The 112462-nt window shown below is 66.1% G+C and carries 103 protein-coding genes, 1 tRNA gene and 2 pseudogenes (2 of these 106 only partly in view); 62 read left to right on the plus strand and 44 right to left on the minus strand.

All coding sequences use genetic code 11. The features are described from left to right. The 10 genes from aroD to pcaC all read left to right on the plus strand — a co-directional run. Nucleotides 1-723: the 3' portion of a type I 3-dehydroquinate dehydratase gene (gene aroD, locus C1933_RS08175; protein ID WP_108752846.1), read on the plus strand. The gene continues 165 nt to the left of window position 1, outside the view; only the last 723 of its 888 coding nucleotides appear in the window; its start codon lies off the left edge, out of view; it ends in the stop codon at nucleotides 721-723. Nucleotides 724-775: 52 nt separating this feature from the next. Beyond that, the gene (locus tag C1933_RS08180) at nucleotides 776-2095 is read left to right on the plus strand and encodes an MFS transporter (RefSeq protein ID WP_199911424.1); all 1320 of its coding nucleotides are present in this window, start codon (nucleotides 776-778) and stop codon (nucleotides 2093-2095) included. 171 nt (nucleotides 2096-2266) lie between these two features. Continuing rightward, nucleotides 2267-2947: a 3-oxoacid CoA-transferase subunit A gene (locus tag C1933_RS08185; RefSeq protein ID WP_108752848.1), complete on the plus strand. Its 681-nt coding sequence runs from the start codon at nucleotides 2267-2269 to the stop codon at nucleotides 2945-2947. Next, nucleotides 2944-3591 (plus strand): 3-oxoacid CoA-transferase subunit B, encoded by a 648-nt coding sequence (locus C1933_RS08190; RefSeq protein WP_108752849.1) that lies wholly within the window; start codon nucleotides 2944-2946, stop codon nucleotides 3589-3591. The genes C1933_RS08185 and C1933_RS08190 overlap by 4 nt, the downstream gene beginning before the upstream one ends. Before the next feature lie 7 nt (nucleotides 3592-3598). Further along, nucleotides 3599-4807 (plus strand): 3-oxoadipyl-CoA thiolase, encoded by a 1209-nt coding sequence (gene pcaF / locus C1933_RS08195; RefSeq protein ID WP_108754777.1) that lies wholly within the window; start codon nucleotides 3599-3601, stop codon nucleotides 4805-4807. A 78-nt stretch (nucleotides 4808-4885) separates the two neighbouring features. Beyond that, the gene (gene pcaH, locus C1933_RS08200) at nucleotides 4886-5596 is read left to right on the plus strand and encodes a protocatechuate 3,4-dioxygenase subunit beta (RefSeq protein ID WP_108752850.1); all 711 of its coding nucleotides are present in this window, start codon (nucleotides 4886-4888) and stop codon (nucleotides 5594-5596) included. 4 nt (nucleotides 5597-5600) lie between these two features. After that, a complete protein-coding gene (gene pcaG / locus C1933_RS08205; RefSeq protein ID WP_108752851.1) occupies nucleotides 5601-6164 on the plus strand; it encodes a protocatechuate 3,4-dioxygenase subunit alpha in 564 nt (187 codons plus the stop codon). Nucleotides 6165-6242: 78 nt separating this feature from the next. Beyond that, complete coding sequence (locus C1933_RS08210) at nucleotides 6243-7586, plus strand: 3-carboxy-cis,cis-muconate cycloisomerase (protein ID WP_108752852.1); 1344 nt, start codon at nucleotides 6243-6245, stop codon at nucleotides 7584-7586. A gap of 26 nt (nucleotides 7587-7612) precedes the next feature. Further along, nucleotides 7613-8401 carry a 3-oxoadipate enol-lactonase gene (pcaD, locus tag C1933_RS08215; RefSeq protein WP_108752853.1) on the plus strand — a complete coding sequence of 263 codons (789 nt, stop codon included), beginning with the start codon at nucleotides 7613-7615 and terminating at the stop codon, nucleotides 8399-8401. 21 nt (nucleotides 8402-8422) lie between these two features. After that, the gene (pcaC, locus tag C1933_RS08220; RefSeq protein WP_108752854.1) at nucleotides 8423-8806 is read left to right on the plus strand and encodes a 4-carboxymuconolactone decarboxylase; all 384 of its coding nucleotides are present in this window, start codon (nucleotides 8423-8425) and stop codon (nucleotides 8804-8806) included. Nucleotides 8807-8908: 102 nt separating this feature from the next. On the opposite strand, the gene C1933_RS08225 is transcribed toward pcaC, so the two are convergent. Both C1933_RS08225 and C1933_RS08230 read right to left on the minus strand, forming a co-directional pair. Next, complete coding sequence (locus tag C1933_RS08225; protein ID WP_108751533.1) at nucleotides 8909-9763, minus strand: IclR family transcriptional regulator C-terminal domain-containing protein; 855 nt, start codon at nucleotides 9761-9763, stop codon at nucleotides 8909-8911. A gap of 101 nt (nucleotides 9764-9864) precedes the next feature. Further along, entirely contained in the window at nucleotides 9865-12288 is a 2424-nt protein-coding gene (locus tag C1933_RS08230) for a membrane-bound PQQ-dependent dehydrogenase, glucose/quinate/shikimate family (protein ID WP_108752855.1), read from the minus strand. Between the two features lie 299 nt (nucleotides 12289-12587). Between C1933_RS08230 and C1933_RS08235 the strand changes: the two genes are divergently transcribed. Next, complete coding sequence (locus C1933_RS08235; RefSeq protein ID WP_108752856.1) at nucleotides 12588-13127, plus strand: adenine phosphoribosyltransferase; 540 nt, start codon at nucleotides 12588-12590, stop codon at nucleotides 13125-13127. A gap of 402 nt (nucleotides 13128-13529) precedes the next feature. Here C1933_RS08235 and dbpA read toward each other — a convergent pair whose 3' ends face one another. Beyond that, nucleotides 13530-14906: an ATP-dependent RNA helicase DbpA gene (gene dbpA / locus C1933_RS08240; RefSeq protein WP_108752857.1), complete on the minus strand. Its 1377-nt coding sequence runs from the start codon at nucleotides 14904-14906 to the stop codon at nucleotides 13530-13532. Nucleotides 14907-15079: 173 nt separating this feature from the next. Between dbpA and C1933_RS08245 the strand changes: the two are divergent. Continuing rightward, nucleotides 15080-15187: pseudogene (locus C1933_RS08245) on the plus strand (IS110 family transposase); the annotation flags it as partial. Between the two features lie 49 nt (nucleotides 15188-15236). Here the strand turns inward: C1933_RS08245 and C1933_RS08250 are convergent. Then, a complete protein-coding gene (locus C1933_RS08250) occupies nucleotides 15237-16316 on the minus strand; it encodes a YeiH family protein (protein WP_108752858.1) in 1080 nt (359 codons plus the stop codon). 100 nt (nucleotides 16317-16416) lie between these two features. On the opposite strand from C1933_RS08250, the gene C1933_RS08255 reads away from it, so the two are divergent. The 3 genes from C1933_RS08255 to C1933_RS08265 all read left to right on the plus strand — a co-directional run bounded on the left by C1933_RS08255 (nucleotide 16417) and on the right by C1933_RS08265 (nucleotide 19757). Beyond that, nucleotides 16417-17334, plus strand: a complete 918-nt coding sequence (locus tag C1933_RS08255; RefSeq protein WP_108752859.1) for a LysR family transcriptional regulator — start codon at nucleotides 16417-16419, stop codon at nucleotides 17332-17334. Next, a complete protein-coding gene (locus C1933_RS08260) occupies nucleotides 17322-17699 on the plus strand; it encodes a hypothetical protein (protein WP_108752860.1) in 378 nt (125 codons plus the stop codon). Before C1933_RS08255 ends, C1933_RS08260 begins: the two co-directional genes overlap by 13 nt. Before the next feature lie 174 nt (nucleotides 17700-17873). Next, the gene (locus C1933_RS08265) at nucleotides 17874-19757 is read left to right on the plus strand and encodes an ATP-binding cassette domain-containing protein (RefSeq protein ID WP_108752861.1); all 1884 of its coding nucleotides are present in this window, start codon (nucleotides 17874-17876) and stop codon (nucleotides 19755-19757) included. A 154-nt stretch (nucleotides 19758-19911) separates the two neighbouring features. Here C1933_RS08265 and C1933_RS08270 read toward each other — a convergent pair whose 3' ends face one another. Beyond that, entirely contained in the window at nucleotides 19912-20373 is a 462-nt protein-coding gene (locus tag C1933_RS08270; RefSeq protein WP_108752862.1) for a cytochrome c, read from the minus strand. A gap of 9 nt (nucleotides 20374-20382) precedes the next feature. Continuing rightward, complete coding sequence (locus C1933_RS08275) at nucleotides 20383-20778, minus strand: c-type cytochrome (RefSeq protein ID WP_108752863.1); 396 nt, start codon at nucleotides 20776-20778, stop codon at nucleotides 20383-20385. 217 nt (nucleotides 20779-20995) lie between these two features. On the opposite strand from C1933_RS08275, the gene C1933_RS08280 reads away from it, so the two are divergent. The 3 genes and pseudogenes from C1933_RS08280 to C1933_RS08290 all read left to right on the plus strand — a co-directional run bounded on the left by C1933_RS08280 (nucleotide 20996) and on the right by C1933_RS08290 (nucleotide 28745). Then, complete coding sequence (locus C1933_RS08280) at nucleotides 20996-22153, plus strand: efflux RND transporter periplasmic adaptor subunit (RefSeq protein ID WP_108752864.1); 1158 nt, start codon at nucleotides 20996-20998, stop codon at nucleotides 22151-22153. 62 nt (nucleotides 22154-22215) lie between these two features. Continuing rightward, nucleotides 22216-25668: pseudogene (locus tag C1933_RS08285) on the plus strand (efflux RND transporter permease subunit); the annotation flags it as partial. Then, nucleotides 25665-28745, plus strand: coding sequence for an efflux RND transporter permease subunit (locus C1933_RS08290; protein WP_108752865.1), 3081 nt, complete (start codon nucleotides 25665-25667; stop codon nucleotides 28743-28745). The pseudogene C1933_RS08285 and the gene C1933_RS08290, both read left to right, overlap by 4 nt. 102 nt (nucleotides 28746-28847) lie before the next feature. Here C1933_RS08290 and C1933_RS08295 read toward each other — a convergent pair whose 3' ends face one another. The 7 genes from C1933_RS08295 to ykgO form a co-directional block, all read right to left on the minus strand. Continuing rightward, nucleotides 28848-29693 carry a phytanoyl-CoA dioxygenase family protein gene (locus C1933_RS08295; RefSeq protein ID WP_108752866.1) on the minus strand — a complete coding sequence of 282 codons (846 nt, stop codon included), beginning with the start codon at nucleotides 29691-29693 and terminating at the stop codon, nucleotides 28848-28850. Nucleotides 29694-29741: 48 nt separating this feature from the next. Continuing rightward, nucleotides 29742-30974 carry a TraB/GumN family protein gene (locus tag C1933_RS08300; protein ID WP_108752867.1) on the minus strand — a complete coding sequence of 411 codons (1233 nt, stop codon included), beginning with the start codon at nucleotides 30972-30974 and terminating at the stop codon, nucleotides 29742-29744. Beyond that, entirely contained in the window at nucleotides 30967-31497 is a 531-nt protein-coding gene (locus tag C1933_RS08305; RefSeq protein WP_108752868.1) for a GNAT family N-acetyltransferase, read from the minus strand. Before C1933_RS08305 ends, C1933_RS08300 begins: the two co-directional genes overlap by 8 nt. Nucleotides 31498-31511: 14 nt before the next feature. Further along, nucleotides 31512-32399: a carbon-nitrogen hydrolase gene (locus C1933_RS08310; RefSeq protein WP_046983810.1), complete on the minus strand. Its 888-nt coding sequence runs from the start codon at nucleotides 32397-32399 to the stop codon at nucleotides 31512-31514. A gap of 195 nt (nucleotides 32400-32594) precedes the next feature. Then, nucleotides 32595-33632: an agmatine deiminase family protein gene (locus C1933_RS08315; RefSeq protein WP_108752869.1), complete on the minus strand. Its 1038-nt coding sequence runs from the start codon at nucleotides 33630-33632 to the stop codon at nucleotides 32595-32597. Nucleotides 33633-33671: 39 nt separating this feature from the next. Beyond that, entirely contained in the window at nucleotides 33672-34001 is a 330-nt protein-coding gene (locus C1933_RS08320) for a hypothetical protein (protein WP_108749387.1), read from the minus strand. A 143-nt stretch (nucleotides 34002-34144) separates the two neighbouring features. Beyond that, nucleotides 34145-34270 carry a type B 50S ribosomal protein L36 gene (gene ykgO, locus C1933_RS08325; protein ID WP_005409283.1) on the minus strand — a complete coding sequence of 42 codons (126 nt, stop codon included), beginning with the start codon at nucleotides 34268-34270 and terminating at the stop codon, nucleotides 34145-34147. 197 nt (nucleotides 34271-34467) lie between these two features. Here ykgO and cmk point away from each other — a divergent pair, with 197 nt between their 5' ends. From cmk to galU, 8 genes are all read left to right on the plus strand, one after another. After that, entirely contained in the window at nucleotides 34468-35145 is a 678-nt protein-coding gene (cmk, locus tag C1933_RS08330) for a (d)CMP kinase (RefSeq protein WP_108749388.1), read from the plus strand. A gap of 198 nt (nucleotides 35146-35343) precedes the next feature. Next, nucleotides 35344-37029 carry a 30S ribosomal protein S1 gene (gene rpsA / locus C1933_RS08335; RefSeq protein WP_057498113.1) on the plus strand — a complete coding sequence of 562 codons (1686 nt, stop codon included), beginning with the start codon at nucleotides 35344-35346 and terminating at the stop codon, nucleotides 37027-37029. An 89-nt stretch (nucleotides 37030-37118) separates the two neighbouring features. After that, nucleotides 37119-37424, plus strand: a complete 306-nt coding sequence (locus tag C1933_RS08340; RefSeq protein ID WP_005409286.1) for an integration host factor subunit beta — start codon at nucleotides 37119-37121, stop codon at nucleotides 37422-37424. A 77-nt stretch (nucleotides 37425-37501) separates the two neighbouring features. Next, nucleotides 37502-37786, plus strand: coding sequence for a lipopolysaccharide assembly protein LapA domain-containing protein (locus C1933_RS08345; RefSeq protein WP_108752870.1), 285 nt, complete (start codon nucleotides 37502-37504; stop codon nucleotides 37784-37786). A gap of 6 nt (nucleotides 37787-37792) precedes the next feature. Continuing rightward, entirely contained in the window at nucleotides 37793-38971 is a 1179-nt protein-coding gene (gene lapB / locus C1933_RS08350) for a lipopolysaccharide assembly protein LapB (protein WP_108752871.1), read from the plus strand. 3 nt (nucleotides 38972-38974) lie between these two features. Then, nucleotides 38975-39952: a glycosyltransferase family 4 protein gene (locus C1933_RS08355; RefSeq protein WP_108752872.1), complete on the plus strand. Its 978-nt coding sequence runs from the start codon at nucleotides 38975-38977 to the stop codon at nucleotides 39950-39952. Between the two features lie 15 nt (nucleotides 39953-39967). Further along, complete coding sequence (locus C1933_RS08360) at nucleotides 39968-41878, plus strand: nucleoside-diphosphate sugar epimerase/dehydratase (protein ID WP_164271348.1); 1911 nt, start codon at nucleotides 39968-39970, stop codon at nucleotides 41876-41878. Then, nucleotides 41878-42756 carry a UTP--glucose-1-phosphate uridylyltransferase GalU gene (galU, locus tag C1933_RS08365; protein WP_108752873.1) on the plus strand — a complete coding sequence of 293 codons (879 nt, stop codon included), beginning with the start codon at nucleotides 41878-41880 and terminating at the stop codon, nucleotides 42754-42756. Before C1933_RS08360 ends, galU begins: the two co-directional genes overlap by 1 nt. Nucleotides 42757-43082: 326 nt before the next feature. On the opposite strand, the gene C1933_RS08370 is transcribed toward galU, so the two are convergent. The 3 genes from C1933_RS08370 to C1933_RS08380 all read right to left on the minus strand — a co-directional run bounded on the left by C1933_RS08370 (nucleotide 43083) and on the right by C1933_RS08380 (nucleotide 47528). Then, nucleotides 43083-44291, minus strand: coding sequence for an acetyl-CoA C-acyltransferase (locus C1933_RS08370; protein WP_108752874.1), 1209 nt, complete (start codon nucleotides 44289-44291; stop codon nucleotides 43083-43085). A gap of 172 nt (nucleotides 44292-44463) precedes the next feature. Beyond that, a complete protein-coding gene (locus C1933_RS08375) occupies nucleotides 44464-46836 on the minus strand; it encodes a 3-hydroxyacyl-CoA dehydrogenase/enoyl-CoA hydratase family protein (RefSeq protein ID WP_108752875.1) in 2373 nt (790 codons plus the stop codon). A 26-nt stretch (nucleotides 46837-46862) separates the two neighbouring features. Beyond that, nucleotides 46863-47528 (minus strand): TetR family transcriptional regulator, encoded by a 666-nt coding sequence (locus tag C1933_RS08380; protein WP_108752876.1) that lies wholly within the window; start codon nucleotides 47526-47528, stop codon nucleotides 46863-46865. 424 nt (nucleotides 47529-47952) lie between these two features. Here C1933_RS08380 and ndk point away from each other — a divergent pair, with 424 nt between their 5' ends. The 12 genes from ndk to guaA all read left to right on the plus strand — a co-directional run bounded on the left by ndk (nucleotide 47953) and on the right by guaA (nucleotide 62822). Continuing rightward, a complete protein-coding gene (gene ndk, locus C1933_RS08385) occupies nucleotides 47953-48378 on the plus strand; it encodes a nucleoside-diphosphate kinase (protein WP_108749396.1) in 426 nt (141 codons plus the stop codon). A 10-nt stretch (nucleotides 48379-48388) separates the two neighbouring features. After that, nucleotides 48389-49594 carry a 23S rRNA (adenine(2503)-C(2))-methyltransferase RlmN gene (gene rlmN, locus C1933_RS08390; RefSeq protein WP_107232307.1) on the plus strand — a complete coding sequence of 402 codons (1206 nt, stop codon included), beginning with the start codon at nucleotides 48389-48391 and terminating at the stop codon, nucleotides 49592-49594. Beyond that, nucleotides 49581-50369: a type IV pilus biogenesis/stability protein PilW gene (gene pilW, locus C1933_RS08395; RefSeq protein ID WP_108752877.1), complete on the plus strand. Its 789-nt coding sequence runs from the start codon at nucleotides 49581-49583 to the stop codon at nucleotides 50367-50369. The genes rlmN and pilW overlap by 14 nt, the downstream gene beginning before the upstream one ends. Before the next feature lie 19 nt (nucleotides 50370-50388). Beyond that, nucleotides 50389-51255, plus strand: a complete 867-nt coding sequence (locus C1933_RS08400; RefSeq protein WP_108752878.1) for a RodZ domain-containing protein — start codon at nucleotides 50389-50391, stop codon at nucleotides 51253-51255. 64 nt (nucleotides 51256-51319) lie between these two features. After that, the gene (locus C1933_RS08405) at nucleotides 51320-51958 is read left to right on the plus strand and encodes a tetratricopeptide repeat protein (protein ID WP_108752879.1); all 639 of its coding nucleotides are present in this window, start codon (nucleotides 51320-51322) and stop codon (nucleotides 51956-51958) included. Then, on the plus strand, nucleotides 51958-53166 hold the full coding sequence (gene bamB / locus C1933_RS08410; protein ID WP_108752880.1) for an outer membrane protein assembly factor BamB: 1209 nt from the start codon (nucleotides 51958-51960) through the stop codon (nucleotides 53164-53166). Before C1933_RS08405 ends, bamB begins: the two co-directional genes overlap by 1 nt. 15 nt (nucleotides 53167-53181) lie before the next feature. Then, entirely contained in the window at nucleotides 53182-54579 is a 1398-nt protein-coding gene (gene der, locus C1933_RS08415; protein WP_108752881.1) for a ribosome biogenesis GTPase Der, read from the plus strand. Between the two features lie 208 nt (nucleotides 54580-54787). Then, complete coding sequence (gene moeB / locus C1933_RS08420) at nucleotides 54788-55924, plus strand: molybdopterin-synthase adenylyltransferase MoeB (protein ID WP_108752882.1); 1137 nt, start codon at nucleotides 54788-54790, stop codon at nucleotides 55922-55924. A 204-nt stretch (nucleotides 55925-56128) separates the two neighbouring features. After that, nucleotides 56129-57964 (plus strand): monovalent cation:proton antiporter-2 (CPA2) family protein, encoded by a 1836-nt coding sequence (locus C1933_RS08425; protein ID WP_108752883.1) that lies wholly within the window; start codon nucleotides 56129-56131, stop codon nucleotides 57962-57964. Nucleotides 57965-58207: 243 nt separating this feature from the next. Continuing rightward, nucleotides 58208-59086: a bifunctional methylenetetrahydrofolate dehydrogenase/methenyltetrahydrofolate cyclohydrolase FolD gene (folD, locus tag C1933_RS08430; RefSeq protein ID WP_108752884.1), complete on the plus strand. Its 879-nt coding sequence runs from the start codon at nucleotides 58208-58210 to the stop codon at nucleotides 59084-59086. Nucleotides 59087-59687: 601 nt separating this feature from the next. Then, a complete protein-coding gene (guaB, locus tag C1933_RS08435) occupies nucleotides 59688-61145 on the plus strand; it encodes an IMP dehydrogenase (protein WP_108747812.1) in 1458 nt (485 codons plus the stop codon). A gap of 111 nt (nucleotides 61146-61256) precedes the next feature. Further along, nucleotides 61257-62822: a glutamine-hydrolyzing GMP synthase gene (gene guaA / locus C1933_RS08440; RefSeq protein ID WP_097047922.1), complete on the plus strand. Its 1566-nt coding sequence runs from the start codon at nucleotides 61257-61259 to the stop codon at nucleotides 62820-62822. Nucleotides 62823-62894: 72 nt separating this feature from the next. On the opposite strand, the gene C1933_RS20085 is transcribed toward guaA, so the two are convergent. Then, nucleotides 62895-64673 carry a hypothetical protein gene (locus C1933_RS20085; RefSeq protein WP_159093952.1) on the minus strand — a complete coding sequence of 593 codons (1779 nt, stop codon included), beginning with the start codon at nucleotides 64671-64673 and terminating at the stop codon, nucleotides 62895-62897. A gap of 467 nt (nucleotides 64674-65140) precedes the next feature. Next, entirely contained in the window at nucleotides 65141-66064 is a 924-nt protein-coding gene (locus tag C1933_RS08445) for a LysR family transcriptional regulator (protein ID WP_108752885.1), read from the minus strand. A 95-nt stretch (nucleotides 66065-66159) separates the two neighbouring features. On the opposite strand from C1933_RS08445, the gene C1933_RS08450 reads away from it, so the two are divergent. After that, nucleotides 66160-66999, plus strand: coding sequence for a type 1 glutamine amidotransferase domain-containing protein (locus C1933_RS08450; protein ID WP_108752886.1), 840 nt, complete (start codon nucleotides 66160-66162; stop codon nucleotides 66997-66999). A gap of 199 nt (nucleotides 67000-67198) precedes the next feature. On the opposite strand, the gene C1933_RS08455 is transcribed toward C1933_RS08450, so the two are convergent. The 3 genes from C1933_RS08455 to C1933_RS08470 form a co-directional block, all read right to left on the minus strand. Next, nucleotides 67199-67501 (minus strand): hypothetical protein, encoded by a 303-nt coding sequence (locus tag C1933_RS08455; protein ID WP_108752887.1) that lies wholly within the window; start codon nucleotides 67499-67501, stop codon nucleotides 67199-67201. A gap of 404 nt (nucleotides 67502-67905) precedes the next feature. Continuing rightward, nucleotides 67906-68247, minus strand: coding sequence for a hypothetical protein (locus tag C1933_RS08465; protein ID WP_234414678.1), 342 nt, complete (start codon nucleotides 68245-68247; stop codon nucleotides 67906-67908). A 193-nt stretch (nucleotides 68248-68440) separates the two neighbouring features. Beyond that, complete coding sequence (locus C1933_RS08470) at nucleotides 68441-68782, minus strand: hypothetical protein (protein WP_159093953.1); 342 nt, start codon at nucleotides 68780-68782, stop codon at nucleotides 68441-68443. A gap of 270 nt (nucleotides 68783-69052) precedes the next feature. Between C1933_RS08470 and C1933_RS08475 the strand changes: the two genes are divergently transcribed. Together C1933_RS08475 and C1933_RS08480 are read left to right on the plus strand one after the other, a co-directional pair. Then, nucleotides 69053-69835 (plus strand): 3-hydroxybutyrate dehydrogenase, encoded by a 783-nt coding sequence (locus C1933_RS08475; protein ID WP_108752889.1) that lies wholly within the window; start codon nucleotides 69053-69055, stop codon nucleotides 69833-69835. Between the two features lie 76 nt (nucleotides 69836-69911). Further along, nucleotides 69912-70331: a hypothetical protein gene (locus C1933_RS08480; RefSeq protein ID WP_108752890.1), complete on the plus strand. Its 420-nt coding sequence runs from the start codon at nucleotides 69912-69914 to the stop codon at nucleotides 70329-70331. A 43-nt stretch (nucleotides 70332-70374) separates the two neighbouring features. Here C1933_RS08480 and C1933_RS08485 read toward each other — a convergent pair whose 3' ends face one another. The 4 genes from C1933_RS08485 to C1933_RS08500 all read right to left on the minus strand — a co-directional run bounded on the left by C1933_RS08485 (nucleotide 70375) and on the right by C1933_RS08500 (nucleotide 73516). Then, complete coding sequence (locus C1933_RS08485) at nucleotides 70375-71064, minus strand: Imm52 family immunity protein (protein ID WP_108752891.1); 690 nt, start codon at nucleotides 71062-71064, stop codon at nucleotides 70375-70377. Beyond that, a complete protein-coding gene (locus C1933_RS08490) occupies nucleotides 71061-71423 on the minus strand; it encodes a hypothetical protein (protein WP_108752892.1) in 363 nt (120 codons plus the stop codon). The genes C1933_RS08485 and C1933_RS08490 overlap by 4 nt, the downstream gene beginning before the upstream one ends. Before the next feature lie 563 nt (nucleotides 71424-71986). Then, the gene (locus C1933_RS08495) at nucleotides 71987-72916 is read right to left on the minus strand and encodes an alpha/beta hydrolase (protein ID WP_108752893.1); all 930 of its coding nucleotides are present in this window, start codon (nucleotides 72914-72916) and stop codon (nucleotides 71987-71989) included. A gap of 12 nt (nucleotides 72917-72928) precedes the next feature. Then, complete coding sequence (locus C1933_RS08500) at nucleotides 72929-73516, minus strand: carboxymuconolactone decarboxylase family protein (RefSeq protein WP_108752894.1); 588 nt, start codon at nucleotides 73514-73516, stop codon at nucleotides 72929-72931. A 134-nt stretch (nucleotides 73517-73650) separates the two neighbouring features. On the opposite strand from C1933_RS08500, the gene C1933_RS08505 reads away from it, so the two are divergent. Next, entirely contained in the window at nucleotides 73651-74220 is a 570-nt protein-coding gene (locus C1933_RS08505) for a TetR/AcrR family transcriptional regulator (protein ID WP_108752895.1), read from the plus strand. Nucleotides 74221-74299: 79 nt separating this feature from the next. Here the strand turns inward: C1933_RS08505 and C1933_RS08510 are convergent, their stop codons facing one another. The 5 genes from C1933_RS08510 to C1933_RS08535 all read right to left on the minus strand — a co-directional run bounded on the left by C1933_RS08510 (nucleotide 74300) and on the right by C1933_RS08535 (nucleotide 79727). Beyond that, nucleotides 74300-74707: a chemotaxis protein CheW gene (locus C1933_RS08510; RefSeq protein WP_234414680.1), complete on the minus strand. Its 408-nt coding sequence runs from the start codon at nucleotides 74705-74707 to the stop codon at nucleotides 74300-74302. A 168-nt stretch (nucleotides 74708-74875) separates the two neighbouring features. Continuing rightward, nucleotides 74876-76651 (minus strand): sensor domain-containing phosphodiesterase, encoded by a 1776-nt coding sequence (locus C1933_RS08515; RefSeq protein ID WP_234414681.1) that lies wholly within the window; start codon nucleotides 76649-76651, stop codon nucleotides 74876-74878. Nucleotides 76652-76774: 123 nt separating this feature from the next. After that, nucleotides 76775-78367 carry a sensor domain-containing diguanylate cyclase gene (locus tag C1933_RS08520; protein WP_234414683.1) on the minus strand — a complete coding sequence of 531 codons (1593 nt, stop codon included), beginning with the start codon at nucleotides 78365-78367 and terminating at the stop codon, nucleotides 76775-76777. Between the two features lie 368 nt (nucleotides 78368-78735). Continuing rightward, nucleotides 78736-79182, minus strand: coding sequence for a hypothetical protein (locus tag C1933_RS08530; RefSeq protein WP_108752899.1), 447 nt, complete (start codon nucleotides 79180-79182; stop codon nucleotides 78736-78738). Nucleotides 79183-79247: 65 nt separating this feature from the next. Beyond that, nucleotides 79248-79727, minus strand: a complete 480-nt coding sequence (locus C1933_RS08535; RefSeq protein WP_234414684.1) for a hypothetical protein — start codon at nucleotides 79725-79727, stop codon at nucleotides 79248-79250. A gap of 223 nt (nucleotides 79728-79950) precedes the next feature. Between C1933_RS08535 and C1933_RS08540 the strand changes: the two genes are divergently transcribed. Continuing rightward, nucleotides 79951-80526 (plus strand): hypothetical protein, encoded by a 576-nt coding sequence (locus C1933_RS08540; protein WP_108752900.1) that lies wholly within the window; start codon nucleotides 79951-79953, stop codon nucleotides 80524-80526. Between the two features lie 124 nt (nucleotides 80527-80650). Continuing rightward, nucleotides 80651-81256: a hypothetical protein gene (locus C1933_RS08545; protein WP_234414715.1), complete on the plus strand. Its 606-nt coding sequence runs from the start codon at nucleotides 80651-80653 to the stop codon at nucleotides 81254-81256. A 10-nt stretch (nucleotides 81257-81266) separates the two neighbouring features. Here C1933_RS08545 and C1933_RS08550 read toward each other — a convergent pair whose 3' ends face one another. The 4 genes from C1933_RS08550 to C1933_RS08565 form a co-directional block, all read right to left on the minus strand. Next, complete coding sequence (locus C1933_RS08550) at nucleotides 81267-81728, minus strand: SRPBCC family protein (RefSeq protein WP_108754782.1); 462 nt, start codon at nucleotides 81726-81728, stop codon at nucleotides 81267-81269. Between the two features lie 2 nt (nucleotides 81729-81730). Beyond that, entirely contained in the window at nucleotides 81731-82045 is a 315-nt protein-coding gene (locus C1933_RS08555; RefSeq protein WP_108754783.1) for a metalloregulator ArsR/SmtB family transcription factor, read from the minus strand. An 8-nt stretch (nucleotides 82046-82053) separates the two neighbouring features. Then, a complete protein-coding gene (locus C1933_RS08560; protein WP_108752902.1) occupies nucleotides 82054-82509 on the minus strand; it encodes an SRPBCC domain-containing protein in 456 nt (151 codons plus the stop codon). Nucleotides 82510-82611: 102 nt separating this feature from the next. Further along, on the minus strand, nucleotides 82612-83451 hold the full coding sequence (locus C1933_RS08565) for an oxidoreductase (RefSeq protein WP_108752903.1): 840 nt from the start codon (nucleotides 83449-83451) through the stop codon (nucleotides 82612-82614). A 100-nt stretch (nucleotides 83452-83551) separates the two neighbouring features. Here C1933_RS08565 and C1933_RS08570 point away from each other — a divergent pair, with 100 nt between their 5' ends. From C1933_RS08570 to C1933_RS08580, 3 genes are all read left to right on the plus strand, one after another. Continuing rightward, nucleotides 83552-84502: an AraC family transcriptional regulator gene (locus C1933_RS08570; protein WP_199911426.1), complete on the plus strand. Its 951-nt coding sequence runs from the start codon at nucleotides 83552-83554 to the stop codon at nucleotides 84500-84502. Between the two features lie 116 nt (nucleotides 84503-84618). After that, on the plus strand, nucleotides 84619-85206 hold the full coding sequence (locus tag C1933_RS08575) for a TetR/AcrR family transcriptional regulator (protein WP_108752904.1): 588 nt from the start codon (nucleotides 84619-84621) through the stop codon (nucleotides 85204-85206). Nucleotides 85207-85297: 91 nt separating this feature from the next. Further along, nucleotides 85298-85801: a hypothetical protein gene (locus tag C1933_RS08580; protein ID WP_108752905.1), complete on the plus strand. Its 504-nt coding sequence runs from the start codon at nucleotides 85298-85300 to the stop codon at nucleotides 85799-85801. Here the strand turns inward: C1933_RS08580 and C1933_RS08585 are convergent, their stop codons facing one another. Then, nucleotides 85802-86794, minus strand: coding sequence for a helix-turn-helix domain-containing protein (locus C1933_RS08585; RefSeq protein ID WP_108752906.1), 993 nt, complete (start codon nucleotides 86792-86794; stop codon nucleotides 85802-85804). Between the two features lie 369 nt (nucleotides 86795-87163). On the opposite strand from C1933_RS08585, the gene C1933_RS08590 reads away from it, so the two are divergent. The 9 genes from C1933_RS08590 (at nucleotide 87164) to C1933_RS08630 (ending at nucleotide 97782) form a co-directional block, all read left to right on the plus strand. Continuing rightward, a complete protein-coding gene (locus tag C1933_RS08590; RefSeq protein ID WP_108752907.1) occupies nucleotides 87164-89743 on the plus strand; it encodes a TonB-dependent receptor in 2580 nt (859 codons plus the stop codon). A gap of 58 nt (nucleotides 89744-89801) precedes the next feature. Beyond that, nucleotides 89802-90383, plus strand: a complete 582-nt coding sequence (gene msuE, locus C1933_RS08595; protein ID WP_108752908.1) for an FMN reductase — start codon at nucleotides 89802-89804, stop codon at nucleotides 90381-90383. Between the two features lie 169 nt (nucleotides 90384-90552). Continuing rightward, nucleotides 90553-90915: a DUF3088 family protein gene (locus C1933_RS08600; protein WP_108752909.1), complete on the plus strand. Its 363-nt coding sequence runs from the start codon at nucleotides 90553-90555 to the stop codon at nucleotides 90913-90915. A 14-nt stretch (nucleotides 90916-90929) separates the two neighbouring features. Further along, nucleotides 90930-91907, plus strand: coding sequence for an MsnO8 family LLM class oxidoreductase (locus C1933_RS08605; RefSeq protein ID WP_108752910.1), 978 nt, complete (start codon nucleotides 90930-90932; stop codon nucleotides 91905-91907). 18 nt (nucleotides 91908-91925) lie between these two features. Then, the gene (locus C1933_RS08610; protein ID WP_108752911.1) at nucleotides 91926-93269 is read left to right on the plus strand and encodes an LLM class flavin-dependent oxidoreductase; all 1344 of its coding nucleotides are present in this window, start codon (nucleotides 91926-91928) and stop codon (nucleotides 93267-93269) included. A gap of 4 nt (nucleotides 93270-93273) precedes the next feature. Continuing rightward, nucleotides 93274-94494, plus strand: coding sequence for a M20 aminoacylase family protein (locus C1933_RS08615; RefSeq protein ID WP_108752912.1), 1221 nt, complete (start codon nucleotides 93274-93276; stop codon nucleotides 94492-94494). Nucleotides 94495-94499: 5 nt separating this feature from the next. Next, the gene (locus tag C1933_RS08620; RefSeq protein WP_108754785.1) at nucleotides 94500-95051 is read left to right on the plus strand and encodes a GNAT family N-acetyltransferase; all 552 of its coding nucleotides are present in this window, start codon (nucleotides 94500-94502) and stop codon (nucleotides 95049-95051) included. Further along, entirely contained in the window at nucleotides 95048-96790 is a 1743-nt protein-coding gene (locus C1933_RS20460; RefSeq protein WP_108752913.1) for an amino acid ABC transporter permease/ATP-binding protein, read from the plus strand. Before C1933_RS08620 ends, C1933_RS20460 begins: the two co-directional genes overlap by 4 nt. Nucleotides 96791-96807: 17 nt before the next feature. Next, entirely contained in the window at nucleotides 96808-97782 is a 975-nt protein-coding gene (locus C1933_RS08630; protein WP_108752914.1) for an ABC transporter substrate-binding protein, read from the plus strand. Between the two features lie 262 nt (nucleotides 97783-98044). Here the strand turns inward: C1933_RS08630 and C1933_RS08635 are convergent, their stop codons facing one another. Then, entirely contained in the window at nucleotides 98045-101164 is a 3120-nt protein-coding gene (locus C1933_RS08635) for a discoidin domain-containing protein (RefSeq protein ID WP_108752915.1), read from the minus strand. Nucleotides 101165-101426: 262 nt separating this feature from the next. Here C1933_RS08635 and C1933_RS08640 point away from each other — a divergent pair, with 262 nt between their 5' ends. Continuing rightward, nucleotides 101427-101669 carry a hypothetical protein gene (locus C1933_RS08640; RefSeq protein ID WP_108752916.1) on the plus strand — a complete coding sequence of 81 codons (243 nt, stop codon included), beginning with the start codon at nucleotides 101427-101429 and terminating at the stop codon, nucleotides 101667-101669. Between the two features lie 30 nt (nucleotides 101670-101699). Then, nucleotides 101700-102191, plus strand: coding sequence for a DNA-binding protein (locus tag C1933_RS08645; RefSeq protein WP_108752917.1), 492 nt, complete (start codon nucleotides 101700-101702; stop codon nucleotides 102189-102191). Between the two features lie 38 nt (nucleotides 102192-102229). On the opposite strand, the gene C1933_RS08650 is transcribed toward C1933_RS08645, so the two are convergent. After that, complete coding sequence (locus tag C1933_RS08650; protein WP_108752918.1) at nucleotides 102230-103303, minus strand: MBL fold metallo-hydrolase; 1074 nt, start codon at nucleotides 103301-103303, stop codon at nucleotides 102230-102232. A gap of 103 nt (nucleotides 103304-103406) precedes the next feature. On the opposite strand from C1933_RS08650, the gene C1933_RS08655 reads away from it, so the two are divergent. Next, nucleotides 103407-104018 carry a TetR/AcrR family transcriptional regulator gene (locus C1933_RS08655; protein ID WP_108752919.1) on the plus strand — a complete coding sequence of 204 codons (612 nt, stop codon included), beginning with the start codon at nucleotides 103407-103409 and terminating at the stop codon, nucleotides 104016-104018. Nucleotides 104019-104128: 110 nt separating this feature from the next. After that, nucleotides 104129-105148, plus strand: a complete 1020-nt coding sequence (locus C1933_RS08660) for an aminoglycoside phosphotransferase family protein (protein ID WP_108754786.1) — start codon at nucleotides 104129-104131, stop codon at nucleotides 105146-105148. A 114-nt stretch (nucleotides 105149-105262) separates the two neighbouring features. On the opposite strand, the gene C1933_RS08665 is transcribed toward C1933_RS08660, so the two are convergent. From C1933_RS08665 to C1933_RS08695, 7 genes are all read right to left on the minus strand, one after another. After that, entirely contained in the window at nucleotides 105263-106126 is an 864-nt protein-coding gene (locus tag C1933_RS08665) for a DMT family transporter (protein WP_108754787.1), read from the minus strand. 32 nt (nucleotides 106127-106158) lie between these two features. Continuing rightward, the gene (murB, locus tag C1933_RS08670; protein ID WP_108752920.1) at nucleotides 106159-107208 is read right to left on the minus strand and encodes a UDP-N-acetylmuramate dehydrogenase; all 1050 of its coding nucleotides are present in this window, start codon (nucleotides 107206-107208) and stop codon (nucleotides 106159-106161) included. Next, complete coding sequence (locus C1933_RS08675) at nucleotides 107205-108260, minus strand: quinone-dependent dihydroorotate dehydrogenase (RefSeq protein ID WP_108752921.1); 1056 nt, start codon at nucleotides 108258-108260, stop codon at nucleotides 107205-107207. The genes murB and C1933_RS08675 overlap by 4 nt, the downstream gene beginning before the upstream one ends. Nucleotides 108261-108269: 9 nt before the next feature. After that, the gene (locus C1933_RS08680) at nucleotides 108270-109040 is read right to left on the minus strand and encodes a class I SAM-dependent methyltransferase (RefSeq protein ID WP_108752922.1); all 771 of its coding nucleotides are present in this window, start codon (nucleotides 109038-109040) and stop codon (nucleotides 108270-108272) included. Nucleotides 109041-109045: 5 nt separating this feature from the next. Next, nucleotides 109046-109330, minus strand: coding sequence for a DUF4190 domain-containing protein (locus C1933_RS08685; RefSeq protein WP_108752923.1), 285 nt, complete (start codon nucleotides 109328-109330; stop codon nucleotides 109046-109048). Nucleotides 109331-109609: 279 nt separating this feature from the next. Further along, nucleotides 109610-110395: an SDR family oxidoreductase gene (locus C1933_RS08690; RefSeq protein WP_234414686.1), complete on the minus strand. Its 786-nt coding sequence runs from the start codon at nucleotides 110393-110395 to the stop codon at nucleotides 109610-109612. 17 nt (nucleotides 110396-110412) lie between these two features. Further along, nucleotides 110413-111945 (minus strand): aldehyde dehydrogenase family protein, encoded by a 1533-nt coding sequence (locus C1933_RS08695; RefSeq protein ID WP_108752925.1) that lies wholly within the window; start codon nucleotides 111943-111945, stop codon nucleotides 110413-110415. Between the two features lie 190 nt (nucleotides 111946-112135). Here C1933_RS08695 and C1933_RS08700 point away from each other — a divergent pair. Together C1933_RS08700 and C1933_RS08705 are read left to right on the plus strand one after the other, a co-directional pair. Beyond that, nucleotides 112136-112212: transfer RNA gene (locus C1933_RS08700), tRNA-Arg, on the plus strand. Nucleotides 112213-112237: 25 nt separating this feature from the next. Beyond that, nucleotides 112238-112462 carry the 5' portion of an acetyltransferase gene (locus tag C1933_RS08705; RefSeq protein ID WP_108752926.1) on the plus strand. The gene runs 213 nt beyond the window's last position, so 225 of the gene's 438 nt are visible here — the first part of the coding sequence; the start codon lies at nucleotides 112238-112240; the stop codon falls past the right edge of the window.

Raw genomic sequence — 112462 nt, forward strand, 5'->3', positions numbered from 1 at the left:
ACCATCGTGCCGATTACCGGTGCCAGTGCCGAACTCGCCCTGCAGCAGGCCGCGGCCATCGCCGCCAGCACGCACACCGACCTGGCCGAATGGCGCATCGATTACCTGGATATCGCCACCGATGGCAGCAAGCTGGTGGCGCTGGGCAAGCGCATCCAGGCCACGCTGGGCGGCAAGCCGATGATCGTCACCTTCCGTACCAAGGCCGAAGGCGGTGCGAAGGCGATCAGTGACCGCGACTACGGCGCGCTGTACGCCACGCTGCTGCGCGGTGGCTTTGCCCAGTTGATCGATGTGGAAATGTTCCACGACCCGAACGTAGTGCAGGCGCTGGTGCAGCAGGCGCACAAGGCGGGGGTGAAGGTGGTGATGTCCAACCACGATTTCCAGGCCACGCCGCCGCGCGAGGAGATCGTCGCGCGCCTGCTGAAGCAGCAGGCGATGGGCGCGGACGTGCTGAAGATCGCGGTGATGCCGCGCGACGCCGGCGATGTGCTGGCCCTGCTGGACGCCACCTGGCAGGTACGCCAGCGCAGTGACAAGCCGCTGCTGACCATGTCGATGGGCGGCACCGGCGTGGTCTCGCGACTGGCCGGGGAAACCTTCGGCCAGGCGCTGACCTTCGGCATGATCGGCACGCCGTCGGCGCCGGGCCAGGTTGAAGTCGAACAACTGCAGGACGTCCTGCAGGTCATCCACGCTTCCAGCCAGGCCGGTCGCTGAGACCACCACGCCGGATGTTCCGCCGCTTCACGCTGTTGCAGGAAACCGCACCATGAGCCACGCCTCCGCCGCTGCACCGCCGCTCGTCCTGGAACGGATGAGTCCCTTCCAGTGGACCGCCATCGCCATCTGCGTGCTGCTGAACATGCTCGATGGCTTCGACGTGATGGTCATGGCCTTCACTGCGCCGCACGTGTCGGCGGACTGGGAACTGTCGGGCAAGGTGCTGGGGCTGATGCTCAGTGCCGGCCTGGTCGGCATGGCGCTGGGCTCGTTCCTGCTGGCGCCGCTGGCTGACCGCTGGGGCCGGCGGCCGATGATCGTGTGCTGCCTGCTGATCCTGACCACGGGCATGGCACTGTCGGCGCTGGCCGGCAACGCCTGGCAGCTGGGCGCGCTGCGCGTGTTCACCGGCATCGGCATTGGCGGCATGCTGGCCGGTGTAGGGGTGATCACCGCCGAGTATGCCAACGCCAAGTGGCGCAGCACCGCCGTGGCCCTGCAGGCAACCGGTTATCCCATTGGCGCCACTGCCGGTGGCGTGCTGGCGGCGTGGATGCTGCAGCACTGGTCCTGGCACAGCGTGTTCCTGATCGGCGCGGGTGCCTCGCTGCTGTGCATCCCGCTGGTGCTCAAGTGCCTGCCCGAATCGCTGGATTTCCTGGTGGCACGGCGCCCGGCCGATGCGCTGCCGCGCTTGAACGCGCTGCTGTCGCGCATGCAGATGCCGGCGCTGCAGGCATTGCCGCCGGCACCGGTGCGCGATGGCCAGCCGCAGGGCTACGCCGCGCTGTTCGTGGGTGATCTGCGCCGTGTCGCGCTGCTGATCGCGCTGGCGTTCTTCCTGCATATGTTCGCGTTCTACTTCGTGCTGAGCTGGACCCCGAAGCTGCTGGTATCTGCAGGTGTTTCGGCGCAGCAGGGCATTACCGGTGGCGTGCTGCTGAACCTGGGCGGCATCGTCGGCGGCAGCCTGTTCGGCTGGCTGGCCTCGCGCTGGTCGCTGTCCCGCCTGACCGCCGGCGCGCTGCTGCTGGCGATGGTGGCGATGCTGGGCTTTGCTGCGTTCAACACGCAGTTGAACGTGGCCTTCCCGTTGGCCTTCGTGATTGGTGCCGCGCTGTTTGCTGCCATGGCAGGGCTGTACGCCGCCGCACCGGTGGTGTTCGCCGCACAGGTGCGCACCACCGGCCTGGGTTGGGCGATCGGCATCGGCCGGGTCGGCGCCATTCTGTCGCCGCTTACCGTGGGCGTGCTGGTGGATGGCCAGTGGCCGCCGTCGGCGCTGTATGTGCTGTGCGCGCTGCCGCTGCTGCTGGCCGCCTGGGCGTGCCTGGGGCTGCGCGTGGGCGTGGGCCAGAACCGGCGTTGAACCGCCTTCCGGAGCCATGCAGGCAATGTGCGATTATCGGATTGAATGGCCGAATATCGGATTGACCGGGCAGGGGCCTGTGCGCACCATGTCCGCGTCATGTTTTCCCGTCGCAGTGGCCGTGCGCCGCGCTGGTAGGTACCAGCGAAGGGCAGGGCAAGGAGCAATGCAGTGATCGACAAGACCGTGGCCAGCGCCGAAGCAGCGGTGGCCGATATCCACGATGGGGCCACCGTGATGATCGGTGGCTTCGGTACCGCGGGCATGCCCGACGAGCTGATCGATGCGCTGATCGCGCAGGGCGCGCGCGAGCTGACCATCATCAACAACAATGCGGGCAACGGCGATACCGGCCTGGCCGCGCTGATCAAGCACAAGCGCGTGCGCCGCATCGTCTGTTCGTTCCCGCGCCAGTCCGATTCGCAGCATTTCGATGCGGCCTACCGCGCCGGTGAAATCGAGCTGGAACTGGTGCCGCAGGGCAACCTGGCCGCGCGCATCCACGCGGCCGGTTCCGGTCTGGGCGCTATCTTCACTCCCACCGGTTACGGCACCGAACTTGCCCAGGGCAAGGAAACGCGCGAGATCGACGGCCGCCACTACGTGCTGGAATATCCGCTGCATGCCGACTTCGCGCTGATCAAGGCCGACCGCGGCGACCGCTGGGGCAACCTGGTCTACCGCAAGACTGCGCGCAACTTCGGCCCGCTGATGGCGATGGCCGCACGCTGCGCGATCGTGCAGGTACGTGAGGTGGTGGCGCTGGGCGAACTGGACCCGGAAGCGGTGGTGACGCCCGGCATCTTCGTGCAGCGCGTAGTGCCGGTGGCCGCAGCAGGAGTACAGGCATGAACAAGCTCAGCCGCGAACAGATGGCCGCGCGCGTGGCCCGCGATATTCCCGAAGGTGCCTACGTGAACCTGGGCATCGGCCTGCCGACCACGGTGGCCAACTTCCTGCCGGCCGACAAGGAAATCTTCCTGCAGTCGGAAAACGGCCTGCTGGGCATGGGCCCGGCGCCGGCGCCCGGCCACGAAGATCCGGACCTGATCAATGCCGGCAAGCAGCCGGTCACCCTGCTCACCGGGGGTTGCTATTTCCACCATGCCGACTCGTTCGCGATGATGCGTGGTGGCCACCTGGACATCTGCGTGCTGGGCGCCTTCCAGGTGTCGGTACACGGTGATCTGGCCAACTGGAGTACCGGTGCGGCCGACGCCATTCCTGCCGTGGGTGGCGCCATGGATCTGGCCATCGGTGCCAAGCAGGTCTTCGTGATGATGGACCTGTTCACCAAGAAGGGTGAAAGCAAGCTGGTGGCCGACTGCAGCTACCCGCTTACCGGCCTGCGCTGCGTATCGCGCGTGTATACCGATGTGGCGGTGTTCGACCTCGGCCCCGACGGCGCCACCGTGCTGGAAATGGTGGAAGGCATGGACATCGCACAACTGCGTGAACTGACCGGCCTGCCGCTGGCACTGGCCGAAGGAGCCTGAGATGAGCCTGCACGAGACCTACATCGTCGATGGCATCCGCACCCCGATCGGCCGCTACGGCGGCGCGCTGTCCGGCGTTCGCGCCGATGACCTGGGCGCGATTCCGCTGAAGGCCCTGCTGGCGCGCCACCCGCAGCTGGACCCGGCGTTGGTCGAGGATGTCTACCTGGGCTGCGCCAACCAGGCCGGCGAAGACAACCGCAACGTGGCGCGCATGAGCCTGCTGCTGGCCGGCCTGCCGGTAAGCGTGCCGGGCAGCACGATCAACCGCCTGTGTGGTTCGGGGCTGGATGCGATCGGTACCGTGGCGCGTGGAATCGCTGCGGGCGAGCTGGGCCTGGCCATCGCTGGCGGCGTCGAATCGATGTCGCGCGCACCGTTCGTGATGGGCAAGGCGGCCTCGCCGTTCGCCCGCGACCAGCAGATCGAAGACACCACCATGGGCTGGCGCTTCATCAACCCGCGCCTGCGCGAACTGCATGGCGTGGAAACGATGGGCCAGACCGCCGAGAACGTGGCCGAGCGCTACGGCATCAGCCGCGACGACCAGGATGCGTTCGCCCTGCGCAGCCAGCAGCGCACCGCCGCAGCGCAGGCGCGTGGCTTCTTCGACGGCGAGATCGTGGCGGTGGATGTGCCGGGCCGCAAGCGCGGCGAGACCGTGACCGTCGACCGCGATGAACACCCGCGTGGCGATACCACCGCCGAAGCACTGGCCAAACTGAAGCCGCTGTTCCGCCAGCCGGGCACGGTGACCGCCGGCAATGCGTCGGGCATCAACGATGGCGCGGCGGCACTGCTGCTGGCCTCGGGCGCACAGGTCAAGGCGCTGGGGCTGACCCCGCGCGCGCGCATCCTCGGCTTCGCCAGCGCGGGCGTGGAGCCGGCCATCATGGGCATGGGCCCGGTGCCGGCCAGCCAGAAGCTGATGGCACGGCTGGGCCTGTCGATCACCGATTTCGATGCCATCGAACTGAACGAAGCCTTCGCCTCGCAGGGCCTGGCCTGCATGCGCCAGCTGGGTCTGGCCGACGATGCCGCTCACGTGAATCCCAACGGCGGCGCCATTGCGCTGGGCCATCCGCTGGGCATGAGCGGCGCGCGCCTGGCGCTGACTCTGCTGCGCCAACTTGAAGCCAGCGGCGGCCGCCGTGGCCTGGCCACCATGTGCATCGGCGTGGGGCAGGGCGTGGCCCTGGCCATCGAGCGCGTGTGACCCCCTCGCATTCCATAATCTGCCCGTAACCAGCATGACAGCCGCGGCCCTCGGGCCGCTCGCCAACAGGAGTACGCCATGAGCGATCCCACCGACCTGCGCGGCTACCGCAAGCCGTATCCCGGCAGCCAGCCGCCGCGCATCCACCTGCCGTATGCCAGTACCGCCAAGCGCGGCCCGGGCACCGATCCGATTGCCATTCCGGTCACCCTTTCCGAAGTGACGGGGCCGAGCATCAACCGCATCACCCTGGGCGCGCATGCTGCCGATCTGACCGCTGGCTTCCCCGGCCAGCCGCTGGGTGAGCGCATCATCGTCAGTGGCCGCGTGCTGGACGAGAACGGGCGGCCGGTGCGCAATTCGGTGGTCGAGGTGTGGCAGTGCAACGCCGCCGGGCGCTACCTGCACAAGGGCGATCAGCACGACGCGCCGCTGGACCCGAACTTCAAGGGCACCGGCCAGGTGTTGACCGACAGCGAAGGCCGCTACCGCTTCACCACCATCAAGCCGGGCGCGTACCCGTGGCGCAACCACTACAACGCCTGGCGCCCGGCGCACATCCACTTCTCGCTGCACGGCGAAGGCATCGGCCAGCGCCTGGTCACCCAGATGTACTTCCCCAACGACCCGCTGCTGGCGTTCGATCCGATCTACAACTGCGTGGATGACGCCAAGGCCCGCGAGCGCATGGTGTCCTCGTTCGACTGGGAAACCACCGCGAATGAATTCGCGCTGGGCTATCGTTTCGACATCGTATTGCGCGGTCGCAAGATGACCGTGTGGGAGTAAGACCATGAGCTTCCAATCCACTCCGTGGCAGACCGTCGGCCCGTACTACCGTTTGGGCCTGGAACCGCTGTACCGCGTCGAGATCGCACCGGCGCAGGCGCAGGGCGAGCGTGTGCAGGTGCAGGGCCAGGTGTTCGATGGCGAGGGCGTGCCGGTGTCCGATGCCGTGCTGGAAATCTGGCAGGCCGACGCACAGGGCATCTACGCGCATGCCGAAGACCCGCGCCGCGACGACCACGATCCCAGCTTCGATGGCTGGGGCCGGGTGCCGACCGACGACCAGGGGCGCTTTGCCTTCAGCACCGTCAAGCCGGGCCGCGTGCCGGGGCTGCGCGGTGAAGCGCAGGCCCCGCACCTGGTGGTGCTGGTGTTCATGCGCGGCCTGCTGCAGGCCACCCGCGGCCGCATCTACTTCAGTGACGAAGCCAGCAATGGCGACGATGCCATCCTGGCGCTGGTGCCGGCCGAGCGCCGCCACACCCTGGTCGCGCAGGCGCAGGGCCAGGGCGTATACCACTGGGACGTGCGCATGCAGGGCCCCGACGAGACCGTGTTCTTTGCCTACTGAACGCCTGGGCTGTCGCTTGCCCACGCCGGTCACGGCCGGCGCGGGTAAGCTGGGGCAACCCCGGAAGGATCTACTTTGATGAACCCGACTCCTTCGCTGCTTGGCGGCCTGTTCGGCGAGCCTGCCGTGGACGTGGCGTTCACCGATGCGGCACGGCTGCAGGCCATGTTGGATGTGGAAGCCGCGCTGGCCCGCGCACAGGCGCGCTGCGGGGTGATTCCGCAGGCGGCGATGGCCCCCATCGAGGCGGCCTGCAATGCAGCCCATTACGATGTGAGCGCGCTGTCGGCCGCCACCGCGTTGTCCGGCAACCCGGCCATCCCGCTGGTGAAGGCACTGACCGCGCAGGTCAAGGCCAACGACGCCGAGGCGGCGCGCTGGGTGCACTGGGGCGCGACCAGCCAGGACATCATCGACACCGGTGCGGTGCTGCAGTTGCGCGCCGCGCGTGAGCACGTGCTGTCGCGCCTGCAGACGCTGTGTACGGCGCTTGCGCAGCTGGCCGACGCCGAGCGCGGTACCGGCCTGCCGGGCCGCACCTTGTTGCAGCAGGCGGTTCCGGTCACCTTCGGGCTGAAGGCCGCCGGCTGGCTCGATGCCCTGCAACGTAGCCAGCGCCGTCTGCTGGCCCTGGGCGAAGACACCCTGGTGCTGCAGTTCGGTGGTGCCGCCGGCACCCTGGCTTCGCTGCAACACCGTGGCCTGGACGTTGCCCAGGCACTGGGCGAGGAACTGCAGTTGCCGGTGCCGGCACTGCCCTGGCACACCGCACGTGATCGCGTGGCCGAGCTGGGCAGTGCGTTCGCATTGCTGACCGGCAGCCTGGGCAAGATCGCCACCGACATCGTGCTGTTGATGCAGTCCGAAGTGGCCGAGGCGTTCGAACCGGCAGGCGAGGGCAAGGGCGGATCGTCGGCCATGCCGCACAAGCGCAACCCGGTGGGCTGCGTGGCGGCCATTGCCGCTGCCACCCGTGTGCCGGGCCTGCTGTCCACGCTGTACAGCGCCATGCCGCAACCGCACGAACGTGCGGCCGGGCAGTGGCATGCCGAATGGGAAACCGTGCCGGAGATCGTGCGCCTGTGTGCCGGCAGCCTGGCCCAGGTCACCGTGGTGGTGCAGGGCCTGCAACTGGATCGCGCGCGCATGCTGCAGCACCTGGACAGCCATGGCGGCCTGCTCTATGCCGAAGCCGTAGCGGTCACCCTGGGCGAGCGCATCGGCAAGGCCGCCGCGCACGCGCTGGTGGAACAGGCCGCGCAGCGCGCACTGGGCCAATCGCAGCACCTGCGTGCGGTGCTGGCGCAGATGCCCGAGGTGACCGCGCAGCTTTCCGCTGAACAACTCGATGCCTTGTTCGCCGCCGACAGTTGGCGCGGCATGGCCGATACCTGGATCGACCGCGTGCTTGCACGCGCCTGATCCCCACGTACTTCGCTGGAGCCAGCATGCCGTTTCTCGAGCTTCCGCAGCATCGCCTGCACTTCCAGACCGAGGGCCGTGAAGACGGCCCCTGGCTGACCTTCTGCAACTCGCTGGGCACCGACCTGGGCATGTGGGCGCCGCAGGCGCAGGCGCTGTCTGCGCAGTACCGCATCCTGCGCTATGACCGCCGCGGCCATGGCCAGTCCAGCGCGCCGCCGGGCCTGTACAGCGTGGTCGAGCTGGGCGCCGACGTGCTGGCGTTGTGGGATCACCTGGGCATCGAGCGCAGCCACTTCTGCGGGCTGTCCATCGGCGGGCTGACCGGCCAGTGGCTGGGCGTGCATGCCGGCAACCGCCTGCGCACGCTCACCGTGGCTGCCACCGCCGCGAAGATCGGCAGCGACGAAAGCTGGCAGGCGCGCATCGCCCAGGTGCAGCACGACGGCCTGCTGCCGCTGGTCGATGGCACGCGCGAGCGCTGGTTCACGGCCGGCTTCGCACAGACCCATGCCAGCCAGGTGGAAGACATCCTGCAGCGCTTCCTGGCCACGTCGGTGGAAGGCTACGTGGGCTGCTGCAACGCGGTGGGCACGGCCGACTTCCGCGAGGTGCTGGCACGCATCCAGGTGCCGCTGCTGGCCATCGCCGGCGATGACGACCCGGTCTGCGTGCCGGCCGATCTGCAGGCCATTGCCAGCGGTGCTGCGCAAGGCGCGTATGCGCAGGTGGCCGGCCGGCATATCTGCAACCTGGAATCACCGCAGGCCTTCACCGCTGCATTGGCCGCGCATCTTGCGCAGGCCACGCACTGACACTTGCACAGGTAGACGACGATGGACGAACAGGAACGCTACGAAGCCGGCTTGGCCGTACGCCGCCAGGTGCTGGGCGAAGCCCATGTGGAACGCTCGCTGCAGGCGCGCACGGACTTCACCACTGAATTCCAGGAATTCATCACCCGCACGGCATGGGGCACGGTGTGGACCCGTGACGGCCTGCCGCGGCACACCCGCTCGCTGCTGACCATCGTGATGATGGTGGCACTGGGCCACGACGAAGAGTTCAAGCTGCATATCCGCGCGGCACGCAACAATGGCGTCACGCCGGAAGAGATCAAGGAAGTGCTGCTGCAGGCCGCCATCTACTGCGGCGTGCCTGCGGCCAACCACGCCTTCGCGCTGGCCAAGCCGATCCTGGAAGAGCAGGCGGCCGAATGAGATCGGGGTCGGATCCCTTTGCAACGCAAAGGGCTCTGACCCCACTCACGACTGGGGTCAGAGCCCTTTCCTGCGGAAAGGGATCCGACCCCGGGGCTTGGCTCAATGCAGCAACGACCCCAGCTGCTGCGCGGCTTCGCGCAGGCGCGGCAGCAACTGCGACTGCATCACGCCCAGGTTCACGCGGCCGGCCTGGGTGCCGATGTTCAACGCGGCAATCACCTCGCCACTGCGCGAACGTACCGGCACGGCGATCGAACGCAGGCCGATCTCCAGCTCCTGGTCCACCAGTGAAACGCCTTCGCGGCGGACCTTCTCCAGCGTTTCCAGGAAATCATCCATGCGGGTGATCGTGCGCTCGGTGCGCGGGCGCAGGGGCGTGCGTTCCAGATAGCCTTCCAGCGTGTCGCGCGGCAGGGCCGCCAGCAGCACCCGGCCCATCGAGGTGCAGTACGCCGGCAGGCGGCTGCCCGCGCGCAGGCCGATGGACATGATGCGCACGGTCTCGGCACGCGCGATGTACAGGATGTCGTCGCCATCGAGCACGCCCAGCGAACACGATTCGTGCACGTCGTCGCGCAGTGCATCCAGCACCGGTTGCGCGGCGGCGGTCATCGACGAGGACGCCACGTAGGCGCCGCCCAGCCCCAGCACGCGCGGCAGCAGCACATAGCCGCGGCCCTGTTCGCCCACATAGCCCAGCTTTTCCAGCGTGTACAGCACGCGGCGCACCGCCGCACGCGAGATGCCGGTGTCGCTGCTGATCTGTGACATGGTCACTTCGCGCGGATGCTGCGAAAACACGCTCAGCACGGCCAGGCCGCGGCCGAGCGAGGTCATGAAATCCGGATCGCCCTGGTTGCCCTGGATCTGCTGCATCAACTCATGGGCCAGCCCGCGCTCCTGTGGCGGGGCCGGGGAACGCTTGGGGCGGCGGCTGGGAGGAACAGCAGGCATGGCAACCGGTTTCATCTACGTAAGCCCTGCATGGTAAGCGCTGGGCAGCTGGATCGGTACCCGCACGCCGTGGCCACGACGGGCCACGGCGTGGGCACGGTTCACTTGCTCTGCGGCAGCGCGTAGGCGATCACGTAATCGCCGCGGTCCGGCGACTGGCGCGCGCCACCGGCGGAAATCACCACGTACTGGCGGCCGGTCTTCGGCGAGACATAGGTCATCGGCGTGCCCTGGCTGCCCACCGGCATGCGGGCCTTCCAGACCTCCTTGCCGCTGCGGCTGTCATAGGCACGCAGGTAGTAATCCTGGGTGCCGGCGAAGAACAGCAGGCCCGACTGCGTGGCCAGCGAACCGCCCAGCGTCGGCATGCCGATCGGAATGGGCAGGTGCATCTTGATGCCCATCGGCCCGGTGTCCTGCACCGTGCCCACCGGCACCTGCCAGACCAGCTTGTGGGTGGCCAGGTTGATGGCCGACATCGTGCCGAACGGCGGCTGCTGGCAGGGAATGCCCAGCTTGGACAGGAAGCGGTCGCGCAGCGAGCCATACGGCGTGCCGGTCTGCGAAGCGGCGCCCATTTCCACGCCACCATCGCCGCTGGTCATCTGCGCACGCGGAATCAGCTTGGTCCACAGGCCCAGGCGCATGTCGTTCACGAACAGGTAGCCGGTGGTCGGGTCGACCGAGGCGCTGCCCCAGTTCATGCCGCCCAGCGAACCGGGCCACTGCAGGGCCAGGTCTTCGCCCGGCGGGGTGTACATGCCGTCGTAGCGGAACTGCTTGAACTGGATGCGGCACAGCATCTGGTCGATCGGCGTGGCGCCCCACATGTCCGATTCGGTCAGCGTCTGCGCGCCGATCTGCGGCAGGCCCACCGACAGCGGCTGGGTGGCGGCGTAGCGCTCGCCCTGGGCGTTGCCCTGCGGCGCGGGAATCTCGCGCACTTCGGTGATCGGCTGGCCGGTCTGGCGGTTCAGCATGAAGATCTGGCCGGCCTTGGTGATCTGCAGCAGGGCCGGCAGCGTGCCGCCCTTGCCGTCGGGCACGTCGGTCAGGGTCGGCTGCGCGGGCAGGTCGTAATCCCACAGGTCATGGCGCACGGTCTGGTAGACCCAGCGCTCCTTGCCGGTGGCCACGTCCAGCGCGACCACGGCCGAGCTGTACTTGTCGTCCTGCGGGGTGCGCTCGCCGGCCCACTGGTCCGGCGTGGTGTTGCCGGTGGGCAGGTAGACCAGACCCAGCTGCGGATCGTAGGCCATCGAGGTCCACACGTTCGGCGTGGCGCGGGTGTAGTGGATCGACGGATCCAGCGGCACGTCCGGGGTTTCCTTGGACAGGTCCCAGACCCAGGCCAGCGCGCCGGTACGCACGTTGTACGCGCGCACCACGCCGGACGGTTCGCCCACCTCGATGTTGTCGGCCACGCGGCCGCCCACCACGATCAGGTCACCGGCCACCAGCGGTGCGGCGGTCAGGGTGTAGAAGCCGGGCTTGATCTCGCCCATGCCCACCTTCAGGTCGACCACGCCGTTGCTGCCGAAATCCTGGCAGAGCGCGCCGGTCTTGGCATCCAGCGCGAACAGACGAGCATCGATGGAGGTCATCAGGATGCGCTTTTCGCAGATTGCCGGCTGGCCTGCTGCAGCGGCGACGCTGGGGGCCGGTGCGGACGGCTCGACCGTGGCGGCGGGCGCGGCGACGGCGGTGCTGCTGTCGAAGTAGCCAAGGCCGCGGCAGCGCTGCCAGTTCGGTGCAGTGGCCTTGGGATCGAAGGCCCAGCGCTGCGTGCCCGAATCGGCATCGATGGCGATCACCTGGTTGTGCGGAGTGCACAGGTACAGGGTGTCGCCGATCTGCAGCGGGGTGTTCTGGTCTTCGGCACCGAAGCCGTTGCTTTCCGGTACATCGCCGGTGCGCGCGGTCCAGGCCACCTGCAGCTGCTGCACGTTGTCGGGGGTGATCTGGTCCAGCGCGGCGAAGCGGGTGCCGGCGGTGGTGTTGCCCCAATGCATCCAGTCACGCTGCTCGCTGCCCTTGGCCACCGGCACTACCGGCGGCACATCGCCGGCGGCGGACACGACCGGGCGCGGCTGGAAGGCCGACACCGCGGTGGCCAGCAGGCCCACCAGCAGCACGGCGGCAACGCCGTAGGCACCGCGGCCGGCCCCTGCGCCACGGCTGCGCCGCAGCAGCGGCCAGGCCAACGCCACCAGCAGGGCCAGCACCGCCGGCATCACCAGGCGCGAGACCAGCGGCCAGAAATTCCAGCCGGCATCGACCAGTGCCCACACCACGGTGGCCACGAAGGCGGCGCCGTACAGCAGCGCACCGGCCGGGCGGCGCGCCAGCAGCAGGGCACCGGCCAGCGCCGATGCCAGACCCATCAGCAGGAAATACCAACTACCTCCCAGCAGGGCCAGGCGTACACCGCCGACCAGCAGGGCCAGGCCGAACAGTGCCACCAGAATGCCGAGCAGAACCAGCAGCACCCGGCACAGGGCCGGAACTTTCGTCGTCTCGTCCACGTTGCATGAACCTCGTATCGAAAAACCCCACGGCCGTGGGGGAAGGCCCGCGCGCGCCAAGCGTGGCGGGGACCGTTCGGCATCCCTGGCTGCGGGCCGTCCAGCGGGCGGGCAGGCAGTGACCTGCTTATGGCGCAGGCGGAGTGAATGGCCGGTTAGGGCGATTATCGCACGTGTGTGCGATTTTGGCGTGAGTTCGGGCGGGCCACGAATGGAACGTTGCGGCGCGCCCATGCCGGGAACGGGCAGCGTTCAGGCGAACCGGTTACCCTATGCCGCCATACAAGCTGGTAGCTGCAATGACCGACGCCACCGTGGCCGTCCCCGCCTGGGCCTCGCGCCTGCGCGATATCGCTGATTTCCCCAAGCCCGGCATCCTGTTCAAGGACATCATGCCGCTGCTCGCGCACGGCGAAGACTTCCGCGGCGCGATCACGGCCATGGCCGATCGTTGGCGCGACCAGAAGCTGGATGCGGTGGTCGGTATCGAATCTCGCGGTTTCATCCTGGGCGCGGCCATGGCGCTGGAACTGGGCGTGGGCTTCGTGCCGGTGCGCAAGCCGGGCAAGCTGCCGGGCAAGGTGCTGCGCGAGGAATACACGCTGGAATACCGCAGCGACTGCATTGAAGTGCACGCCGATGCGCTGCACGCCGGTGCGCGCGTGGCCATCATCGATGACGTGCTGGCCACCGGCGGCACCTTGGTCGCCGCGCTGTCGCTGGTGCGCCGCCTGGGCGTGGACGTGGTCGGCGCCGGCGTGCTGGTGGAACTGGACGGCCTGGGTGGCCGTGGCCGCTGGGAAGCTGATCTGCCGCTGCACACCGAACTGGTGTTCTGAGCGGGGAGCCCGATCCCGCAGGTGCCGCCTGCTTTGGTAGGTGCCAACCTTGGTTGGCACTGCTGCTCGCGCGACCTGTGGAGCGCCAACCAAGGTTGGCGACTACCAGACCACGGTGATTCGCTCTGGTTGGCACCGGTTGGCCACTACCAGATGGCGGTGATCTGCTTTGGTAGGTGCCAACCTTGGTTGGCACTGCTGCTCGAGCGACCTGTGGAGCGCCAACCAAGGTTGGCCACTACCAGATCGCGGTGATTCGCTCCGGTTGGCACCGGTTGGCAACTACCAGATGGCGGTGATCTGCTTTGGTAGGTGCCAACCTTGGTTGGCACTGCTGCTCGCGCGATCTGTGGAGCGCCAACCAAGGTTGGCGCCTACCGGACCACTGTGGCGCCTACCCGATCACATCATCCGCACGCGGAAGCGGCGGCCCTTGATCTTGCCGGCTTCCAGCTTCGCCACCGCCTTGTTCACCTGTTCGCGGGCGATGGCCACGTACGAGCGGGTGGGGAAGATCGCGATCTTGCCGATGTGCTTGCCCGACAGGCCGGCATCGCCGGTCAGCGCACCCAGGATGTCGCCGGGGCGCAGCTTGTCAGTCTTGCCGCCATCGATGCGCAGCGTGCGCATGGCCGCCTGCGGCAGCTCGGGCGGGCGCGATGTCGCCAGCGGGGTCTTCTGCCAATCCAGCGGCTGGCCCATCTGTGCTTCGATCGCCTCGGCACGGGTCTTCTCGCGGCCTGCCACCAGGCTGATCGCCAGACCGCTGGCACCGGCACGGCCGGTACGGCCCACGCGGTGCTGGTAGCTCTCCACGTCGGTCGGCAGCTCGTAGTTGATCACCGCCGCCAGTTCTTCCACGTCCAGACCACGGGCGGCCACGTCACTGGCCACCAGCACGTTGCAACTGCGGTTGGCCAGACGCAGCAGGACTTCCTCGCGGTCGCGCTGTTCCATGTCGCCATGCAGGGCGAGTGCGGAGAAGCCGAACTGCTGCAGCGAGTTGGCCACTTCGTCCACGTCCTTGCGGGTGTTGCAGAACACCACCGCCGATTCCGGCGTGTACTTCAGCAGCAGGCCGGCCAGCGCCTTCTGCCGGTGCGCCGGTTCCACTTCGCAGAACAGGTGGCGGATGGCCGGGGCCTGGTCGGCGCCTTCCACGGTGACTTCCACCGCATCGCGCAGCAGGTCGCGGGCGATGGCGCGGATGCTGTCGGGGAAGGTGGCCGAGAACAGCAGGCTCTGGCGATCCTTGTGGGTGCGGCCGGCGATCTCGCGGATGGGTTCTTCAAAGCCCATGTCCAGCATGCGGTCGGCTTCGTCCAGCACCAGCGTGCGCACCGCGCCCAGGTTCAGTGCGCGCTTGCGGGCCAGTTCCTGCACGCGGCCGGGCGTGCCGACCACCACATGCGGGTCGTGGCCTTCCAGCGATGCCAGCTGCGGGCCCAGCGGCACGCCACCGACCAGGGTCAGCAGCTTCAGGTTGGGAATGCCGGTGGCCAGCTTGCGGATCTGCTTGCCGACCTGGTCGGCCAGTTCGCGGGTCGGGCACAGCACCAGCGCCTGCACGCGGATCAGGCTGGGGTCGATGGCCTGCAGCAGGCCCAGGCCGAAGGCGGCGGTCTTGCCGCTGCCGGTCGGCGCCTGTGCGATCACATCGCGGCGGTCCAGGATGGCGGGCAGGCTCTGCGCCTGGATCGGCGTAAGCGTGGTGTAGCCGAGGGCGTCCAGGCCGGGCTGCAGGGCCGGGCTCAGCGGCAGGGTCGAAAAGTCAGTCATGGCGCATTGTACCTGTCTGCGGCCAAGCGCCCGTGGTGCGGCGGTCATCCACGCATGGCGTGGATCTTATCTCTTGCCGATCTGGCACCTTGGGTGCCGAGAGCCCGGCGTGGGCGACCGTGTGGATCCAGGTCTTGCGACCGTGAAGTAGCTTGGGTCCCCACGCCGGATTCGCCAAGGGTAAGGCGAGCAAGGTGGCCCTCGTTGCGGTCATGCGCAAAATGCTGGTGATCCTCAATGCCCGCAAGCGGGACGCCGAGGTGGCCCTCGGCAGCCCCTGACAAGACAGTTGCTACTGGCGGGTGCCGACCTTGGTCGGCACGCTCCTGCTCAGCCCCGCACCGCCAGCACGCCCTGGTGGATCGCCAACCCACCCAGCAGCAGCCACGCAAACAGCACCAGCGCCAGCAGCAGCGGCTTCAGCCCGGCCTGGCGCAGTGCAGACACATGGGTGGTCAGGCCCAGCGCGGCCATCGCCATCGCCAGCAGCACCGTATCCAGCTGCACCAGCCCGGCCTGCAAACCTGCCGGCAGCACATGCAGCGAATTGAAACCGGCCACCGCCACGAACCCGAACGCGAACCACGGCACCACGATGCGCGGGGCCGTGCCTTCACCAGCCGCCTTGCCGCCGCGCGCCAGCCACAGCGACAGCCCCACCAGGAACGGCGCCAGCAGCATCACCCGCACCATCTTGGTGATCACGGCGGTATCGGCGGCGGCCTCGCTCACCGCGCGCCCGGCGGCCACCACCTGCGCCACCTCGTGCACGGTGGCACCGGTGAACAGCCCGTACTGGCGCGCGTCCATGGCCAGCCAGCCATGCGACTGCGCCAGCGCAAACAGGGCCGGGTACAAGAACATGGCCAGCGTGCCGAACACCACCACCGTCGACACCGCCACGGTCACCTGCGCGGCGCGCCCGCGCACCACGGGTTCGGCGGCCATGACCGCCGCCGCGCCGCAGATCGCGCTGCCGGCACCGATCAGCATCGCCGCTTCGCGCTCCATCCTGAACACGCGCACGCCCAGCCAACAGGCCAGGCCGAAGGTGCTGGCCACCACCAGCGCATCCATCAGTACGCCGGCCACGCCCACCTGGCCAATGTCCTGGAAGGTCAGGCGCAGTCCGTACAGCACGATGCCCGCGCGCAACAGCCAATGCTTGGAAAAGCCGACGCCGGCTGCGCTGGCGGGGGCCAGTCGCGGGTAAAAGGTGTTGCCGACCACGATGCCGGCCACGATGGCCACGGTCAGCGCGCTCAGGCCATGCGCCTGCAGCCACGGCAGCTCGGCCAGGTACAGCGACGCCCCGGCCAGCAGACCCACCAGCAGCAGGCCGGGAAGGCGCGGCTGCCAGCGCTGGCGCAGAGCGGGCAGGGACCAGGGAGTCAGGGCAGGGGCGTTCATGGCGGGCGGGCATGGAGGAGGTGCGCTCAGCCTGCGCCCGCGCGGCCTACCTGTAAAACGAATACTATGGGTGAAAACTACCTATCAAGCAGGTAATCGCATGCGCCTGACCCTGCGCCAGCTACAGGTCTTCGTCGCCATTGCCGACCACGGCAGCACCACGGCCGCCGGGCAGGCGATCGCCCTCTCGCAATCGGCCAGCAGCGCGGCCCTGCAGGAGCTGGAAGCGCACTTCGGTACGCCGTTGTTCGACCGCATCGGCCGTCGCCTGGTGCTGAACGGGCATGGCAGGGCACTGCTGGAACCGGCCCGCACCCTGTTGGCGAACGCCGCCGACCTGGAACGCCACCTGGCGGCAGGCGGCACGCCGGGGCGGGGCGCACCGCTGCGCCTGGTGCTGGCCGCCAGCACGACCATCGGCAACTACCTGCTGCCCGCACGCATTGCGGCCTTGCTTCGGCAGGCCCCGCAGGCCGAAGTCGACCTGCGCATCGACAACAGCGCCGGCGTGGTTGCCGCCGTGCAGCGGCTGGACGTGGACGCTGGCCTGATCGAAGGCCCGTGCCACGAGCGCGGCCTGCAGGTAACGCCGTGGCAGCAGGACCCGCTGGTGATCGTTGCTGCCGCAGACGCCCCCGCGCGCTGGTCGCTGGACGAACTGCGCGCCGCCCGCTGGCTGCTGCGCGAGCCCGGTTCCGGCACCCGCGAAGCGGTGGAGCAGGCCCTGCTGCCGCACCTGCACTGTTTCGCCCAGACCCTGCAGTTGGGCAACACCGAAGCCATCAAGCAGGCTGCCATCGCCGGGCTGGGGGTGGCCTGCCTGTCGCGCCACGCAGTGGAAGAGCCGCTGGCGCTGGGCCGCCTGCAGGTGCTGGAGACTCCGCTACCGGCCCTGCAGCGCACCCTGTGGCTGGTACGCCACCCCGGCAAGCATTGGCTGCCGGGGTTGCAGGCGTTGCTGGGGGATGCAACCCTGCCACCGCGTATTGGCAACCCGAACGGATCATGCGAGCGATAGAGAGACTCAGCCGCGACCTGGGCCTGCCACCCGCTGACAGCCATAGCCAGGACTGGGCCTACGAACTGCCCGACCCGTATCGGACCGACGCCTGGTTGGACCGGTACCTGGCGGCATATCACGACAGCGGCTATCCGCCGGACGTCCGGCATGCGCTGATGACCCTGGCCCTGGACGTAAGCAATGATCTGCTTGGCGCGGGTGCCAGGCCGGATGATCGCAGCATTGCCGCCGTACTCGCCGCGCTGAGTCAGGATCGTCACGAGCACCACGCCCTGATCGAGTACTGGGCGCTGGAGGGGGAGCCATTCGACGACTGCTTTGCCCTGACCCCTGAGGTCAGAAAGATCAAGGCTGCACGCTGAGCCCCGCCCCGATCGAGCGCCGCAAGCTGCCGGAGCCGGGGCGGTAGCGTAGACCGTTGGTCGACTATCGCGGGCAGCGCGGGCGTCAGAGAGCAGTCGACTGACAGTCGACTTTACCCGTCGACGCTACCCGCCGAGATTCCGGCTGACCTCCCCAACCCTTACACTATGGGGATGCCTCTGATTACTCTGCAGAACGTCGACTTCAGCGTCGGCGGCCCGTTGTTGCTGGAAAAGGCCGAACTGTCGATCGAGCCGGGCGAACGCATCGCCCTGATCGGCCGCAACGGCGCCGGCAAATCCACCCTGCTCAAGCTGCTGTCCGGCGACCACAAGCCCGATGACGGCGAAGTGCGCGTGCAGCAGGGCGTGCGCGTCACCCGCCTGGAACAGGAAGTGCCGCATGGCGCCGCCGGTTCGGTGTTCGACGTCGTGGCCGACGGCCTGGGCGAACTGGGCCAGTGGCTGGCCGAATTCCACCACCTCAGCCATGCCGAGGAATTCGACGGCGAAGCGCTGGGCAACGTGCAGGCCAAGATCGATGCCGCCAACGGCTGGGGCCTGGACCAGCGCGTCAGCGAAACCCTGACCAAGCTCGACCTGGACGGCGAAGCCGAATTCGGCCGCCTGTCCGGCGGCATGAAGCGCCGCGTGCTGCTGGCCCGCGCGCTGGTGTCCAGCCCGGATGTGCTGCTGCTGGACGAACCGACCAACCACCTGGACATCGAAGCCATCGACTGGCTCGAAGCCTTCCTGAAGGGCTGGAGCGGCAGCGTGGTGTTCGTCACCCATGACCGCCGCTTCCTGCGCGCGCTGGCCACCCGCATCGTCGAAATCGACCGCGGCCAGGTCACCAGCTGGCCGGGCGACTGGGCCAACTACGAGCGCCGCCGCGAGGAACGCCTGAACGCGCAGGCGCAGGAAAACGCCCGCTTCGACAAGCTGCTGGCGCAGGAAGAAGTCTGGATCCGCCAGGGCATCAAGGCCCGCCGCACCCGCGACGAAGGCCGCGTGCGCCGCCTGAAGGCGATGCGCACCGAGCGCTCGCAGCGCCGCGACCTCAGCGGTAACGTCAAGATGGAAGCCGCCCAGGGCGTCAGCTCCGGCAAGAAGGTCATCGACGTCAAGGACATTTCGTTCGCCTTCGGCGAGCGCACCATGGTCCGTGACTTCACCACCACCATCCTGCGCGGCGACCGCATCGGCCTGATCGGCCCCAACGGCAGCGGCAAGACCACACTGCTGAAGTTGCTGCTGGGTGAGCTGCAGCCGGCCAAGGGCGAAGTCAACGCCGGCACCAACCTGCAGATTGCCTACTTCGACCAGTACCGTGCGGTGCTGCGCGAAGACTGGAGCGCGATCGAGAACGTGGCCGAAGGCCGCGATTTCCTCGAATTCAATGGCAAGCGCAAGCACGTGCATGCCTACCTGCAGGACTTCATGTTCACCCCCGAGCGCGCGCGTGCGCCGATCACCCGCCTGTCCGGCGGCGAGCGCAACCGCCTGCTGCTGGCCAAGCTGTTCGCGCAGCCGTCCAACCTGCTGGTGATGGACGAACCGACCAACGACCTGGACGTGGAAACCCTGGAGCTGCTGGAAGAGCTGCTGGGCGAATACACCGGCACGCTGCTGCTGGTCAGCCACGACCGTGATTTCATCGACAACGTGGTGACCTCCACGCTGGTGATGGAAGGCGATGGTGTGATTGGCGAATACGTGGGCGGTTACAGCGACTGGCAGCGCTACGCGGCCAGCATCAGCAGCCCGGTGGCACCGGTGGTGGCCAAGCTGGCGCCGGCCGTCGCTCCGGCACCGGCCGCTGCAGAACCGGCCGCCGCCAAGCGCAAGCTCAGCTACAAGGAAGCGCGCGAGCTGGAGCAGCTGCCCAAGACGATCGAAAAGCTGGAAGGCGATGTGGAAGGCCTGACTGCGGCCATGAACGATCCCTCGTTCTACACCCGCAGCAGCGCCGAAGTGACCGCCCACACCCAGCAGCTGGCCAAGGTGCAGGCCGAGCTGGACGCTGCGTACGCGCGCTGGGAAGAGCTGGAAGGCTGATCGCCTGGGGTTCGTGCGGACCAAGGTCCGCACCTACCAACGCCGGTGCCCGGTCGATCCACGCCATGCGTGGATGGCGGGATTCGTGCGGACCAAGGTCCGCACCTACCAACGCCGGTGCCCGGTAGATCCACGCCATGCGTGGATGGCGGGGTCATTTCACCCCGTGCAGATCCCGCAGCTGGCTGGTCCGGCTGCCGAAGTACGCCGCCAGATCCGCAATGTCCTGATCGCTCAGGTCTTTGGCCTGCGGCGTCATCAGGGCATGTTCGCGGTCGCCGGCGCGGTAGGCCTGCAGCGCATGCGCCAGGTAATCGCCGTACTGGCCGCCCAGCTTGGGGTAGGTCGGGTCGATCGGCGCGTTGCCGTCGGCACCATGGCAATCGATGCAGCTCTGGTTGGTGGCCTTGCCCTTCACCTTGGCGCGGGCTTCGCCGGCGGCTTCGCGCCCGGCCGGCAGGCCGGCCGACGATGACGAGCCGTGCTCGCCACTGGCATGGCCAGGGTCGGCGGCGGATTTTTCGCTGTTTTCCACCTGCGACTGCGAACAGGCGGCCAGCAGCAGGGCGACGGACAGGGCGATGGCGTGACGCACGGGATGCGCGGCTTTCGACATGGGCGGGCCTTACTTGACGGTGGACAGGTAAACAGCGAGATCGGCGATCTCCTGTTCGCTGAAGCTCATCGACTGCGCCTGCATCGTCGGATGCCGACGCTTGCCCTGGCGGTATTCGGTCAGGGCCTGGGTCAGGTACTGCTGGCTCTGGCCACCGATCTTGGGCACCCGGTAACTGGGGTAGGCGTTCTTGTAGCCGGTGATGCCATGGCACCCCTGGCAGGTGTAGGCCAGCACCCGGCCATTGTCGAAATTGCCGCTGGGCGCGGCAGGCGCCGGCGTGGCGGCAGGTGCCGGGGCCGGTGCGGGTGTGGCAGGTGCAGAAGCAGGAGCGGGCTGTGCGGCGGCCCCAAGGGGCAGGAGGACGGCCAGAGCGAGACAAGCGGCGAGCGGCTGCGGGCGCATGATGTCGTTTCCGGGATTCGGGTCTGGTCGTTCCGGCGTGGGGTACGGAACGGTCCCGAGTATAGCCGCAGGTTTCATCTAGCTGAAATGGGGGCGGTCCGACCAGCGGCGTGAAGGCACCATGACCTTTGGGATATGGTGTGGCCGTGAAGTGGTGCATTACTTTGGTAGCACACCTGTCCACACCCCCGTCCACGCATCTTCCAGGGACCTGACGATGTCGTACTCCAACTTGCTGCCGGGCCGCCGCAGCGCAACCTGTGCTGCCGCGCTGCTGCTCACCACCTCCCTGCTGCTGAGTGGCTGTGCCGCCGGGCCCAACAACGAGGCCAAGGCCGAAACCAAGGACGAGAAGAAGGTCGATGCGGTACCGGTGGAAGTGGCCGTGGCCAGCCATCGTGCCGTGGCCGCCAGCTACACCGGCACGGCTGCGCTGGAACCGCGCGCCGAATCGCAGGTGGTGGCCAAGACCTCCGGCGTGGCGCTGGCGGTGCTGGTGGAAGAGGGCCAGCGGGTTTCCGCCGGCCAGCCGCTGGTGCGGCTGGACCCCGATCGCGCCCGCCTGGCCGTGGCGCAGAGCGAAGCGCAGCTGCGCAAGCTGGAAAACAACTACCAGCGCGCCCAGAAGCTGGTGGGACAGCAGATGGTCAGCGCCGCCGACGTGGACCAGCTGCGCTACGACCTGGAAAACATGCGCGCCCAGTACCGCCTGGCCACGCTGGAACTGTCCTACACCACGGTGGTGGCGCCGATCTCCGGCGTCATCGCTTCGCGCTCGATCAAGACCGGCAACTTCGTACAGATCAACACGCCCATCTTCCGCATCGTCGACAACTCGCGGCTGGAGGCCACGCTGAACGTGCCCGAGCGCGAACTGGCCACCCTGCGTGCCGGCCAGCCGGTCACGCTGTCGGCCGATGCGCTGCCGGGGCAGAGCTTCACCGGCACGGTGGACCGCATCGCACCGGTGGTCGATTCGGGCAGCGGCACCTTCCGCGTGGTCAGTGCCTTCGATGGCGCCGCGCACGCCCTGCAGCCGGGCATGTTCGGCCGCATCCGCATCGACTACGACCAGCGCGCCGACGCACTGGTGGTGCCGCGCCTGTCGCTGCTGGACGATGGCGAACCGGCGGTGTTCCGCGTGCGCGCCGGCAAGGTCGCCCGCGTACCGGTGAAGCTGGGCTACGCCGAAGGTCCGTGGGTGGAAATCCGCGAAGGCCTGGCCGCCGGTGACCAGGTGGTCACGGCCGGCAAGGTGGCACTGCGCGACGGTACTGCTGTGCAGGTCATCGCCGATCCCAACGCCAAGGCCAAGGCCAAGCCGGCCACGGTGGCCGCGGCCAAGCCCGCAGACAAGGCCGGGAGCCAGCAATGACCGCCCCGGGCCACGACCACGGTGCCTCGCCGGCGAGCGACGGCGCCGCCTCCGGCATGCGCGGCGGCCTGGTGGAATTCGCCACCCGCCGCCGCGTCACCATCGCCATGTGCACGGTCACCCTGCTGCTGTTCGGCCTGATCGCGCTGGGCAACCTGAAGGTGAACCTGCTGCCGGACCTGAGCTATCCCACGCTCACCGTGCGCACCGAATACACCGGCGCGGCACCCACCGAAATCGAAAGCCTGATCAGCCAGCCGGTGGAAGAAGCGGTGGGCGTGGTCAAGAACCTGCGCAAGCTGAAGTCGGTCTCGCGCACCGGGCAGAGCGATGTGGTGCTCGAGTTCGCCTGGGGCACCAACATGGACCAGGCCAGCCTGGAAGTGCGCGACAAGATGGAAGCGCTGAACCTGCCGCTGGAGGCCAAGGCGCCGGTGCTGCTGCGCTTCAATCCGTCCACCGAACCGATCATGCGCCTGGTGCTGTCGACCAAGGCCGCGCCGGCCAGCGATGAAGACGCGATCCGCGAACTGACCGGCCTGCGCCGCTATGCCGACGAAGACCTGAAGAAGAAGCTGGAACCGGTGACCGGCGTGGCCGCGGTGAAGGTGGGCGGCGGTCTGGAAGATGAGATCCAGGTCGACATCGACCAGCAGAAGCTGGCCCAGCTCAACCTGCCCATCGATACCGTCATCAAGCGGTTGAAGGAAGAGAACATCAACATCTCCGGCGGCCGCCTGGAGGAAGGCTCGCAGCGCTTCCTGGTGCGTACCGTCAATCAGTTCGCCGATCTGGAGGAGATCCGCAACCTGCTGGTCACCACCCAGTCGTCCAACGGCAGTGCGGCCGATTCGGCCCTGCAGCAGATGTTCACCATCGCCGCGTCCACCGGCTCGGCGGCCGCCGTTGCCGCTGCGTCGGCCGCGCAGAGTGCCTCTTCGGGCAACTCCAGCGTGGTCGCCAATGGTGTGCCGGTGCGCCTGAAAGACGTGGCCACCGTGCGCCAGGGCTACAAGGAACGCGAAGCGATCATCCGCCTGGGCGGCAAGGAATCGGTCGAGCTGGCCATCTACAAGGAAGGCGATGCGAACACCGTTGCCACCGCGCAGGCCCTGCGCACGCGCCTGGAACAGATCAAGAGCACCTTCCCGTCCGACGCCGAACTGACCACCATCGAGGACCAGTCGCGCTTCATCGAACACGCCATTGCCGATGTCAAAAAGGACGCGGTGATCGGTGGCCTGCTGGCCATCCTCATCATCTTCCTGTTCCTGCGCGATGGCTGGTCCACCTTCGTCATCAGCCTGTCGCTGCCGGTGTCGATCATCGCCACGTTCTTCTTCATGGGCCAGCTTGGCCTGAGCTTGAACGTGATGTCGCTGGGCGGTCTGGCCCTGGCCACCGGCCTGGTGGTGGACGACTCGATCGTGGTGCTGGAAAGCATCGCCAAGGCGCGCGAACGTGGCCTGGGCATCCTGCAGGCGGCCATCGTCGGCACCCGTGAAGTGAGCATGGCGGTGGTGGCCTCCACCCTGACCACCATCGCCGTGTTCCTGCCGCTGGTGTTCGTCGATGGCATTGCCGGCCAGCTGTTCCGCGATCAGGCGCTGACCGTGGCCATCGCCATTGCCATTTCGCTGCTGGTGTCGATGACCCTGATCCCGATGCTCAGCTCGCTGAAAGGCCGCCCGCCGCTGGCCTTCCCGGAAGAACCCGGCGCCGACGCGTGGCGGCCGGACAGCCGCTGGCAGAAGCCGGTCGCGCTGGGCCGTCGCGGGTTCGTGGCCAGCGTGCGCTGGAGCTTCTTCGCCCTGGCCTGGCTGGTGGTGCGCGTGTGGCGCGGCATCGTGGCCGTGGTCGGCCCGGTCATGCGCAAGGCCAGCGATATCGCCATGAAGCCCTATGCCGGCGCCGAGCGCGGTTACCTGCGCCTGCTGCCCAATGCCCTGGCCCATCCGGGCAAGGTGCTGGGCCTGGCCGGGCTGGCCTTCGTGGCCACCATGGCCATGGTGCCGATGCTGGGCGCGGACCTGATTCCGCAGCTGGCCCAGGACCGCTTCGAAATGACCGTGAAGCTGCCCGCCGGCACGCCGCTGAAGCAGACCGATGCGCTGGTGCGCGAACTGCAGCTGGCCCATGGCCAGAGCCAGGGCGTGGCCTCGCTGTACGGCGTCAGCGGCAGCGGCACCCGGCTGGATGCCAGCCCCACCGAAAGCGGTGAGAACATCGGCAAGCTGACCGTGGTGATGGCCGGTGGCGGCAACGCGAAGACCGAAGCGGAGATCACCGAGCGCCTGCGTGACAGCATGGGCCAGCACCCGGGCGCGCAGGTCGACTTCGCGCGGCCGGCCTTGTTCAGTTTCTCCACGCCGCTGGAAATCGAGCTGCGCGGGCAGGACATGGCCACCCTGGAAGTGGCCGGCCAGCGCCTGGCCGCGCTGCTGCGTGGCAACGCGCACTACGCCGACGTCAAATCCACCGTGGAAGAGGGCTTCCCGGAAATCCAGATCCGCTTCGACCAGGAACGCGCCGGTGCGCTGGGCCTGACCACCCGCCAGATCGCCGATGTGGTGGTGAAGAAGGTGCGCGGCGACGTGGCCACGCGCTACAGCTTCCGCGACCGCAAGATCGACGTGCTGGTGCGTGCCCAGGAAGGCGACCGCGCCAGCGTGGACAGCATCCGCCGGCTGATCGTCAATCCGGGCAGCACCCGTCCGGTCACCCTGGATGCGGTGGCCGACGTCATCGCCACCAGTGGCCCCAGCGAGATCCACCGCGCCGACCAGACCCGCGTGGCGGTGGTCTCGGCCAACCTGCGCGACATCGATCTGGGCGCGGCCATGCGCGAAGTGCAGCAGATGGTGGCCGAACAGCCGCTGGGTGCCGGCGTGGGCCTGCATATCGGCGGGCAGGGCGAAGAGCTGGCGCAGGCCGCCACCTCGCTCATCTTCGCCTTCGGCCTGGCCATCTTCCTGGTCTACCTGGTGATGGCCTCGCAGTTCGAATCGCTGCTGCACCCGTTCGTCATCCTGTTCACCATTCCGCTGGCGCTGGTCGGCGCGATCCTGGCGCTGATGCTGACCGGCAAACCCATTTCGGTGGTGGTGTTCATCGGCCTGATCCTGCTGGTCGGCCTGGTCACTAAGAACGCGATCATCCTGATCGACAAGGTGAACCAGCTGCGCGAAGCCGGCGTGGCCAAGCACGAAGCACTGGTGGAAGGGGCACGCTCGCGCCTGCGGCCGATCATCATGACCACCTTGTGCACGCTGTTCGGCTTCCTGCCGCTGGCGGTGGCGATGGGCGAGGGCGCCGAGGTGCGCGCGCCGATGGCCATCACCGTGATCGGCGGCCTGCTGGTGTCCACCCTGCTCACCCTGCTGGTCATTCCGGTGGTGTACGACCTGATGGACCGCCGCGGCGATGCCTACTACCGCGAACGCGGCCGCAAGCACGCCGGTGAAGGCCTGCACGGCGCCACCGGCAGCGCGGCGGGCGCGGAGGAACCGGCATGAGCGTTGCCGAGTTTTCCATCCGTCGCCCGGTCACCACCATCATGTGTTTCGTGTCGCTGGTGGTGGTCGGCCTGATCGCCTCGTTCCGGTTGCCGCTGGAAGCGCTGCCGGATATCTCCGCGCCGTTCCTGTTCGTGCAGATTCCCTACACCGGCTCCACGCCGGAAGAGGTGGAGCGCACCATCATCCGCCCGGTGGAAGAGTCACTGGCGACCATGACCGGCATCAAGCGCATGCGCTCGTCGGCCACCGCCGAGGCGGCGTCGATCTTCATCGAGTTCAGCGATTGGGACCGCGACATCGCCATTGCCGCGTCCGACGCGCGCGAACGCATCGATGCGATCCGCAGCGACCTGCCCGACGATCTGCAGCGCTACAACGTGTTCAAGTGGTCCAGCAGCGACCAGCCGGTGCTGAAGGTACGCCTGGCCAGCACCACCGACCTGACCACCGCGTATGACATGCTGGACCGCGAGTTCAAGCGGCGCATCGAACGCATTCCCGGCGTGGCCCGCGTGGACATCACCGGCGCGCCGCCGAACGAGGTCGAGATCGCCATCGACCCGAACCGGCTGAACGCCCATGGGCTGAGCATCAACGAATTGAGCGAGCGCCTGCGCACGCTGAACTTCTCGATCTCGGCCGGGCAGATCGACGACAACGGCCAGCGCGTGCGCGTGCAGCCGGTGGGTGAGATCACCGACCTGCAGGAAATGCGCGACCTGGTGATCAATGCCACCGGCCTGCGCCTGGGCGATATCGCCGATGTGCGCCTGAAGCCGGCGCGCATGAACTACGGCCGCCGGCTGGACGGCAACCCGGCGGTGGGCCTGGACATCTACAAGGAGCGCAGTGCGAACCTGGTGGAAGTTTCGCGCGCGGCGCTGGCCGAAGTGGAAGCGATCCGCGCGCAGGATTCCATGCGCGATGTGCAGATCAAGGTGATCGACAACCAGGGCAAGGCGGTCACGTCCTCGCTGCTGGAACTGGCCGAAGCCGGTGCGGTCGGCCTGATCCTGTCGGTCACCGTGCTGTTCTTCTTCCTGCGCCACTGGCCGTCGACGCTGATGGTCACCCTGGCCATTCCGATCTGTTTCACCATCACCCTGGGCTTCATGTACTTCGCCGGGGTCACCCTGAACATCCTGACCATGATGGGCCTGCTGCTGGCGGTGGGCATGCTGGTGGACAACGCCGTGGTGGTGGTGGAAAGCATCTACCAGGAACGCGAGCGCATGCCCGGGCAGCCGCGGCTGGCCTCGATCATCGGCACCCGCAACGTGGCCATCGCGCTCAGCGCCGGCACCCTGTGCCACTGCATCGTGTTCGTGCCCAACCTGTTTGGCGAAACCAACAACATCAGCATCTTCATGGCGCAGATCGCGATCACCATCTCGGTCTCGCTGCTGGCCTCGTGGCTGGTGGCCGTCAGCCTGATTCCCATGCTGTCCGCGCGCATGGCCACGCCCAAGCTGGTGCATTCGCAGACCGGCGTGATCGCGCGCCTGCAGCACCGTTACGCGCAGCTGCTGGACTGGTCGCTGCGCCACCGTGGCTGGAGCCTGCTGGGCATCGTGCTGGTGGTGCTGGTCAGCCTGGTGCCGATGAAGCTGACCAAGGTGGACATGTTTGGCGGCGAGGGTGGCAAGGACATCTTCATCGGCTACATGTGGAAGGGCGCGTATACCTACCGGCAGATGTCCGAGGAAGTGGGCCGCGTGGAAGCCTGGATCGAAGAGAACCGCGAGCGCCTGCACGTGCAGCAGGTGTATTCCTGGTACAGCGAACAGGAAGGCAGCTCCACCGTGGTCACCCTGGACGAGAAGCACGCCAAGGACATCAAGGCGCTGCAGGAAGAGATCCGCAAGGGGCTGCCCAAATCCGCTCGTACCGATTACTTCGTCGGCAACCAGGGCGGCGATGGCGGCGGCGGTGGCAACCAGGGCGTGCAGGTGCAGCTGGTGGGTGATTCCAGCACCCTGCTGCAGGAGATCGGCCAGGAAGTGCTGCCGTTGCTGGCACAGCGCAGTGAGCTGCGCGACGTGCGCATCGACAACGGCGAGAAGGGTGGCGAGCTGAAGGTCCACGTCGACCGCGAACGTGCCGCGGCCTTCGGCTTCAACGCCGAACAGGTGGCCAGCTTCGTCGGCCTGGCCCTGCGTGGCGCACCCATGCGCGAGTTCCGGCGTGGCGACAACGAAGTGCCGGTCTGGGTGCGTTTCGCCGGTGCTGAACAGAGCAGCCCGGAAGACCTGGCCGGCTTCAGCGTGCGCACCGGCGATGGCCGCAGCGTGCCGCTGTTGAGCCTGGTCAGCGTGGATGTGGGTTCGTCGGCCACCCAGATCGGCCGCACCAACCGCCAGACCACGCTCACCATCAAGGCCAACCTGGCCGAGAAGATCACCGCACCCGATGGCCGCAAGGCGATCGAGGCCGTGCTCAAGCCGATGAACTTCCCGGCCGGCTATGGCTACAGCTTCGACGGCGGCGACTACGGCAACGACGATGAAGCCATGCAGCAGATGGTGTTCAACCTGCTCATCGCGCTGGTGATGATCTACGTGGTGATGGCCGCGGTGTTTGAATCGCTGCTGTTCCCGGCGGCGATCATGAGCGGCGTGCTGTTCTCGATCTTCGGCGTGTTCTGGCTGTTCTGGATCACCGGCACCTCGTTCGGCATCATGTCCTTCATCGGCATCCTGGTGCTGATGGGCGTGGTGGTGAACAACGGCATCGTGATGATCGAACACATCAACAACCTGCGGCGTGGCGGCATGGGCCGCACCCAGGCATTGGTGGAAGGCTCACGCGAGCGCCTGCGCCCGATCATGATGACCATGGGCACGGCGATCCTGGCGATGGTGCCGATCTCGCTGACCAACACGCAGATGTTCGGCGATGGACCGGAATACGCCCCGATGGCGCGCGCGATTGCCGGCGGCCTGGCGTTCTCCACCGTGGTCAGCCTGCTGTTCCTGCCCACGATCTACGCCCTGCTGGACGACCTGCGCAACGCCGCCGTACGCCTGATCCGCCGCGCCCGCGGCCTCGACAAAACCGCGGCCACCGCTGCGTAGCGTCGAGCTTGCTCGACTACCGCCAATGGCGGCAACACCGTGTGTAGTGGTGGGGGGAGACCGGTCGTAGTGGGGCGGTCTCCCCCTTTTTTCCGGGGCCGATCAGGCCTTGCGCAGGAACCAGGTCCGGCGCGTGTACTCGTGACCGAAATCGACATGGCCGAACCGCGCGATCTCGCGCTGGCCACGGCGGTAGTAACGCCACGGAGCCTTTTCAGGCAGCGCGGTCTGGCCGTAGAACACGTCCATGTGGCCCACCGGCATCGACTTGGGCGTTACGTGCATCACCACGCTGCGGCGGGTACCGGCCGACGGGTGCGGCGCACCGCCATGGAACAGCTGCGGGTGCCAGACAATCACATCGCCCGGCTGCACATGCACCGCCTGCGCCTGCAATCCGGCTTCCTCGCACTGGCGCGCGACCGCATCCTGGTAGCCCGCCCAACCTTCCCCGGCCATGGGGCTGACCGGGCCGTCACCGAACACTTTCTTTCGCAGTGCATGCAGGTCGATGGGCGGCAGCAGGTGGCTGCCCGGCACCACGCGCAGTGGGCCATTGCTGTCATCCACCGCGTCCAGCGCCGTCCACACACCCATGTAGCGCTCGCCCGGCGAGGTGCAGAACACGGGCGTGTCGCGGTGCAGCGACTGCTCCGATCCGCGCTCGTAGTACAGGCTGGTGTAGAGGGTAGTGGGCTCACCGAAGAAGCGGTCGCAGACATCGATGGCCGCGTTGTCGGTCAGCAGCGCGGTCATCGCATCCACCACCAGGTGCAGGTTGACGATCCGGTACAGGCGCTGGTGGTCATCCAGGTTGCGCGTCACCGCTTTCGCGTTGCGCTGCTTGAACCGCGCGATGCGCTGGTTGATGTCTTCCACCAGTGCCGGTGCGATCGCCTGGCGAACCACCACGTAGCCATCGCGCATCAGCGCTTCATATGCATCCATTGCTCAATCGTCTCCTCAACGCGTAGGCCTGCAGTGCAGGCCCTGGTTTCAGCCTGCCACCTTGCCCCACACCCGGCCGGCGGTCAGCCACAGGCCCAGCATGCTGCCCAGGTTGGTCAGCATGAAGGTCAGCACCACCCGGGTTACCCGGTTGCGGTACCAGCCCTTCAGGCTCTGCGCGTCGTCGCGCAGCTTCAGGAAATCCTCGTAGGCCGGCTTGCGCAGGCGCGCTTCCACCAGCGCCGAGAACGCGCCGGTGGGAATGCTCAGGCGGAACGGCTTGAACGGTGCCACCACGATCGCGGTCAGGATGCTCAGCGGGTGGCTGCCGGCCAGCAGGCAGCCCAGGCCCGCCAGGCCGCCGGTGTACATCGCCCAGGTGGCCAGCAGTTCGGTGCCCACGCCCAGCCCGCCGCGGTAGAAGCCCACGCCAATGCCGGTCACCACGATGGCCAGGATGGCCAGGGTGAACCAGGGAATGTTGCGCTTCTTCGGCATCGCTTCCAGCTCGGCACGCAGCGCTGCCGGTGCGTCGTTGTCGGTTTCCAGGTAGCGCGCCAGGCCGGCCAGGTGGCCGGCGCCGACCACGGCCAGCACCTCGCGCTGCAGCGGGGTGTGTTCCTCGCGCAGGCGGGTGGCCATGTAGCGGTCGCGCTCGCCGATGATGGTTTCGTACAGCGCCGGGCTTTCGCTGGCGAACTCGCCGAAGCTCGATTCCAGCATGTCGCCCTGCTTCAGCTTCTCGATCTCGTTCTCGCCCACTTCTTCGGACGAGAACAGACCGGCGCCGAGCCCGGCCACCAGCTTCAGCTTGCCGAAGAAGCCCAGGCGCTGCGAGGCGCGGCGGAAGGTCAGGCCCACTTCGCGGTCGATCAGGTGCACCGGCAGGTTGCGCTCGCGTGCCAGGTCCACTGCACGCTTCAGCTCGGCGCCGGGTTCGATGCCCAGCTGTTCGGCCAGGCGGCGCTGGTAGGCCGACAAGGCCAGGTTGGCGGCGAACAGGGCCACGCGTCCCTTGCGGATCACTTCCACCAGGTCCAGCTTGGCCAGCGTGTCCGGATCGCTCAGTGCCTGCAGGCGCTGCGGGTCCAGTTCCACCGCCACCGCATCGAAGCGGCCGCTGTCGATGGCCTTTTCCACGGCCTCCACGCTGGCGTGGGAAACGTGGGCGGTGCCCAGCAGGGTGTAGCGCACGCCGTCGCGCTCGACAACGCGCACCGGCTGACCGGCAAACAGATCGTCGCCGGTTTCGGGAAGGGTTTCAGTCATGGGGTCATTCATTGGAAGGGGCGGTGTCGGCGCCGTCGCCGAGCGCGCGCTGCATCTGCACGGTGTCCAGCCAGCGGCCGTGCTTGCGGCCCAGGCCCTGGAACACGCCCACCAGGTGGAAGCCGAAGCGTTCGTGCAGCTTGATGGAGGCAGTGTTGGTGGGTTCGCCGATCACCGCCACCATCTGCCGGTAGCCGCGCGCGGTGCAGGCATCGATCAGCGCCTGCAGCAGGCGCGTACCCACGCCGTTGCCCTGGAAGCCTGCATCGACATAGACCGAATTTTCCACGGTCCACTGGTAGGCCACGCGGGTGCGGTAGGTGTTGGCGTAGGCATAGCCGGCCACCTGGCCGTCGATCTCGGCCACCAGATAGGGGAAGCCGCGGTCGATGATGTCGCGCATGCGGCGCAGCATCTCGGCCGCATCCGGAATGTCGTACTCGTAGGTGTTGACGAAATCGGTCACTTCCACCGCGTAGATCGCGGTGATCGCAGCAATGTCGGCCGGGCCGGCATCACGGATGAGGACGGCCATGCCGGGTCTCCGGATCAGTCGATGTAGCGCTTCAGCAGATCACCGTACGCATCGATGCGACGGTCACGCAGGAACGGCCAGATGCGACGCACGTGCTCGCTGCGCTGCAGGTCCACGTCGCACACCAGCACGGTGGCGTCGGTACCGGCCTCGGCCAGGAACTCACCCTGCGGGCCCAGCACGTGGCTGTTGCCCCAGAACTGGATGCCCGACGCGCCCAGCGGCGAGGCCTCATGGCCCACGCGGTTGCAGCTGAGCACGGGCAGGCCGTTGGCCACGGCATGGCCGCGGTGGCTCAGCACCCAGGCGTCGCGCTGGCGGGTCTTTTCATCCTGCACATCGTCCGGGTCCCAGCCGATGGCGGTGGGGTAGAGCAGCAGTTCGGCACCGGCCAGCGCCATCAGGCGCGCCGCTTCCGGGTACCACTGGTCCCAGCACACCAGCACGCCCAGGCGGCCCACCGAGGTATCGATCGGCTTGAAGCCGATGTCGCCCGGGGTGAAGTAGAACTTCTCGTAGAAGCCCGGGTCATCGGGGATGTGCATCTTGCGGTACTTGCCCAGCAGGGTGCCGTCCTTTTCGAACACCACGGCGGTGTTGTGGTACAGGCCGGCGGCGCGGCGCTCGAACAGCGAGCCGACCAGCACCACGCCATGCTTCTTGGCCAGCGCGCCCAGGCGTTCGGTGCTGGGGCCGGGAATCGGCTCGGCCAGGTCGAACTCGTCCACCGATTCGTGCTGGCAGAAGTACGGGCCGTTGTGCAGTTCCTGCAGCAGCACCAGTTTCGCGCCCTGCGCAGCCGCCTCGGCCACACGCGCTTCGATCACCGCCAGATTGGCGGCGGCATCGCCGTGGTTGCGCTCCTGGATCAGGGCGACGGTAAGGGGGCTGCGCGAGTTCATGCGGGGCGTTCCTGCGGGGGAAAACCTGCATGTTAGCGCGGATGGCGCGCCGCGGCGTGTTGGCCGCTGAATGGGCCGCCTTTGTAGAGTCGAGCCATGCTCGACTGACTCTTCGCGCGGATTACGTCAAAAGCCAGTCGAGCATGGCTCGACTCTACAAAGGCGGTGCCGGGCGCGGGGCCCGGCGATGTTGCATCAGGCCTTCAGCAGGCCCTGCGGCAACTGCATGGTGATGCAGTGCAGGCTGCCGTTCTGCCAGATCAGCGAGCGGCAGGGCACCTGCACGATCTCGCGGCCCGGGTGGGCCAGGGCCAGCACGTCGCGGGCCAGGTCGTCGGCCGGATCGCCGTAGGCCGGCATCAGCACCGCACCATTGACGATCAGGTAGTTGGCGTACGACGCGGCCAGGCGGCGGCCTTCGTCGATCACCGGCTGCGCCCACGGCAGCGGGAACAGGCGGTACGGCTTGCCGTCCTTGGTGCGCAGCGCGGCCAGTTCGTTGCCCATCGCCTGCAGTTCGGCGTAGTGCGAATCGCTCTGGTCGTCGCAGGCCTGGTAGACGATGCTGTCAGGCGAGGCGAAGCGGGCCAAGGTATCGATGTGGGCGTCGGTGTCATCGCCTTCCAGGTAACCATGGTCCAGCCACAGCACGCGGTCCTGCTGCAGCCAGTTGGCCAGGTCGGCGCTCAGGCTTTCGCGGTCGCGGTCCGGGTGGCGTTCGTGCAGGCACTTCCAGGTGGTCAGCAGGGTGCCTTCACCATCGGTTTCAATGCCGCCGCCTTCCAGCGCGAACGGAATGCTGCGCACCGGTGCATCGTTGAACACACCGGCCTGGTCCAGCACGCCCACCAGCTGGTCGTCCAGGGTGGCGTCGAACTTGCCGCCCCAGCCGGTGAAGCGGAAGTCCAGCAGCTGGAAGCCGCCGTCGGCGCGGCGCAGGGTGATCGGGCCCGAATCGCGCAGCCAGGTATCGTCGTAGGCCGCCGTGGTGAAGCGCACCTTGTCCATGTCGATGCGGTTGGAGCGCAGCCGCATTTCGGCATAGGTCTCCACATCGTCATCGGCCACGCAGATCAGCACCGGCTGGAAGCGGGTGATGGCCGCAACCAAGGCGATGTAGGTCTCTTCCACCTGGCCCAAGCGGTCGGCCCAGTCGGTGTCGGCGGTGGGCCAGGCAATCAGGACGCCGCTCTGGGCTTCCCATTCGGCAGGAAAACGAAGGTTCTGGTTCATGGTCTCGCTACACGGGCCCGCCACGGGCGGGGTGGGGGATCAACGGATCGGCGGTTTCGGGCCGATTTCGTTCGGGTCGGCCTGGTTGGCCACCACATCGATCACCTTCTGCTTTTCAAAGTAGACGGTGAACTGCGGGTAGACCCAGCGGTGGATGGTCGGCCACTGGCGCTTCTGGCCGCCGCGCGGCTGCAACTGCTCGCTCGGCGCGCCGAACTGCGACTGCACCTGCTGCATGCTCTGGCCGCGGACGGGCAGGGCGGTGGCCGGCTTTTCACGGGCGCGGTCGATCAGCAGGGTGTCGGCCAGCGCCGGCGTGGCGGCGGCCAGGGTGGCCAGTACGGCCAGGGTGGACAGGTAACGCTTCATCTCGAACTACTCCCCAGTGGTCAAGAAAGGCGATTACAGCAAAAACGGCGGAAAAAAGCCGCATAAACAAAAAACCGCCCGAAGGCGGTTTTTTGCATCGGGTCGCCCCGCGTGGGGCAGCCTGGGCCCGAAGGCCGGAAGGCTTAGCGCTGACGCGCCTTGAAACGCGGGTTCGACTTGCAGATGACGAAGATCTTGCCACGACGACGCACGACCTTGCAGTCACGGTGACGGGCCTTCGCCGACTTCAGGGAGGACAGGACTTTCATGGCATACCTCGGCGTAAACAGTAGTTGTTCGGGTGGAGCGTGGCCGCGATATGCGAAAGACAATCGGCAGTTGACGCTCGTTCAAGCCCGCCATTCTACCGGGCTTTTCTCCGTGGTTTCAAGTGGTTGCACGAAAGTCGCCGCGCAGGGCGTCTGGCAGGGGCTAGAATGGCCCCTTCACACGCGCAAGGACCCCCATGAATCCACTCGCTCCCGTCCTGACCATCGACGGCCCGTCCGGGGCTGGCAAGGGTACCATCAGCCGCATCGTGGCGCGCCGCATGGGCTGGCATTACCTGGATTCGGGCGCGCTGTACCGGGCGGTGGGCGTGGCCGCCAGCTGGGCCGATATCGACACCTCCGACGCCTCGGCCCTGGTGCGCTGCACCTTCGACACCCGCGTTCAGTTTGTTGAACAGGGCGACGCCATGCGCGTGCTGGTGAACGGCACCGATGCCACCGACGAGCTGCGCCTGGAGACCACCGGTGCGCTGGCCTCGGCCATTGCCGCCATTCCCGAGGTGCGTTCGGCGCTGAAGGAACGCCAGCGCGCATTCAGGGAGCTGCCGGGCCTGGTCGCCGACGGCCGCGACATGGGCACGGTCATCTTCGCCGACGCCCCCTACAAGGTGTTCCTGACCGCCAGTGCCGAGGAGCGCGCCGAGCGCCGGCATAAGCAGTTGAAAGACAAGGGGGTTTCTGTTAGCTTTGATGACCTCCTGCGCGAGATCATGGCCCGCGACGCCCGTGATGCTCAGCGTACCGTGGCGCCCCTGAAGCCGGCAGACGATGCCGTCCTCATCGACACCACAGGCATCGGCATCGCAGATGTCGTTGCCAGAGTGATGGATCTGCTTCCGGTTCCGGCTGCCTGATCCGTTCGCGCAGGAGCACTGCCAGCAACACCGGTGGTGGTCGCGCAATGCAGTGCTGTACAAGCTCCGTCGCGCAATGATGCGTGGCGGTTTTCCTACTACACACGACCTGCGTTTCCGGGGTCGACCAACAGGCGGGCGGTCGCCATTCCCCTGAAGGGGACGCCACCGACCCATGTGTCCAACAGAGTAAATCTAATGACCGAATCATTTGCCGAACTGTTTGAAGCCAGCCAGGCCAACCTGGCCAAGCTGAAGCCGGGCGCCATCGTCAGCGGTACCGTTGTTGAAGTCCGCGGCGACGTCGTGGTGATCAACGCTGGCCTGAAGTCCGAAGGCATCGTGCCGATCGAACAGTTCCGTAACGACGCTGGCGAAATCGACGTCGCCGAAGGCGACATCGTCAAGGTCGCCCTCGACTCGATCGAGAACGGCTTCGGCGAAACCGTCCTGTCGCGCGAGAAGGCCAAGCGCGCGATGGTGTGGGACGAGCTGGAAGAAGCGTTGGAAAAGAACGAAACCATCACCGGCCGCATCAGCGGCAAGGTCAAGGGTGGTTTCACCGTGGACATCAAGGATGTCCGCGCCTTCCTGCCGGGTTCCCTGGTCGATGTGCGCCCGGTGCGCGATCCGGCCTACCTGGAAGGCAAGGAGCTGGAATTCAAGCTCATCAAGCTGGACCGCAAGCGTAACAACGTCGTGGTCTCGCGCCGCGCTGTCGTCGAAAGCGAGCACTCGGAAGAGCGCGAGCAGCTGATGGACAAGCTGCAGGAAGGCGCGATCCTGAAGGGTGTCGTCAAGAACCTGACCGATTACGGCGCGTTCGTGGACCTGGGCGGTATCGACGGCCTGCTGCATATCACCGACATGGCATGGAAGCGCGTGCGCCATCCGTCCGAAGTCGTCAACGTCGGCGACGAGCTGGACGTGCGCGTGCTGAAGTTCGACCGCGAGCGCAACCGCGTTTCGCTGGGCCTGAAGCAGCTGGGCGAAGATCCGTGGGATAACATCGCCCGTCGTTACCCGGCCAACAGCCGCGTCTTCGGCAAGGTCTCCAACGTCACCGATTACGGCGCGTTCGTTGAGATCGAGCCGGGCGTCGAAGGCCTGGTGCACGTCTCCGAGATGGATTGGACCAACAAGAACGTCAACCCGTCCAAGGTTGTGCAGGTTGGTGACGAAGTCGAAGTGATGGTGCTGGACGTCGATGAAGAGCGTCGTCGTATCTCGCTGGGCATGAAGCAGGTTGCCGCCAATCCGTGGGAAACCTTCGCTGCCACCCACAAGAAGGGTGACAAGGTGTCGGGCCAGATCAAGTCGATCACCGACTTCGGCATCTTCATCGGCCTGGACGGCGGCATCGACGGCCTGGTCCACCTGTCCGACATCAGCTGGAACACCACCGGCGAAGACGTCGTTCGCAACTTCAAGAAGGGCGACACCCTGGACGCCGTTGTCCTGGCCGTCGATCCGGAACGCGAGCGCATCTCCCTGGGCGTGAAGCAGCTGGAGCAGGATCCGTTCGGCCAGTACATGGCTGCCAATCCGAAGGGCTCCAAGGTCGAAGGCGTGGTGAAGGAAGTCGACGCCAAGGGCGCGATCATCGAGCTGGCTGACGGCATCGAAGGTTACGTCTCGGCACGCGACATCGCCAACGAGCGCGTTGACGACGCCACCCAGCACCTGAAGGTCGGCGACAAGGTCGAAGCCAAGTTCGTGGGCATGGACCGCAAGGGCCGCACCCTGCAGCTGTCGATCAAGGCCAAGGACGACGCTGAAATGCGCGAAGTGCTGGAGGAATACCAGTCCTCTTCGGCTTCCAGCGGCACCACCCAGCTGGGCGCGCTGCTGCGTGCACAGCTGAACGGCAACAAGTCCGAGTAATATCGGCCTGTAGCTGTTCGTTGTTTCCTGGACGGCCCGGGCATTGCCCGGGCCGTTTCAGGCTGAGTGACCCCTGATGTGAGCCGGCGATGACCAAATCCGAACTGATCGAAATCCTTGCGCGCCGCCAGGCGCACCTGAAGGCCGATGATGTCGATCTGGCGGTGAAGTCGTTGCTGGAAATGATGGGCGGTTCCCTCTCTGCCGGGGATCGCATCGAAATACGTGGCTTTGGCAGCTTCTCGCTGCACTACCGGCCGCCGCGCCTGGGTCGCAACCCGAAGACCGGCGAATCGGTGGCCCTGCCGGGCAAGCACGTTCCCCATTTCAAGCCGGGCAAGGAACTGCGCGAGCGGGTCAGCAGCGTGCTGCCGCTGGACGCCGATCCGGCCTGAAGGTCCTGTCGCGCGACGACGTGCGATTTTTCCCGCCAGTCGGATAAGCTACAGGCTCCTGCCATTGGAGCTGTCGCATGAAGGTTTTCCGTCTGCTGGTGCTGCTGGCAGTCCTGATCCTTGGCCTGATCATCGGCGCGGTCAACATGACCGACATGTCGATCAACCTGTTGTTCACCCAGTTGCATACGTCGGTTGGCGTGGCGTTGATCGCCGCACTGCTGGTCGGCGTGGTTGTCGGTGCCGGGCTGGTGCTGGTAAGCGTGGTCGTTCCGCTCTACAGCCAGCTGCGCCGCGCCAACAAGTCGGTGGCCGCAACGTCGGCCCCGGTTACTTCCCCCCAATCTTTTGATGGACGCTGATCGAAGATGGATTTCGTCACCGAGTGGTTCTGGTTTTTCCTGTTCGTGCCGCTGGCTGCTGTTGCAGGCTGGGTAATCGGCCGGCGTGGCGGTCAACGCCACGGTGACAATCAGGTCAGCCGCCTGTCCAGTACCTATTTCCGTGGCCTGAACTACCTGCTGAACGAGCAGCCGGACAAGGCCATCGAACTGTTCCTGCATATCGCCGAACTGGACAAGGAAACCTTCGAGACCCAGGTCGCGCTGGGCCATCTGTTCCGCCGCCGCGGCGAAGTGGACCGTGCCATCCGCCTGCACCAGGGCCTGGTGAACCGCAACGACCTGAGCGACGCGCAGCGCGTGCAGGCGCTGCTGGCACTGGGCGAGGACTACATGAAGTCCGGCCTGCTGGACCGTGCCGAAACCGTGTTCACCGAACTGGCGCAGCTGGACCAGCGCGCACCGCAGGCGCTCAAGCACCTGATCGGCATCTACCAGGCCGAGCGCGATTGGGAAAAGGCGATCGACAACGCCACCCGCTTCGAAGACGTGACCGGCGAGCCGATGGGCAAGCTGATCGGTCAGTTCGAGTGCGAGCTGGCCGAGCGCTTCCGTGGTGCCGGCAAGCTGGACGAGGCGAGGGCGGCCATCGCCCGCGCCTACCAGGCCGATGCCATGTCGGTGCGCGCCGGCATCATTGAAGGCCGTCTGGAAACGGATGCCGGCAATGCCGAAGCCGCCGTGCGTGCGTTCGAACGCGCCGCCCGCAACGACCCCGAATACCTGCCCGAGCTGCTGCCGGCGCTGATGGAGAACTACCGCAAGGTGGGTGACCTCGGCGGTGCCCGCGCGTTCCTGTCGGAAATGACAGAGCACTACCGTGGCATCGCCCCGGTGCTGGCGCTCACCCGCCTGATGGAAGAGCAGGAAGGCGTGGCCCCGGCGCGTGCCTACCTGGGCCGCCAGTTGAAGGACCGCCCGTCGGTGCGTGGCGAATCGGCGCTGATCGATCTGACCCTGGCCGAGGGCGCCGATTCCACCGCCACCCTGCACGATCTGAAGCACATCACCGATCAGTTGCTGGTGCGCAACCCGGCCTACCGCTGCACGCGCTGCGGCTTCGGTGCGCGTACCCACCACTGGCAGTGCCCGAGCTGCAAGGAGTGGGGCACCGTGAAGCCGCTGCTGAACTACGCGGTGCTCTGAGCCATGCCGTGGCTGGTGATGGGTGCGCTGCTGGGCCTGGCCCTGCTCAGCGCCGGATTGACGTGGGCCGCGCGGGGCTACGCCCTGCGCCGGCAACTGCTGGACCAGCCGGGCGAACGCCGCAGCCATAGCGTGGCCACCCCGCGCGGTGGCGGCATCGCCATCGTCATCAGTCTGTTGGTGGCCGCAGGTGCCGCGATGTGGGCCTGGCCCGACGCCGCAGGCAGTGTGCTGGTCGCCAGCCTGGGCCTGGTGCTGGTGGCCGGCATCGGCTGGTGGGATGACCATCGCCCGCTGCCGGCGGTGCGCCGTCTGTGCGTGCACGTGGTCGCCGCCGCGCTGTTGGCCGGGCTGGTGAAGCTGCATGGCGGCAGCTGGTTGCTGGCCGCGCTGGTGCTGTTCTTCACCACCTCGCTCATCAACATCTGGAACTTCATGGACGGCATCAACGGCATCGCCAGCAGCCAGGCGGTGATCGCCGCGCTGGGGCTGGCGCCGGTGCTGCCATGGCCCTATTCATTGGCCGCCATTGCCCTGGGCCTGGCCTGCCTGGGTTTCCTGCCGTTCAATTTCCCCAAGGCGAAGATCTTCATGGGCGATGTCGGCAGCGGCGCCCTGGGCTATGCGGTGTCAGTCGTATTGGCCATCGCCAGCCTGAAGACCAACATCCAGTGGATGCTGCTGCTGGTGCCGATTTCACCTTTCCTTGTGGACGCAGGCTTCACACTGTTGGCGCGCATGCTCTCCGGGCAACGCTGGATGGAACCCCACACCCAGCATGTCTACCAGCGTGCAGTGCAGGCAGGAGCCAGCCACGCACAGGTCACAGGGATGTACTTTGTTTTGGGCCTGTTCAGTATTACAGTGTTCAATGTTTGCTCCAGCTTGCAGCCGAGGTGGGAGGCTGTCGTAGCGGTCGCGTGGTTTGCCGCGCTGACTCTGCTCTGGCTCCTCCTGCGCAATGGATTGCGCAATCGATAAGGAATTAAGCGAAATATGTCTTCACCTTGGCGGGACAGAATCCTCGGTCTTTTGCCGCGCACGGCCATCGTCTGCCACGACCTGTTCATGGTCTGGGCCTGCTGGCAGTTGCTGCATGCCGGTCGCTACTCGATCCTGGCCGACGCCCCGGCGCTGCCGCTGTGGAATGTCGACACCACCCTGGTGCTGGCCCTGCAGGGCATCGTGTTCTGGCGCGTGGGCCTGTACCGCGGCCTGTGGCGTTTCGCCAGCGTCAGCGACCTGCTGAACATCTTCAAGGCCAGCTTCATCGGCCTGGTCGCCATCGTGCTGGTGCTGGCCTGGAAGCGCTTCAACGGCGTGCCCATGTCGGTGCTGGTCATCTATCCCTTCGCACTGTCGGCCCTGCTGGGTGCGCCGCGCCTGCTGTACCGCGCATGGAAGGACTACCAGTCGCTGCAGTCCGATTCGACCGCGCGCCGGGTGCTGATCCTGGGCGCCGGCCAGGCCGCTGAAACGCTGGTGCGCGACCTGCGCCGTTCGGGCAACTTCGAACCGGTGGGCCTGCTCGATGACGCCCCGCACCTGCGTGGCGCCAAGCTGCAGGGCCTGCCGATCCTGGGCACCCTGGACGATGCCCCGGCGGTGGTGCGCGAAAGCGCGGCCAAGCTGCTGGTCATCGCCATTCCCTCGCTCGATGCGGTGGGCATGCAGCGCGTGGTCGCCATCTGCGAAAGCACCGGCGTGCCGTTCCGCACCGTGCCCAAGCTGAGCGACATCCTGCAGGGCCAGTCGCTGCCGGGCCAGTTGAAGGAAGTGGCGATCGAGGACCTGCTGGGTCGCAAGCCGATCATGCCGGACTGGAACCTGATCCGCGGTTGGCTGGGCGGGCGTACCGTCATGGTCACCGGCGCCGGTGGTTCCATCGGTTCGGAACTGTGCCGCCAGTGCGCGCGCCATGGCGCCGGCCGCATCGTTCTGGTGGAAATCAGCGAGCTGCTGCTGCTGACCATCGAAGGCGAGCTGCGCCGCAGCTTCCCCGATATCGAAGTGGAGGCCGTGCTGGGCGACTGTGGCGACCCGGCGGTGATGCGCCATGCGCTGTCGCTGCACCCGGTCGATACCGCCTTCCATGCCGCCGCCTACAAGCACGTGCCGGTGCTGGAACGGCAGCTGCGCGAAGCCGTGCGCAACAACATCCTGGCGACTGAAAACGTGGCACGCGCCTGCCTGGAAGCGCGCGTGGAGCATTTCGTGTTCATTTCCACCGACAAGGCGGTCGACCCGGTCAATGCGCTGGGTGCCAGCAAGCGCTATGCGGAAATGATCTGCCAGAGCCTGGACCAGAAGTCCACGCACACCCGTTTCGTGACCGTGCGCTTCGGCAATGTGCTGGCCTCGGCCGGCAGCGTGGTGCCGCTGTTCCGCGAACAGATCCTGCGCGGCGGCCCGGTCACGGTGACCGATCCGGAAGTGACCCGTTACTTCATGACCATTCCCGAGGCCTGCCAGCTGATCCTGCAGGCGGCCGCGTCGGCATCGCACGGTGCCATCTACACCCTGGACATGGGCGAGCCGGTGCCGATCCGCGTGCTGGCTGAACAGATGATCCGCCTGGCCGGCAAGCAGCCGTACAAGGATATTCCGATCATCTACACCGGCCTGCGCCCGGGCGAGAAGCTGCACGAGACGCTGTTCTATTCCGACGAAGACTACCGACCGACCTCGCACCCGAAGGTGCTGGAGGCCGGCGTGCGTACCTTCTCGCGTGATCTGGTGCTGGGCAACGTGCCGAAGCTGCGCGAGGCAACGGTGAGCTATGACACTGGCGCCATCCAGGAAATCCTGTTCGCGACCATGCCCGAATTCTCGCCAATCGAACAGGACGCTTACATCTCGTCCGCTAAAGTCGTGCCATTCCCCGCACGAGAGGCCAGCAGGCACTAATGAGCAAGCGCATTCGCAAGGCAGTTTTCCCGGTGGCAGGCCTGGGCACCCGTTTCCTGCCCGCCACCAAGACGGTTCCCAAGGAAATGCTGCCGATCATCGATCGGCCCCTCATCCAGTATGCGGTGGACGAGGCGATCGAGGCGGGCTGTGACACCCTGGTGTTCATCACCAACCGCTACAAGCACGCCGTGGCCGATTACTTCGACAAGGCCTACGAGCTGGAACAGAAGCTGGAGCGTGCCGGCAAGCAGGAACAGCTGGAGCTGATCCGCCACGTGCTGCCCGAAGGCGTGCGTGCGATCTTCGTCACCCAGGCCGAGGCACTGGGCCTGGGCCATGCAGTGCTGTGCGCCAAGGCGGTGATCGGCGATGAGCCCTTCGCCGTGCTGCTGCCCGACGATCTGATCTGGAACCGCGGCGCCGGTGCGCTGAAGCAGATGGCCGATCTGAACGAAGCCAGCGGTGCCAGCGTGATTGCGGTGGAAGACGTGCCGCACGAGAAGACCGCCAGCTACGGCATCGTCGCCACCGAGGCGTTTGATGGCCGCAAGGGCCGCATTTCGCAGATCGTGGAAAAGCCCAAGCCGGAAGACGCGCCGAGCGATCTGGCAGTGGTGGGGCGCTACGTGCTGAGCCCGAAGATCTTCGAGCTGCTGGAACAGACCGGCAGTGGTGCCGGTGGCGAGATCCAGCTGACCGATGCGATTGCCGCGCTGCTGGCGCAGGAGCCGGTGGATGCCTACCGCTTCGAGGGCACGCGTTTCGACTGCGGTACGCACCTGGGCCTGGTGGAAGCGACGATCCGCTTCGCGCTGGACAACCCGAAGCTGGCCGGCCCGGCCCGCGAGAAGCTGGCAGCGATGCTGGCGGAGTAAGGGTTTATCAGGCGCTCCGTTCGCGGCGCCTTGATTGATACGTGATGGGCGGGATGGGTGGGCCTTTGCAGGACACGCCGTAAACCCGTCCATGGGGGCTCGTTGGCGCCATCCATGGCGCCAGCGGTCCTGCAACGGCCCACCCATCCCGCCTGCCAGGTTTCCTGCGCGCGCGAACGGGAAGGGCGGAATCAAGGGCAGGGGCAAAAGCAAAAAAAGGCAGCCATTGGCTGCCTTTTTTCGTGGATCTGACCCCGGTAGAGTCGAGCCATGCTCGACTGCTTTTCATGCACCAGTCGAGCGTGGCTCGACTCTACAAAGCGGGGTTACAGCGCTTCGAAAATGCCCGCGGCGCCCATGCCGGTGCCGATGCACATGGTCACCATGCCGTACTTCTGCTGGCGACGGCGCAGGCCGTGCAGCAGGGTGGCGGTTCGGATCGCGCCGGTCGCACCCAGCGGGTGGCCCAGGGCGATCGCGCCGCCCAGCGGGTTCACCTTGCTCGGGTCCAGGCCGCAATCGCGGATCACCGCCAGCGACTGCGCGGCGAAGGCTTCGTTCAGTTCGATCCAGTCCAGCTGGTCCTGGGTCAGGCCAGCCTGCTTCAGTGCCTTCGGAATCGCGGCGATCGGGCCGATGCCCATCACTTCCGGGCGCACGCCGGCCACCGAGAAGCTGACGAAGCGGGCCAGCGGGGTCAGGCCGTAATCCTTGATCGCCTGTTCCGAAGCCAGCAGCACCGCGCCGGCGCCATCGCTCATCTGCGACGAGTTGCCGGCGGTGACGGTGCCGCCGAACTGGCCGTTGCGGAACACCGGGCGCAGCTTGGCCAGGCCTTCAGCCGAAGAATCCGGGCGCGGGCCTTCGTCGGTGTCGGCAATCTTGTTGCGGGTGATGATGCGCTGGCCATCGGCCAGGTCCGGCAGGTGCGACACGATTTCGTACGGGCTGATCTCATCCTTGAACTCGCCGTTCTGGATGGCGGCCATGGCCTTCTGGTGCGAGGCCAGGGCGAAGGCGTCCTGCTCTTCGCGCGAGACCTTCCACTCCTCGGCCACCTTCTCGGCGGTGATGCCCATGCCGTAGGCAATGGCCACGTGGTCGTTGTCGAACACGCTCGGTGCCATCGCGATCTTGTTGCCCATCATCGGCACCATCGACATCGATTCGGTGCCGCCGGCCAGCATCAGGTCGGCGTTGCCCAGGCGGATCGCATCGGCAGCCTGCGCCACGGCCTGCAGGCCGGACGAGCAGAAGCGGTTCACGGTCTGTGCGGCGATGGTATTGGGCAGGCCGGCCAGCAGCACGCCGATGCGCGCCACGTTCATGCCTTGCTCGGCTTCGGGCATGGCGCAGCCGATGATGGCGTCATCGATGCGGTTCACGTCCACGCCCGGGGCCTGGGCGACGACGCTGCGCAGCACGTGCGCAAGCATGTCGTCGGGGCGGGTGTTGCGGAACATGCCCTTGGGCGCCTTGCCCACCGGGGTACGGGTGGCGGCGACGATGTAGGCGTCCTGGATTTGCTTGGTCATTGCAGTGATCTCTTGAATAGGATTTGTAGAGTCGAGCCATGCTCGACTGCCACATCAGGGTGTGCCCACCAAGGTGGGCACCTACCAGAGGCGGAGGTGTGCCCACCAAGGTGGGCACCTACCAGAGGCGGAGGTGTGCCCACCAAGGTGGGCACCTACCAGAAGCAGGTAATCAGTTACGCAGCGGCTTGCCGGTCTTCAGCATGTGCGCGATGCGGGCCTGGGTCTTTTCCTGCTGGGCCAGTTCAACGAAATGCTTGCGTTCCAGGGTCAGCAGCCACTCTTCGTCCACCAGGGTGCCGCGGTCGACCTTGCCGCCGCAGAGCACGGTGGCGATGCGCTCGGCGATCTCGTAGTCGTACGGGCTGATGAAACGGCCTTCCAGCATGTTGACCAGCATCATCTTGAAGGTGGCGATGCCCACGTCACCGGCCACCTGGATGCGGCGTGCCGGCAGCGGCGGACGGTAACCGGCTTCGGCCAGTGCACGCGCTTCGGCCTTGGCGATGTACAGCGCCTCGTAGCTGTTGAACACGACCTTGTCCGTGCTGCGCAGCAGGCCCAGTTCCTGGGCGTTGACCGCCGAGTTGGACACCTTGGCCATCGCCACGGTCTCGAAGGTCTTCTTCAGTTCGGCGAAGACATCACCGCCCGGACCGGCCGCCTGCGAGGCGCGCACGGCCAGTTCCTTCAGGCCGCCACCGGCCGGCAGCAGGCCCACGCCGGCCTCGACCAGGCCGATGTAGCTTTCCAGGAAGGCCACGGTCTTGGCGCTGTGCATCTGGAACTCGCAGCCGCCACCCAGGGCCAGGCCGCGCACGGCCGCCACCACCGGCACCAGCGAGTACTTGATGCGCTGGCTGGTGCGCTGGAAGTTGGCGACCATTTCTTCGAACTGGTCGACCTTGCCAGCCTGCAGCAGGCCCAGGGCACCGGCCAGATCGGCACCTGCGGAGAAGGGCTCCTTCTGCTGCCAGATCACCAGGCCCTGGAAATCCTTCTCGGCGCGGCTGACGCATTCCTGCAGGCCATCGAGCACCTGGTCGGAAACGGTGTTCATCTTGGTCTTGAAGCTGACCACGGCAATGCCATCACCGTCGTGCCACATGCGCAGGCCGTCGTTCTCGAACACGGTCTCGCCCGGCGCGAACTGCTCGCCCAGCAGCGGATCGGGGAAGCGCTGGCGCTGGTACACCGGCAGCGACGAGCGCGGCAGCTTGGCGTTGCGCGACGGGCTGTAGCTGCCCTCGGCGGCGTGCACGCCGTCGCGGCCATCGAACACCCAATCCGGCAGCGGGGCGCTGCTCATGCTCTTGCCGGCCACGATGTCATCGGCAATCCACTGCGCCACCTGCTTCCAGCCAGCGGCCTGCCAGGTTTCGAACGGGCCCAGCGACCAGCCGTAGCCCCAGCGGATGGCCAGGTCGACGTCGCGCGCGGTTTCGGCGATATCGGCCAGGTGGTAGGCGCTGTAGTGGAACAGGTCGCGGAAGGTCGCCCACAGGAACTGCGCCTGCGGGTGCTGGCTCTCGCGCAGCTTGGCGAACTTTTCGGCCGGGTTTTTGATCTTCAGGATCTCGACCACTTCCGGGGCAGCAGTGCGATCGGCGGCGCGGTAGTCCTGCTTTTCCAGGTCCAGCACCACGATGTCCTTGCCGACCTTGCGGAAGATGCCGGCGCCGGTCTTCTGGCCCAGCGCGCCCTTGGCAATCAGCGCGTCCAGCCACTTCGGCGACTTGAAGAATTCATGCCATGGGTCATTCGGCAGGGTGTCGCCCATGGTCTTGATGACGTGGGCCATGGTGTCCAGGCCGACCACGTCGGAGGTGCGGTAGGTGGCCGACTTCGGGCGACCCACCAGCGGGCCGGTCAGGCCGTCCACTTCATCGAAGCCCAGGCCGAACTGCTGGGTGTGGTGGATGGTGGACAGGATCGAGAACACGCCGATGCGGTTGCCGATGAAGTTCGGGGTGTCCTTGGCGTACACCACGCCCTTGCCCAGGGTGGTGACCAGGAAGGCTTCCAGGCCTTCCAGCACCGCCTTGTCGGTGGTGGTGGCCGGAATCAGTTCGGCCAGGTGCATGTAGCGCGGCGGGTTGAAGAAGTGCACGCCGCAGAAGCGGTGGCGCAGCTGCTCGGGCAGCACGTCGGCCAGCTTGTTGATGCCCAGGCCCGAGGTATTGGAGGCCAGCACCGCGTGGTCGGCCACGAACGGGGCGATCTTCTTGTACAGGTCCTGCTTCCAGTCCATGCGCTCGGCAATGGCCTCGATGATCAGGTCGCAGTCCTTCAGCTGTTCCAGGCTGGTTTCGTAGTTGCCCGGGGTAATGGCTTCAGCCAGCGACTTGCTGGCCAGCGGCGCCGGGCTCAGCTTGCCCAGGTTGGCGATTGCCTTCAGCACGATGCCATCGGCCGGACCTTCCTTGGCAGGCAGGTCGAACAGCACGGTATCGACGCCGGCGTTGGTCAGGTGGGCGGCGATCTGGGCACCCATGACGCCGGCACCCAGCACGGCGGCGCGGCGGACTAGCAGGGAATTGGACATGGTGTAGGGCCTTTGTTGGTCAGCAGTTACTGGGTGGAATCAATGGAAGCGGGCAGGGCGCTGTCGCGTGCGGCGGCGCGGAACCCGGCTTCGGCGAAATGGATCAGTTCGTGGGCGGCATGGGCACGATGCGCCGCTTCGGTGACACCGGCGGGTCGCTTGATCAGCCCGAAGTCGGCCATGGCGTAGGTGAGCGAGCCGGCCAGGAAATCCAGCCGCCAGTACAGCTCTTCCTTGCTCAGGCCGGGCACGCATTCGGCAATGGCCTTGCCGAACGCGCGCAGCACGTGGCCGTAGTGGTCGGACAGGAACTTGCGCAGGTTGTCGTTCTTTTCGGCGTAGGCGCGGGCGATCACGCGCACGAAGGCGCCGCCGCTCTGGCGGTCCTGGGCCATGGCCAGCGCCGGTTCCACGAAGGCGGCCAGCACCGGGCGCAGCTGGCCGGGGTGTTCGCTGCGGGCGCGCTCCAGCTGGGCCAGGCGCGCGGCGGTCATTTCGTCCATGCGGCGGCGGAATACCTCGTTGACCAGGTTTTCCTTGGAGCCGAAGTGGTAGTTCACCGCCGCGATGTTCACATCGGCCTGGCTGGTGACCTGGCGCAGGGACGTGCCGGCGAACCCGTGCTGGGCGAACAGCTCCTCGGCAGCACCGAGGATCCGGTCCTTGGTCGAGAAGTGGGCGGGTTTGGCCATGGGGCGGCGGACCTTAATCAAACGATTGTTTGATACTAGGACCAGACGGGGGCGTATGGCATTTTGCAGTGCAGCAAATCTGCCGGGCGAGTTAGAGGGCGTTCACCCGCGGGGAGGCGGGGAATGGGGTCGGATCCCCGTAGGGGCTCCGACCCCATGGCCGGGCGGGTCGTGGTGGGGTCAGAGCCCCTGCGGGGATCTGACCCCTGGGGTGTGACCCCTGGCCGGGCTGGGGAAGGGGGTCAGAGCCCCTGCGGGGGTCTGACCCCGGGCGGCCGCGCGGCTGCCAGCCATGGGCTGGCACTACTACGCGGGATCTTTTACAATCCGCGCACGTTTATCAGGCTAAGCCCGCGTCCCGACGCGGGTTTTTTTCATGTTACCCTTCGGGCCATCAGCGGCCCGATTCCATTGGAGACATCCCATGGCGCTGGAGCGCACCCTTTCGATCATCAAGCCGGACGCCGTTGCCAAGAACGTCATCGGCGAAATCTACGCCCGCTTCGAGAAGGCCGGCCTGAAGGTCGTGGCCGCCAAGTACAAGCAGCTGTCGCGCCGTGAAGCCGAAGGCTTCTACGCCGTGCACCGCGAGCGTCCGTTCTTCAACGCGCTGGTCGAGTTCATGATCTCCGGCCCGGTGATGATCCAGGCCCTGGAAGGCGAGAACGCCGTCCTGGCCCACCGCGACCTGCTGGGCGCCACCAACCCGAAGGACGCTGCGCCGGGCACCATCCGCGCCGACTTCGCCGATTCCATCGATGCCAACGCCGCCCACGGCTCGGACTCGGTCGAGAACGCCGCCATTGAAGTGGCCTACTTCTTCGCCGCCACCGAAGTCGTTTCGCGCTGAGAGTGATGCCGTGAACGAGGTCGTACAGTCCCCCGCCATCCAGCCGCTGCCCAAGTCGGCACCCACGGCTGGCAAGCAGAACCTGCTCGACCTCGATCGCGCGGGCCTGGAACAGTTTTTCGTCGAAAAACTCGGCGAAAAGAAATTCCGTGCCCATCAGGTGATGAAGTGGATCCACCATCGCTACGTCACCGATTTCGATGAAATGACCGATCTCGGCAAGGTCCTGCGCGCCAAGCTGCAGGCCCATGCCGAGGTCGTTGTTCCCAACATCGTGTTCGACAAGCCCTCCGCCGACGGCACCCACAAGTGGCTGCTGGCGATGGGCGTGGATGGCAAGAACGCCATCGAGACCGTGTACATCCCCGACAAGACCCGCGGCACGCTGTGCGTGTCCTCGCAGGTCGGTTGCGGCCTGAACTGCACGTTCTGCTCCACCGCGACCCAGGGCTTCAACCGCAACCTGACCACCGCCGAGATCATCGGCCAGGTGTGGGTGGCCGCGCGCCACCTGGGCAATGTGCCGCACCAGATGCGCCGCCTCACCAACGTGGTGATGATGGGCATGGGCGAGCCGTTGATGAATTTCGACAACGTCGTGCGCGCCATGAGCGTGATGCGCGACGACCTGGGCTACGGCCTGGCCAACAAGCGCGTGACGCTTTCGACCTCCGGGCTGGTCCCGCAGATCGATCGCCTGTCCGCCGAAAGCGACGTGTCGCTGGCCGTTTCCCTGCATGCGCCGAATGACGCGCTGCGCGAAACGCTGGTGCCGCTGAACAAGAAGTACCCGATTGCCGAGCTGATGGCCTCGTGTGCCCGCTACCTGCGCGCCAACAAGCGCCGCGAGTCGGTCACCTTCGAGTACACCCTGATGAAGGGCATCAACGACAAGCCCGAGCATGCGCGCGAGCTGGCCCGCCTGATGCACCAGTTCGACAACGCGGTGCAGGCCCGGGACTCGGGCAAAGTCAACCTGATCCCGTTCAACCCGTTCCCGGGCACCCGCTACGAGCGGTCCGAAGAAGCGCATATCCGCGCCTTCCAGAAGATCCTGCTGGACAGCAACGTGCTGACCATGGTCCGCCGCACCCGTGGCGACGACATCGACGCGGCCTGTGGCCAGTTGAAGGGCCAGGTGATGGACCGCACGCGCCGCCAGGCAGAGTTCAACAAGACGCTGCAGGCAGGGAAGGGGAGTGATGCAGCGGCCTGACCGCCGGTTGCCGGCCCTGTTCGCAGGCATGCTGGCAGTGGCTGCCAGCGGCTGTACCACCACTTCTGAAATTCCCATCGGCCCCGGCGGCGTGGCCCCGGTGCACACCGTGCGCGACGACCCCAACGTGCGCCAGCAGTTCAAGTACGACGACATGCTGGCGTTGGCTGCCCGTGACCTGCAGGTCGGCAACCTGGACGAAGCCGAGCGCAAGACCCGGCAGGCGCTGAAGATCCAGCCCAATGGCGTGGATGCGCTGATGCTGCAGGCCGGGGTGGACGACCGCCGTGGCCGCCAGCAGCAGGCCGGTGAAGGCTTCCGCCGCGCCGCCGAACTGGCCCCGCAGCGCGGCGATGTGCTGAACAACTACGCCGCCTGGCTGTGCCAGCACGGCCAGGCCGCCGAATCGCTGGTCTGGTTCGACCGCGCCCTGCAGGCGCCGGGCTATGCCACCCCCGCCGCGGCACTGGCCAACGCCGGGGGCTGTGCGCTCGATGCCGGCCAGGTCGAGCGTGCCGAACGCGACCTGCGGACCTCGCTGCAGCACGCCCCGCAGAACCCGGTGGCGCTGGAAGCGATGGCCCAGCTCAGCTTCCGCCAGGGCCAGTACATGGCCGCGCGGGCCTTCGCCGAACGTAGGATTGCGGCTGCACCGGCCACGCGTTCCGTGTTACAACTTGCGTCTGACATCGAAGCGCGACTGGGCGATCAGGCGGCATCTGATCGTTATCTGCAGCGCATTCGACAGGAATTTCCGCAGGATGCGGGCTCCTAAACTCCAGGGTTGATGCATTGTGATTGATGACCAGACTGTGAGCGCTCTCGATACTGCGGCCGGCTGCGGCACCCGCCTGCGCCAGGCCCGCGAGGCGGCCGGGCTGACCCTTGAAGACGTTGGCACGCGCCTGCGCATGCCCGTCCAGGTGGTGAAGTCCCTGGAAGAAGAGCAATGGCAGAAGCTGGGTGCGCCGGTGTTCGTGCGCGGCCAGCTGCGCAGCTATGCGCGCCTGCTGAACGTGGATATCAGCCAGCTGCTGGAACAGGCCCAGGTGGGGCCGGTGGTACCGCCCACCCTGGTCAGCCATACCCATACCCCGCGTGCGCGCCGCATTGCCGAAAACCTCGGCCGCCGTGCGCTGTACGTCGGCATTACCGCCGTGCTGGCGGTGCCGGTGTGGTTCGCCACCCGCGGCCACTTCGATGGCACCCCGTCGGCGCCCAGCACCGCCTCGCTGGATGCCATCCCGGCCGCCGTGCCGGTCACCCCGCCGATGGCAGGCAGCGATGCCGCCGTGGCCAGCGCGCCGGTGGCCGCCCCGGCTGCCAAGCCGGCCGCGCCGTACGTGGCCTCGCTCACCCCGGTGCCGCGCCCGGCCCCGGCCGCTGCGCCGGCCGCCGCCAACCTGGACATGCAGTTCAGTGGCGACAGCTGGGTGGATATTGCCGGCCCCGATGGCGGCACGGTCGAGAAGGCCCTGATCAAGGCCGGCGAGCGCCGCAGCTTCACCCCCGGCCAGGTAACCCGCGTCACCCTGGGCAATGCCTCGGCGGTGCAGGTTCAGCAGAACGGCGCTATCGTCGATCTGAGCCCCTACCAGCGAGCCAACGTGGCCCGCTTTCAGGTATCCTCTGAAGGCTCCGTTGTCCCGGTTTCACACTGAGACGCGGTTTCACCACCTTCGATAATCCCAATGGTCCCTCCCGATGGGCGGGGCGAGAGTACGCATGGCGATCGACGATCTGCTCGACGAGCACGAACAAAGTGAACGCGTCCGCAGCTGGCTGCGGAGCAATGGCGCCAGCATCATCGGTGGCGTAGTCATCGCCATCGGTGCCATTGCCGGCTGGCAGTGGTGGCAGCAGCAACAGGGCGGCAAGCTGGCCACGGCCAATGTCGAATACCAGAAAGCCCTGGTCGGCCTGGAACAGAACAAGCTGGACGACGCCGCCAAGGCGGTGAAGGCGCTGGAGGCTGGCCCGTCCAGCATCTACGGCGATCTGGCCGCCCTGCAGCTGGCCAAGGCCCAGGTAGACGCGGGCAAGAACGAAGAAGCGCTGGCCACCCTGCGCGCGGTCAAGGTTGAAGGCGACCTGCAGCGCGTGGTCGACCAGCGCGTGGCGCGCCTGCTGGTGGCTACCGGCAAGAGCGATGAGGCGATCAAGCTGCTGGGCAGTGCCACCGACAGCAGCAGCCTGGAAATCCACGGCGATGCGCTGCTGGCCCAGGGCAAGCGCGATGCCGCGCGCGAACAGTATGAGAAGGCGCTGAGAACGCTGGACGTGGCAGCGCCGCAGCGGCGCCTGCTGGAAACCAAGGTTATGGACGCTGGCGGCACCGTCGCCGCCCCTGCGGAGTCGGTTTGATGAGTCAGAAGGTCATGATCACGCGCGTCGCTTCCGTGCTGCTGCTCGGTATGGCGCTGTCCGGCTGCAGCACCATGAAGGGCTGGTTCGCCGGTAAGGATGCCGCCGCCAAGAAGGCGCAGGAACCGGCCGAGCTGGTGAAGTTCGAGCCGACCGTGAAGGTCAACAAGGCCTGGTCGGTGAACCTGGGCAAGGGCGAGCAGCGCATTGGCGTGCGCCAGGGCCCGGTGGTGGCCAATGGCCACGTGTTCGCCGCGGCCATTACCGGCGGCGTGCACGCCATCGACCTGCAGACCGGCAAGAAGGTCTGGACCTGGGAACCGACCAAGGAAAAGAAGAAGCCGAAGCTGCGCCTGTCCGGCGGCCCCGGCGTGGGTGAAAACCTGGTGGTGATCGGCACGCTGGACGGCCAGGTCATTGCCCTGGACATCAACGATGGCAGCGAAAAGTGGCGCGCCCGCGTGCCCAACGAAGTCATTGCCGCCCCGGCCGTGGCCAACGGCCTGGTGTTCGTGCGCAGCAACGACGGCCGGGTGACCGCCTTCGATGCTGGCAACGGCACCCAGAAGTGGTTCAACCCCAGCGAACTGCCCGCCCTGACCGTGCGCGGCAACGCGCCGGTGGTCACCGGCCCGGGCGTGCTGTTCATCGGCAAGGATGACGGCGCCGTGTCCGCGCTGGCCATGCAGGACGGCCGCACCCTGTGGGACCAGAGCCTGGCCAGCGGCGAAGGCCGTACCGAGCTGGAGCGCATGGCCGACGTCGATGGCGCCCCGGTGCTGGAAGGCAACACGCTGTTCGTCAGCAGCTTCAAGAACCAGACCATGGCCATCGAAGGCCCGACCGGTCGCCCGCTGTGGGCGCGTGACCACGGCGGTGCCGGTGGTGTGGCGGTGTCTTCGGGCAATGTGTTCGTAACCGACAACAAGGGCGGGGTGTTCGGCCTGGACAAGACCAGTGGCGCTGCCATGTGGTCGCAGACCGCACTGGCCCGTCGCTCGCTCACCGGCCCGGCCCTGCAGGGCGATTACGTGGTGGTGGGTGACTACAAGGGATACCTGCACTGGCTGCAGACGTCCGATGGCGCACTGGCGGCGCGGGCCAAGAGCGGCGGTGACGCCCTGCTGGCCCAGCCAATCGTGGCCGACGGATTGCTGCTGGTGCAGAACGTTGATGGCAAGCTGACCGCCTTCCGGTTGGCAAATTAATACGGAGTAATCGCGATGCTGCCTTTGGTCGCCCTGGTTGGACGGCCGAATGTCGGCAAGTCAACCATTTTCAATGCGTTGACCCGCACCCGTGACGCCCTGGTCCATGACCAGCCCGGCGTCACCCGCGATCGCAACTACGGCGTGTGCCGCCTGGATGAAGACAACCACTTCCTGGTGGTCGACACCGGCGGTATTGCCGAAGAAGAAGAAGGCCTGGCTGGCGCGACCACGCGCCAGGCCCGTGCCGCCGCGGCCGAAGCCGATCTGATCCTGTTCGTGGTGGATGCCCGTGAGGGTACCTCGGCCATGGACGATGAGATCCTGGCCTGGCTGCGCAAGCTCTCGCGCCCGACGCTGCTGCTGATCAACAAGATCGACGGCACCGACGAGGACAACGTGCGTTCGGAATTCGCCCGCTATGGCTTCGGCGAAATGCTGACCGTATCGGCCGCCCATCGCCAAGGTCTGGACGATCTGCTGGATGAAGTGATCCAGCGCCTGCCCGAAGAAGGCAGCGGCGAAGAGCTGGACAACGACCCGAACCGCATCCGCATCGCCTTCGTCGGCCGCCCCAACGTGGGCAAGTCGACCCTGGTGAACCGCATCCTGGGCGAAGAGCGCATGATCGCCTCGGACGTGCCGGGCACCACCCGCGATTCGATCGCGGTGGACCTGGAGCGTGACGGCCGCGACTACCGCCTGATCGACACCGCCGGCCTGCGCCGCCGTTCGCGCGTGGACGAGGTGGTCGAGAAGTTCTCGGTGGTCAAGACCATGCAGTCCATCGAGCAGTGCCAGGTGGCCGTGCTGATGCTGGATGCCACCGAAGGTGTGACCGATCAGGACGCCACCGTGCTGGGCGCCGTGCTCGATGCCGGCCGTGCGCTGGTGATCGCCATCAACAAGTGGGATGGCCTGACCGAGTACCAGCGCGAGCAGGCCGAAACCCTGCTATCGCTGAAGCTGGGCTTCGTGCCGTGGGCCGAATCGGTGCGCATCTCGGCCAAGCATGGCTCGGGCCTGCGCGAACTGTTCCGCGCCGTGCACCGCGCGCACGAATCGGCGAACAAGACCTTCACCACCAGCGAAGTGAACAAGGCGCTGGAAGTGGCGTACGAGACCAACCCGCCGCCGACCATCCGCGGCCATGTCTCCAAGCTGCGTTACGTGCACCCGGCCGGTTCCAACCCGCCCACCTTCATCGTGCACGGCACGCGCCTGAAGGAGCTGCAGGAATCGTACAAGCGCTATCTGGAAAATTTCTTCCGCAAGCGCTTCAAGCTGATCGGCACCCCGGTGAGCTTCATCTTCCGCGAGGGTACCAACCCGTACGAGGGCAAGAAGAACGTCCTCACCGAGCGGCAGGTCAAGGCCAAGCGGCGCTTGATGAAGCACGTCAAGGGCAAGTGATTCATGAAAAGGCGGCCGCAGGGCCGCCTTTTTTGTTTGAACGCCGCGACGGGGTGGAGCCGGGTGCGGAAGCCGACGGGAAAAGCAGACCGGGGTAGAGTCGACTGTCAGTCGACTACCGCGCGCAGCGCGGGGTTCTGGCATTTGGCGGAAAGCAGTCGACCAACGGTCGACTCTACCGCGCTGGGGTCTGCGCGATAATGCCGCCATGAGCATTCCCGAGCGTTCTCCGCAGCAGGCGCACGCGCGCCTGGCCCATGGCGCGGTGCTGATCGATGTGCGCAACGCGCACGAACGTGCCGGTGGCATGGCCGAGGGCGCGCGTGGCGTGGCCAAGGAAGATCTGCTGGCCGAGCCGGCCGCACACCTGCCCGCGCCAAATCAGGAAATCCTGCTGATCTGCCAGACCGGCAAGCGTTCGGCCGATGCGGCCCAGGCGCTGATCGCGGCGGGCTATTCGAACATCGCTTCCGTGACGGGCGGCACCGTGGCCTGGCGCGAACAGGCGTTGCCGCTGGTGCAACCGTTGCTCTCCGCGGCTGATCAAGATTTCTACGACCGCTATTCGCGCCACCTGCTGCTGCCGCAGGTGGGCGAGGCCGGCCAGCGTCGCCTGCAGCAGGCGCGCGTGCTGGTGCTCGGCGCCGGCGGTCTGGGCGCACCGGCCAGCTTCTATCTGGCCGCGGCCGGGGTAGGGCATCTGCGCCTGGTCGACCACGACCATGTGGAGCGCAGCAACCTGCAGCGGCAGATCGTGCATACCGAAGCCAGCGTCGGCCAAGCCAAGGTTGAATCGGCGCGCGAGCGTCTGCTGGCGCTGAATCCGACCATCGACGTGGACGCCGTGCGCGAGCGGGTCACGTCCGAAAACATCGATCGCCTGCTGCAGGGCGTGGACGTGGTGTTGGATGGATCGGACAACTTCCCGCTGCGCTATCTGCTCAACGACGCCTGCATCAAGCACGCCGTGCCGCTGGTGTATGCGGCCATCGAGCGCTTCGACGGCCAGGTAAGCGTGTTTGACGCCGGCCGCCAGCGTGGCGTGGCGCCGTGCTATCGCTGCCTGTTCCCGGAACCGCCACCGCCGGAGTTCGCGCCGAACTGTGCCGAGGCCGGTGTGCTGGGCGTGCTGCCCGGCCTAGCCGGGGTGCTGCAGGCCACCGAGGTGCTGAAGCTGCTGCTGGGCATTGGCGAGCCGCTGGTCGGGCGGTTGCTGCGGTTCGATGCGCTGGGGCTGCGGTTCCGGGAAAGCCGCATCGCGCCGGACCCGACGTGCCCGGTGTGTGCGCCGGGTGTGGTGTTCCCCGGGTATATCGATTACGCCGCGTTCTGCCGGGGCGGGTGACTGTAGAGTCGAGCCATGCTCGACTGCCTTTGGCTTCACCGCGCAGAGCAGTCGAGCATGGCTCGACTCTACAATGGAACGATGATGGGTATTGATTCCGCCATCGTTCCGTTTTCGGCACAATCAAACGCAACGCACATGCTATTGCCGTCCACCAACTTCCCCTATCGTTGACCCCATCAACGCATCTGGGGAACACACCGCATGGCGGTAGAAGCAGCGACCAGCGAACTGGTCAAGGTCGTCGCCCTGTTGGGCGCAGCGGTGGTCATGGTGCCGCTGTTCCGCAGGCTGGGCCTGGGCTCGGTACTGGGCTATTTCACCGCCGGTCTGGCCATCGGCCCGTTCGGGCTCGGGTGGTTCTCCGACCCGCAGGCGATCCTGCACACCGCCGAACTGGGCGTGGTGATGTTCCTGTTCGTCATCGGCCTGGAAATGCGGCCCTCGCACCTGTGGAGCCTGCGCAAGGAAATCTTCGGGCTGGGCACGCTGCAGATCGTCACCTGCGCGCTGGTGCTGACCAGCATCGCCAAGCTGTTCGGGCTGCCCTGGCAGGTCGCTTTCATCGGCGCCACTGGTTTCGTGCTGACCTCCACCGCGGTGGTGATGCAGCTGCTGGCCGAGCGCGGCGACATCGCGCTGCCGTCGGGGCAGAAGATCGTCTCCATCCTGCTGTTCGAAGACCTGCTGATCGTGCCGCTGCTGGCCCTGGTGGCGTGGATGGCGCCCAGCGCGGGCAGCGCCGACGGGGAGGGCTCGCGCTGGTTGTCGGTGGCCATCGGCGCCGGCGCCATCATCGGCCTGGTGCTGGTCGGCCGCTTCCTGCTGAACCCACTGTTCCGCCTGCTGGCCGAAGCCAAGGCGCGTGAAGTGATGACCGCCGCCGCGCTGCTGGTGGTGCTGGGCGCGGCGTTGCTGATGCAGCTGTCGGGCCTGTCGATGGCGATGGGTGCGTTCCTGGCCGGCGTGCTGCTGAGCGAATCGACCTTCCGCCACCAGATCGAAGCGGACATCGAACCGTTCCGCGGCATCCTGCTGGGCCTGTTCTTCCTGAGCGTGGGCATGGCGCTGGACTTGGGCGTGGTGGCCGGCAACTGGCCGCTGATCGTCGGCCTGGTGCTGGCGCTGATGGCCGCCAAGGCCCTGTGCATCTACGTGGTGGCGCGCCTGATGGGCAGCGACCACGCCCAGGCGCTGGACCGTGGCGTGCTGATGGCGCAGGGCGGCGAGTTCGCCTTCGTACTGTTCAGTGCCGCCGCCAGCGCCGGCGTCATCAACATGGACATCAATGCCAACTTCACCGCCGTGGTGGTGCTGTCGATGGCACTGACCCCGCTGGTGGTGCTGGTCTACAAGCGCGTGGCGCCCAAGCCGGAAGTCAGCCTGGAAGGCGTGGACACCGCCGACGGCCTGTCCGGCAGCGTGCTGCTGATCGGCTTCGGCCGCTTCGGCCAGGTCGCCAGCCAGTCGCTGCTGGCCCGCGACGTGGACGTGACCATCATCGACAACGACGTGGACATGATCCACAACGCCGAGCGCTTCGGTTTCAAGATCTATTACGGCGACGGCACGCGTCTTGACGTGCTGCACGCCTCCGGCGCGGCCACCGCGCGTGCGATTGCGGTATGCGTGAACAACGCCGAAGACGCCGACCGCATCGTGGAATTGGTGGCGCACGAATTCCCGCAGGCCAAGCTGCTGGTGCGCTCGTTCGACCGCGAGCACTCGCTGCGGTTGATCCATGCCGGCGTCGACTTCCAGATTCGCGAAACCTTCGAATCGGCCTTGCTGTTCGGCCAGGCCGCGCTGATGGAACTGGGTGCCGAAGAAGAGGACGCCCAGGAAATCGCGCAGCAGATCCGCGAGCGCGATGCCGAGCGTTTCGAGCTGGAAATGGCCGGCGGCAGCCTGCGTGCCGGTGCGCACATGGTGTTCGGCAGCGCACTGCCAGGCGTGCCGACCCCGACGCCGTTCACCGCACCCAAGCGCAAGGCGCGCACGTTGAATGCCGACCAGGTGCCGGAAGAAGAAGAGGAGTGAGGGGGGAGGGGTCAGAGCCCTTTGCCTGCGGCAAAGGGATCCGACCCCATGCGCCCCGGGGTCAGATCCCTTTCCAACGGAAAGGGCTCTGACCCCAGGCCTCGTAGACTCCGCAGCTTGCGGGGTCAGAGCCCTTTGCCTGTGGCAAAGGGATCCGACCCCTTCCTGGCCGCATCCTGCGGTGGGCGAGGGGGCCTGAATCAGGGACAATAGCGTCCCCGCCGCCGCCTGCCCCCGCATTCGATGAACGATTCCGTCGCAACGCCTCCTGCCCGCATCCTCGATGGCCGCCGTATTGCCGAGGATCTGCTCGACAGCTTGAAGGTGCGCGTTGACGCCCGCGTGGCCGCCGGTGGCAGCCGCCCGGGCCTGGCCGTGGTGCTGGTGGGCGGAGACCCGGCCTCGACCGTGTACGTGCGCAACAAGCGCCGTGCGGCGGAAAAGGTCGGCATTGAAGCCTATGACTACGATCTGCCGGCCGGCACCACCGAGGCCGAGCTGCTGGACCTGATTGACCAGCTGAATGCCGACCCGAAGATCAACGGCATCCTGATCCAGCTGCCGCTGCCGGGCATCCCGGACGCGCGCCGGCTGATCCAGCGCATCGACCCGCGCAAGGACGTGGACGGCTTCCACCCGGAAAACGTCGGCCACCTGGCCCTGCGTGAATTCGGCCTGCGCCCGTGCACCCCGCGCGGCATCACCACGCTGCTGGGCCACACCGACCAGCCGGTGCGCGGCCGCAACGCCACCATCGTGGGCGTGAGCAACCACGTGGGCCGGCCGATGGGCCTGGAGCTGCTGATTGCCGGCTGCACCGTGACCAGCTGCCACAAGTTCACCCCCAAGGACGTGCTGGAACAGGCCGTGCGCAACGCCGACATCCTGGTGGTGGCCGTGGGCCGCCCGGGCATCGTGCCGGGTGAATGGGTGAAGCCGGGCGCTGTGGTGATCGACGTGGGCATCAACCGGTTGGATGACGGCCGGTTGGTGGGTGACGTCGGGTTTGAAGCCGCCGCCGAGCGCGCGAGCTGGATCACCCCGGTGCCGGGTGGCGTGGGCCCGATGACCGTGGCCACGTTGATGCAGAACACGTTGGAAGCGGCGGAAGCCTCGAGCTGACCTGCGGTTGGGGATATCCGCCGTTGGTGGGTGCCGACCGTTGGTCGGCACGATGCCAGAGACATGCCGATGTCCCGCTCCTGGTAGGTGCCAACCTTGGTTGGCACGATTTGTCCATCATTTGGACCCCAGATGGGGTGAGGGCGTCTGCAGGTTTGTGCCAACCAAGGTTGGCACCTACCAAAGGCGGTTTCCCGGACGGTGCGGCGGGCTGCATGACCCGCTTCTGGTAGGTGCCAACCTTGGTTGGCACGCTCTGTCCGGCGTCTGGGCCCAGATGGGGTCAGGGCGTCTGCTGGTTTGTGCCAACCAAGGTTGGCACCTACTAAGGCGGATTTCCGGGGGTGGCGCGACCTGTCCGGCATCCAGGCCCCAGATGGGGTGAGGGCGTCTGCCGGTTTGTGCCAACCAAGGTTGGCACCTACCAAAGGCGGTTTTCCGGTTGGGTTGATCACGCGCGGTTCCGGTTGGGGGTGATTCCGCGGCCCGGATGGCCCCTGAACCGGTCGTTGCCCGCGCGACACTGCGTCGCATCCACCCCCTCCCATCGGGCGTGAAAAAGGGGTAAAATGTCGCGCTTCCCCACATCTCGGGTATGCCGATGCTGCGCATCCAGGCTGAAGCACTCACTTACGACGACGTCTCGCTCGTCCCCGCTCATTCGACCATCCTGCCCAAGGACGTCAACCTCGAAACGCGGTTGACTCGCGACCTGAAGCTGAAGCTTCCGATCCTGTCTGCAGCCATGGATACCGTCACCGAAGCCCGCCTGGCCATCGCCATGGCCCAGCTCGGCGGCATGGGCATCATCCACAAGAATCTCAGCCTGGAACAGCAGGCCGCGGAAGTGGCCAAGGTCAAGAAGTTCGAGGCCGGTGTCATCCGCGACCCGATCACTGTCGGTCCGGAAACCACCATCCGCGACGTGCTGGCCCTGACCCAGGCGCACAACATCTCCGGCGTGCCGGTGGTGGGCAGCGACGGCCTGCTAGCCGGTATCGTGACCCACCGCGATATGCGCTTTGAAACCGAGCTGGACGATCCGGTCCGCCACATCATGACCAAGAAGGATCGCCTGGTCACGGTCAAGGAAGGCGCCGCCAGCGATGAGGTGCTGCAGCTGCTGCACCGCAACCGCATCGAAAAGGTGCTGGTGGTCAACGATGATTTCGCCCTGCGTGGCCTGATCACCGTGAAGGACATCCAGAAGAACACCGACTTCCCCAACGCTGCCAAGGATCTGTCGACCCGTCTGCTGGTCGGCGCTGCCGTCGGCGTGGGTGGCGATACCGATCGCCGCGTGGAAGCGCTGGTCGCCGCCGGCGTGGACGTGATCGTGGTCGATACCGCGCACGGCCACTCGCAGGGCGTGCTGGACCGCGTGGCCTGGGTGAAGAAGAACTTCCCGCACGTGCAGGTCATCGGTGGCAACATCTGCACCGGCGAAGCCGCACTGGCGCTGCTGGACAGCGGCGCGGACGCAGTGAAGGTGGGCATCGGCCCGGGCTCGATCTGCACCACGCGCGTCGTCGCCGGCGTGGGCGTGCCGCAGGTGACCGCCATCGATCTGGTGGCCGAAGCGCTGCAGGACCGCATCCCGCTGATCGCCGATGGTGGCATCCGCTATTCGGGCGACATCGGCAAGGCGCTGGCCGCCGGTGCCTCGACCATCATGGTCGGTGGCCTGCTGGCCGGTACCGAGGAATCGCCGGGCGAGACCGAGCTGTACCAGGGCCGTTCGTACAAGAGCTACCGCGGTATGGGTTCGCTGGCCGCCATGGAAAAGGGGTCGAAGGACCGCTACTTCCAGGACGCCGCCACCGCCGACAAGCTGGTGCCGGAAGGCATTGAAGGCCGCGTGCCGTACCGCGGCCCGGTGGGCGGCATCATCCACCAGCTGATGGGCGGCCTGCGCGCCACCATGGGCTACGTGGGCTGCGCCACCATCGACGACATGCGCACCAAGCCCAAGTTCGTGAAGATCAGCGGCGCCGGCCAGCGTGAGAGCCACGTCCACGACGTGACGATCACCAAGGAACCGCCGAACTACCGCGCCTGACGCGGGCCGGGCAAAGAGGAACGAGGAAGCTGATTCCCGTTCCTCTTTCTCTATCTGCCGTTGAAAAAAGCATTCGAAGTTTCGTTTTCCCTACTGCATTGCCAGGGCGCCATGACCAACATCCATAACGACAAGATCCTGATCCTCGATTTCGGCGCGCAGTACACGCAGCTGATCGCCCGCCGCATCCGCGAGCTGGGCGTCTACTGCGAAATCTGGGCCTGGGACCACAACCCGGCCGAGATCGCGGCGTTTGGCGCCAAGGGCATCATCCTGTCCGGTGGCCCGGAATCGACCACGCTGCCGGGCGCCCCGGCCGCGCCGCAGGAAGTGTTCGACAGCGGCCTGCCGATCTTCGGCATCTGCTACGGCATGCAGACCCTGGCCGCGCAGCTGGGTGGTGCCACCGAAGCCGCTGACCAGCGCGAATTCGGCCACGCCGAAGTGAACGTGATCAACCCGGATGCACTGTTCAAGGGCCTGAGCGACCACGGCGGCGAGCCGAAGCTGAATGTCTGGATGAGCCACGGCGACCACGTCTCCGTTGCGCCGCCGGGCTTCACCATCACCGCCACCACCGACCGCATTCCGGTGGCCGCCATGGCCAACGAAGAAAAGCGCTGGTACGGCGTGCAGTTCCACCCGGAAGTGACCCACACCCTGCAGGGCCAGGCGCTGCTGCGCCGCTTCGTGGTGGATGTGTGCGGTTGCCAGACCCTGTGGACCGCCGCCAACATCATCGACGACCAGATCGCCCGCGTAAGAGATCAAGTGGGCGATGACGAAGTGATCCTGGGCCTGTCCGGCGGCGTCGATTCGTCCGTCGTGGCTGCGTTGCTGCACAAGGCCATCGGCGAGAAGCTGACCTGCGTGTTCGTGGATACCGGCCTGCTGCGCTGGCAGGAAGGCGACCAGGTGATGGCGATGTTTGCCGAGCACATGGGCGTAAAGGTCGTGCGTGTGAATGCTGCCGACCGTTACTTCGCTGCGCTGGAAGGCGTGAGCGACCCGGAAGCCAAGCGCAAGATCATCGGCAACCTGTTCGTTGAGATCTTCGATGAAGAGTCGAACAAGCTGAAGAACGCCAAGTGGCTGGCGCAGGGCACCATCTACCCCGACGTGATCGAGTCGGCCGGCAGCAAGACCGGCAAGGCGCACGTGATCAAGAGCCACCACAACGTGGGCGGCCTGCCGGAGCACATGAAGCTGGGCCTGGTGGAGCCGCTGCGCGAGCTGTTCAAGGACGAAGTGCGCCGCCTGGGCGTTGAGCTGGGCCTGCCGCGCACCATGGTCTACCGCCATCCGTTCCCGGGCCCGGGCCTGGGCGTGCGTATCCTGGGCGAAGTGAAGCGCGAATACGCCGAGCTGCTGGCCAAGGCCGATGCCATCTTCATTGATGAGCTGCGCAAGGCGGATCTGTACGACAAGACCAGCCAGGCGTTTGCCGTGTTCCTGCCGGTGAAGTCGGTGGGCGTGGTGGGCGATGCGCGCGCTTATGAGTGGGTGATTGCGCTGCGGGCCGTGGAGACGATTGACTTCATGACCGCGCATTGGGCGCATCTGCCGTATGAGTTCCTGGGTACGGTGAGCAACCGGATCATCAATGAGTTGCGGGGGGTGTCGCGGGTGGTTTATGACATCTCGGGGAAGCCGCCCGCTACTATTGAGTGGGAGTGAGTTGAGAGAACGAGGGCGCCGAGAGGCGCCCTCGTCTTGTGAGGGGCGAGCAATTTTTTAGTGTTCGCTTCTTCAGCGGAAGCGTGCAGCTCTACGGCGGTAGCGGGATTTTGATTTCGACTTGCTGAGCGTTCTCGGAAGCCTCCAGACCACGAGAGTTGGTCGCCGTAATGTGGCGCCTGCGAAACGCAAGATAAAATACACTGCGGTCGGAACTCCCAGAATTATTGGAATTCTTATGCCTGGATCGAGCCGTTCCCATCTCGTACTACTAAGTCTCTTCCCGTTAAGAATGAAATAGTCGGCGCCACCCTCAATGAGCAAGGCGGGGCCATCGGTGCGCGTGAACATTTTTCCGCTTAGCTGTAGCGTGCTCGTCGGTCCCGTGGACACAGCCTGTCCATCGACAGCTAGATCTTTCACAACCCCAATGAGAGAAATCTGGGAAAAATTGCCCCCTGTAACTGCCTCATGGAACTGATCTTTTCGGTAACCAGTGCTCTGTATCCAGCCATTTGCTCCAGAAACGGTGACGTAGCTGTGTTTACCTGCCTCCTCAAGGCTGAGTTGCTTAGGGGCATCTAGAGACACGAGGAGGCCTATGTATGGAACTTTGGCCTTCGCAGTTATGTGCTCAGCATTCTGTGCCGCCTCCAGACTTTCGCATGTAATAGCAGCAGTTGCTTCAATCATCTCTGAGGCCATGCTGAATTTTATTGTTATCTCGTTATCACCATTGATTGAGTAGGTGGCGCTGCGCGTCTTTACTGGGGATCCCTGTTTGTTGCCAGTTAGGGAGAAGAGTCCGAGGGAGAACGTCGTCTTGCTAAATTTATCATCGAAAGTAATGATTCCATCTCCAAGGAATCTACTAACGTCAATTTTCTCAGGGTCATCGCGCGACGGGTTGATCCAAAATTGCGCAACGTTATCGTCAGAGACGGTGACGGCGGTCGAATCCGGATCAATGATGCGAAATTCAGTCAATCCCTCGTCAACGCTGATGTCAAGTGCGCTGAGGTCACCGGAGTAAATTGGGGTTGATTTGAGGACTTTTCTGTAGTCGGCGTCCTCTGCTACGCAACCTTGCGTTACCCAAACAGAACCCCTTGTGGAAGCCCTGATGTTTGTCGACCACGCGATCTTTAGGCCGTCTCCGCCGCCAAGGAATTTCGTTCTACCGCCCTCTGCCTCGCTGAATTTCCCTAGTAGTGCAAAATTTCTGCTTTCTTCTCTTTCATCTGAATCGCATTGCCTCGATTCATCGTGACTTTTTGATTGACAAGCTTTCTCGCTCTTTGTGACGTAATAGCCATTTAGAGAGGGTTCGAGGCGGAAGCTGACCGGGGTTGTAGGCATTCTCGTCAAGAATCCTAGGGACAGGAAAAGAACTCCTGCAAGGGAAAAATAGCCTGCCGACGGTAAAAATAGCCAGATTATTCGCTCAACTCTCTCATTTCCATTTGCTAGGTGCCGGGCTATTCGGTCGTCGAGAATGAGAACCAATGTCAAAGTCGCGAGGATTCCTCCAGCTGCGAAGTTGCAGAGCACCGAGGCCAACAATCCGTCTAGTGCGCCTGACGACAAGTCTATGGCGGTGAGCGATAAGCCAATTGCAACCGTTCCGGAGGCAAGCACTGTCCTCTTCGTGGACGCTAGTAGCATTGCGATTGACGAGAAAATGCCGCCTGCCAAATAGGGGGGCCATAGGGCCGTTGACCAGAATGAGCTGAAATTAACGAGCTGGCCAACGTTCTCACTGTCGTAAAGCGATGATGATTCTCCAGAAAGGAGAGCGACTACGACGGCTTGGACGAGCGGTCCGAGCGCAAAAAGAGTCGCCAACGCCACGCCAGATAGTAAAGCAGGTACCCCGTACACCCAAGGACTTGCGCCTCGAGTCTTCCGAAACGAAGACATCCATCGTGACAGCTTTGTTTGCATCCATCTCCCCCCGTTGCGGATATCTGCAATGCTAGCAGGAGCGCGCGGCTAGAGGCAGTAGTTGTTTCCTCAAGCTCAATTGATAGTTGCAGTGGAGTCGTCGCTGTTCATGATTTCCTGAAGCATCTCTAACGGAAGTCGCGGGAACATGATTGCCTGATTTTCAGGTCGAGATCGGTTTCTCCATTCTTGGCTAAAACACGATACCTGCGAGGTTTTTAAGTGTTTACATGATCAATGGAGTTGATGAGGATTAGCTTTGTTGAGCAACGCAGTAAAGCCCATTCGGCCCACCGCGGACCACAAGGGTAATAGCTCAGCCGCAGTGCCCGATTGTCGCTTCAGATCCGATGCTTTGAGCAAGCAACGCGTCTTCAAGCAGCACTGACGTGGAATCCCTCAGCATTCCCCACCAGCAACTCAATCATCGCCCTTGCCGCCGCCGACTGCCGACGATGCGGCGCATAGATCACCGAGAACGGTCGCGATCTCCCTCGCAGCTGCGGCAACACCTCCACCAACTCCCCATGCTGCATCCGCTCGCGCACGATGAACTCATAGCTCTGGCAAATCCCAATCCCCTGTTCGGCCAGTGACACCACGCCCAGCACATCGTCAGAAGTCTCAATCGACGAACGCGGCAGCCAGTCCACATCCCGCCCGCCATCCCGAAACACCCACGGCGCCAACCGGCCAGTACGCGGCATCACAAACGGCAGACACAGGTGCTGCTCCAGGTCTTCCAGCGCCTGCGGCGTACCCCGGCGCTCGAGGTACTCCGGCGAAGCCACCAGCAGTAGCGCCGCATCCTCCAGCTTCCGCCCCACCAGCCCGCTTTCCGGCAGCTGCCCCAGCCGAATAGCCAGGTCGAAGCCCTCAGCCACTAGGTCCACATTGCGGTTGGTGATGTTCAGTTCCACCTGTACCTGGGGGTACTGCTGCGCAAAGCGCGCCAGCACGGGCGGCAGCCGGTAGTGGCCATAGGTGGTGGGCACGCTCAGGCGCACGCGGCCGGCCAGCGCACCGTCCTGGGCCAGCACGTCGCGCTCAGCGTCGTCCAGCAGGCCGAAGGCGGTGCGCACCTGTTCTAGATAGAGGCGCCCGGCGTCGGTCAGGCCCAAGCGGCGGGTGGTCCGCTGGAGCAGCTGCCGGCCCAGCCGCGCTTCCAGCCGGGTGACCGCGCGGCTCAGCACCGAGGGCGTGGTGGACAGCGCCACGGCGCCGGCGGTGAACGAGCCGTGCTCGACCACCGCCAGGAACACCTCCACATCGCCCAGGTAGTCGAACTTGCGGCTCATTTGGCTCTCCAGGGAACAGGTCTTTTGTGGTTAGGCCAATTTATCGCCGTCTGAGCGATGAATAAAGTGGCGGCCATTCCCACAGGAGCTACCCCATGAACCTGATGACCCGCCTGGCAGCTGCACTCGCCCTGACGCTGGCCGCAAGCGGCGCCCACGCCGCCAACGTGCTGGTAGTGCTGTCCGACGAAAACCACCTGGACCTGAAGGATGACAAGGTGCTGTCCACCGGCTTCTATCTCAACGAGCTGATGCAGCCGGTCAAGCTGCTGCTGGACGCCGGCCACGAAGTGACCTTCGCCACGCCGCAGGGGCGGGCACCGACGGTGGATGCGTCCTCGGTGACGCCGGCGTACTTCGGCAACGATGCGGCGCAGCTGACGCTGCACAAGGAGTTGCTGGAGAAGCTGGCGCTGACCTCGCCGACCGCCTCGCCGGTGGTCAGCCTGGCGCGCATCGAGCAGCAGGGTTACGCGCGTTTCGATGCGGTCTACATTCCCGGTGGCCACGCGCCTATGCAGGACCTGCTGAAGAGCCCGGCGTTGGGCCGCTTGCTGGCCGACTTCCACCTGCGCAACAAGACCACCGCGCTGGTCTGCCACGGGCCGATCGCGCTGCTGTCCACGCTGCCGGATGCGGCGGGTTTCGTGGCGACGATGGACACCGGTGCGATGCCGGCCACGCCGAAGTGGATCTACAGCGGCTACCAGATGACGGTGATCAGCAACCAGGAAGAAGAGCAGGCCAAGCCGATGCTGGGCGGCGGTGAGATGAAGTTCTACCCGCAGACGGCGTTGCAGCGGGCGGGTGCAAAGTTCAGCAGCAACACCACGCCGTGGACCGGGCATGTGGTGGTGGACCGCGAGCTGATTACCGGGCAGAACCCGGCTTCGGCGTTGGAAGTGGGGCAGCGGTTGGTGGAGCGGTTGAAGTAGGGCGGCTTCTTACCGTGGATCTTTCGCAGGGCCCTTTCTACTGTTGATGATCTCTACGAGCTGCGGATGCTTTTGCTCGAAATCCCTCTTCTCCTCTTCTGCTTCCCTTGAATTTTCATGGTCCCATATGGACCGGATCCCGCGCTCACCGTAGTACTTTGCGCTCGTGAGTTTCTACGGAAGTCTGGCCGGTCCAGTCTTAGCCCATGTTTGCATCAACGTAGGCGCGCAACTCGCTGAGATTGGCCATGCCTATGTTGCTGGATCGGGCAAACGACATCAGTCGCTCTTTCTCCGAGACGCGTTCAATTGCCTGCGGGTCTCCCGATGCCTTGGCGTCCGCGAGCTCGGTGCGCGCTTCGATAATGAATGATTCCAGTCGGCCCGCCAGTGCATTGATCGCGTCGTCAAACGGCATCAATGGAGCCTCCAGAGAGCGTTCAGCTGATCGATTTAGGACTTGCTGCAATCGCTCGATATGCTCCGGGTAGTCTTTGAGCATTTCACGAAGCTTTGTAGGGATTGGGGGAGGGGACATGGGCATTACTGGCATCCATTAAGGGGTCCGTAGGCTGTGCCAGGAACAGACCAGGAAACCGGGGGCAGGTCATTGCAGCTGGCAGGTGCAGAGTTCAGCAGCAATACCACGCCGTGGACTGGGCATGTGGTGGTGGGCCTCGAGCTGATTACTGGCCAGAACCCGGCTTCGGCGCTGGAGGTGGGGCCGCGGTTGATGGAGCGGTTGAAGTAGGGCGGCCCGTGGGTAAGGGACTGTTCGGTTGCTGGAGTCGATCTGTGCTCGCTGGTTGCTGTCCTTTGGGTCGTGTTCTTCGACGGGGCGCGATGGGGAGAGCATCCACGCATGGGTGGATCTACTGTCGTTCAGTGCACCGGAGGGCATCAGCGTTACCTGATGTTGGCGTCAAAGTAGGCGTGCAGCTCGCTGAGATTTGCCAGGCCAATGTTGCTGGACCTGGCAAAGGACATCAGCCGTTCTTTTTCTTTGGCTCGTTCAAGCGCCTGCGAGTCGCCTGCTGCAACAGCGGCGTCTATTTCAGCGCGGGCTTCTCTCTTGAAGGCGGTAAGGCAGTCTTCCAACAGCCAGACAGCAGCCTCAAACGGAGGGGCGTAATTCTGTCGCCCGTCGCTCACTGAAATGAGAGCCTCCTGCAGCTGTTTGATGTGCTCCGGATAGTCCTTTAGCAGTTCCCGGAGCTTCGCCGGTACCGGTGGGGCGGTTAGAGCCATGGCGGTCACCTTGAGGTTCTTGCTTGCTGGGTCGAGAGTATTGCCACCTACCCTGGGTGGTCCAATGCCATTTGCGACACCGGGGGGCGCGATGGCCCTAGTGGGCCGGCACTATTCAAGCCGCTTGCCGCCAGCACCTTCTCCAGAAGAACCTTGGAATGGGCCTCAGCTGGCAAGTCCCAACTGGGTTCGCTCAAGGCTCGAACTCCTGAAAATAAGCATGAATGGACTCATCCCCTATCCACTGACGCTGCAGGCGTGCTCTAAGCATCAGTCTTTCCTTTTCAGCTGCATCCGCAATTGCTCTGGCATCCCCTGACGCTTCGGCGCTCGCAAGCTCATCGCGTGCTTCGATGATGAACGTAGCCAGCCTTCCTTCCAATGCAGATATCGCATCGTCGAAAGGGATCAGCGAAGCTTGCCGGGATCGCTCAGCGGATCGATTGAGTGCCTCTTGCAGCCTTTCGATGTGCTCCGGATAGTCTTTGAGCATTTCGCGAAGCTCTCCGGGAACCGGCGGGGAGGACTGGGACATGGCTGCAAATCCTTCCTGCTGAATGAGGCGTTGCATCCAGTATGCGGACGCCCCTGCATGAGTCAATGGACCGGCCAGGTTGTCGTAGACACCCGGCGTCCCCCACCCATTGGCCGGTTGGCCGGTCCATTTCCATTTGCCACGCGGGCGAGGGGTGGTGGCCTTCGGGGCTGTTTCGTAGCCGGATCGATAGGATCTGTTGGGCATGCGTGAAGAGCATCCACGCTTGGCGTGGATCTACACTGTGGCTCCGTCCCAAGGAGTCTCCCCATGTTCAGTGGAAAGGTCGCGTTAGTCACCGGCTCCACCAGCGGTATCGGTCTTGGCATCGCCACCGCGTTGGCGCGGCAGGGGGCCAACATCGTGCTCAATGGCTTCGGCGATGCGACAGAGATCGAGCGCATCCGCTCCGGCTTGGAGACGGAGTTCGGAGTGCGGGTGGCGCACGACGGTGCTGACCTTTCCCGCGGCGAGGCGGTGCGGGAAATGATTACCCGTGCCGTGGCAACGATGGGCCGCATCGACATCCTGGTGAACAACGCGGGCATCCAGCACACGGCGTCGATCGAGGAATTCCCGGTAACGAAGTGGGATGCGATTCTGGCGCTGAATCTATCCGCAGTGTTCCATGCAACCGCTGCGGCCTTGCCGCACATGAAGCAGCAGGGATCGGGCCGCCTCATCAACATTGCGTCGGTGCACGGGCTGGTGGGATCGGTGAACAAGTCGGCCTACGTGGCGGCCAAGCACGGCGTGGTCGGGTTTACCAAGGTAACGGCCCTGGAGAACGCGGGCACCGGCATCACCGCCAACGCCATCTGCCCAGGTTGGGTGCGCACGGCGCTGGTAGAGCAGCAGATCACCGCGCTGGCGGAGCGGGAAGGGACCGATCAGGAGGCCGCCGCACGGGAGCTGCTGGCCGAGAAGCAGCCTTCGCTGCAGTTCGTGACGCCGGAGCAGCTGGGGGACATGGTGGTGTTCCTGGCCTCGGACGCCGCGGCGCAGATTACGGGTACGGCACTGCCGATGGATGGAGGTTGGACGGCGCGCTAGCCACCGGCTAACGCTGAAATCTCGTGTACTCCCATACGCCCACCACGTTCGCGCCTTGAGAAATGGAGACCCGCAGATGATCGGCCCAAAGATTCCATGCATTCTTACTCTGGCATTGGCGCTCTTACCTGACGTCGCAGTGGGCAAGGGCGCGCCGAAGGGTGCGCCCACCTACTCAAACGTCTGCATGCACCCCGAATCCGGCGACCTACTCGGGCTGGAGATTTCGTTCGTTGGAGGTGCGGATGGCGGATATGCCGTCGTACAGCGATACGAGGGCGAAGCGACCGCCCCTGAGGTCATGAAGATCAAGCCACGGGGCGACACTTTAGTGCTGATGCATGGGAACACCGAGTCGATCGCTGTGCAGCGGAACGCCAGCGGACTGCATGTAACCCATCTCGACGGCGCGCAAAGCTCGAATGGCGGAGCGACTGAAACGCTGCCGCCTGCGTCGGCGGTCTGGCAGGGAAGGCCGGTAGCGGTGTGCAAGTAACCCTGCCTTTCTGCAATCACGATAGACCCAACGTCCCATCCAGCTAGAACACCGGCAGCAACCCCAACTCATACATCCGCATCTCCAACACGTTCGCCACCCGCACATGCTTCTTGTCGGCCAGCTTGAACGCCCCATCCACCGACACCACAATCGATCCCCCCGGCGCGGGCAGAATCAATGCGGCCTGTGGTAACTCCGCCGCGCGCACGGCCCGGCGCACGTACGCCATCCACCCCAGGCAGTGCCGCCCCGGGTAGCTTGCGCAGGCATCGTGGTAATTCACGAACCGACCATTCAGCCGGTCGTAAACGTCGGCAAATGCGTAGCGGGTGCCCAATTCGCTTTCCAGCACCGCCAGCATGATGCCGGCGATCCAGCGGGTGGGGTTGGCCTGTACATCGGCGGGCCGGTTGACGACCACGGTCATGGTGCCGACGCCCGGGCTGTAATCCATATTGATCAGCCCGGGCACGCGTTGGCCGGTTGGCCGGTTCAACAGCGATGCACTGAACGTGCGCACGGGCGCCAGTTCCGCGCGTACCCGCAGGCGGTGCAGCACGGCGGGCGCATCGTCCAGCCGCAGCGGTACTTGGCCGGGGGCATTTACCTCGCAGTACCAGGTGTCGCTGCCGGGAAAGCGCTGCAGCAACTCGACCAGCTGCAGATAGGCAAGCTGATAATCGGTGTGGTGGTGTTTGGCAATCTGGAAGCGGAGAACGACGCTGATCATCCGCGCGGCCGGATGTCCTGGCAGACCAGTTCGGCCAGGCTGCGGCAGGCCAGGAACAGGCCATCGACCACGCCTTCGCTCAGGTGCCGATCGGGTGTGGCCACGGCGCGGCAGCGCTCTGCGGCGTGCAGCACTTCGGCCACGGTGAGCAGACCGGCGGCGGCGCGGTCGATGCGGGCCAGGGCCATGCGGCGGCCAAGGGGCAGGTGGGTTTCGGGCCAGGGTTGGCCGTCGGCGCCTTCGCCCGTGCGGATACGGTCGAGGCAGCCGAGCAGGGTGCTGAGGTCGGGCGCGGGGTTTTCGTCGTCGTTGATGGAATCAGCGGGGGCGCTGAAGGGCAGGGCGTTCGGTGCGGTCATGGCGTCGGCTTCCGTGGCAGAGACACAGCAGCGCCACCCGCGCAAGGCGGGGGGGCGGACGGTACGTGGCTGCAAACCGGGACAGACAGTTGCCATAGACCGGCGGGTCCGAAGACCCCCACGCACCGCCCGCCATAGACGGCCGACGGATTGCCCGCCGGCACCGGTTAAGGACGGTGCCGACGGGCAAGCGTAAACAACTTCTGTCTCGGGTTTGCATGCCCGGCCACCCGTTGTCGGTGGCACGCCATGTTGTCTACGCGTGCACGCTCGCTTCAATCAGAAAAATCCGAAACGTGTAGATGCATCGAGAGAGCGGAAACGATTGTCGCATGGACGATCAGTGGCACATGCGACACGAGAGCGCTCGCCCGTGCCGCAGGCGGGGTTAGTGCGCCCTGAAATGACGCAAACAGCGCGCAATGCTCGGGAATACGTGACGTTTTCCGCTTAGGAATAGTTGTGTCGGTCATTCCACACGAGGGCGCGCCAAACACAACGCATGAAGTGGAGTGACGCATCCGGCCCGTTGAACGTGCCGAATGCGTCATGCGGCGCGCTTCTTACAGGTTCGCATCCAGGAACGCGCGGATCACCGGCCCGATCTCCTGCACATGGCTTTCCAGCGCGAAATGCCCGGTATCGTAGAAATGCACCTCCGCCTTCGGCAGATCGCGCTTGAACGCCTCCGCACCGGCCGGAATGAAGATCGCATCATTGCGCCCCCACACTGCCAGCAGCGGCGGCGTGCGGTCGCGGAAGTACGCATGCAGCTGCGGGTACATCGCCACGTTGGTGCGGTAATCCAGGATCAGGTCCAGCTGGATATCCAGATTGCCCGGCCGCGCCAGACGCTCGTTGTCCAGCGTGTAGGTTTCCGGCGCGATGCGCAGCGCATCGGGCGCGCCGTGGGTGTACTGCCACTGGATGCCTTCCGGAGTGAACATGCTGCGCAGTGCATCGCGGTTGGCCGCGGTCGGTGCGCTCCAGTAGCGCTTGATCGGCGCCCACAGTTCGCCCAGGCCTTCTTCATAGGCATTGCCATTCTGCGAAACGATGGCGGTGATGCGTTCCGGGTGCGCGGTGGCCAGGCGCCAGCCGACCGGTGCGCCGTAGTCGAACACCTGGATGGCGTAGCGATCGATGCCGATCACTTCAGTGAAGCGGTCGATGGTGGTGGCCAGGTTGGCGAAGGTGTAGGCGTACTTTTCGCGCGGCGGCGCTTCGGTGAAGCCGAAGCCCGGCAGGTCCGGGGCGATCACGTGGTAGCGGTCGGCCAGCATGGGGATCAGTTCGCGGTACATGAAGGACGAGGAGGGCAGGCCGTGCAGCAACAGCACGGTGGGCGCCTTCGGGTCGCCGGCTTCGCGGTAGAACACGCGCACGTCGTCCACCTGGGCGTAGTGGAAGGTGACGGCCGGCGCGGCGGCGTGGGCAGAGGCAACGGCGAGGGCACCGGCAAGGCCGGTTGCCAGACGGGCAGGGGTGTTCATGGTGTGGGTTCCTCAGGCGACCTGCTGGAACGCGTGGCTGCTGCCGCGCGAGATCTTGCCCTGGTCGAACAGGCGCAGGATCGGGAAGTCGACGTCGTTGCGGCCGACCTTCCACAGGTAGTTGGTGATGAAGTTCAGCGCCAGGTGGCCGAACACTTCCACGATGTCCTCATCGCCCCAGCCCGCGGCGCGCACGGCCTGCAGTTCTTCATCGGTTACGTCGCCCTTGTGGCGCACCAGCAGCAGCACGAAGTCGAGCAGCGCCTGTTCCTTCGGGTCGGTGGACTTGCCGTTGCGGGCCAGTTCGATGTCTTCCTCGGTGAGCTTCTGCAGCTTGGCGATGGCGGCCAGCAGGGAGATGCAGTATTCGCAGCCGTTTTCTTCGCCAATGGCCAGGCCGATCTTGCGCGCCAGCTGCTTGCTGAAACGGCCGTCGGTGAGGTTCTGGAACAGGGCCAGATAGCTGTTCATGGTGGCCGGGGAGTTGGCCAGCGCCGTCATGATGATGGGCAGCTTGCCGAACTTGGCCTTGGTCTGTTCCAGCAGCGGCTGCTGGGCCGGGGTGGCGGTTTCGGGGGTGACGAGGGCGATACGGGACATGGCGGGTTCCTTGGGATAGTTGAGACGAAATGTACCGAACGGTCGGTACGGGCTGAATTGAATCCGAACGATCGGTCCACGTCAAGCTTGAATTGGACCGAACGGTCGGTTATCGTTCAGGCAGGAGGTGACCCATGCCCCAGGTCAGGAAAATTGATGACGCGGCCCTGCTGGACCGCTTGGCGCTGACGTTCAAGGACGTTGGCTATGAGGGCGCGTCGCTGGCAGTGATTGCCGAGGCGACCGGCCTGAAGAAATCCAGCCTGTACCACCGCTTCCCGAATGGGAAAGAAGAAATGGCGCAGGAAGTGCTTGCCCAGGTGGGGCGCGTGCTGGATGCGGAGATCTTCCCGGTGCTGGCCGGCGATGCCCCGGTGGCGGACAAACTGGCGCGTTTCGTTGCGGCGATGGACGCGATGTACGACCACGGCCGGCAGTCGTGCCTATTGAACATGCTGTCGCCGCCGCGTGGCGTGCAGAACGGCTGCGGCGATGCAATTGCATCGACGTTCCACCGTTTGCAGGCGGCGCTGGCGGATGTGGCGCGGCAGCACGGTGTGGCTGATGACGAGGCCGAGCTGCTGGCCGAGCAGATGCTGGTGGAACTGCACGGCGCGCTGGTGGTGGCGCGCGGCATGGATGCGCCGGCGGTGTTTTCGCGGGCGATTGCGCGGTTGCCGCAGATTATTCTGGACGCGGTGTAACTCGCCGGGCATGGCCCGGCGCTACCGGAGGGCGTTGCGGGCGCGGTAGGGTAGCGCCGGGCCATGCCCGGCGGCGCGATCACGCGGCAATCAACAACACCGGGTCGATCAGCGGAATCTGGCCGTTGTCGGGCATCGCAATGCTCTGGCTGCAAAACACAAACCCCAGCGGATTGACCGCCCGCACCCGCTCGCGCGGGACGCTTTCGATTTCGCCCACTTCATCCACGGCCAAGGCCAGCACCGCTGCGCTTGCCTGCACAAGCAGCATCGCCGGGCAGGTGTTCCCGAACGCAGCCAGCCCGCTGAGGCGGCGCAGGTCGACCACCCTCAGTGCTTCTTCGCGCACGGTAATGGTGGGGCGGCCTTCGCCGCGTGCGCGGCTGAAGGTTTCAGGGCCACGGATCTCGACAGCGGCCTGCACGTCCACGGCAAACCACTGCTCACCTGCGCGTACCGCCAGGAATTCGAAAAAGTCATGCGACAACGGGGCCGGTTGACCGGCCAAAGGGGAATGCGGCTGCAAGGGAAATCCGGGGGAAGGGGCGCTGCTGATGCGCGGCAATCATGCCGTGCCGGAATGCCCGATTGTGTGCGCGACAGATGAAGGCCGAGGCGCACATTCAGCTTCTGCTGGGCATGTGCCCGGCGGGCGTCAGGTCTGGGCGTAGGGCGCCGCTTCCAGCTGCCGGGCCAGATCTGCCGCGCTGATCGGGCGGGACAGGGCAAACCCCTGGATTTCATCGCAGCCATAGGCCTGCAGCAGGGCCACCTGTTCCGGCGTCTCGGCGCCTTCGCCCACGGTGTTGTAACCCAGGCCGTGGGCCAGGCTGATGACCGCCTGTACCTTCAACTGGGCACGCCTATCGGTGGGCAGGTCGTTGATCATCGACTTGTCCAGCTTGATGGTGTGGATGGGCAGTTCGGTGAGGTAGCCGAAGTTGCTGTAGCCACTGCCGAAATCATCGATGGCCACGCGCACGCCGGCCGCGGCCAGGTGCTGCAGTTGTTCGCCGGGCAGCGAATCCGCACGCAGCCATTCGCCCTCGGTGATCTCGATTTCCACATCGCTGCAGGACAGCCCCTTGCACAGCAGCGCGGAAATGAAGGCATCGGCCATGCCCTTGCGGGACACATCGCGCGCAGACAGGTTGATGGACAGGGTGAGGCTGAGGCTGAGGCCTTCGCGCCGCCATTGCGCCAGCTGGCTGAAGGCGTGTTCCAGCACCCAGGCGGTAACGCCATCCATCAGCGTGGTGCGCTCGAATACGGGAATGAACTCGGCCGGGCTGACCGCGCCCAGCTGCGGGTGGTTCCAGCGCAACAGCACTTCGGCCGCGACCGGGGCGAGATCATGGGCGCGGAAGCGCGGCTGGTAGACCAGGTGGAACTGGTCCTGCTGCAGCGCCTGCTGGCCGTCGGTGGCCAGACGGTAGCTGCGCTGCAGGCGTTCATCGCGGCTGGGCGAGTACCAGCAGCAGGTAACCTGGCTGGCAAGGGCCGAGCCGAGCGCGATCATCATCTTGCGCAGCACATCGTCGGCACTGTCACGGCCCAGGGCGGCCTCGCACAGGCCGGCATGGAACTGCGGCGCCAGCGGAACCGATGCCGCCATCAACGGGCGGATGAGATCGTCGTGCAGCAGGTGAACCAGGCGTTCGATGGCCTCGCGCGCGGGCAGTTCCACCACGAAGGCGAAGCGGGTGGCGCCCACGTGGTAGACCTGGGCCACGCCGTCGAGGGCCAGGTTGAGGCGTACCCCGGCACGGCGGATCAGTGCTTCCAGCGGCACCATGCCCAGCACCTGGCCGGCCTCGTGGGCGCGCGGTAGATCCAGGATGTCGATCATTACCGCGAAGCACGGCTGGCCCGGCGTGCGCACCGCGCGCGCGGCGTAATCGATGGCGAACTGGTGGCGGTTGGGCAGGCCACTGACCGGATCGCGACGGCCGCTGAGGGTGCGCAGCTCCAATTCGTTCATCACCGCCATGCCCAGCGTCTGCAGTTGCCGGCGGTCATCGGCGGAAAACTGCCGGGGCACGCTGTCCATCACGCACAGCGCACCGATGGGTACACCGTTGGCGGCCACCAGTGGCGTACCGGCATAGAAGCGCAGGTGCGGCGGCCCGGCCACCAGCGGCAGGCTGGAAAAACGCGGATCCACCCGCAGATCGTTGATGACCAGGCCGGCTTTGGAGCCGATGGTGTGGGCGCAGATGGAATCGCGGATATGCGATTCGGCCACGTCCAGGCCTTGGCGTGATATCAGCCGCTGGCGGTCTTCTTCAATGAGCGATACGAAGGCCACCGGCGTGCGGAAGGTGCGCGCCGCCAGGTCGGTCAGCCGATCCAGCGAGGCGCCCGCGGCGTCGTCCAGGACGTCCAGGCTGCCCAGCGTCGACATGCGTTCTTCGGTACGGGTAGGGGCCATGTGCGTGTTCCGGTTGAACAGGGGCGCCATAGAGCCGAAGCAGTGCCGTGCAGGCGGCACGGCGGTGATGACAGGGTTGCAGGTGTGGGGCGGTGCCGTTGTGCAGAAACGGCAAGCATCGCGTCAAGACGGGTTTTCGCGCCGCTGGCTGCGACGCCGGTACAGCACGGCGCGGTTGCGGCCGCCGTGCTTGGCGCGGTACAGCGCCTTGTCGGCCTGGCGGATGACCAGGTCTGCGTCGGCCTGGGTTTCAGGGAAGTGGCTGACGCCGGCTGAAATGGTGACGTGCCCGACGAAGGGGAAGGCGTGCGCCTCGATCACGCTGCGCAGGCGCTCGGCCACCTGCAGGGCGGCGTCTGCGCTGACCTCGGGCAGCAGGGCGAGGAACTCCTCACCGCCCAAACGGCACAGCACGTCCTGCGGGCGCGCGTTGGCACGCATGCACTGGGCGATGCCGGCCAGCACCTGGTCGCCGGTCTCGTGGCCGTGCTGGTCGTTGACATCCTTGAAGTGGTCCACGTCCAGGGTGATGACCCCGAATGTCACGCCCGAGGCATTCAGTGCGCTGAGCGCGCGTTCCAGCCCGCGCCGGTTGAGCAGCTGGGTGAGGGGATCGGTGAGGGCCGCCTTGTCCAGCAGCCCGATACGTTCGTTGAGGTTGCGGAAGCTGACCAGCACGGCCTGCTTGAGCTGGGCGGCTTCGTGGTACCAGGAATTGACCGCCTTGACCTGAGTGATGGCGGCGCCGACATCCTGGTCCTGTGCGTGCCGGGCCAGTTCCTGCAACGGCGAGGCGATGCGCCGCGAGCACAGCCAGATCAGCAGCAGGGTCAGCAGCCCCAGCGGCGCGGCATTGCGCAGCACCGTGGCCGTCAGGCTGCCCATGGGGGCCACGGCCGCATCGGTTGGGCGCTGGGCGACGATGCCCCAGCCGGCCGCGGGCACCGGCGCGAAGCCGGCCAGCATCGGCACGCCGTGGCGGTTGTGTGAGTGCAATGCGCCGGCGCGGCCCTGGCTGAGTGCCTCCACGGCGGCATTGCGGGTGGCGGCCTGGCCGACGCGGTCCGGGTCGGGGTGGTAGAGCACGGTGCCATCGCGGCTGACCACGTACAGGTACGAACCATCGTCGTAGGGATGGGTGCCGAGCAGGCTGTGCAGCACGTTGGGGTCGCGCAGGTGGATGGACGCGGTGATGTAGCCGGCGTAGTCGCCGTCGGCGTTGAACACGGGGTGGGAGAGGGTGACCACCAGGTTGCCGGTGTGGGCAACGAACGGATCGCTGACCATTGGTACCCGCTGCTGCAGCGCCTGCCGGTTGGCCGCACTGGTGAGGGCCTTGCCCTGCAGCTCGGGCAGGGCCGGTGAGCTACCCACCACAACGCCCTGCGCATCGACCGAGATGACGCTGTTGAAGGCATCGGTCTGCAGCTTGACCCGTTCCACTTCATCGTCGTGCGCCGCGGTCTGGGCGGCATTGCGGCTGAGGCGTTCGGCGCCGACCGCCAGCTGCTGCTGCGCGTTCAGCACGAAGTGCTGCGTGGACTGCGCCAGCGAGTGCGCGTACACCCGGTTGGCTTCCAGGCTCTTTTCAAGCAGCTGCTGGCGCTGCACCTGGTAGCTGGCCCAGACCGCATTGCCCAGCATGACCAGGGCCGAGAGCGCGGCAAGCGCCAGGATCAGCCGTTGCAGGTTCACCCGCTGGATCGATGCGTTCACCCTGCGCCCCAGGCAGTTGGTAGGGCCTCAGGTTACAAGCCGGGGGCAGGGGGCGCGTGGGCAGGTCTTCACACGACATGCCAGCGTAGCTTGCACGCTGGCGGTCGCGACTGCCGTGAGCCGCTTAGCCGAAGCTCGGGCCAGCACGGCCGCTGGGGCCATCCTGGTTTCGCTGCTGTTCCATCGCCAGCTGATGCTCCCGCTGGGTGCTATGAGCCAAGGGCAGCATGCATGAATGAGTATGCTCATACTCAATCCATCGCCCCACAGGGTGCTTGGTTGATTGGGTTGGGCGAAGTTTGTCGCTACCTCAGTCAGTGGCGTGATCGTCCGTTGTCAGTGGATGCGTGCGCTATTGACGGGTGCGCTTACAGCACGCACTCCCTGCCAATATCCAAGGTAACGGTGTAGTCCGTGTTGCCCGAAAGTACCCCAGCGTCCTTGTATGCCAACAGAGCTTGCTTAAGGCTCTCTATGACCGATTGCTTGTATGGGCCAAGTGTCGGTGGCAAGCCATTGGTCCCGTTCAGTCTGACCAGTAGCCAATGCGACCACCCTGGTTCTCCTGGCTTTCCGTTCCCACCCAACAGGTCCAAGCGGACCGTCAGTAGCGTTCCTTTCCAGTAGAACGACCACACGCTTTCATGATTTGTCTCCGCCTCAATGCCCCGCGACAGGATCCTGAGATAGATGTCCTGCTCGCGATCGATGGTCCACTGACGGGAAACTCCCCCGCTTCTGAAGCTGGCGTCAATCTCGGCCAAGTGATATCTGGCCGAATCCTCCGGTGAAATGTACTCGTTGACAAATGGCATCGTGTCCTCGTTAAAGAGTGCTCCTTGGCGTTGTCAGCGGATTCCTGTGCCATTGAACGGTGCGCTCATAGCACGCACTCATCTCCAAGCTCCAAGGTGATGGTGTAGTCGGTATTCTTTGAGAAAACGCCGCCGTCCTTGTACGCCACCAGCGCCCTCTTCAGATCATCCAGAATTGCCTGCTTCTGCCGCTTGAGCGCTAGCGGCAAGCCATTGCTTCCGTTCAGAGAGACAAGTCGCCAATGCGACCATCCGGGATGTCCTGGTTTCCCCTTGCCATCCAGCAGATCCAACCGGATCGTCAGCACGGCTCCCTTCCAATAGAACGTCCAGTGGCCCTGATGACGAAACTCCTGTTCACGCCCGTTTGCAAGATTGCGCAGATAGATGTCCTGGTCGCGGTCGACGGTCCAGTCGTGCGACTTGTTCCCGCCGATGACCTCGGCATCAATCTCGGCCAGGCGGTACGTGGCCGAATCCTCCGGTGAAATGTACTCGTTGACGAACGGCATCGTTTCCTCCCCGGGCGCGCTGTTGGCCTTCATGGGATTCTATCCATGTAGGACGGGTTGCTTCCTGCGGCTTCTGCGCCCGGCCGGAATGCCCGAGCTGGGGTAGGGGCGTGCTGGATGATGTCCCCGAGTTCGGCCAAGCCAAAGGCGTCACCACCAGCCCCTGCACTTGCCACCCCATTTCCGATTAGCATGCCCCCACCGGCCGCTGGTTGTTCGCGCCGACCCCGTTTCCCCCACCAGCGAAGGACCGCGAATGGAAACGCTGACCGTAAGACAGGTAGCCTGGAAAACCCTGCTGATCAATCTGATCGCGGTGGTGGTGCCGCTGTCGGTCATCGTGCCGTGCGCCTATGCCATCCAGCACACATCCGCGCAGACCGCTTTCCTGATCGCCACGCTTTCGATGGTGGGTGGGGTGAACTACCTGATCGTGCGCCATGGCACCTACCTGATTGATATAGAGCTGTCCCCGGGCGCCATTGCGATCCGCCAGGGTGAGCGCACGCTGTTCGCTTCACCGTTCTCGGCAATTCGCAGCTACAACGCGTACCCGTTCATCAACCGCCGCGGCGGCCATGTGCTGCGGCTGGATTCTGCCACGGGTCGTTACTGCGGCCTGCTGACCTGGCGCGACTTCAACGCACCCGACGAGGAGGACAAGGCCAGCTTCGTCGGCCTGTATAGCGTGCTGGATCAGCACGTTGGCGGGCGCAAGCGCACCACGGGCGTTGACCTGCTGCTGAAGCTGTTTTCAACCGCGCCCTATATCGCCTTGGCGGTGGCGTTGCTGATGCTGGTGGGCATGTTCGTCCACGTGATTCAACGTTGAAGCAAACAGGGCGCCACAGGAGGTTGCCACGAAGGACCAGCAGTACAGCACTGGGCTGCATGCCTGAATGACCGCGAAGCCAGGGCGCCGCCTGTTGGTCGCGGCCGTGCTGTTCGTGGTCGGCATGACCGTGTTCTTTGCCGCGTGGTTCGGCCTGGCCCTGCTGTTCGGCGACCGGCAGGACGGTGGCGCGCTGGCACTGAACACCGTACTGGTGGGGTTCTGCGCCTTGGTGCTGCTACCGGTGCTGCATCGGGGCATACAGCGCGGCATCTGGCATTACGTGCGCGAGGGTGAAGCCGGGCGCAGGCCCGGTTCATTTCAACTGGGCGCCAACGTGGCATCGCCGTACGCCGACGTGCGTTGGCCGTGGTTGTTGCGGCTGCGTCATGCCGTGCTGTACGTGCTAGGCATGGCGCTTGTCTTGTTCGTGTTCCTGCCGTTGGACAACCAGCGCGCCTTCGCTGGCTGGGTCAGCCGTTTCAGCGTAAGCCCTGCGTTTGCCGGCCAACTGAACATGCTGCTGTTCGCGTGGTTGCCGCTGCTGGTATTGATGGCGGTCTGCATGCTGCTGCTCTACCGTCAGGTTCGCCGCCGCGATGCCGGTCTGTTGGATGAGGCGGGCAAGCGACTGCTCAACGCCGAGATGAGCTGGCTGTTCGCCTTCGCCGGGGCGCTGGCCGCCACGATGCTGGTGTGCCGCGTGGCGGGATCCGTGGTGGGGGCGTAGCGGCGTAGGGTCACCCCTTCGGCTTGGCAAACACATCCAGGCCGGTGCCGGTTTCCAGCAGCGATTTCAGGCTGGACAGCACGATTGGCCAGCCCTGGCGGATGCCGGTATCCATGCCACTGCCGGGCTCCAGGTCGTCGTGGGTAACGGTCAGCCGCACCATGTCTTCATAGGGCACGATATCGAACGTCACCCGGCTGTAGCTGGCAGGATTATCTGCCTGCGATGCCGCCGCCCAGGTGATCACCAGGCGCGAGGGTGGGGTGCTTTCCACCACCTCGCCGACCAGTTCGACCGTGCGTGCATCGTTGGCGCGCACATGCTGCCAGCGCGAACCGGGCTGCCAGTCCGATACGTTTTCGTGACCCCAGTAGGTGCGCGCGACTTCCGGGCGGGTGATGGCATCGAACACCTTCTGCGGTGTGGACGCGATGTAGATCACGTGGATGAAGCGGGTGGCCTCGGTGGGCATGGTCATTCTCCTTCCAGTTCGCGTTTCAGGTCATGCAGCAGGGTCAGCCGCTGCTGCTCGAACTTGCGTACCCAGCGCTCGTAGACGTCATGCAGCGGCACCGGGTTGATGAAGTGCAGTTTTTCCCGGCCACGGCGCACGGTGCTGATCAGGTTGGCGTCTTCCAGCAGGCCCAGATGTTGGGTGGCCGACTGCCGGGTCATCTGCAGGTGGTCGCATAGCTGGCCCAGGGTCTGGCCGTTCTGCGCACACAGCCGGTCCAACAGGGTGCGGCGCGTGGGGTCGGCCAGGGCTTTGAAAACCTTGTCTGCATCCATGCGGTGGGTCAGTTCCACTCGTCAATCTTGATGTCGCGTGGGCTGGGTTGGCCGCTGCCGGTTTCCAGCAGGGATTTCAGGCTCATCAGGAACATGGCCCACTTGGTGCTGCAGTGCCGGGTAAATTCGGCGCGCTCGCTCCAGCCTTCGTGGGTGAACAGCACGATGCTGTACTCACCTTCCTGGCGCAGGGCGAAACGGATGTGGGTGCCGATCCATTCCGGCGGTCCGGCCAGCACTTCCCACAGCACCAGGGTGTCTGGCTGCAGTTCCTGCAGTTTCATCTGCATGACGCCGCGTTCTTCGCCATGGGCGGTGAAGCGTAGGTGCAGCGTGCCGCCCGGGTGCCGGTCGCCGGTGGTTTCCTCGGTCCACCAGGCGGCGACGCCCTGCGGGGTGGCCAGGGCCTGGTAGACCTGTGCGACGGGTGCCTTGATACCAACGCGGTGCGCGATCTTGACCATCTCAGCGTCCTCCGGTAGGAGGGCGGCCCACGGCGTGGGCCGTCCATGGAGCTGAGAATAGGCAGGCAATTGCCTGCATGTCAACGGCGCCCCGTATTCAGTTCAAACCGGGCTGTCGGTGGATCGGCTCAGCGCTTCCCACTGGTCGATACGCTGGGCCATGGCCTGCAGCTTGCCGCGCACCAGGTGCAGGGCATCGCTGCCCAGCAGCAGCTGGCTGGGCGGGGTGGGGCTGTCGATCACCTGCAGCATGGCCTGCGCGGCCTTCACCGGATCGCCCAGTTGCTGGCCGCTCTTGGCCTCGCGCGCGTTGCGGATGGGGTCGAACAGTGCGTCGTAATCGTCGATTGCACGTGGTGCACGCACCATGGAGCGACCGGCCCAATCGGTGCGGAACGAACCGGGCGCCACCGCCGTGACGTGGATGCCGAACGCGGCCACTTCCTTGCCCAGCACTTCGCTGATGCCTTCCAGCGCGAACTTGCTGCCGCAGTACCAGGCGATGCCAGGCATGGTGATGAAGCCGCCCATGGAGGTGATGTTGAGGATGTGGCCACGGCGGCGCGCGCGCATGTGGGGCAGCACGGCCTTGATCAGCGCGGCCGGGCCGAACACGTTCACCTCGAACTGGTGGCGCAGTTCGTCCAGCGTGGATTCTTCCAGGATGCCTTCGTGGCCGTAGCCGGCGTTGTTGACCAGCACATCGATGGCGCCGATTTCGGTCTCGATGGCGCTGATCAGCGCGTCGATGGCCTGTGCATCGGTGACGTCCAGCAGGCGCCCGAACGCACGGCCGGGGGCGAGGGTTTCGAAGTCGCTGCACGCCGCGGCGCTTCGCACGGTGCCGACCACGCGGTGGCCGGCCACCAGCGCCTGCTGGGCCAGGGCACGGCCGAAGCCGCTGCTGACACCGGTGATGAGGAAGAGGCGGGATGCTGTCATGGCGGAGGGCTCGTGTGAGGGAGCTTGCACGTTAGTGCTTGAGCCCGGCATCGCCCAGGCCTAAGCTTCGTCCGTTCTTGCCTATTTCTACGAGGGCGCGATGTCGCGCGATGAGCCGACCCAGCCGCAGGCGCAGGCGCGCATGGTGGAGCTGCTGCAGGCGCTGGCCGTGGACGAGGGCTACACGCTGACCGCGCTGCCCAGTGTGCGGCTGCTGCGTTCGGACCGGCCGCTGGCGCGCACGCCGGTGCTGTACGACCCGGGCATCGTGATCGTCTGCCAGGGCGTGAAGCGCGGCTACCTGGGTGGGCAGGTTTACCAGTACGACCCGCAGCACTATCTGGCCGTGTCGGTGCCGGTGCCGTTCACCATGGAAACCGAGGCCACCGCCGAAACGCCGCTGCTGGCGATCTACCTGCACCTGGACCTGCAGTTGGCCGCCGACCTGCTGATTGAACTGGGCGAGCGCGCGGGCAGCAGCGCAGCGCCTGCGCAGAGCATGATGGCCAGCCCGATGCAGGGCGCCCTGCAGGCCACCGTGCTGCGTCTGCTGGAGGCCTTGGCCGACCCGCTGGAAGCAGATGTGCTGGGAGCATCGCTGGTGCGCGAACTGTATTTCCGCGTGCTGACCGGCGCGCAGGGCGCGGCCATGCGCGAAGCGTTGGCAATGCGCGGGCGCTTCGGGCGCATCGGCAAGGCGCTGCGGCATATCCACGCCGCGTACTCCACTGCGCTGGATGTGGATGCGCTGGCCGCCGAGGCCGAAATGAGCGTAGCCACCTTCCACGAGCATTTCCGCAGCATTACCGGCACTTCGCCCATGCAGTACGTGAAGTCCACCCGGCTGCACCAGGCGCGGCTGCTGATGCTGCGGCAGGTGATGACTGCAGAAGCGGCATCGCTGGCGGTGGGCTATGCCAGCCCCTCGCAGTTCAACCGCGAGTTCAAGCGGCTGTTCGGGTTGCCGCCAGCTGCCGAAGTGGCACGCATGCGGCGCAGTTTCGCGCTGCCCGCGCCGGTGGAGGGTGCGGTGTTTGTGTCGTCGCATTGAGGGGCGGCCGTGCATGGCGGTGCGCTACCCACTACGCACCGGTAGCGCCGGGCCACGCCCGGCGAGCGCAGCGGCCCACTTGACGACATGGCCTACCAACTAGTAGGTTAAGCGCCATGAAAGAACAGCTCTCCCTGAAAGCGCTGGAAATCCTGGCCCAGGCCCGATCCCTGTTGGAAGCCGGTGGCTACAACGGTTTCAGCTATGCCGACGTGTCGGCGCGGGTGAACATCAGCAAGGCCAGCATCCACCACCACTTCCCCAGCAAGGCGGACCTGGTGCGCACGGTGGTGGTGCTGTACCGGGCAGAAGCCCGCGAAGGTCTGGCGCTGCTGGACCGGCAGTTGGGCGATCCGCTGAAGGAACTGAACGCTTACGTGGATTACTGGTCCAGTTGTATTGCCGGCGGTACGTCGTCGTTCTGCATCTGCGCGATGTTGGCGGCCGAGGCGCCGTTGATTCCGACAGAGATCGCCGATGAAGTACGCGGCCATTTCGAAGATCTGAGCGGGTGGCTGACCCTCACCCTGGAAAAAGGCGCGGCGCAGGGGCAACTGCGCCTGCAAGGCGCGGCGGCCGACGAGGCGAAGGCCTTCATGTCGTCGGTGCATGGCGCGATGCTGGCCGCGCGTGGCTTTGGTGACGCGGCCACGTTCGCGACGCTGGCGCGCCTGGCTATCGCGCGGGTAAGCGCGGCAGCCTGAGTGTTGTGTGGTGGGCCTGCGGCAGCGCAGGCCTTTCTTTTGTCCATCAAGCCTACCTACTAGTAGGTTTACATAGAGTCCGGAGTTCCTCATGGCACACCCTCTTTCCACCCTCGGCGCAATCCATACGGCCGTCAGCCTGATTCCTGTCCTGGCCGGGCTTTACAGCTTTATCCGCCATCGCGCGATCGACCCGTCCACTCGCTCAGGCAAGCTCTATCTGGCCGGTCTGGTGCTGTCAGTGGCGACGGCATTCACCGTATCCAGTACGGGTGGGCTGAACCCGGGCCATGCGTTTGGGGTGATCGTGCTGCTGATCGCCTTTGGCGGCGTTCTGGCGGGACGCCTGCGCGTGTTGGGGCGTCTGGCGCCGTATCTTTCAACGTTCGCGTTGTCCTTCAGCTTCCTGCTGTCGTTGGTGCCGGGCACCAATGAAACACTTACCCGTTTGCCGGTGGGGCACCCGATTGCGGCTGCGCCGTTGGCACCGGTCGTGCTGCAGGTACTGTTGTGCTGCGCAGTGGTGTTCGTGGTCGGGTTCGCTGCGCAATGCTGGCGGATTCGTTCGCGAGCTACCCGCGTTGGCGTGCGGTAATCAGCACCCCACCAGCCGATCCGCACTGACCGTCCCACGATGCTGGCTGCGGTATTCCGTTGGGCTGGCATCGACCAGCCCACGGAAGTGTCGGCGGAACGATTCCTGCGAACCGAACCCGGCCTGTTCGGCCACCCATTGCAATGGCCGGTCGGTGGTTTCCAGCAGTTCGCGGGCAAACGCCACGCGCTCGCGGATGAGCCAATCGATGGGCGACAAGCCGGTGGCTTCCAGGAACTGCCGCTGCAGGGTGCGCTGGCTCAGTGCGGCCTGTTCGGCCAGGCTGGCCAGCGAATGTGCATCGCGGATATTGCGGCGCATCCATTCCATCAGTTTGGCCAGCCGCGTGGGTTCGCCATTGGGAATGGCCCGACTGACCCGTTGGCTGCGTTCGGCATCACGCCACGGTGCCAGCACCAGCCGCTCGGCCACCAGGTTGGCCACGCGCGCGCCGTAATCCTTGCGCACCATGTGCAGCATCATGTCCATGCCGGTGGCCGAACCAGCCGAGGTGATGATGTCGCCGGTATCGACGTAGAGCACGTCGTCGCGCACGTGCACGCGCGGGAACTCGCGGGCGAGCGTGTCGGTCAGCCGCCAGTGCGTGGTGGCCTGGCGGCCATCGAGCAGGCCGGCCCAGGCCAGCACGAACGCGCCGGAGCAGATGCTGGTGATGCGTGCGCCGCGCGCGTGGGCACGGATGAGCGCATCGAGCAGCGCCTGAGGGGGGCGCTCGCTGGGTTCGCGCCAACCGGGAATGACGATGATGTCGGCATCTTCCACCGCATCGAGCGTGTAGGGCAGCTGCACCTGCGCATTGCCGAGCATGCGCAGCGCACCGGGTTCGCCGGCGCACACCTGGGTGCGGTACCAGGCCACGCCCAGTTCCGGGCGGATGGGCGCGAACAGACCGACGGCACAGCCGAATTCGAACAGCCCCTGGCCGTGGCAGGCCACGATGGCAACAGTGGGGGCGGCGGGTTCGCTGGGCATGGGGTGATGCTAGCGAGGCGCGGCGGTAAGCGCAGGGATGCGCGGGCATGTGGTGATGCCGTGCTGGCATATGGAGTAGGGGTCAGAGCCCTTTCCTGCGGAAAGGGATCCGACCCCGGACGGGTGCAGTGAGTTGGGGTCAGATCCCTTCCACAGGAAGGGCTCTGACCCCGATGGGGTGTGTGGGATGGCGTGTGGGGTCAGAGCCCTTTCCTGCGGAAAGGGATCCGACCCCGGCTGCGTAAGGTCATTACCAGCGGTCATGTGGCTGGCGCGATATGACGGTTGGGTGACGCGATTTCGCCTGTTGCGTGGCGGGCGGGGGCTCTTGAATGGAGGTGTGTCTCCGGCCCACCCCCAAGAGCCCCCATGCCTGCCGCCCACACGCCTGTCCTGAATACCCTTGCGGTTCTGATCGCGGCCACGCTGGCCGCTGCACCTGCCCACGCCGCCGATGCCGATGCACCGGCCAGCACGGCCAGCGCCACCTCGGCCAACCTGGCTGCGTCCACGCTGGATGCGGTGGTGGTGACCGGTTCGCGCACCAGCACGCGCACGGTGAAGAACAGTTCCACCCCCATCGATGTGATCTCGGCCGAGGATCTGGCCTCCACCGGCCAGGCCAATCTGCTGGAAGCGCTGCAGCGCAGCCTGCCGTCGCTCAGCCAGATTGGTGGCTACCAGAGCGACCAGGAAAGCCTGATTCGCGGCTACCAGCTGCGCAATCTGTCGCCGGGCTACACGCTGGTGCTGGTGAACGGCAAGCGCCGCAATGCCAGCGCCTATGTGAGTGGTGCCAACGGCGGCGGCTACCCCGGCCACGCCTGGGCCGATCTGGCGCTCATTCCGGTGTCGGCCATCGACCATGTGGAGGTGCTGCGCGACGGCGCGTCGGCCATCTACGGTTCTGACGCCATTACCGGTGTGATCAACGTGATCCTGAAGTCGCAGGCGCACGGCGGCGATGTGTCGGTGGAAAGCGGGCAGAGCTTCGATGGCGATGGCACCCGCACCAGCGTGCGCGCCAATGTGGGCCTGCCCTGGGGCGAGGATGGTTTCATCAATCTGTCTGGCGAAACCACGCGCCAGCACCATGCTATTCGCACCCGGCGCTATATCGATGGCTACCTGAGCTACCCGGCAGTGGATGCCAATGGCAACCTGGTGGCGCTGCGCCCGAACAACCGTCTACCGGCCGGCGCATCGCCGAACCCGGCCGAGGCCACGCGCGATGCCGAGGCCAACACCATCCTCAGTTCGCCGTCCTACGCCTTGAAGGCCTTCGCGGTGAACGTGGGGCACGGCCTGGGCGAGAGCGCGCAGTTCTATGCCAATGCCACGGCCAGTGACCGCACGGCGCAGGCAATCCAGAACTTCCGCCTGCCGGCCACCATCTTCACTACCTACAAAGCGCCGGGCGTGCTGAGTGTGTTTCCCGATGGCTTCCTGCCGGTGCTGGAAACCAAGGAGAAGCAGTACACGGGCACAGCCGGGGTGAAGGGCCAGCTTGCGGGCTGGGACTACGACGCCAGCCTGACCGGCAACCGCAACACGGTGCGCACCTACACGCGCAACTCGGTGAACTATTCGCTGCCATACCCCGGCTCGCCCACCGATTTCTACGACGGCAAGCTGGACTACCAGCAGGGCATCGCCAATCTGGACCTGCGCCGTGGATTCGAGGTGGCGGCCTTTGCGTCGCCGCTGGAAGTGAGTGCCGGTGCCGAGTACCAGCACGAACAGTACGAACGTGGCGCCGGCCAGTGGGAGTCCTATACCGGCTTCGGGGCAGCGGCGTTCGTGGGCTATTCCACCGCCGATGCGGTGAAGGCCACGCGCAACAGCAAGGCGGTGTACGCCGGTGCAGCCACCAACATCACTTCGCGCTGGTACCTGGATGCGGCCGCGCGTTGGGAAGACCACTCTGATTTCGGCACGGTGTCCACCGGGCGGCTGACCACGCGCTTCGACTTCACCGATGCGCTGGGCGTGCGCGCCACGGTCAGCAATGGCTTCCATGCGCCCAGCCTGGGTGCGCAGTTCTACCAGGCCACCGGCAGCTGCCCGTGCGGCACCACGCTGGTGGCGCAGGTTGGCTCGCCGGCTGCCGTTGCGCTGGGTGCGACGCCGCTGAAGCCGGAAAAGGCCACCAACTACAGCCTGGGCGTGACCTGGGACCCGAGCCCGGGCTTCCATCTGGCGGTGGACGCGTACCAGATCGATATCCGCGGGCAGCTGGGGCAGTCCAGCCAGATTGGCTACAACGCACAGGACCCGGCGCGCATCACCGACAACAGCGGCACCGTGCTGACCGCCGCGCAGAAGAACACCATTGACGCGCTGCTGGGTACGGCCGGGATCAGCATTCTGCCCGGCGATGCGTTCTACGCCAGCTACTTCACCAACGTGGGCGACACCCGCACGCGCGGCGTGGAGCTGACCCTGGAAGCAAACCAGGACACGGCGTGGGGCAAGCTGCGCTGGACGTACGCGGCCAACGTGGGCCGCACCACCATCCAGAAGGTGAGTGCGATTCCGGCGGCGCTGCAGGGCCTGCCCAACATCAACCTGCTCACCCGTTCCAGCGAATACGCGCTGCGCTACCGCACCCCGCAGTACACCCAGGTGGCGGGGCTGGGCTGGCAGAACGGGCGCTGGCGCTCGAACCTGGACTTCACCTACTACGGGCCGATCAAGCGCCTGAACAACGGCGTGGCCTACACGCAGCCGCCGGTGCTGGTGACCAACATTTCCGGTGCGGTGGAGCTGGGCGCGGGCTGGAGCGCCGCGCTGGGGGTGAACAACGTGTTCGACAAGCGCACCCGCAAGGTGCCCGAGTACGCGCGCAGCGCCACCGACGTGGCCAGCATTGAAACCACCTGGGATACCGGTGATGTGCTGAGCACGGTAGGCGCGGTGTGGTACGGGCGGGTGAACTATCGGTTCTGAGGTGTAAGGCAGTCGAGCGTGGCTCGACTCTACAAGAGCGCGTAAAGCGGGGGTTTCTATGTCTTCTGTGGTGAACGTGGTGGCATTGGTGGGCTCGCCGACGGGGTCGGCGACATCGCGTACGTCGTTGCTGGTGCGGCATCTGCTGGATGCGCTGCAGCAGCGGGTGCAGGCGCGGGTGGAGTGGGTGGAGCTGGCGCCGATCGCGCGCTCGCTGGGCCAGGCGCTGTCGCGCGATGAGGCCGCGCCTGCGGTGGAGCAGGCGCTGCAGACCATCGAAGCGGCTGACCTGCTGGTGGTAGCCGCGCCGGTCTATCGCGGCTCGTACCCGGGTCTGTTCAAGCACCTGGTGGACTTCATCGGGCTGGAAGCGCTGGTGGATACGCCGGTGCTGCTGGCCGCCACCGGCGGCAGCGAGCGCCATGCGCTGGTGATCGATCACCAGCTGCGGCCGTTGTTCAGTTTCCTGCAGGCGCACACGTTGCCGATCGGGGTGTATGCCACGCCTGCCGATTTCGATGGCGAGCTGATCAACAGCACGGCGCTGCAGGCGCGCATTGCGCTGGCTGCCGAGCGGGCCGGCGGGCATCTGGCGGCGCAGGGCGTGGCGCTGCCGGTGGCGTTGCGCCGCATTGCCTGACATCGCCCGTGATGGCCATGACGCGCAGCACTGTGCTTATGGCCAACACGCATCTGCATGGCCGGATCTGACCGCCGATTGTCGCGCACTGGCGCAGTGGCGGCGCTCGGTCTCTCTAGCATCGAAGGTGACGCGGCAGGATCACGCCGCACCTGATGAGGACTTCACTGTGGCGGTAGACGCATTCCCCAAGCCCATCCTGTTCCTGCTGGATCGCCAGTTCGAGGATGGCCAGCTGCCCGGCCAACGTTTCTTCTGCCGGCACAGCCTGCTGCTGGAAGGTGCGCTGTCCAGCATTGACGGTCTGGATGACCAGCTGGACGTGCGCCGGATCGGGTTCGCCCGGCCGCGCCGTGAGGTGATTGCCGAAATTGGCGAGCAGGACCAGTCGCTGCCCAAGCTGGTGCTGCCGCAGGGCGTGCATAGCGAACACGCCAGTGGCGCGCACCAGGACCGCCAGGTGGTGTCGGGTGCCGAGCCGATTCTGGCGGCGCTGAATGCCCTACTGGGCATTCCCGTGGCCCACCCCTGAGCGAGGACGCGCGCATGAGCTACCAGATAAGCGTATTGGACAAGAGCCCGGTGGCCGAGGGCGCAACGCCGGAGCAGGCGCTGCGCAACAGCCTGCAGTTGGCGCAGCGCGCCGAGCAGTTGGGTTACCACCGCTATTGGTTTGCCGAACACCACGCTGCGCCCACCCTCGCCAGCCCGGCGCCGGAAGTACTGGCGGCCTGGGTGCTGGCGCAGACGCGGCGCATCCGCATTGGCAGCGGCGGGGTGATGCTGCGCCACTACGCGCCGTACAAGGTGGCGGAGAACTTCAACCTGCTGGCGGCGCTGGCGCCGGGCCGGGTGGATCTGGGCGTGGGCAAGGCCCCCGGCGGCCTGCCGGCCTCGACCGCGGCGCTGGCGGCGGGGCGCCCGGCCTTCGCCGATTTCGACCAGCAGCTGCGCGATCTGGAGGGCTATCTGGCCGGCACCCGCGAGGATGCGCAGGCACGGCCGGTACCGCAGGCCGCACCCGAACGCTTTCTGCTGGGCGCCAGCCCACACAGTGCACGCCAGGCCGCCGAACTGGGTTGGCGCTTCGTCTACGCGGCGCACTTCGACGGCGACCCGCAGCACATTGAAGCGGCGTTCGAGGCCTACCGCGCGCTGTCCACGCAGCCGCCGTTGCTGGCCACGGTGGCCTTCGCTGCGCCTACTGCCGAAGCGGCGGCGCGGCATATCGGCGCGCTGCGCGTGTACAAGCTGCACCTGGCGCCGGGGCAGACGGTGAACCTGCCGAGCCCGGAAGCGGCAGCCGAGTACGCCCGTCAGGTGGGTGTGGCCGAGTTCCGTATCGAGGAAACCCGGCCCAGCGTGCTGTCCGGCGATGCCGCGCACGTACGCGCAGAACTGGACGCGCTGCACCGCCGTTTCGGCGTGGGCGAATTCATCCTGGACGCGCCGGTGGCCGATATGGATGCGCGCCTGACCTCCCTTGAACTGCTGTCGCCCGCACCGCGCGCGGCGGTGGCCTGACCTGCAGGAGATTCCCCCATGAGCACGACCCCGCGTCCCATTCCGTTCGGCATCATGCTGCAGGGCCCTGGCAGCCACATGCATGCGTGGAAGCACGCATCGAACCCGGCCGATGCCAGCGTGAACCTGCAGTTCTACATCGACATTGCGCGCACTGCCGAAGACAACGGCATTGCCTTCGGCTTCGTAGCCGATGGCCTGTACATCAACGAAAAATCCATTCCGCACTTCCTCAATCGATTCGAGCCGATCTCGTTGCTGTCTGCGCTGGCTACGGCGACGAAGAAGATCGGCCTGGCGGGGACCTTGTCCACCTCATACAGCGATCCGTTTACGGTGGCGCGCCAGTTTGCTTCGCTGGATCTGCTCAGCGGCGGCCGCGCCGGCTGGAACGTGGTGACCTCGCCGCTGGAGGGGTCGGGCCGCAACTACGGCCGCCCGCACCCGGAACATGCGCTGCGCTACCAGATTGCCGATGAGTACCTGGAAGTGGTGCAGGGGCTGTGGGATTCCTGGGATGACGATGCGTTCGTGCGCGAGCGCGACAGCGGCGTGTTCTTCGCACCGGAGAAATTCCGCCGCCTGGACCACAAGGGGCGCTTCTTCCAGGTGGAAGGACCGCTGAACATCCAGCGCTCGCCGCAGGGCCAGCCGGTGATCTTCCAGGCCGGCTCTTCCGACGATGGCATTGCACTGGCGGGCAAGTATGCCGATGCGGTGTTCACCCATTCGCCGTCGCTGGAGGAAACCCGCGCCTTCACCCAGAAGGTGAAGAATTCGGCCATTGCCCATGGCCGCAGCGCGGCGGAGGTGAAGATCTTTCCGGGCATCGGCCCGATCGTGGGGCGCACCGCCGAAGAGGCCGAGGCCAAGTACCAGGCCATTGCCGCATTGGCGGGGCTGGACGATGCGCTGGCCTACCTGGGGCGCTTTTTCGACCATCACGATTTCAGCCAGTACGACCCGGATGCGCCGTTCCCGGAGCTGGGCGAGGTGGGCAGCAATTCGTTCCGCTCCACCACCGACCGCATCAAACAGGATGCGCGCACCCAGGGCCTGACCCTGCGCCAGGTGGCGCTGCAGGCGGTGAGCCCACGGCCGAACTTCATTGGTACGCCCGAACAGGTGGCCGACGAACTGATCCGCTGGTTCGATGCCGGTGCCAGTGATGGCTTCATCCTGGGCTTTGCCGCGCAGCGCGAAGGGCTGGATGACTTCGTGAACCTGGTGTTGCCGATCCTGCAGGCGCGGGGTTACCACCAGCGGGAACTGCAGGGGCAGACCCTGCGCGACAACCTGGGCTTGCCGTACAAGGCCAGCCGCCATGCGGTCGATGCCGCGCCAGCGAGGAAGGTGGGGTAGGGCGATGAGCGGAGACATTTCGGTAGCGCCGGGCCACCCTCAGCGCGTTTCCGCAGCGACCGGCGTGCTGCCGGAGATCGCGGCACGCGCTGCCGAGGCCATCGCCATTCGCCACGACCTGCACCGCCACCCGGAACTGGCGTTCGAGGAACACCGCACCAGCGCCCGCGTAGCCGAGCTGCTGCAGCACTGGGGCTATGCGGTGACCACCGGCGTGGGCGGCACCGGCGTGGTCGGTACGCTGCAGCGTGGCAACGGCACGCGCCGGCTGGGCCTGCGCGCGGACATGGATGCCTTGCCGATTGCCGAGGAATCCGGGCTGGCGTATGCCAGCCAGAACGAAGGCCTGATGCATGCGTGCGGCCACGATGGCCACACCGCCATCCTGCTGTCGGCGGCGCATTACCTGGCCCACCATGGGCGCTTCAGCGGCACCCTGCACCTGGTGTTCCAGCCGGCCGAAGAAACCGGTTCGGGGGCCTCGAAGATGATCGACGACGGCCTGTTCGAGCGCTTCCCGGTGGATGCGATCTACGGCCTGCACAACTGGCCGGGCGTGCCGGTGGGGCATTTCGGCTTCGTGGATGGCCCGGCGATGGCATCGGTGGATTGGGCGCGGCTGAAGGTGATCGGCAAGGGCGGCCACGGCGCCGAGCCGCAGGGCAGCGTGGACCCGATCCTGGCCGCAGCGCATATCGTGACCGCGCTGCAGAGCGTGGTGTCGCGCAATGTCGACCCGCGACAGATGGGCGTGGTGACCGTGGGCTCGATCCACGGTGGTCAGGCGGCCAACGTGATTCCCGATGCGGTGGAACTGACCCTGACCGTGCGCGCCTACCTGCCGGAGGTGCGCGACACCCTGCGGCGGCGGGTGATCGAGATTGCAGAGCAGACCGCTTCGGCATTCGGCGCGCGCGCGGAGATTTCCTTCCCGCGCGGCTTCCCCAGCGTGATCAACCACGCCGAGCAGACCGCGCTGGTGCGTGATCTTGCGGTGCAGGCGTTTGGCCGCGGGCAGGTGGTGGCCGACTTCGCACCGCGCACGGCCAGCGAGGATTTCGCCTTCCTGCTGCAGGCGCGGCCGGGCAGCTTCATCTTCGTCGGCAACGGTGACAGCGCCTCGCTGCACAGCCCGCGCTACGTCTTCAACGATGCAGCCATTGCGCCGGCCGCCAGCCTGTGGGCGCGGCTGGCCGAGCACTACCTGGTGGAGGAGGCAGCATGAGTACGGTGTTTGAGAACGAGCGCTTCCTGTACACCGGCGTGGACGATCCGCTGGCACGGCCGCTGTTCGATGGGCTGGAACAGGAATACGACAGCCGCTACGCCGATGTGCGGCGGCGCATTGGCGGCAGCGCCCGCGAGGAACTGCAGCGCTACCCCGCGCAGGCGTTTGCCGCGCCGGTGGGCGCGTTCGTACTGCTGCTGCGCGACGGCGTGGCCATTTCCGGTGGCGCCTTCATGCCGCACCGCGATGCCGACACCGCCGAATTCAAGCGCATCTGGACGCTGCCCGGCCTGCGCCGCCAGGGCATTGCGCGGCGGGTGCTGCAGGAACTGGAAGAGCAGGCCGCACGCCAAGGCTACCGGCGCGTGTTCCTGACCACCGGCTTCCGCCAGCCCGAGGCCGTGGGCCTGTACCTGAGCCACGGCTACACGGCGCTGTTCGACCTGCACGCCGACCCGGAAACCATTGCGCATCTGCCGTTCGAAAAGAGGTTGCGCGCGCCGCAGCCGGGTGCAGGCGCGGTGGTTGCCGCACGCCAGGCGGTGCATGCATGAGCACGCCTTCGACCGCGCTGGAAGGACTGGCCACGCGCGCTGCCGTTGCACCGGCATTGAAGATCGTACCCGCGCGGCACCCGCTGCAGGTGGTGGGCACGCTGCTGGCGTTGGCGCTGATCCTGATCGGCCTGCAGTCGGTGCTGGGCAACCCGCGCTGGGGCTGGGGCACGTTCGCCGAATGGTTCTTCGCCAAACCCGTGCTGGAAGGACTGGGGCGCACGCTGCTGCTGACCGCACTGGGCACCGGGCTGGGCTTTGCGCTGGGCACGCTGCTGGCGCTGGCCCGGGTATCCGGCTCGCCGTTGCTGGCGGCGGTGTCGTGGGGCTATGTGTGGCTGTTCCGTTCGATCCCGCTGCTGGTGCTGTTGTTGCTGCTGAACAACCTGGGTTACCTGTACAGCACCATTGAACTGGGCGTGCCCTTCACCGGCATCAGCCTGTTCTCCTACCCGACCACGCAGCTGATCGGCGTGTTCACCGCGGCGGTGTTGGGCCTGACCTTGAACCAGGCAGCGTTTTCGGCCGAGGTGATCCGGGGTGGCATTCTGTCGGTGGACCATGGTCAGTATGAAGCGGCGGCCGCACTGGGCCTGCCACGCGGGCGCCAGGTGCGCCGCATCATCCTGCCGCAGGCGATGCGCTCGATCCTGCCGGCCGCCTTCAACGATGTGATCGGGCTGGCCAAGAGCACCTCGGTGGTTTATGTGCTGGCACTGCCCGAGCTGTTCTACACCGTGCAGGTGATCTACCGCCGCAACCTGGAAGTGGTGCCGCTGCTGATGGTGGCCACGGTCTGGTACCTGGTGATCCTGACCGTGTTGTCGCTGCTGCAGCGGCGGGTGGAGCAGCGCTTTGCGCGTGGCCAGCTGCAGCGCGAGCGCAGCGTATCGCGGGTGTCTGAGGTGCCGCGTGCGCGCGCTGCTGTGCCCGGGGATGGTGATCGCCCACGCGTGGCGGTGCCGGTGGAAGCCGGGCAGGGCGCGGCGGTGACCCTGCACGGCGTGGGCAAAGTATTTGATGAGCAGGTGGTGCTGGACGATGTGAGCCTGGACCTGCGCGCGGGCAGCGTGACGGTGCTGATTGGTCCTTCGGGCGCTGGAAAATCCACGCTGCTGCGGCTGATCAACCATCTGGAGCGCGCCGACAGTGGCTATGTGAGCGTGGCCGGGCAGCTGATCGGCTACCGCCGCGAGGGTGACACCCTGTACGAACTGCCCGAGCGTGAAATCCGCCGCCGCCGCGCCGAGGTCGGCATGGTGTTCCAGGGCTTCAACCTGTTCCCGCACCTGACCGCGCTGGAAAACATCATGGAAGCGCCGATCGCGGTACGCGGAGTGTCGCGCGTGCAGGCCGAGCAGCAGGCACGTACGTTGCTGCAGCGGGTGGGGCTGGCCGACAAGGCCGATGCGTTCCCGCGGCAGTTGTCCGGCGGCCAGCAGCAGCGCATCGCGATTGCGCGCGCGCTGGCGCTGCAGCCGAAGGTGCTGCTGTTCGATGAACCGACTTCGGCACTGGACCCGGAGCTGGTGGCCGAAGTGCTGAGTGTGATCGAGGAACTGGCGCGCTCGGGGACCACCCTGGTGATTGTGACCCATGAACTATCTTTCGCCCGCCGCGTGGCCGACCACGTAGTGATGATGGACCAGGGCCGGGTAATCGAGCAGGGCACGCCCGAGGCGCTGTTCGAGCGCCCGCGCCAGCAACGCACCGCCGATTTCCTGGCCAAGACCCTGTAACCCTTTCGAGCGACCCTATGAGCCCTGCATCACACCGTCGTCCTTCGCGCAGCACGTTGCTGGTTGTGGGTGTGCTGGTGATCGGCATTGCCGGCATCGTCTATTCGCGCGTGCGGCAGGCACCGGCGCCTGTGCCGGCCGCCAGCGTTACCTTGGCCGGTGCCGACGCCCCGGTGCTGCGCGGCACGCCGGACCCCAAGGCGCAGGCGCTGCTGCCGCCCGACTACCGTTTCGTGACCCCGGGCGTGCTGACCGTGGCCACCCACCCGGCGCAGCTGCCGTTGGCCGACTATGGTGCCGACAGCAAACGGGTGATTGGCGTGGAGCCGGACATCGCGCAGCTGATTGCCGACGGCCTGGGCCTGAAGCTGGTGCTGGTGCCGGTAGCGTGGGCCGACTGGCCGCTGGGGCTGGAATCGGGCAAGTACGATGCGGTGCTGTCGAACGTGACGGTGACCGAGGAGCGCAAGAAGAAGTTCGATTTTTCCAGTTATCGGTTTGACCTGCTTGGCATCTACACGCGCACCGACGGACCGATCCAGAAGATCGAAAAACCTGCCGATGTGGCGGGGCTGAAAGTGGTGGTGGGGGCCAGCACCAACCAGGACCAGATTCTGCGGCACTGGGACCAGCAGAATATTGCCGCGGGCTTGAAGCCGGTGGAGTACCAGTATTTCGATGATGCGGTGGTGGGGCGCTTGGCGGTGATTACCGGGCGCGCCGATGTGTCGTTTGAACCGAACGCGACCGGCGCCTATTCGGCGCGCGATGGCAAGGTGCGGCGGGTGGGGCTGTTCCCCGGCGGCTGGCCGGATTCGGCGGCGATTTCGGCAACCACGCGCAAGGGAAGCGGGTTGGCCGATGCGATTACCCAGGCGTTGAACACGCAGATTCAAAGCGGCACGTATGCGCAGGCGCTGCAGCGTTGGAACCTGGCTGAGGAAGCGGTGCCGCAGTCGCAGACCAACCCGCCGGGGTTGCCGGGGTTTTGAGGCACGCGTGCCAACCACGGTTGGCACCCACCGGAATGCGAGGGGACTGTGCTTTGGTAGGCGTCGACCTTGGTCGGCGCAGGGCGTGCCAACCAAGGTTGGCACCTACGGGATCGCGGGCGGTCTGTGCTTTGGTAGGCGTCGACCTTGGTCGACGCAGGGCGTGCCAACCAAGGTTGGCACCTACCAAGGCAAAACGTGCCAACCAAGGTTGGCACCTACCAAGGCAGGGCGTGCCAACCAAGGTTGGCACCTACCCGAGTCACGGCCAACGCGCCTCAAGCGTCTTGAACGGTTTCGCCAGCAGCACGCCATCTTTGTCGAAGTTCGATACCGCTCGCCCATCCACGCGTACGTCCTTCGGCAGGGTGCGGCTGGGCCACCACACGCGTACGGGCGTGCCCTTGCGCAGTCCTTTGCCCAGCGACACCGTCAGGCGGCCATCGCGCTGCCGGGCCTGCATCTGCAGCGTGCCATAGGCGGTGGGCAGGCGGTCCACGGCCAGGCCTTCACCCGCCACCCAGGAAGGGGGCGCCCCCGGCAGCAGTGACAGCCCGTCGTCGTCTTCGCGCAACAGCATGCCGAACAGGGTACGGCCGTACTCGGCGCCGATCCAGGTGTGCGGCATGTCGCCCAGGTAGCGCGGGAAGCGCAGCCGCGAATGCACTACTTCCGCCAGCACCTGCCACTGCAGCGGCCGGCGATCGTGCAGCAGGCCCTGCAGCAGTTCGTCGGCTGCTTCGGGCTGGCCCAAGTGTACGTAACTCAGCACGTTGCGGATTTCATACGGCGTATAGGCATACAGCGCACCGGGCTGGTTGCGCTTGCGCACATCGTCCAGGTAGCGGGCGAAGGTGGTGCGCAGGGCCTCGGCGGGCAGCACGCTCTGCGCGCCGGTGGGGTCCAGTGCGATGGACACACCGGTCGGGTCGCCGTCGCCCAGGTCTGCCGAGGACGGAATGAAGTCGATGCCCTTCCATGCCATGGTCGCGCGGATCGAGGCATGCAGGGCGTCATACAGCGCCGTGTACTGTTCGCGCGCCCACGTTGCGGTTTCATGGTCGCCCAGCGATTCGGCCAGCCACGCACCATCATGCCAGCCCTTGAGACCCCAGTAGTCGTCCCAGTAGCTGTGGGTCGGTGAGGGGTAGCCTTCGTGGCTGATCGACGGAGCAAGAATGCCGGCAAAGCGCTCCGGCGACGGCTGGTCGGCCATGTAGCCCGGCACCAGGGTGCGCTCGCGCAGTTCCTGCAGGAAGTGCAGCGCGGCCTTCACCTTGGGCAGATAGGCGCGCACGCTTTCCGGCCCGCCATCCAGCCGTGCGACGTCGGCCACCAGGGTGATGTACTGGCCCTGGCTGTCGTACTCGATGTCCGAGCCGAAGCCGGTGTTCACGCTGCCATCGTCATTGAGGATGGGGGACACCAGGCCGTTGTCATGCACGCCGTGTTCGCTGTACCAGGCCAGGTAGTCGCGCGCGACCTTGGCTTCGCCCATGCGCAGCAGCACGGCCGAGGTCGCCATGCCATCGCGGATGAAGGAACGGTTGTAGTTGCGTGGGCCGGGCTGCATGGCCGGACCGGTCTGGTTGATCAGCATGTAAGCGGCCTGCGCGCGCAGCATGTCCACCAGCGAAGGATCGGGCAGGCGCAGGCCCACCTGGCCCAGCCGTGCCTGCCAATCGTTGGAGGCGCGGCTGGCGAGTGTCTCGAAGGCCGTGTCGGCGTCGGGTGGCAGCGATGCCAGGTCCAGGGGCGGTGCCTGGGGCAGCACGCCATTGGCATCAGCGTTGGCGGTGCCCAGCGGGAAGGCCACCACGACGGCTTCGCTGGTACCGGGGGCCAGGCGGATGTGATAGCTCAGCGCCGCCGCGGCCAGGCCGGCGGCATCGCTGGCCTGTTTCGCTGCAGGCAGTTGTCCGCTGGCGATAGCCGCGGTGATTTCGGTGTCGCCCTCGTTGCCGAACGGCGCGCTGCCTGCGGCATCTACGCTGGTGAGTGACTGCAGCAGGATGCGGCCGTTCACGCGCACGGCGTTGCCTGCAACGGCCACCTCGCGGATCGGCGACAGGCCGCCGTTCTGCCACGGCGGGTTCATCTGCATCGGTCGCACGGCCAAGCTCAGCGTGCCTTCGATCGCTGTAGTGCCGGTGTTGTGCAGACGATGCCGCACGAAGGTGACCGGCTGACCGTCGCGCTCGATGGCGAAGGCCTCGCTGCGCAGTTCCAGCCCCGGCTGCGGCGACCAGGTGGCCGATGGCATCGGCTTCCAGCCATCGCGAAGCGCGTGCTGCACCGGGTGTCCGGCGGCGGCGGCGGCGCGGCCATCGGCGCTGCGCCAGATCGGTTGAACCAGCGGCGCGCCCTTGAAGGCCTCGATGTTGCCATATTCGTCGAAGATGGATTTCTGCCGGCCCGCGTGCACGCCCACGGCCGTCCAGTACGTCTGCTGCATGTGCAGCGAGGCAGGGAACAACGCGCGCTGCGCGCCGCTGGCGGCGATCTGGTAACGCTTCATCGGCGTCATCACGGCCTTCGGGCCGAGCAGGCGGATGCGTTTGATCTGCGGTGCATCGCCTTCTACGGTCAGCCGCAGCGCCTGCAGGTCGATCGGTGCATCGGCTGCCAGCCAACTCTGCTGCCGCGTGGCGGCCTGGGCATCGCGCGCCAGCTCGTGCCAACGACCTTGCGAGTCCTGTGCCTGCAGGCGTGCGGCGCCGTGTACGCTGGCCCAGTCCACCGCCAGCCCGGTGCTGGGCTGCGCGCGGGGCAGGATGATGTCGAGCGTGTGGGCGCCGTCCTTGCCGGCGGGTAGGGCAATCGTGCCGCCGCCCTGCCATAGCGCAGCGGATTGGATGGCATCCAGCCCGGTTACCCGCGCACTGAGCGCGGTGTCGAGCGGTTCCATTTCGAAGATCGACACGCCCCAGTCGGACGTGCGCTGTGGGCTGGCCAGGCGCAGGTAGCGGGCCTGGCGGGGCGCGAAGTACAGGGTCTCGATGCCGCCCAGCGAATCGGCCATGACGTAGGCCGTCTGCCAGTGGGTGCCATCGAGCGAGGTCTGCAGCGAATAGGCTTCGGGGTTGGAGACATCCCAGGTGAGGCGCGCGCCTGCCAGCATTGCCGGTTTGCCCAGATCGATCTGGAACCAATGGCCGGGGCTGAACGCGCCACCGGTCACCGTCTTCGGATCGTTGTCGATCAGGTGGCCGATCGCCATCGCTGGCACCTGCTGCGATGAGGCGCTGGCCTGCCATTGCGCGCGCGGTGGCAGGTTCTGTGCGCTGACCGCCGCCGCCAGTGCCAGGGTGGGCAGCAGCAGTGCCTGGGCGAGGCGCCGGTGCGGCGGGGGAGTGGTGCAGCGGTCGGCGCAGAGCGTCATTGCGAAGGCCTCACATGAGCACGGCCCGGGAACGGGCAGGGCTACGCTAGCAAGGGATGTAAGCGGTTACATGACGCATCGCAGTATGTGGGTGGGTATGGCTGGGGGAATGCGTGCCAACCAAGGTTGGCACCTACCGCTGTGTCGTGGGTGCCTCTGGATCGGTACTGGAGAACGCGTACGGTTGATCGCGGTGTTCGCACACAGAATGGGTTGTCACTTGACAACCAATCCAGCTGGCTCCAGACTCCGAGGGAAAGGAATGCCCCGTTCGCGCCATCCAGACAAAGACATTGAGACCGCGCTGCGTTTTGCGGAAGAGCGTGGTTGGTGGTTACGTATCGGTGGCAGCCATGCGTGGGGGAGGATTTACTGCCCCTACAACGACAAGGAGTGCCGCTGCGGCGAATTCTGTGTCGTCAGCATCTGGAGCACGCCGCGCAATCCCGCGAACCACGCCAGGGCGCTGCGCCGTGTTGTGGAGAACTGCATCCGTGAGCAATGACGCACCTGCCTGCCCCGAAGGGTTGTATCCATGACCGAGTTCACCTTCATTCTGAAATTCCGTCTGCCTGATGCTGGTGCAGATGCCGGCGAGTTGGAGCGGCAACTGGCTGAAGCGGGTTGCGACGATGCATTGCTGGGCATCGGCCGACCAGGTCGGTTGGCGCTTGAGTTCTGCCGACAGGCCGCCAGCGCTCAGGACGCCGTCTCATCGGCACTTGCCGATGTACGGGCCGCGGTGCCGGGTGCTGAGCTGATTGAAGTCAGCCCCGATCTGGTGGGGCTGACCGATGTGGCAGATCTGCTGGGCATGTCGCGGCAGAACATGCGCAAATTGCTGCTGTCACACCCGCACACCTTCCCTGCACCCGTGCATGAAGGCAGCGCATCCATCTGGCACTTGGCTGACATTCTTGCGTGGCTGCAGGCGCGCGGTAGCCAGAAGGTCAGCAGAGAACTGCTGGAACTGGCTGCCGCGGCCGCCCAGGTAAACGTGGACAAGGAGCAGCAACGGCGGCGGTAGAAGGCGTGCCAACCAAGGTTGGCACCTACCGGCCGGGGTTATCGGGGGGATTCCCACCAGCGGGTGCCGGGCGTGGGGGCCTGCATGTCCAGGGCTTCGCCCATGATCGGGGTGGCGACGGGGACGTTGTGGGCAGCGGCCAGGGCGGTGATGCGTTCGAACGGTTGCTGCCAGTCGTGCAGGGCCAGGTCGAAGGTGCCGTTGTGGATCGGCAGCAGCCACTTGCCGCGCAGATCCAGGTGCGCCTGCAGGGTCTGTTCGGGCTGCATGTGTACGAAGGCCCAGCGTTCGTCGTAGGCGCCGGTTTCGATCATGGTCAGATCGAACGGGCCGTACTTTTCACCAATGGCCTTGAAGCCATCGAAGTAGCCGGTGTCGCCGCTGAAGAAAATGCGGAAGTCGTCATCCTGGATGACCCACGACGCCCACAGGCTGCGGTCGCTGTCGCCCAGGCCACGACCGGAAAAATGCTGGCCCGGGGTGGCGGTCAGGCGCAGGCCGCCAGCGGTGGTGCTCTGCCACCAGTCCAGCTGTTCCACCTTGGCTGCATCGATGCCCCAGGCGATCAACTGGTCGCCCACGCCCAGCGGCGCGATGAAGCGCGTGGTCTTGCCCGCAAGCGCGAGCACGGCGGCATGGTCCAGGTGGTCGTAGTGGTTGTGCGACAGGATGACGCCGGCGATGGGCGGCAGTTCGTCGATGCTGATGGGCGGTGCGTGGAAGCGTGCCGGGCCCATCCACTGCACCGGCGAGGCGCGTTCGGAGAACACCGGGTCGGTCAGCCAGTACTGGCCGCGCAGCTTCAGCAGGAGGGTGGAATGGCCCAGGCGGAACAGGCTGCGATCGGGCGCGGTGTCGAGCGTGGCGCGGTCCAGTGGTTGCACCGGAATAGGCTGCGTGGGCACGGTGCCCTTGGGCTTGTTGAACAGGAAGGTCCACCAGATCTCCAGACCATCACGCAGGCCCATGGCCGGCTTGGGCAGGACGTTGCGGAACTTGCCGTCGCGGTACTGCGGCGAGTCGGGGAAGTCGGGCAGGGACCAGGATTTGCAGAACGTATAAGCGGTCACGGCAAGGGTTCCAAGCAGGAGGACAAGGAGCAGGCGCTTCATCGGGGACGTCCGCTGGGTACACTGCACAGTGTAGTTTCCGATTTCAGGAAAGTACACTGGCCGGTGTAAAATGTCGGCGTCCGTTCAGATTCCTGGTAACGCCATGTCCCGTGCCCCGCAACGCCTGACCGATCGCAAACGCGAAGCCATCGTGGGCGCGGCGGTGGAAGAGTTCCGCGCGGCGGGCTACGAGGCGACCAGCATGGACCGCATCGCGGCGGCCGCCGGGGTGTCCAAGCGCACGGTCTACAACCATTTCCCCAGCAAGGAAGAACTGTTCGCGCTGATCCTGGAAGAGCTGTGGGAAAGCAGCGTGGCGAGCGTGGACGTGCCCTACCGCGCCGACCAGCCGCTGCAGGCGCAGTTGCTGCAGTTGCTGGCGAAGAAACTGGAGCTGCTGGGCGACCCCAACTTCATTGACCTGGCACGGGTGGCGATGGCCGAGATCATCCATTCGCCCGAACGCGCGCAGGCCATCGTCTGCCGCATGGGCGAAAAAGAGGGCGGGGTGAGTGCATGGGTGCGCGCTGCGGTGGCCGATGGTCGCTTGCGCGAGGTCGATCCGGAATTCGCCGACCAGCAGTTGCAGGGCCTGGTGAAAGGCTTTGCGTTCTGGCCGCAGGTGACGCTGGGGCAGCCGCCGTTGGCCGCAGCCGAGCGTACGCGGGTGGCCGAATCGGCCGTGGCGATGTTCCTGGGGCACTACGCGAAGTGACGTGACGCTGCGCTGTTTTGTCGCAGCTGGCCAAAGATGTGACCGGTTTGCCTGCGCGCTGTAAAGCGTGTCTGCGATAGTGGGCGTGCCCTCCACGCAGTCGGGTGTTCATGTCACTTGCAACGGTGCCGCAGATCGGGGAAGTCCTGCAGCAGTCCTATGGCATCACGCCCACGGCGGTGGTGTCGCGCGCGGTGGGCGCCGATGCCCATGCGGCGGTGTACCGCATTGATGCGCGCAATGCGCAGTGGTGGCTGAAGTGCCGCCGTTACCAGGTGAACCCGGCAGTGTGGGACAGCCTGCACTGGTTGCGCGGCACGCTGGGCATCGAGGAAATCGTGGCGCCGTGGCCCACGCTGGCCGGTGCCGCGTCGGCACAGCGCTGGGGCCTGCAGTTCACGCTGTTTCCCTACATTGAAGGGCAATCGGGTTTCGAGGCACCGCTGAGTTCGGCGCAGTGGCAGCAGCTGGGCCGCGTGCTGCGTTGCCTGCACCAAGCGCGACTGCCGGAGGCGATGGCGAGCGCGCTGCCGCAGGTTGCGCTGGATACCGACGCGCTGCTGACGGTGGGGCAGTGGCTGCAGCAGCCCGGTGCGCTGCCAACCGCCACGGACCGTTGGGGGGAGGCGTTCCTGGCGCTGTGGCAGCAACAGCGTGCGCGCATTGCGCAGCTGCATGCACGCGCCGAGGAACTTCAGCAGGGCCTGCAGGACCAGCGTGCAGAACTGCGGGTGTGCCATACCGATCTGCATGCCGGCAATCTGTTGATGGATACGGCTGGCCGACTGCATCTGATCGACTGGGATGGCCTGGCGCTGTCCCCGCGCGAGCGCGACCTGATGTTCGTGGGCGGCGCGGTGGGCGGCCGGTGGGGGCGTGAGCGCCCGCAGGGTTTCGTGGAAGGCTATGGGGAAGATCTGGGCGATGCGCGATGGATTGCCTGGTACCGGCATGTGCGCGTGCTGCAGGACCTGATCGAGTTCCAGCAGATGCTGCTGGGGGCGCAGGCGCAGGGACGTGCGGTGCAGCAGCGGCGGCAGGCGCTGCATTTCCTGGGCGAGCAGTTCGCGCCGGGGAATGTGGTGGATGCGGCCGAGCGCGCGTACCGGGTGGCGTGCTGCGTTCTGTAGAGTCGAGCCATGCTCGACTGCCGTGTGTTGTAGAGTCGAGCCATGCTCGACTGCGTTCGGCAATTCAGTCGAGCATGGCTCGACTCTACAAAGAGCAGTCGAGCAAGCTCGACTCTACGGGGCAGGCGCGCGGGCGCGGCGGGCCAGTACGGCTTCGCGGTGGGCGATGTAGGCGTTGGCGGCCAGGATGATGCCGGCGCCGATCAGGGTCCAGCGGTCGATGGTTTCGCCAAACAGCAGCCAGCCGCACAGGGTCACCAGCGGCAGTTGCAGGAAACTGATCGGAGTGAGTGCCGAGACTTCACCCAGGCGTAGCGCGCGGGTCCACAGCAGCTGGCCCACGGTGCCCATCACGCCGGTGGCCACCAGCCACACCCAAGCCATGCCGGTGGGCCATACCCAGACGAACAACGCCGGGACCAACGACAGCGGCACCCAGAACACGTAGGTGTAGAGCACCACCGTATCGGCGCTGTCCACGCGGGTGAGTTGCTTGATCTGGATCGCCACCAGCGAGCCGAGCAGGGCGGCGGCCACGGCCACCAGGCTGCCTGCGGAAAAGCCGGCGGTGCCGGGCCGCACGATCACCAGCACGCCGATGAAGCCGATCACCACCGCCGCCCAGCGGCGCACGCGCACGATCTCGCCCAGCCACAGCACCGCGGCAATGGTGACGAACAACGGCGTGGAATAGGACAGCGATACCGCCTGCGCCAGCGGCAGGTGGCCCAGCGCCCAGAAGGCGCACAGCATCGAGGCCAGGCCGATGGCACTGCGCAGGAAATAGCGCGGTAGCTGCTGGGTTTTCAGCGGCGCGCGGCCAGGGCGCAGCAGCATGGGCAGCAGCGCCAGCAGACCGAAGGCATTACGGAAGAAGGCCACTTCCTGGGTGGGCACGTAGCGGGTGGCGTAGCGGATCGCCACGGCCATCAGCCCGAACGCCAGGGTGCTGCCCAGCATCAGCAGTGCCGCCCGCAACGGGGCGGCGGCCGGGCCCTGCACGGCGGTGTTCACCACTGGGCGCCGAGCAGGCGCGGTTCCGGTTCAATGGGCACGCCGAATTTTTCCAGCACCGAGGCGGAAATGCGCCGGGCCAAGGCCAGCAGTTCAGCACCGCTGGCATTGCCGTGGTTCACCAGCACCAGTGCATGGCTGGCGGCCACGCCGGCATCGCCTTCGCGGAAGCCCTTCCAGCCGCAGGCGTCGATCATCCACGCCGCCGACACCTTGCGCTGGTCCTCGCGCTCGGCCGGGAACACCGGAAGCTCGGGGAAGTGCTGCAGCAGCACCTCGGTCTGTTCCAGCGGCAGCACCGGGTTCTTGAAGAAGCTGCCGGCATTGCCCAGCACACCCGGGTCGGGCAGCTTGCGGCGGCGGATCGCGATGACCGCGTTGGCCACGTCCACCGCGCTGGGCAGTTCCACGCCCTGTGCCTGCAGTTCCTCGCGGATGCCGGCGTAATCCATGCGCAGATCGTGCAGCAGCGGCAGCTTCAGTTCGATGGCGGTGATCAGGTAGCGATCGGCCTGCTGCTTGAACACGCTGTCGCGGTAGCCGAAGCCGCACTGTTCGTTGTCCAGCCGCACCCAGGCCTGGTCCTGGCAATCCCAGGCTTCAACGGCCTGGATGAATTCGCCCACCTGCGCGCCGTAGGCACCAATGTTCTGGATCGGCGCGGCACCGGCGGTGCCGGGAATCAGCGCCAGGTTTTCCAGCCCGGACAGGCCATTCTGCAGCGACCACATCACCAGCCCGTGCCAGGGCACACCGGCACCGGCGCGGATGACCGCATGGTCGGCGCGGTGTTCCAGGAAGCTGATATCGCGGTTGCCGAACACCAGCACGGTGCCGGGCAGATCGTCGGCGATCAGCACGTTGCTGCCACTGCCCAGCACCAGCAGCGGGCCGCCGGCAACGCTGGGCAGGGCCAGCACGTCGGGCAGCAGGGCCGGGTCGTGCAGTTCCAGCAGCTGCGCCGCCGTGGCCTGCACATGGAAGGTATTCAGCGTCTGCAGCGGCGCGTTCTCGGTCAGGGTCCAGCGCAAGGGTGCGGTGCTCACAGCGGTGCCACCGCGCCACGGCTGGGCGCCTCGCGGCGGCGACGGATCGCTTCCACGCAGTCGGCCACCAGCGCAGGGCCCTTGTAGATCAGGCCGCTGTAGCACTGCACCAGCGACGCACCGGCGGCCATCTTGGCCACCGCATCGGCGCCGGACAGGATGCCGCCCACGCCGACCAGCGGAATGGATTCGGGCAGGCGCGCGCGCAGGCGGCGCAGCACCAGGGTGGACTGGTCCAGCACCGGCGCACCGGACAGGCCGCCGGCCTCGTTGGCCAGCGGATCGCCGGCCACGCGGCTGCGGTCGATGGTGGTGTTGGTGGCGATCACCCCGTCCACCTGCAGTTCGCCCAGCACGCGTGCGGCGGCATCGATATCGCGCTCGCTCAGGTCCGGTGCCACCTTCACCAGCATCGGCACGCGGCGGCCATGCTGCGCCGCCAGCGCTTCCTGGCGGTCGCGCAGCTGTGCCACCAGCTGGCGCAGCGCGGTTTCTTCCTGCAGCTCGCGCAGCCCGGCGGTGTTGGGCGAAGAAATGTTCACCGTGATGTAGTCGGCCAGCGGATACACCTTGTCCAGGCAGGTGATGTAATCGTCGGCCGCCTGTTCGTTGGGGGTGTCCTTGTTCTTGCCGATGTTGATCCCAAGCAGGCCGCGGCGGTCACGCGCGCGTTCCACGTTGCGCACCAGCGCATCCACGCCGGCATTGTTGAAGCCCATGCGGTTGATGATGGCGCTGTGGGCGGGCAGGCGGAACAGGCGCGGCTTCGGATTGCCTTCCTGCGGGCGCGGGGTAATGGTGCCGATTTCCACGAAACCGAAGCCGAGCGCGAACAGTGCATCGATGTGCTCGCCGTTCTTGTCCAGGCCGGCGGCCAGGCCGACCGGATTGGGGAAGGTCAGCCCGAACACCGTGCTGGGCATCGGCGCGATGCGTGCGGCCAACAGCGGCGTGGTGCCGGTGCGGTAGGCCAGGTCCAGAGCGGACAGGCCGAGGCCGTGGGCGCGCTCGGCGTCGAGCGAGAACAGGAAGGGGCGGGCAAGCGAATACATGCGGTGGTTTCAGTCCAGCGTGCCGAGGAAGGCTCGGGTTTGATATTCAAAGGCGACCTGGCCGTCCACGGCGTGGGCGGCGAACAGGTCCTGCAAGGCGGCCAGCATGGCATCGTGGCGCGGGTGCCCGGCCTGCGGCGCATACGAGGACGACAGCAGGCGGCCGCGCAGGGCGTCCAGGTCCAGATGCTGCACGTTGGGCAGCTGCACCCAGCCGCGCAGGCCGGGGCCGAACCAGGCCTGCATGGTGGCATCGTCCTGGTAGCGCTCGGCCACGGCGGTGTAGTCGGTGCCGAAGTCCAGCAGCAACTGCTCGTAGCCGACCAGGAACGGGCTGGCGTCGAGCAGGCGCGAGTTCCAGTACACCAGGGCCAGGCCGCCGGGGCGCAGGATGCGCTGCCACTCGGCGCGCACGGCTACGGTGTCGAACCAGTGGAATGCCTGGGCGGCAGACACCAGATCCACGCTGGCATCGGCCAGGCCGGTGGCTTCGGCACGGCCATCGACGGCGCGGAACTGCGGGTACTGCGGCGCCAGCCATTGTTCGGCGGCGGCGCGCATGGCGGCATTGGGTTCCACCGCCACCAGCGGGTGGCCGGCGGCCAGGAACTGGCGGCTGGAAATGCCGGTGCCGGCGCCGATGTCGGCCACCAGGGCCGCGGTGGGCACGCCCATCGGGCCATGCAGCCAGTCGATCAGGGCGGCGGGGTAGTCGGGCCGGTAGCGCACGTAGTCGGCTACCCGGCTGCTGAAGCGTTCGGTGCTGTCAGAAGCGCTCATGGCGGTCAGTTCGACATGGCGGCCAGCCAGGCCAGGCCGCCGAAGAAAGCGATGAAGGCCAGGATGCCCAGCAGCACCATGCCCACGTTCAACCAGCCCAGGATCAGCCCGGTCAGGGCCAGGCCATCGCCTTCCAGATCGGTGGGGCGGCGGCGGATTTCGGCGCGGGCCATGTGCCCGGTAATGATGGCCACGATGCTGGCCACGAACGGCAGTACGGTCCAGCCTGCAATGCCCAGCACCAGGCTGAGCACGGCCACGGTGCTGGTCTGTCGGGGTGCCACGCTCATCGGGGTCCTCCTTGGCAGTGTGCACATGATAGTGCCTGCGGGTGGCCAAGCCCAAGGGCGCCGGGGAACGCTCTGGTAGGCGTCGACCTTGGTCGATGCGAATCGCCAACCAAGGTTGGCAGCTACCGGGGGTGGGGATCGCTCTGGTAGGCGTCGACCTTGGTCGATGCGAATCGCCAACCAAGGTTGGCAGCTACCGGGGGCAGGACTGCCAACCAAGGTTGGCAGCTACCGGGGGCCAGGACTGCCAACCAAGGTTGGCAGCTACCAGAGCCAAGGTCAGCCCATCAGCACTTGGCCGCCATCGACGTTGAGCACGTGGCCGGTGATCCAGCGTGCCAGCGGCGAGCACAGGAACAGGGCGGCGTTGGCGATTTCCTGCGGCTGGCCGAAGCGGCCGAACGGGATCTTGGCCAGGGTGCCGTGGTACAGCGCGGGGTCTTCCACGCGGCGGCGATCCCACAGGCCGTCGGCGAATTCGATCGAGCCGGGGGCGATGGCATTCACACGGATGCGGTGCGGGGCCAGCGCCAGGGCCTGCGAGGTGGTGTAGTGCGAAAGCGCGGCCTTGGCCGCGGCATACGGCGCGCCACCCGGGCGCGGTTGCTGCGCGGCAATGGACGACAGGTTCAGGATGCAGGCATCTGCAGAGGCGCGCAGCCACGGCTGGGCCAGCCGCGAGGCACGCACCGCCGCCATCAGGTCGATCTGCAGGCTGGCTGCCCAGCCGTCTTCATCGTCGGCCATGCCGTAGCCGGTGGCGTTGTTCACCAGCACGTCGATACCGCCCAGTGCCTCGGCGGCGCCGTGCAGCCAGGCGTCGATCTGGTCGAGGACGGCCAGATCGACGGAGGCGGTGTGCAGCGGCGTGCCTTGGGCCTGGGCGTCGGCCTGCAGGGCATCCAGGCCGGCCTGGCCACGCGCGCAGACCGATACCTGGGCACCGGCGCCGGCAAAGGCCAGCGCCAGTTCACGGCCGATGCCCTTGCTGCCGCCGGCGATCAGTACCCGGCGGCCGCTGAGGTCGAGGGTCGGAGCCCCTGCGGGGATCCGACCCTGGGCCATGGCCGAATCGTTGGCCATCACAGATCGAACTTGATGCCCTGGGCCAGCGGCAGCGAATCGGAGTAGTTGATGGTGTTGGTCTGGCGGCGCATGTAGACCTTCCACGCATCCGAACCAGATTCGCGACCACCGCCGGTGTCCTTCTCCCCACCGAAGGCGCCGCCGATTTCCGCACCGGACGTGCCGATGTTGATGTTGGCGATGCCGCAGTCGCTGCCAGCGGCCGACAGGAACTTCTCGGCGGTCTTCAGGTTGGCGGTGAAGATGGACGAGGACAGGCCCTGCGGCACGCCGTTCTGCATGTCGATGGCTTCATCGATGTTGTCGTACGGCATGACATACAGGATGGGCGCGAAGGTTTCGTGCTGTACCACCGCGTCGCTGTTCTTCAGGCCCGACACGATGGCCGGCAGCACGAAGTTGCCGGCGCGGTCGATGCGGGTGCCACCGGTTTCGATGGTGCCGCCGGCGGCCTTGGCCTGGGCGATGGCATCCAGGAACTGCTGCACGGCGCCTTCGCTGTTCAGCGGGCCCATCAGGTTGGCGGCATCGGTCGGGTCGCCGATCTTGCCTTCCACCTGCTTGTAGGCCTTCACCAGCGTGGCCAGCACATCGGCGTAGATCGAGCGGTGCACGATCAGGCGGCGGGTGGTGGTGCAGCGCTGGCCGGCGGTACCGACCGCACCGAACACGATGCCCGGCACGGCCAGCTTCAGATCGGCGGTTTCGTCCAGGATGATGGCGTTGTTGCCGCCCAGTTCCAGCAGGCAGCGGCCGAGGCGGCGGGCCACCTTTTCATTCACGGTGCGGCCGACCTGGGTGGAGCCGGTGAAGCTGATCAGCGGCACGCGGCGGTCGTCCACCAGGGTCTCGGACAGGGCGGTGCCGGCGTCGTTGACCAGGAAGAAGATGTCCGGGAAACCGGCTTCGCGCAGCGCTTCGTTGCAGATGCGCATGGAGGCGATGGCGGTCAGCGGGGTCTTGTTGGACGGCTTCCAGATGCAGATATCACCGCAGATGGCGGCCAGGAAGGCGTTCCAGCTCCACACCGCCACCGGGAAGTTGAAGGCCGAGATGATGCCGACCAGGCCCAGCGGGTGGTACTGCTCGTACATGCGGTGGCCGGGGCGCTCGGAATGCATGGTGTAGCCGTACAGCATGCGGCTCTGGCCCACGGCGAAATCGGCGATGTCGATCATTTCCTGCACTTCGCCGTCGCCTTCGGGCTTGCTCTTGCCCATTTCCAGCGCAACCAGCGAACCCAGCGCGTCCTTGTGCTTGCGCAGCGCTTCGCCGCACAGGCGCACGGCCTCGCCACGGCGCGGGGCCGGGGTGGTGCGCCAAACCTTGAAGGCTTCCTGCGCACGGGCGATGACGATTTCGTACTCGGATTCGGTGGTGGCGCGTACCTGCGCGATGGCCTCGCCGGTGGTCGGGTTCACCGGGGTGATCAGCTCACCGCCATTGGCGTTGGACCATTCCCCGTTGCCCAGGTAGGTGCCGGCGTTGATCGCGTCCAGGCCAAGGGATTTGAGCAGCTCGGAAGACATGCAGACTCCTGTATTTCGTTACGTTGTTGGCGCCGCCGCGGGCAGGTGGGGGATGCAGCGGACTGAACCGCCGATGGTAGCAGAGCCGCCCGGATACCCATGGTGCGGCGCGCCAGCGGGCGTGGGATGGGGATGGGAAAACTGAATGCTTGGAGGGCAGGGAGCTTGCCTGTAAACTTGGCGGCTGCATGGCCCCGTAGCTCAGCTGGATAGAGCGTCCCCCTCCTAAGGGGAAGGTCGCCCGTTCGAATCGGGCCGGGGTCACCAGATTCGAAGCACCTTGAGCTGGCATATGTACATTCTGCGTTCCTCGCGCGCCGACGATGGCGCAGCCTTGGTTGATCTGTGGCGTCGCTCGGTTGACGCGACCCACGGCTTTCTCCAAGCTGAGGACCGCCAGGCGATTGATGTCGAGGTCGCCGCTTTCCTGCCCCAAGCGCCGATGACCGTGGCGGTTGATCAGAATGATCGGCCGTACGGCTTCATGCTGATCGACGGTTCGCATATGGAAGCGCTG

This window comes from Stenotrophomonas sp. ZAC14D2_NAIMI4_6 (assembly GCF_003086875.1).
Classification (GTDB): Bacteria; Pseudomonadota; Gammaproteobacteria; order Xanthomonadales; family Xanthomonadaceae; genus Stenotrophomonas.

Excerpts from the sequence above, each read along its gene's own strand:
- dbpA (WP_108752857.1), bottom strand. The coding sequence starts at position 14,906 with ATGACTGACTTTTCGACCCTGCCGCTGAGCCCGGCCCTGCAGCCCGGC.
- C1933_RS08275 (WP_108752863.1), bottom strand. The coding sequence starts at position 20,778 with ATGCGCCCGCAGCCGCTCGCCGCTTGTCTCGCTCTGGCCGTCCTCCTG.
- C1933_RS08675 (WP_108752921.1), bottom strand. The coding sequence starts at position 108,260 with ATGTATTCGCTTGCCCGCCCCTTCCTGTTCTCGCTCGACGCCGAGCGC.
- C1933_RS08650 (WP_108752918.1), bottom strand. The coding sequence starts at position 103,303 with ATGAAGCGCCTGCTCCTTGTCCTCCTGCTTGGAACCCTTGCCGTGACC.
- C1933_RS08550 (WP_108754782.1), bottom strand. The coding sequence starts at position 81,728 with ATGCCCACCGAGGCCACCCGCTTCATCCACGTGATCTACATCGCGTCC.
- bamB (WP_108752880.1), top strand. The coding sequence starts at position 51,958 with ATGAGTCAGAAGGTCATGATCACGCGCGTCGCTTCCGTGCTGCTGCTC.
- C1933_RS08225 (WP_108751533.1), bottom strand. The coding sequence starts at position 9,763 with ATGCCTGCTGTTCCTCCCAGCCGCCGCCCCAAGCGTTCCCCGGCCCCG.
- C1933_RS08340 (WP_005409286.1), top strand. The coding sequence starts at position 37,119 with ATGACCAAATCCGAACTGATCGAAATCCTTGCGCGCCGCCAGGCGCAC.
- C1933_RS08605 (WP_108752910.1), top strand. The coding sequence starts at position 90,930 with ATGAGCTACCAGATAAGCGTATTGGACAAGAGCCCGGTGGCCGAGGGC.
- C1933_RS08345 (WP_108752870.1), top strand. The coding sequence starts at position 37,502 with ATGAAGGTTTTCCGTCTGCTGGTGCTGCTGGCAGTCCTGATCCTTGGC.
- C1933_RS08235 (WP_108752856.1), top strand. The coding sequence starts at position 12,588 with ATGACCGACGCCACCGTGGCCGTCCCCGCCTGGGCCTCGCGCCTGCGC.
- C1933_RS08640 (WP_108752916.1), top strand. The coding sequence starts at position 101,427 with ATGCCCCGTTCGCGCCATCCAGACAAAGACATTGAGACCGCGCTGCGT.
- guaB (WP_108747812.1), top strand. The coding sequence starts at position 59,688 with ATGCTGCGCATCCAGGCTGAAGCACTCACTTACGACGACGTCTCGCTC.
- ndk (WP_108749396.1), top strand. The coding sequence starts at position 47,953 with ATGGCGCTGGAGCGCACCCTTTCGATCATCAAGCCGGACGCCGTTGCC.
- C1933_RS08210 (WP_108752852.1), top strand. The coding sequence starts at position 6,243 with ATGAACCCGACTCCTTCGCTGCTTGGCGGCCTGTTCGGCGAGCCTGCC.
- C1933_RS08370 (WP_108752874.1), bottom strand. The coding sequence starts at position 44,291 with ATGACCAAGCAAATCCAGGACGCCTACATCGTCGCCGCCACCCGTACC.
- C1933_RS08450 (WP_108752886.1), top strand. The coding sequence starts at position 66,160 with ATGAACCTGATGACCCGCCTGGCAGCTGCACTCGCCCTGACGCTGGCC.
- C1933_RS08315 (WP_108752869.1), bottom strand. The coding sequence starts at position 33,632 with ATGAACCAGAACCTTCGTTTTCCTGCCGAATGGGAAGCCCAGAGCGGC.
- pcaC (WP_108752854.1), top strand. The coding sequence starts at position 8,423 with ATGGACGAACAGGAACGCTACGAAGCCGGCTTGGCCGTACGCCGCCAG.
- cmk (WP_108749388.1), top strand. The coding sequence starts at position 34,468 with ATGAATCCACTCGCTCCCGTCCTGACCATCGACGGCCCGTCCGGGGCT.
- C1933_RS08690 (WP_234414686.1), bottom strand. The coding sequence starts at position 110,395 with ATGGCCCAGGGTCGGATCCCCGCAGGGGCTCCGACCCTCGACCTCAGC.
- guaA (WP_097047922.1), top strand. The coding sequence starts at position 61,257 with ATGACCAACATCCATAACGACAAGATCCTGATCCTCGATTTCGGCGCG.
- C1933_RS08495 (WP_108752893.1), bottom strand. The coding sequence starts at position 72,916 with ATGAACACCCCTGCCCGTCTGGCAACCGGCCTTGCCGGTGCCCTCGCC.
- C1933_RS08575 (WP_108752904.1), top strand. The coding sequence starts at position 84,619 with ATGAAAGAACAGCTCTCCCTGAAAGCGCTGGAAATCCTGGCCCAGGCC.
- C1933_RS08455 (WP_108752887.1), bottom strand. The coding sequence starts at position 67,501 with ATGCTCAAAGACTACCCGGAGCATATCGAGCGATTGCAGCAAGTCCTA.
- C1933_RS08480 (WP_108752890.1), top strand. The coding sequence starts at position 69,912 with ATGATCGGCCCAAAGATTCCATGCATTCTTACTCTGGCATTGGCGCTC.
- C1933_RS08290 (WP_108752865.1), top strand. The coding sequence starts at position 25,665 with ATGAGCGTTGCCGAGTTTTCCATCCGTCGCCCGGTCACCACCATCATG.
- C1933_RS08610 (WP_108752911.1), top strand. The coding sequence starts at position 91,926 with ATGAGCACGACCCCGCGTCCCATTCCGTTCGGCATCATGCTGCAGGGC.
- C1933_RS08645 (WP_108752917.1), top strand. The coding sequence starts at position 101,700 with ATGACCGAGTTCACCTTCATTCTGAAATTCCGTCTGCCTGATGCTGGT.
- C1933_RS08635 (WP_108752915.1), bottom strand. The coding sequence starts at position 101,164 with ATGACGCTCTGCGCCGACCGCTGCACCACTCCCCCGCCGCACCGGCGC.
- C1933_RS08500 (WP_108752894.1), bottom strand. The coding sequence starts at position 73,516 with ATGTCCCGTATCGCCCTCGTCACCCCCGAAACCGCCACCCCGGCCCAG.
- C1933_RS08615 (WP_108752912.1), top strand. The coding sequence starts at position 93,274 with ATGAGCGGAGACATTTCGGTAGCGCCGGGCCACCCTCAGCGCGTTTCC.
- pcaG (WP_108752851.1), top strand. The coding sequence starts at position 5,601 with ATGAGCTTCCAATCCACTCCGTGGCAGACCGTCGGCCCGTACTACCGT.
- C1933_RS08555 (WP_108754783.1), bottom strand. The coding sequence starts at position 82,045 with ATGGATGCAGACAAGGTTTTCAAAGCCCTGGCCGACCCCACGCGCCGC.
- C1933_RS08505 (WP_108752895.1), top strand. The coding sequence starts at position 73,651 with ATGCCCCAGGTCAGGAAAATTGATGACGCGGCCCTGCTGGACCGCTTG.
- C1933_RS08590 (WP_108752907.1), top strand. The coding sequence starts at position 87,164 with ATGCCTGCCGCCCACACGCCTGTCCTGAATACCCTTGCGGTTCTGATC.
- C1933_RS08255 (WP_108752859.1), top strand. The coding sequence starts at position 16,417 with ATGCGCCTGACCCTGCGCCAGCTACAGGTCTTCGTCGCCATTGCCGAC.
- moeB (WP_108752882.1), top strand. The coding sequence starts at position 54,788 with ATGAGCATTCCCGAGCGTTCTCCGCAGCAGGCGCACGCGCGCCTGGCC.
- C1933_RS08465 (WP_234414678.1), bottom strand. The coding sequence starts at position 68,247 with ATGGCTCTAACCGCCCCACCGGTACCGGCGAAGCTCCGGGAACTGCTA.
- C1933_RS08530 (WP_108752899.1), bottom strand. The coding sequence starts at position 79,182 with ATGCCATTTGTCAACGAGTACATTTCACCGGAGGATTCGGCCAGATAT.
- C1933_RS08180 (WP_199911424.1), top strand. The coding sequence starts at position 776 with ATGAGCCACGCCTCCGCCGCTGCACCGCCGCTCGTCCTGGAACGGATG.
- C1933_RS08260 (WP_108752860.1), top strand. The coding sequence starts at position 17,322 with ATGCGAGCGATAGAGAGACTCAGCCGCGACCTGGGCCTGCCACCCGCT.
- rpsA (WP_057498113.1), top strand. The coding sequence starts at position 35,344 with ATGACCGAATCATTTGCCGAACTGTTTGAAGCCAGCCAGGCCAACCTG.
- C1933_RS08490 (WP_108752892.1), bottom strand. The coding sequence starts at position 71,423 with ATGACCGCACCGAACGCCCTGCCCTTCAGCGCCCCCGCTGATTCCATC.
- C1933_RS08485 (WP_108752891.1), bottom strand. The coding sequence starts at position 71,064 with ATGATCAGCGTCGTTCTCCGCTTCCAGATTGCCAAACACCACCACACC.
- C1933_RS08560 (WP_108752902.1), bottom strand. The coding sequence starts at position 82,509 with ATGGTCAAGATCGCGCACCGCGTTGGTATCAAGGCACCCGTCGCACAG.
- C1933_RS08305 (WP_108752868.1), bottom strand. The coding sequence starts at position 31,497 with ATGGCCGTCCTCATCCGTGATGCCGGCCCGGCCGACATTGCTGCGATC.
- C1933_RS08445 (WP_108752885.1), bottom strand. The coding sequence starts at position 66,064 with ATGAGCCGCAAGTTCGACTACCTGGGCGATGTGGAGGTGTTCCTGGCG.
- C1933_RS08280 (WP_108752864.1), top strand. The coding sequence starts at position 20,996 with ATGTCGTACTCCAACTTGCTGCCGGGCCGCCGCAGCGCAACCTGTGCT.
- C1933_RS08475 (WP_108752889.1), top strand. The coding sequence starts at position 69,053 with ATGTTCAGTGGAAAGGTCGCGTTAGTCACCGGCTCCACCAGCGGTATC.
- C1933_RS08695 (WP_108752925.1), bottom strand. The coding sequence starts at position 111,945 with ATGTCTTCCGAGCTGCTCAAATCCCTTGGCCTGGACGCGATCAACGCC.
- C1933_RS08310 (WP_046983810.1), bottom strand. The coding sequence starts at position 32,399 with ATGAACTCGCGCAGCCCCCTTACCGTCGCCCTGATCCAGGAGCGCAAC.
- C1933_RS08685 (WP_108752923.1), bottom strand. The coding sequence starts at position 109,330 with ATGAGCGTGGCACCCCGACAGACCAGCACCGTGGCCGTGCTCAGCCTG.
- C1933_RS08320 (WP_108749387.1), bottom strand. The coding sequence starts at position 34,001 with ATGAAGCGTTACCTGTCCACCCTGGCCGTACTGGCCACCCTGGCCGCC.
- C1933_RS08565 (WP_108752903.1), bottom strand. The coding sequence starts at position 83,451 with ATGACAGCATCCCGCCTCTTCCTCATCACCGGTGTCAGCAGCGGCTTC.
- C1933_RS08360 (WP_164271348.1), top strand. The coding sequence starts at position 39,968 with ATGTCTTCACCTTGGCGGGACAGAATCCTCGGTCTTTTGCCGCGCACG.
- C1933_RS08540 (WP_108752900.1), top strand. The coding sequence starts at position 79,951 with ATGGAAACGCTGACCGTAAGACAGGTAGCCTGGAAAACCCTGCTGATC.
- C1933_RS08375 (WP_108752875.1), bottom strand. The coding sequence starts at position 46,836 with ATGTCCAATTCCCTGCTAGTCCGCCGCGCCGCCGTGCTGGGTGCCGGC.
- C1933_RS08545 (WP_234414715.1), top strand. The coding sequence starts at position 80,651 with ATGACCGTGTTCTTTGCCGCGTGGTTCGGCCTGGCCCTGCTGTTCGGC.
- C1933_RS08355 (WP_108752872.1), top strand. The coding sequence starts at position 38,975 with ATGCCGTGGCTGGTGATGGGTGCGCTGCTGGGCCTGGCCCTGCTCAGC.
- C1933_RS08630 (WP_108752914.1), top strand. The coding sequence starts at position 96,808 with ATGAGCCCTGCATCACACCGTCGTCCTTCGCGCAGCACGTTGCTGGTT.
- C1933_RS08425 (WP_108752883.1), top strand. The coding sequence starts at position 56,129 with ATGGCGGTAGAAGCAGCGACCAGCGAACTGGTCAAGGTCGTCGCCCTG.
- der (WP_108752881.1), top strand. The coding sequence starts at position 53,182 with ATGCTGCCTTTGGTCGCCCTGGTTGGACGGCCGAATGTCGGCAAGTCA.
- C1933_RS08660 (WP_108754786.1), top strand. The coding sequence starts at position 104,129 with ATGTCACTTGCAACGGTGCCGCAGATCGGGGAAGTCCTGCAGCAGTCC.
- C1933_RS08380 (WP_108752876.1), bottom strand. The coding sequence starts at position 47,528 with ATGGCCAAACCCGCCCACTTCTCGACCAAGGACCGGATCCTCGGTGCT.
- C1933_RS20460 (WP_108752913.1), top strand. The coding sequence starts at position 95,048 with ATGAGCACGCCTTCGACCGCGCTGGAAGGACTGGCCACGCGCGCTGCC.
- C1933_RS08250 (WP_108752858.1), bottom strand. The coding sequence starts at position 16,316 with ATGAACGCCCCTGCCCTGACTCCCTGGTCCCTGCCCGCTCTGCGCCAG.
- C1933_RS08270 (WP_108752862.1), bottom strand. The coding sequence starts at position 20,373 with ATGTCGAAAGCCGCGCATCCCGTGCGTCACGCCATCGCCCTGTCCGTC.
- C1933_RS08655 (WP_108752919.1), top strand. The coding sequence starts at position 103,407 with ATGTCCCGTGCCCCGCAACGCCTGACCGATCGCAAACGCGAAGCCATC.
- msuE (WP_108752908.1), top strand. The coding sequence starts at position 89,802 with ATGTCTTCTGTGGTGAACGTGGTGGCATTGGTGGGCTCGCCGACGGGG.
- C1933_RS08585 (WP_108752906.1), bottom strand. The coding sequence starts at position 86,794 with ATGCCCAGCGAACCCGCCGCCCCCACTGTTGCCATCGTGGCCTGCCAC.
- C1933_RS08680 (WP_108752922.1), bottom strand. The coding sequence starts at position 109,040 with ATGAGCGCTTCTGACAGCACCGAACGCTTCAGCAGCCGGGTAGCCGAC.
- C1933_RS08265 (WP_108752861.1), top strand. The coding sequence starts at position 17,874 with ATGCCTCTGATTACTCTGCAGAACGTCGACTTCAGCGTCGGCGGCCCG.
- pilW (WP_108752877.1), top strand. The coding sequence starts at position 49,581 with ATGCAGCGGCCTGACCGCCGGTTGCCGGCCCTGTTCGCAGGCATGCTG.
- C1933_RS08300 (WP_108752867.1), bottom strand. The coding sequence starts at position 30,974 with ATGAATGACCCCATGACTGAAACCCTTCCCGAAACCGGCGACGATCTG.
- C1933_RS08515 (WP_234414681.1), bottom strand. The coding sequence starts at position 76,651 with ATGGCCCCTACCCGTACCGAAGAACGCATGTCGACGCTGGGCAGCCTG.
- galU (WP_108752873.1), top strand. The coding sequence starts at position 41,878 with ATGAGCAAGCGCATTCGCAAGGCAGTTTTCCCGGTGGCAGGCCTGGGC.
- pcaD (WP_108752853.1), top strand. The coding sequence starts at position 7,613 with ATGCCGTTTCTCGAGCTTCCGCAGCATCGCCTGCACTTCCAGACCGAG.
- folD (WP_108752884.1), top strand. The coding sequence starts at position 58,208 with ATGAACGATTCCGTCGCAACGCCTCCTGCCCGCATCCTCGATGGCCGC.
- C1933_RS08535 (WP_234414684.1), bottom strand. The coding sequence starts at position 79,727 with ATGAAGGCCAACAGCGCGCCCGGGGAGGAAACGATGCCGTTCGTCAAC.
- C1933_RS08570 (WP_199911426.1), top strand. The coding sequence starts at position 83,552 with ATGTCGCGCGATGAGCCGACCCAGCCGCAGGCGCAGGCGCGCATGGTG.
- C1933_RS08580 (WP_108752905.1), top strand. The coding sequence starts at position 85,298 with ATGGCACACCCTCTTTCCACCCTCGGCGCAATCCATACGGCCGTCAGC.
- pcaH (WP_108752850.1), top strand. The coding sequence starts at position 4,886 with ATGAGCGATCCCACCGACCTGCGCGGCTACCGCAAGCCGTATCCCGGC.
- C1933_RS08405 (WP_108752879.1), top strand. The coding sequence starts at position 51,320 with ATGGCGATCGACGATCTGCTCGACGAGCACGAACAAAGTGAACGCGTC.
- lapB (WP_108752871.1), top strand. The coding sequence starts at position 37,793 with ATGGATTTCGTCACCGAGTGGTTCTGGTTTTTCCTGTTCGTGCCGCTG.
- C1933_RS08470 (WP_159093953.1), bottom strand. The coding sequence starts at position 68,782 with ATGTCCCAGTCCTCCCCGCCGGTTCCCGGAGAGCTTCGCGAAATGCTC.
- ykgO (WP_005409283.1), bottom strand. The coding sequence starts at position 34,270 with ATGAAAGTCCTGTCCTCCCTGAAGTCGGCGAAGGCCCGTCACCGTGAC.
- C1933_RS08190 (WP_108752849.1), top strand. The coding sequence starts at position 2,944 with ATGAACAAGCTCAGCCGCGAACAGATGGCCGCGCGCGTGGCCCGCGAT.
- C1933_RS08295 (WP_108752866.1), bottom strand. The coding sequence starts at position 29,693 with ATGGATGCATATGAAGCGCTGATGCGCGATGGCTACGTGGTGGTTCGC.